This window comes from Shewanella sp. Pdp11, from assembly GCF_002838165.1.
Classification (GTDB): Bacteria; Pseudomonadota; Gammaproteobacteria; order Enterobacterales; family Shewanellaceae; genus Shewanella; species Shewanella hafniensis.
In genome coordinates this window covers 115,343-230,685 of the sequence record NZ_CP015194.1, presented here as the reverse complement: position 1 = coordinate 230,685, position 115,343 = coordinate 115,343, and the positions used below count along the sequence as shown (strand labels likewise).

Below are 115,343 nucleotides of genomic sequence, written 5' to 3'. Positions count from 1 at the left end.
GCTTGGCACGTCAAAGTCCGTAATGGGCGCGGCTAAACGGGTGTTGAGGCCATCATATTTATCCCATTCGCCCATAGTGACGACGCAGTTTTTCTGCGCCTTAAGGCTTGCTGCAATGGTTGGCCAATCATGGCCTAGGGCAGTAATGCCGCCAATGCCAGTGACGACCACTCGTCTACCTAAGCGGGTTTGATTTGTCGGCTCGCTCATTTAGATCATGCCTCCATTGACCGATATCACTTGGCGGGTGATATAGGCGGCATCGTCAGACATTAAAAATGCGGCTAAGGCTGCGATTTCACTGGGTTTACCCATGCGGCGCATTGGCACTAATTGCTCGACCATGTCCTTAGGAATATCGGCCACCATATCGGTTTCAATCAAGCCAGGGGCGATACAGTTGACGGTGATTTTGCGTTTTGCCAGCTCTAATGACAGTGCCTTAGTCGCGCCGATAATGCCCGCTTTGGAGGCACTGTAATTCACTTGGCCACGGTTACCCGCAATCCCAGAAACCGAAGCTAAGGTGATGATACGCCCGCCTTTGCGGCCTTGTACCATAGGCATCACGCAGGGGTGGATCACATTATAAAAGCCGTCCAAGTTAGTGTGGATGACGCTGTCCCATTCGCTTTCTGTCATAGCGGGAAAGGCTGTGTCGCGGTTGATGCCCGCATTGAGGATCACGCCGTAATAGGCGCCATTGGCCTCGATGTCGGCTTCGATGGCGGCTTTAACGGCCGCGCGGTCGGCGACATCAAATTTCAGCAGGCTCACATTGACGCCAAGCGCGCGGATTTGCGCCGCAGTGTCATCGGCCGCCGTTTGGTTACTGTGGTAATGCAGGGCGATATCGAAACCCGCCACGGCGAGTTTTAGGGCGATGGCTTTACCAATGCCTCGGCTCGAACCGGTAACTAATACTCTGTTATTCATCTGTTTTCTCCACCCCATTTTATCGTTATGTGTCGGTATGGGGTTTTATGTATTTATGGTAAAAAGGTAGCATTGTTAATGCGCTTTAACGCTTTTTATCTACATTATTGCTTTAGTGCCCAAGGCTTCTATTTGCTGCGTCTTGATTGCCTGCAAGGTAGGCTTGTGTGTCCTGAGGTTGGAACACATTCACATTGGCTTGGGCCACTAAGCTCTTTTCAAGTTCAGTGCCGGCTTCGGGCAGCAGATAAATTTGGCAATCGAATACCGCTAATCCCGATCCCTCTTGATAGAGGCGGCTGACTTGGATGCGATAGGTGCACCCGAGCTCATATTGCTTGGCATGGAGCGCTAATTTACGCGAGCCCAATAGAAAACCCACGCGGATTTTATCATTGCGCAGTTTAGCTTCTACTCCGGCCAGTGCAGCAATACTTTGGGCCATATATTCGATGCCGACATAATTGGGTACGGCTTGATGTTTATCATCAAAATAGGGGCTCTGGGTTGTGATAGTGACTTCGGTCTCTAGGTTATCACGGCGATAGCCAATGACTTTATCGAGCAAAATCATTGGCGCCCTATGGGGGATAAAGTCGGCAATATCTTGTTCGGCAAAGGGTTGGTTAATTTTAAGTAACTGCATGGTACTAGGCCTCGTTACGGCAAAAAATCAGGCTGGCATTGCTGCCGCCAAAGGCGAAGGAATTACTCATCACATAGTTAAGTGTGCCTTTTGCGGCGACTCGATGGCGTTCGACTAAGGCAATGGGCGGGTCCTGCGGATCGACTTGGCCGTCCCATTGATGGGGCGGCAGGGCTTGGTCGTGATTATGTGCCGAGAGTAATAAATAGCAGAAGGCGGCTTCAATCGCGCCAGCGGCACCTAAGGTATGGCCGACTAAGGGTTTGGTCGAGCTGCATGGCGGCGTGTTGATGCCAAATACTTCAACTACAGCGCGGCTTTCCATCGCATCATTTTTGGGTGTGGCTGTGCCGTGCAAGTTAATGTAACTGATGTCTTGTGCTGCAATGTTTGCATCCTGCAACGCCGCTTGCATGGCGGTGATGGCGCCTGCACCTTCGGGATGTGGCGCCGAAATATGATGGGCGTCGCTCGACTCGCCAATACCCGCGAGCATCACATCGGACTCGCCCGCCGTTAGCACGAAAAGTGCTGCGCCTTCGCCGATATTGATGCCATCACGGTTGATGCTAAAAGGATTGCAGTGGCCTTTGGACACGGATTCCAAAGCATTAAAACCATTAACTGTGAGTTGGCACAAACTGTCGACACCGCCAACAATCACCATATCGCAGAGGTTAGCGCTGAGTAAACGTTTGGCACTGGCAAAGACTTTGGCGCTGGAGGAGCAGGCGGTTGAAATCGTGTAGCAAGGGCCATCTAGCTCAAAATATTGGCGCAAAAAGTCGCTAGTGCTGCCGAGTTCCTGCTGGAAATAGTGGTAATCCGCCGGAAAGTGGCCGTGTTGATTGCGATAGCTTAGGGCCGCTTCACCTTTAGATATGCCAGAGGTGCTGGTGCCTAACACAACGCCAATGCGGGCATGACCCAAATCCCGTTTCGCTTTTTCAACTGTGGCGGCAATTTGCAGTGCGGCGCACAGCAGTAACTGGTTATTGCGGCAATCGAACTGGATGAGCTTTGCAGGAATGGTTGGTAGCGCAGCCGTCACGGGTGCAACTAAGGTTGGGTGCTCGAACAGGAGTGTGTCACTGCGCTGCATCGCGCTGGTATCGCCTGCGATCAGGCGGTCTAAAATCTGCTGGGGATCTTGCCCTAGCGGGGTACACAGTCCAATTTGTGTAATGGCGACTCTGTTCATCATAGCGTATCGTTTTTTTACCATGGCACAGTGAAGTGCGGGTGTTAAAAGGTTAAATAGGTTCGATTTCTAGCTCAAACTTGGCCTGTGGCATAGTTAGACTGATGTGTGCTTGCCATAGGGCGTCGCCGACATCTTGTTGATAACGGATTTGCACCACATGGGTTTGCAGGGCGCTTTTACTGATCAAGGTATCTTGGCTATAGATCTGGCGACAGGGGATTGTATTCATTCGGGTGCCTATAAGCGTATCGCCCTGATTTCCCTCAACCGTATCGCAAAGACCAGTCACTAAATGGCCACCTTCCAAATGGGCGCGAATACTCTGCTCAGGCCAATAGATCAGTTGCATCATCGCCATTAAATACTCGGCTTTAAAATTGTCACCCAGCAGCACACTTTGCTCACTGCTGAGTGTATTCCCATCATAAACCAAGGTAAACAACGCCTGTCCGAGTGGCGCTAAACCCACGAGCGTCATGCGCTCGCCCTCTAACTCCAATTGAGTGAGCAGTTCGTGGGACTCTTTCCCCACTTTAATACTGACTTTTTGGCTAAAGGACTGGGGTGAAGATACGCCTGTGTTGCTGTCGGTTTGCTGACTCGCCATGACGGTAGGCTTAGTTGTAGGCGCAGTCGTGGGCTTGGTCGTGGACTTTATCCTTGGCTGAGTCAACGGCTTATCGGTCGCGGGAGCAAAATCATGGGGCAATGGTGCCAAACAATAACGCATATCCTTAGCGAGCCCAACACAGGTCTGCCTGAACAGCAGTTCACTACAGCCCGTCAGCACAAGGTTTGCGAGCAGCAGGGCGGGGATGATTAGCCATTTAGCGTTAAGGTTTAGCAGCATGCGATTAGACCTCTGCGAATGCTGGAGTGGCGGCTGGATTTCGGCACAGTTCGACTATCATATTCAGGCGGCGCTCCGAGTCTTTAACAAAGGGATTATTAGTATCCCAAGCATAGCCCGCCAGAATAGAACAAATCATCTGCTTGATACGCTCGTTCGGTTCCTCATAGAAGATCACATCCTGAAAGCGGCCATCATACCAAGCTTGCACATAGGTGCGGAAGGCATTCACGCCCTGCATCAAAGGCGTTGAGTAATCGGCTTGCCAGTCAACCGCTTCGCCATTGAGTTGTTTCGTTAGGCATTTTGCCGCCATAGACGCCGATTGCATGGCGATAGTCACACCGGAGGAAAACACAGGATCGAGGAACTCGCCTGCATTACCCAATAGCGCGAACTTGTCGGTCGCAAGGCGTGACACATTGGCAGAATAACCTTTGAGCGTGGCGCATTCCTGCACCACTTTCGCATTGGCCAGCAGGGCTTTTAGCCCTGGTTCTTCATTGACTATGCTCATCAATTGTTGCTCAAGGGAACCTTGTAAACGCTCAAGTAACTGCGGCTCAGCCACCACGCCGAGTGAACAACGGCCATTGCTAAAGGGAATGAGCCAGTACCAAATGTCCTTGTGTTCAGGGTGGACGCTGATCAAAATCTTATTACGATCAAAGTTAGCATCGCTGATGTTGTCTTCCACATGGGTAAAGATGGCGCTGCGCGGAGGCAGGCAAGACGGACTTTCTAAGTTGAGCAAGCGGGGTAACACGCGCCCAAACCCGCTGGCATCGAGCACATATTGGGCATTGATTTGATAAAGCTCGCCCTGTTCATTGCGCACAGTTAAGCGTGGGGTCTCGGTTAAATCGATCGCCTCGACTGTTTCGCCATAGCGGATGTCGACCCCTTGGCTTTGGGCGGTATCGGCTAACAGTTTATCGAAACTGGCGCGCTGCACTTGAAACGTGGTGCCCGGCCCTGGGGTAAATTTATCGGTAAAATCGAAGGTGGTATAAGTGCCATTGCGACGAAAGGCGGCGCCATTTTTATGCTGGAATCCGGCAGCATTGAGCGCATCTAACATGCCCGCTTCTTCGATGAATTGCATGCAGCAGGGCAGTAAACTTTCGCCGATGGAGAAGCGAGGAAAATGCTGTTTCTCTAACACCAGCACACGCTTACCTTGCTGGTGCAGCAGGCTAGCGGCGATGGCACCTGAAGGCCCTGCGCCGATAATGGCCACATCGATATCAAGTGAATTTGGCATAGTTGATAAATCGTGAACGGGTGTAGACATGTAAAGTACGTTCCTTGTAGTCATCAGGACTTTTTAGTCGTTAGAAGCGGATTGTTGGTTAAAGCCTGTGTTGTAGTCAAAATCAACGGCGAAAGTAAAAAGGTAAACCCTATGCCCAGCGACAGGGTTAAGCCAAAGTAATGAATCGCTTGGGTCTGGCTAAAGGCAAGTAAACCAAAGGCCAATAGGGTCGAGCAGGCGGACATAAACACCGCCATCATCACGGCCTTGCCGTGGTTCTGGGCTGAGGCAAAAAACAAGCTGTAGTCTATGCCAATCCCGAAAACTAAAATGAGCGCCAGTGCATGGAACAGACTCAGTGGCGAGCCCGTGAAGCCTAAAGTTGCGAGCGTGAGCAAGGCCGCAAGGGCTGGCACAGCAACTACAACCGCCGCTTTTTTAATGCCGAAATTCAGGCTAAACAGCAAGAGTGCGATACCGAGAGCAAGGGCTAACAGCTTTAGGGTTAACAGTCGGTAGTGGCCCATGACGGCGGAAATGTCCGCGACTTTATCGATAAGTTGTACGCTTTCATCATGGGCAAAACGCGCCTTAAGGGCATCGATTTGCTGAATGCCACCAAGGAGGACTATGGCTCCATAATCGGCACCCTGATCCGCGCTCGCCCCATCATCATTTAGCGTGTCACCATCATTTATTGCGCCATAGTCGGTGGCCTTGCCATTCGGCGCGAGCCACAGCGGCGCGAGTTGCTTGCCTGCCCCTAGCGTAAAGAATGTTGCTGGCGTGATGTAATCTGTTTGCGCGGCCAAATAGGCGGCTTGCAGTTCTGGCTTTAGATTTTCATCCAACCCAAGGCTTGTAAGCACTAGCTCTAGCTGAGTTTGATAAATTTTGCCCTGTAAGCGGTAAGCCGTGTCTTGCCTTTGATGGCTAGGCAGATAACGACTGAGGCTGACATAGTTGCCTAACTCTTGGTTAGCGATAGCGGCATCAAGCATGGGTGACACTCGCTCAAGCTGTTGCAGCAGGGCTTCTTCATTCGGTGCGCGCACTAATAAGAATTGATTGTCTGTGCCGCCACTGAGTAACTGACGTAGCTGGTTTTCTGGCTCAGTCACGCTTGCAGGGCTTTGCTGTAAATGGCGAATATCGTCATCGACGGTTAGCTTTGTTACGCCGCCTAAACACCAGATTAGTATCACCAAAGCAAACATGCCCATGCCTAATGGTGTGGTGAATCTTTTGCATAACTGAGTGAGACTGGCAAGGTAAGTCCCCGCAAGCGCTAACGGGCGGGAGCCTTCAGGCAAACGACTGCCCGCTAACAGTGGATAGGCGAGAATGAGGGTGAGATAGGCCCCGAGCAAACCCGCGGCGCAGAAGATGGCGACTTGCTGCATGCCGGGAAACGGCGCTAAACCTATGCCGACATAAGCCAAGGCGCTGGTGATAAAGGCGAGCGTCACCGTTGGGAAGATATACGCCACTGTGGCCTGTGCGCTCCGCTCTGTATCGCTTAAGCGTTCGCAGTAAAAATGAAAACTGTAGTCGATGGCAATGCCAATCAAGCTAGTGCCAAACACTAAGGTGAGTAAATGCAGCTCGCCAAATACGCTTAAGGTAAAAGTCACGGCGAGCAACAGCCCGCTGGAAATGGTGACGATTGCTAGCAGTAGCGGCATCACTGAGCGAAACGCCAACCAAACTAAGGCTATCACACCAAGTAAGGATGCTAGGCCGAGGATCGATATTTCACTCTTAGCCGTTTGCGTTGCCGCAAGGGCATGAAACAGGGCGCCAGCTTTGAGCACGGTAATATCTGGGTAGCTTTGTTTAACGGCATCCAATCCTTGGGTTAATGCCGTCATCTGCGCTAATTGCGCATTGGGATTAAAAGCACTTTCTCGTCCCTTTGCCATGACGACCGCGGCAACATTATCGCCTTGATTCGCGAGCAGTATCCCTTGGCTGGCCCTGACTTTTGAACTCGGTGCGAGGGCGAGTAAATTGGCCGGGAATAACAGCAGCGGATCTTGGGCGAGCAAGTTGCTATTGGCGTAACTAAAGGCGTTGTAAAGCTGCGCTGTGGCCGCCTCAATCAGACTTTCAATATTTTGGCTGGCTAACGCTTCAGCTTGCGGCGCTGTCAGTAATTTAAATCTGTGGGGGAAATAGAATTGTCCTAGCGCTTCACCGAGCTGCATATCGGCGCTGCGAATCTCTGTGAGTGCAGCATTTTTGCCAGTAGCAACAAGGTCTGTTTCAAGCTTTTGCATCAACAGCTTAGCCGCTGCTATTGCCGTGGTTTCATCCTTGGCGACGAGCGCAATATAGACTTGGTCAGCGAGCGTGGCTTCAACTTGGTTAAGGGCGCGCTCTGTGAGTTTATCCTGCTGTAAATGCGGTAGCATGGCGAGAATATCGCTCTGCACCCGTGCGCCGTTTTGCCAGAGTTGCAGCGTCCACAAACTTGCAGCCAACATCAATAGCAACCAAATGGCGAGGCGCCATTTTGGGGAAGATTGCATCAAAGCTTGATTGGCGCGCGCGGCGAAGTTGGAGGCCATGGCTAAGGCTTGCTCGCCTCGAGCACCAACGCATACTGCGCTAATTCGGCTTCGCTGAGTGTGCCTTGGGAAAGCGCACTAAAGTCGATGCGGGTCATATCCTGTGATGCCACATTCGGCGCGGCGCTCAGCAGCACTAGGGATTGCAATACATCGCTACCTTCTAACACCATATTGGCGATGGCTTTTTTCATTAAGGGATCTTTGGGCGTTAGGCCCAATTGCCATTGGCTGCCTGGACTCAAGTTCTCTGGGCTTAACTTTTCTGCGTTTAACTTGTCTGTGCTGAGGAAGTGCAGCTCGAAGTTCTCACTTAAACCGGAAATATCACCGCCGAGCATAGCGCGCACTAGGCTGGGCAATAAATCGCCCATAGCTGCGGCGCTTGCCGAGGTGTCGGCCTTGCTGACTTGGACTCGACCTTGGCTATCACGCTGGATCAGTTGTTTATCTTTTAAAATCAGCAGGGATTCGAAGGGCTTTATCTGTTGCCAAATCAGCCCTTGCTCTTTGTCGAAGATAAACTGTCCTTGGCTGATTAACGGCTTTTTGAGCACCTTCAACTGCCGAGATTGCACAAACTGGCCTCGCACCGTTTCACCCAAGTTAAGCTTTTGGCTTAAGGTGACAAGCTGTGCTGCATCGGCACTTTGGCTAAAGAGTGCTTGATAAACACCGGGCTCAGCAAGCTTGTCACTTAAGGTTTCAGCCTTGAGTGGCAGGCTGCTTATCAAAGCAAAAGCTAAGCAGAGAAATAATGCACACTTTGTCAGCACAGGATTCTTCGTCAGCGCAGAACTCTTGGTGAGTACTGAGTTCATTAGTCTTCCACCTTGGCGAGCAGGGTGGCGATTTTGTTACGGAACACGTCTGGGGTAACAAAGCACAATTCTTGGGTGCTCATATCGACCGCCGCCTGAATGGTATAGCCCTTAGTGATGCGGGCACCGGTTTCAACATCGCGAATTTGATAATTGATCTTTAAACGGTTTTCCCACTCGACTAGCTCGGCGCGCACTGTGATTTTTTGCTCAAAGGTGCTGGCTTTGACGTACTTAATCTGCAAATCGATAATCGGCCACGCATAGTTAGATGCTTGCATTTGTCGATAGTTATAGCCCAGCTCATCGAGCAGTTTACAGCGGGCTATTTCGAAATAACGCAGGTAATTGCCATGCCAAGTGATCCCCATAGAATCCACATCGTGGAAGGGGATTTGCATTTCCATATCGATAGTGAGCAATGATTTCATCGGCACACTTCCCATTCGCCCGCTTGGATTTTAGCTATGGTTTGGCGTAGCACGGCTTCGAGCGGCCTATCTTCGATTAAGGTCTCAAAATCGGCGCGCACTTGAGCTAGGGTTTTCGCCAATGAGGGGGTGAGCGAGGCTTCGTCCAGTTCATTTTGGGCGATACGCAAACCAATACCTTGGGTCATGGCGAGTAATGCAGCTGCGGCCACTTGTTCGGTCAATTGCAGCACGCGCATACAGTCACGGGCGGCGATAGTGCCCATGCTGACTTTGTCTTGATTGTGGCATTCGGTCGAGCGTGAGAACACGCTGGCGGGCATAGTGTGCTTGAGTGCTTCTGCCGTCCACGCCGATACGCCAATTTGCACCGCTTTAAAACCATGATTAATCGCGCGGCGTGGACCGGTTGAGCCGGATAAGTTGGCAGGTAAGCCATTGTTAAACTTAGGGTCCATCACTAGCGCCATTTGACGGTCGATAAGATCGGCCAAGTTGGCCACAGTATTTTTCAGCGAATCCATCGCAAAGGCGATATGGCCGCCGTAAAAATGACCACCGTGGAGAATATGCTCGCCTTCGCCGTCGACAATCGGGTTGTCGTTGGCGCTGTTGACTTCGGTTTCGATAAACTGACGCATAAACGGCAGGGCATCCTGCAACACGCCGATAATGTGCGGTGCGCAGCGGATGGAATATCTGTCCTGCAGACGATCAGAATTTCGTGGATGTTCGTGGTGATTCAAATCTTCCCGTATCCAAGTGGCGATTTGGTTTTGCCCTGGATGCGGTTTGGCGGCAAATAAGATTTCATCAAAATGGTTCGAGTTGCCTTTTAGCGTTAACGAAGCCATGGCGGTAATGCGGCTACTTAAGCGGGCAAGATATTGGGCGCGATCAAAGGCTAAGCAGGCTAAAGCTGTCATCACGGCGGTGCCGTTCATCAGGGCTAAGCCTTCTTTTGGGCGCAGGACGTGCGGAGTGATGTTGAGCTTAGCGTACACAGCTTGAGTCGCTTGGCGCTCACCTTGGTAAATCACTTCGCGCTCACCGACTAACACGGCGGCTAAATACGACAACGGCGTTAAATCACCACTGGCGCCGACCGAACCTTCCTCTGGGATGACTGGCACTATGTTGAGATTCAGCAAGGTTTCGATGCGCTTTAATAGCTCATAGGTCACGCCAGATTTGCCAATGGCTAAGGAGTTTAAACGGCAAGCCATCACAGCGCGGGCCTGCATTATGCTTAAGGTCTCGCCTAGACCGCAGCCGTGGAAGCGGGTTAAATGCAGTGGCAATTCGTGGACCAGATCTAAGCTCACATTGACTGTGCAAGAGTCGCCATAACCTGTGGTTACGCCATAGACCACGCCTTCTTCGTGCAGTAGGCTATCGATAAAACGCGCACCTTTTTGGATATATTCTTGATAATCCGCATCGTCACAGAGCTTGACTGGCGCGCCTTTGGCGACGGCAACCACTTGTTCTAAGGTAAGAAATTGACGGCCGAACTCAACAGTCTGTAGATCTGATTGACTCTCGGAGTCGGCTGCTTTGGTGTGGCTCATGAATGCTGTGTCCTGTCTGTCTTATGATCCTGCTCTGGGATCGGCGATGATGCTGAAGTTGTCGGTAACGGATTAGGCTGTACTAACTGCGATGGAGCGCGTTGGAACTCGCTGTCTTTACGCCAAAAATCAAAAAAGTTAAACCATTGCAAAGGCTCGCGTCTGGCGAAGTATTCTAAACGTTCGCTGTAGCGATTTACCGCCTGCTGTAATCTGTCCATTCTGCCCGCTCTTGGGCCTTTCAGTGTTTCGGCGAAGCGTTCTAAATGCACCCGATAACGCCCTTGTTCCCGCAGGCAAAACATTAAAAACACAGGGCAATCGAGTAAGCCCGCCAAAATAAACGGCCCCTGTGGAAACGCGGCATCTTGGCCCATAAAGGGCGCATACATGACGCGACCTTGGGTATTGGATGAGGTTCTATCCCCCGCAATTACCACCAGTTCACCGTCTTCTATCTTTTGCTGCAATAGCATAGACGTCGCAGGGTTCAGCTCAGTCACTTGAATAAGATTAAGCGTGCTATCTGGGTTTAACTGTTTGAGTACTTTATTAAAGTTTTCCGCATGGCTAGTTAGCACCATGACGTTGACTTTGACTTTGCGCTGGTGGATGGAAATGGCGCGGCAGAGTTCTAAATTGCCAAGATGCGATACCAATAACACTGCGCCTTTGCCGCTTTCGAGCTGATTGGCCAGCACTTGGCGGTCGGGAAAATCCACCTGGCTCAATTGGATGCGATCGCACCAAGCATCGATTCTATCGAGCGCCGCATTGCCAAAGGCTAAAAAGTGATTCAGGCTATCACGCCAGCCTACGGGTCGATTGAGTTTAGGATGTTGCGGCTCAAGTTTTTGCACGCGGCGCAGAAAATCTAACGAGGCTTCGCGGGTGACTTTGCCTGTGAGGAAAAAATAGCAAATCACTGGATACATAATGGCGCGGCACAACCAATGGCCGCCAAAGCGATAGCTCTCGGCTAACAGTTTGATGCCCCAGTAACTGCCGCGCTCCTTCATGCCCGACCAATGGGTGGTTGCAGTTGTTTGCGGCTTCGATGAGGTCTCTGAAATATAGGCTTGCTGCTGCGATTGTTTGCGTTTCAGCAGCCAGGGGAGGCGTTTGAGCATGCCGAAAAATAACTTAGTGTGCAGCTTAGTGATGCGCACATTATCGGCCACAGCTTGAAAGTGACTGACGCCGCCTTCGGGATAAATCACCTTGGTCGGTTGGAATAAAATCTCCACCCCTTGCCAGTAGAGTTTGACGAGGATTTCGATATCAAAATCCATTCGCTCGGTTAAGGCTTGCTGGCAGAGTAATCGTTCGGTGGCGGCCAGCGGATAAACGCGAAAGCCACACATAGAATCTTGAATATCAAAGCTTAAGGTTTCGACCCATACCCAAAAATGGGTCAAGTAGCGTCCATAAAGCCTGCCCTTAGGCACGGATTCATCGTACTCGGGTTTACCCGAAATCAGCGCATCGGGTTTAGCCTGTGCCCTTGCTAACATAGCCGGAATATCGGCGAGATTATGTTGGCCATCGGCATCGACCTGCAGCGCATGACTAAAGCCATCGCGGTAGGCTCGGCGCAGCCCTGTCATCACGGCGGCGCCTTTACCACGGTTGTAGGGATGCAGCAGCAGCGTCACCCAAGGATAGGTTTGGGCTAAGGATTGCAGCAGATAACGAGTTTCATCATTGCTGCCATCATCAATCAAATAACAGGGCAGATTAAATTGGGCGAGTTCGGCCAAGGTCTGGGCAATCGCGGCGCTGTGATTGTAATTGGGGATCACTAAGGCGAGCTTAATGGGCGCCGACTCAACAAGGTCGCTGGGTGGCGTTAACACTGGCTCGCTCCGTTATTGTTGACATCGGAAGACTGATTGACCAATGGCGAGGTATCAAAGGCGATACGGCCCGACGCGTAGCGGTTGTCACCATCGCTATAGGCGAAGGTGAGTTTTGCCTTAGCGGCATTATTGCTAATGCTTAAGGTGACTTCTTGGCCCGGCAGTATGAGTTGCTGAAATTTAAGCACTTCTAAGTTAGCGACCGCCTCTGAATAACCGAAATGTTGGCAGCCTAAACGCACCGCCCAATCTAATTGTGTCACGCCCGGCAACACGGCTTGTTCGGGGAAATGGCCGTTAAAATACTCAAGGTCGGCCGCCACTAACAGACGTAACTCAATGTTATCAACGCCGATATCGGAATGCAGGATCGGCGGAAAACTCGATTTAATCATGGTCAAATAACTCGACTAACTGGGCTGTGACACGCTTACCCTGAGTGTTAAGCGGTAAAATATCGGGATAACGCCAGCGGCGTGGCAGGGTGACGCGCTCAAATTGGGTCAGTAAATGTGCCTTTAGGGCATTGTTAATGCTGAGTTTGCCTTGTTCTTGCAGCACGTTTTTACCGAGTTCAGACAGTGTCACTACAGCGCCCAGTTGGGATTTAAACTGTGGCAGCACTACTAGAGCAGCTTGCTCAACGTAGGTGTGGCTGCAGAGCAGCGTTTCCATTTGCGCCAGCGACAGGCGTTTTTCTTCAATCTTAACGATGCGATCGAGTCGGCCCTTGAGTCTAAACTGGCCATTTTCAGTCGGTTCGATTTTATCTTCGCAGCGCAGCCATTCATCGTCGGCCAAATAGGGCGATTTCAGCAGCAGGGCGCCGTCGCTCGGATCTTGATCTATTGAAATGCGGTCAAACACTTGCCAAGGTTCATCGGCCTCATGTTGACGGCGATAGGCGATGCCGCCGGTTTCTGTGCTACCAAAAATTTCGATGGGCAGGTGGCCATAGCATTGGTTGACACCCTTGGCTGCGGCAAAACTTAATGGCCCGCCAGAGCTAAATACTAAGCTCGGTGAGCGCAGTTGCCGCTCGTGCTCTAGCGCTTTAGGCAGGCGCGATAATTGGGCTGGGCTACTGATCAAACACAGGTTTGGCAGTAAGGCAGTGTAATAACTTAGGGTTTCTGGGTATTCAATCTGCTCGCTTAAAAACGGTCGACTGGCGGCGAGTGGCCACAAAATCTTGAATAACAGACCATAAATATGCTGGTGAGAAACCGTTGAAACCACACTGCAATGGGGCAAATGCTCTGCAAAGGTCTGTTCGAGCACTGACACTTCGACATCTAACTGCCTGAGTGTTTTACGGATAGCCTTAGGTTCGCCGCTGCTGCCGGAGGTAAAGAGCACTAACTCGCCGATAGCCGCGCTCGCGGGCCAAGGTTTACTCGGTAGGCTCAGCTCTTTTTTTAGCAGCACAAAAGCCTGACTTTCACACAATGGCTTGTCCGATAATATGCCTTCAAACTGGTGGGTTAACTCGCTCAAGGTGCCGGTTTGGGTGTTGGGAGGCAGGATAATTTCCTTGCCTGCTAACAGTGCGGCACATAATCCGACGGCAAACAGATCGCTGGTATCACTGGCGAGCAGCCATTTTTTTTCGGGCGCGGCGAGCAGTTGCTCGTAAAAATACGCTACCTGATTGGTAAATAATGCACCTGTGACTATGTCGTGGTGATTAAAGCTGATCAGTTGTTGGGCAAAGGGCCCTTGGGTTAACCAGTTTTTGAGTAGCTGTGTCATGTTTTCTTCAACCAAAAGCTGCGATATAACCACTCCCCACCGAGGAGCAGTCCCATGAGTACGTATGCAATCAAACCGTTATACAAGGTCCAGGTTGCTAAGCTAGTAAAGCCAGCGGTATAAGCCGCCATCGAGCCATTTAAGATAAATAAGCCGCACCAAAGTAGGGTGACTTTTTTAAGATATGGAATGGCTTCGTCCGGTAAATCGGGTTCTTTCAAGCGGGCTAAACGCTCGATCATGCATGGGCCAGTGTGCAGTGAATAACTGAACAGCGCCAGCATAGTCAGATTTATCACCACAGGGTAATACAAAAGCCAGTCGCTGCGCTTGGCAAGATAACTGCCTGCGGTGAGCGCTATCCCCACCAACAGCGGCAGTATTAACGTCTTAACCCTTTGCTTTTGTAGCATTAACCGAACTATCAGCAATAAACACAACACGAGTGCTATGGTGCCAGCTGGCAAATAATTCAGCCCTAAATATACGGCAACCGGATAGGCTAGCAAGGTTAGGGCGGTTAACACCTGTAGCAAGGCGCGCATTAGTCTTTAACTAAACCTTCGATGGCATTCACCACATCGTTGACTGTGCGAACGGATTTAAATTCATCGGGTTGGATCTTTTTACCTGTCATTTGTTGCAGCTTTATCACTAAGTCGACGGCATCAATACTGTCGAGATCGAGCTCTTCATACAGGTTGGCTTCAGGCGTAATTGCCTCAGCCTCAATTTCGAATTCGTCCACTAAAATAGTGGTCAGCATGGCGAGGATTTGTTCACGATTTTGCATATTCCTCTCCTATGGACGCTGGGATTCGATAAAGCTAGCTAAGCTGGCAACACTGTGGAAATGGGCCTTAGTGGCATCCGAGTTCGCTTCGATTTTAACATCAAATTTTTTCTTGATGGCTAAGCCGAGTTCGAGGGCGTCGATAGAATCTAAGCCTAGACCTTCGCCAAAGAGCGGTGCATCGGTTTCAATATCATCAATACTGACGTCTTCAAGATCGAGGCAGTCGATGATTAACTGCTTTATTTCATTGTTTAAGTTCATAATTATTTTCGAGTTGTTGTTTATAGTAGTGTTCAAGATCCCGCGTCAGCTGCCGGGCCATTTTTGCATGCTCACCTAAAGCCGCTTGGTACTTCTGGTAAGAAACTGTTGTGCCGATTTCAACGGCCATCCCCATGGTTTGCCTTGGGATCTCATACCAAGGTTGCTCCTTTGTCAAACCACGCACATTGGTACGCAGCACCACAGGTAAAATATCGGCTTCTGTCCTTAAGGCAATATTGGCGGCGCCGCGGGCAAAGTCGTTAATGGTCGCGCCGACAACCGTGCGTGTGCCCTCGGGGAAGATAATTAAATTGGTGCCCCTAGCGAGCACTTCACGGCAATCCTCTAGCATGAGTTCGGCGCCGCGATTGGGGATATAACCCGCGCAGGACACCACACCACGCAAAAATGGATTACGCCATAAACCTTGTTTGACTATGCAGCCCGCATTGGGCATGAGGCTTATCAACACGACGACATCCACTAAGCTGGGATGATTGGCGATAACGATAACGCCTTTTGCGTCGTGCAATTGTTGTGCTCTGTGGGTGCTAACGTGGATCACGCCCGCCCAAGTGAGCATGGCGACAAAGCCTTTGAACATCAGATGCACAGCCTTTTGGACTCGAATAATCCGCGCCTCGGGTGTGCCTGGCCAAAAACGCAGCAAAGGCAAAATGGTCAAGGAGCTTAATAAGCCGCCTAAGCCAAAGGCGATATAACAACTCACGCCGCCGAGCCAACGTGGCACATAATTCAGCCCTGCGCGGCGAGTTTCCGGCGGGGTATAAGCGGCATTGTGCATTGAATCTTCATGGCTATTGGCAGCGTCATGGCTGTGGGTTGTATCAAACATGCTCAAGCTTCCAATGCCATTGGGATAAGCAGCCTGAAATATTTTGCGTTGTCGCTAGGGCGTGAATAAAAGCGCCATAGGTCAAAGGGTTTAATGCTGTCGACTCACAGATGCGGCTGACAGTGAGCTTGACTGAAGCGGGCGCATCGAAGGGCGCGAGCTGTAAGCCGAGGGCCAAAGGCAATTCAAATTCTTGGGTAAACTCATCGTACACAGGTGGCACGGGATCATCACCGAACACTAACAGCAAGGGTTCTGGCGATTGGTGTAACTGGGCGAAGGCTTCAACCATAGCTTGTGACAGGGTTTCGGTACCTGCCGCAACTGAGGTTGAAGGCGCGGTATTGGCCGCCACTATGCCAAAAATGCCGCTGGCGGTGTTGTGCACCGACTGACTAAAACCTAAGGGCGATAAGGGTTGTTTGGCGATAATGTCTTCGAGCAGTCCTATGGTGCGTTGCAACTCACCATGGCGTGAGGCAAAAATTGAGCGGCAGTTCGCCGGCATATCGCACTGAAAACTCACCTCTAACATCATCTTAGTTAAGCGACTAAAACGGCGGCGCTGCATGGCAGGAAGGTGTTTGAGTGCGGGAGCTGTGCTATCAGACTGTGACGTACCGAGATTTAATTCAGCCGAATTCTTGCACCAAGTTTGCCAACTTTGCGGGTGCTGATATTGGGGAGACCAAGCGCCCCAAGAGAGAATGCTGAATGTTAGTTGCACTACTTTGCCTCGACACTAAATTTAAGCTGTCTTAGTTATCCCTAACTAAGTTAGAACATTGATGGATTGTCATACCATAGTGAGGTGTAAACGCGTTTGATGAATGACGCTGGAATGACCTCTACAGCGGGGTCATTCTACACTATGCCCCGCGTTTTTATGAAGCCATTTGCATTGTATGGGTTAATGCAATGGGATCAAGCGCTGCGATTTTCGGCAGTTAGATCGAATTTGTGTAACAAATATCGCAATAGCATTCTCATTCGACAGGCTTTTTTATCCTAGCGATTTACGGTCAAAATGAAAAAGGCGCACGAGCGCCTTTTGTCTTCACCACGGCAAGGTTTTACTGCGCCAGTTGGCTCTCGAGTTTGCGTAGGGCTACTTTTAGCTTGCGGGTATTTTCTGGCCCCATACGGATCAGCAGTTTTTGCGCGCTGGGTAGTGCCTCTAAGTTAGGGTCAACAAATTGATAGTTAACGCTAATAGAGCTCAGCTCAATCGGATCTTCAATGATAGGCGCCGCGAGCAGTATTTTAATCGCTTGCAGCATTCTGTCATTGAATTTGGCATTGCTGTAGCCGAGTTCGCTAAAGGCTTCCTCTAGCATAGGCGTCATTTGCTTATAAGTGGCCATTAACGTCTGTTCGTCCATTTTGGCAATCGAATCAACATAGGCATCGTATCGATGGAAACCTTCTGGATTTAAATACACTTTGTTGGTGATTTCAGAAACCGAGAATAGCTTTTCAGGCCCTTTGAGTGGGCTCACTTTGCGGGTTAATTCACCTTGAGCTAAGTTGTCGACAAACACCACAAATTGGCGTGCGAGATCTTGCTGTACTAGTGAAGAACTCAGCACATTGTTATTGATAATGGCGAGGGCTTTTCGTTGCACAAATGCATCACTTTCAGCCAGCGCGGGTACAGGTTCAACCACCACTTCTGGCTCAGTTACCGCAGGGGTTGCTGGGCTGTTAGTGTCCGTTTCAGGGGCCACGGGGGTCGTCTCTGTGGTCTCTGGTTCTGGCGCACTTTCGAGCGTCATAGGCTCAGAGGGCGGTGTTTCAGGCAATACAATTGGCGCGTTAGGGATGAGTTTAGGTGAATCTGAGTCACCGCTGTAGTAATAATATCCTCCGACAGAAAGCAGCACGACGAGCACGATCGCAAAAAGCGCAAAGCGATTACTGCTAGAAGAAGTCTCTTGAGGTGTTATTCTATCATCTTGATTAACTTGCATTTTACATCCTTCGCTTGAGTGTCAAGGTAACGTGGTGAATACATGCAGCTAACATTAAAAGTGCAAGAGCGGACGATTGGAATGCCGCTGGTTCATTTTGCAAGTTTCCATGCGCTTGTCTATAGCGCTTAGCTGAACATAAACAATTTATTTTGAGTATCGAGGCAGATGTCACTCCTCGGCCTTTCCCCTTTACAGCCTAAGCCTGCACATAGTGCTGCTTGTGCCCCAGCCAACGTAAGATAATCGCATCGACTTTTTCGGGGGCCTGCGCCATCACGTGATTTGCCAGTTTTTGAATATGCGGGATCAAAGCTTGATCGCGCACTAAGTCGGCAATTTTCAGTTCGGCCAGTCCCGTTTGCTTAGTGCCAAGCACTTCACCCGGGCCACGAATTTCTAAATCTTTCTGCGCTATGATGAAACCGTCATTACTTTGTCTGAGTACACTCAGTCTTTGGGTGGCGGTATGGCTCAATGGCGCCTTGTAGAGTAACACACAATGGCTTGCGATGGCGCCTCGGCCGACTCGTCCGCGTAGTTGGTGTAATTGCGCTAAGCCTAAACGTTCAGGGTTTTCAATGATCATCAGGCTGGAATTAGGCACGTCTACGCCGACTTCAATCACTGTCGTTGCCACAAGAAGATGAATGATGCCCGCCTTAAAATCGGCCATGATTTGTTGTTTCTCAGCGCTCTTCAACCTGCCATGCACTAGGCCAATATTGAGCTCGGGTAGGGCGAGGCGCAGTTCTTCGGCCGTGTCTTCGGCGGCTTGGCATTCGAGCACTTCGGATTCTTCAATCAGAGTACACACCCAATAGGCCTGACGTTTATCTGTGATGACGGCGTTACGTACCCGTTCAAGCACTTCGTTGCGGCGTGAATCGGCAATCGCCACTGTGGTTACTGGAGTTCGTCCCGGCGGCAGTTCATCGATAATAGAAGTGTCGAGATCCGCATAGGCTGTCATCGCTAGCGTGCGCGGGATCGGCGTTGCCGTCATGATCAATTGATGCGGATGGAAACCTTGGCTCACGCCCTTTTCCCGCAGACCTAAGCGTTGGTGTACGCCGAATCTGTGCTGCTCATCTATGATAATTAACGCGAGTTTATTAAAGACCACATGCTGCTGGAAGATGGCATGGGTGCCAATCACCATTTGGGCGGCGCCGGATTCAATATCCGCAAGGGATTGCGCTCTTGCCTTGCCTTTAAGTTTACCCGCTAGCCAACCGACTTTAAGCCCGAGTGGCTCAAACCAAGCGGCAAAGTTAGTTGCATGCTGCTCGGCCAATAGCTCGGTCGGCGCCATCATGGCAACTTGATAACCGTTTTCAATCGCTTGCAGCGCAGCCATCGCCGCGACTAAGGTTTTACCCGAGCCCACATCCCCTTGCACTAAGCGCATCATAGGGTGCGGCTTTTCTAAATCTTTGCCTATATCGGCCACCACTCTTTGCTGGGCGCCTGTGGGCTTAAAGGGCAAAGCGGCGAGGAAGGGATTGAGCAACTGCCCCGTGGCCTGCATGGTCACCGCTGCATCTAAATTACTGCGCTGCCTTAGGCGTAACATGCTGAGATTATGGGCGAGTAACTCTTCCTGCACCAGTCGCTGCTGGGCTGGGTGTTGGCCTAGCTCTAAATCGAACTGAGAGATCCCCGCAGGAGGTCGATGTAGCGTCTGCAGCGCTTGTTTAAGGCTGATGTTATTCGGTTGCAACTGCGGTGGTAGCAGCTCAGTTAAACCGCCATCTTCCAGTAATGCCAAAGCTTGCTCGGTCAGCTTTAGCCAACTCGCCTGTTTTAAGCCCTCAGTTGTGGGATAAATCGGCGTTAGGGTATCGCTCAGGTGAACATCTTCACCGGGATAGACGACTTTATATTCTGGATGCACTATCTCGGCTTGGTGACCACCACGGCGCACTTCACCGTAGGCGCGGATCATTAAACCATTTTGCATGGCATTACGCTGGGCGACAGAAAAGTTAAAGAAGCGCAGGCTCAAGCTGCCCGTATCATCGCGCACATTGCAGACCAGCATGCGCTTGCGGCCTTGGATGATTTGCGTCGATTGGATTTCAGCTTCTATGGTGCCGTAACTGCCGGGCATGAGGGCGGCAATCGGATAGATTTGGGTTCTGTCTTCGTAGCGCAGGGGTAAGTGAAACAGCAGATCTTGTACTGTTGTGATGCCGAGCTTTGCGAGTTTCTCCGCGACCTTTTTGGCGACGCCTTTGAGGTCGGTGATCGGAACAAGATCCAATTGCTGCAAGTCGTTAGCACTCAATCACTGTGAATTTATACATATATTAACAGAGAATAAGCGTAAGGCAATCTCAAGCAGAATGAGGGACTTATTTGCTAGCCTAACTAACGTCAGTTTGCGGCCCTTAGGTTTCGACTAAGGCCGCAGAAATTGTCGATATAATCGAAAGAGTGGTTAACCGTTAATCTGATTACAGCCAACCCTTTTGTTTGGCGATCCGCGCTGCATCGATTCGGTTGCTGGCATTGAGTTTGGCTATGGCTTCGGAGAGATAGTTGCGCACTGTGCCTTCGGCGATAAAGAGGGTTTCGGCGATGTCGGCGGTGGATTTACCTTCGCTAGCGAGGCGAAGGGCGCGGCGTTCTTTATCGTTGAGTGGGTCGACGTCACCAATTGCCATCATGGCCAGTTCAGGATCAATTATCCGTTTACCCGCCATCACTTGTTGAATCGCGTTGACTAAGGTTTCCGAGGGGGCATCTTTAAGCAGAAACCCGCCGACACCGGCTTCGATGGCGCGTTTGATATAGCCAGCGCGGCCGAAGGTAGTAATGACCACAACTTTAGTTTGGCTGTGTTGCTCCTTTACCCAAGCGGCCAGCTCAAGGCCTGTGCGCCCGGGCATTTCGATATCGGTTAGCAAGAGATCAAAACTTTGTTGTTTGAGTAGGTTAAGGGCTTCGTCGCCGTCACTCGCTTGGGTGATATTAAAGCCTCCCGCAAGCGTGAGGAGTGCTGCGAGTGCGCCACGCACCATGGCTTGATCTTCCGCCAATAAAATCTTCATTAATCTGTTGCTCCCTGCAAAGGTAAACTGACGGTAAATGCATATCCTTGTTCGAGATTATAGCTCAAGCTGCCACCTAAAATGTCGAGACGTTCGCGTATGCCAGTGAGGCCATTGCCTTCGGCGATAGGTTTACTTGTGCCATTATCTTTGACTTCAAGGATTAGTCGATCTGGCTGTTGAATAAAGTCGATAATACATTGACTTGCGCCGCTATGGCGTAAAATATTATTCACCAGTTCAGTGACAATTAACCCTAGCTGGCTCTCCATTCTGGCGGGTAATTTGGGGATACTGCCTGTTAGCTCGACACTGATCCCTTTTTCCCTCAATAGTTTACACAGTTGTGTCACGCTATCCGCGAGTCCTTTATGTTTGTAATCCGATACAGTATGGCGAATTTGGCTGAGGCTCTCGCGGGCGATTTGACCGAGTTCATTAAGCTGGGTAGTGGCCAGTTGGTATTCTTGTTTTTCCAGCAGTTTTTCGGTCAGTTCCGCCTTAAGCGCAATCGAAGATAAGCTGTGGCCCATAATGTCGTGTAGATCGCGCGCGATACGCTCACGCTCAAGCATAGTGGCCAAGGTGGTAATTTCTTGGGCACTTTGCTGTTCTTTTAATTTATGCCGATAACGTCTGCGTTCGGCAACACCAAACATACCCACGCCGAGCACTAACCCCGAGCCGTAAAGCGGAAAGTAGTAACTGTTAAAGTGGTAAATCTCATTGAGGGCAAATAGTAGGCCGATGATGGCAGCAAGCGCCAATAGACAGGTCCGTAGAGGGTAAAAAAAACCAATGAAAAAAGCCGCAAAAGTGAAGAGTGAGATAGATCCTGGGTTGATTGGGGTGATCGCTATTGCTATCGCCACCATAATCAGAATGGGCCGATAGGCGCTACGGTTATTGCACTTATAGGTCCAAAAATAGCTGGCAATAAAAGGGATTAACACAGCAAAACTGAGGGCGATTTTCCAGCTTGGATAGGGATTTATGGCTAGAGGGATAAGATAAAACACTAAGTTTATCAAATACACCCAAGCAAGTTTTCGTTCGAGCTGAAGGGGAGTGCTCATCATGATGCCTCTGTGAAACTGTGTTGATTGTTCATAGTTGCCCCTTGAATGCTAAAGGAGGCATCTGCCTTGATTTATTCTGTTTAGGGGTTGGCGCTGGGGTCAGCGCCATCAGTCCCTGTTAACAATGGGATCTAGTTTGCACTTAATTGCTTATTTTGTTGAAGCAAAAATTTTGCCCAACCGTAATCTGCTTGCACTTTGATGGCTTGATGCCAATCTTCAATCGCGCCTTGGGTATCGCCTAATTCCTGTTTAGCGAGTCCACGCCAGGTATAAGCTTCGGCTTCGCCCCAACAAATGTCGTCGCAAGGTTGGGCGAATCTTTCTATGGCGGTAGTGGCGAGCGTCTTAGCATTTTGCTTGCTGCCGCCAAACATAGCTGGGGTGTTATAGGCGGCGATGGCTTTCACCAATGCGACCCGCGGATTTTGAGGTGCTAATTGTTCGGCGTTGGCAATGGCATTGGCTGATTTCATCCCGAGCGTTGCGCCTTTGCTATTGTCTAAAGCGATTTGCATGCCATAAACCGACGATAACAGCGCTAGGGATTCGGCGTCAGCTTGGCTGGTTTCTAAGGCTTCCAGAGCCGTTTGCGCATTGGTCAGAGCACTAATGGCGAGGGCTTTTTGTCCCATGACATTGGCGCTGATGGCTAAGCGATAGTTCGCATAGGCTTTGTCGTAATCTTGAGTGCTGGCACTCAGTTGTTGTAGCTGCGCTAGGTTCATCGAGTTTGAGGCCGTATCTATGCTGGTGATATTGGCGTTAGAGGGCGACGCTGCAAACGCGTGGCTGCTGATAAGCGCTAAGCTTGAAACGAGTAGTAATGTCTTCATGGTATTTCCTTATTGAGTGAGTTTCCCAGTGCTTGGGTACGGACTCATTATCAGAAATTCGTTAGGAAAAATGCAGACACAAAGGTCATGGCTTTCGCATGACAAATGTCATTAGTTGAAGGGTGTTAAACTTGTCTTTTTTAAAAAGTGCGAAACTCAGATAGCAAAACACCGGAGAGGCTCCGGTGTTTTAAGTGGGAATTACCGCTGAGTGTTATACCAAAGCTTGAGCGCTCGCTTGGTTGATCAAGTAACCCATATAGCCTAAATAGCTCAGTAGTAGTACAGAGCCTTCGCGGCGGCCGATGCGCAATCCCGTCCATGCAAAAGGCAGAATCACAACGGCTAAGGCTAGCATCACCATAAAGTCGAAGGGTTGGAAGCCGAGTGACGACACTGGATGCACTATGGCAGTAACGCCTAAAATGCCCAAAATATTGAACAGGTTAGAGCCCACAACGTTGCCGATAGCGATATCGCTTTGGCCTTTTAATGCCGCAATCACTGAGGTCACTAACTCTGGCATACTGGTACCAATCGCCACGATCGTTAAGCCGATAATGACTTCGCTCACGCCGAAGGTTTTTGCTAAATCTACTGCGCCGTTTACAAACAGAATACCGCCGCCAACTAGCATGCTGATGCCGACTAGGATGAACAAGCCAGAAAGTAGTGGGTTATTCGGCCCCGCTTCAATTTCTTCCTCATCATTGCTGTTTTTCGAGCTGATGTAGCTAAAGGTTAAATAACCAAACAGCAGTGAAAGCAGTATTACACCGTCAATTAGGCTGAGTTCACCGTCTAATAAGAGCCCCCAGAACAGCATAGAAGCCAATATCATCAAAGGGATATCGCGCTTCACCACTTGAGATTGCACTTGGATAGGGCGGATTAGTGCCGTGATCGCTAGGATTAAACCTATGTTTGCAATGTTAGAGCCGATAACGTTTCCTAAGGCGATACCACTGTTTCCGGCGAGGGCAGATTTGACACTCACGGCCAGTTCTGGTGCGCTAGTACCAAAGGCAACAATAGTTAAGCCTATGATAAGTGGCGTAATACCTAAGCGTAGGGCGATAGAACTCGCGCCACGGACTAGGGCTTCGGCGCCTAAGGTTAAAATAATAAAACCGCCAATAATCGAGAGTGTAATTAGCATCACGGGACTTTGTTAAACCTATATTGAATGGGAAAGTACAAGGGAATCATCCCTTAGCCGACAGACGCACATGATACGTGGTTTTATCGAAATTTGACAGAATATGTCATAAAAAAGCACGCCGAGGCGTGCTAGATTTGAGCCGATAACCACATTGGCTATCTCTCTGTTTTGCTGAGTTATTTCTGTGTTAACTCATCTTCCCAGCGAACTTGAGCGCCACGAATACCATCAACGCGTTCGCTAAACGCTTTTTCAAGCACATGGCGTTTGATCTTCAGCGTCGGCGTTAGCACATCGTTTTCAATCGTCCAAGGATCGCTAACCACGATAATCGCATCGACATGTTCATGTGACTCTAAGTGCGGATTAACGCTATCGAGTGTCGCCTTCAGTGAAGCGCGGACTTCTTCGCGGGCCTGCAAACTAGCGCCTTCGGATAATTGCACTAATGCGATCGGATGCGGCAGGCCAGAGCCAATCACGCAGATCAGTTCAACATGCGGGTCCTGCGCCAATTTACGTTCAATCGGCACGGGCGCGACATATTTACCTTTGGCGGTTTTGAAGTTGTCCTTCACTCGGCCGGTAATTGTCACGCAACCATCGGCATCGATGGAGCACAAATCGCCAGTGTGGAAGAAACCATCGGCATCGAACGCCGCTGCAGTCGCTTCTGGCTGAAGATAGTAAGCCGTCATCAGCCCTGGGCTCTTGAGCAGCAGCTCACCATCTTCGCCTTGGCGGATTTGACAATCCTCAACCGGGCGACCCACAGTGCCAATTTTACGGGCATCGAAGGGATAGTTAATAATCGAGTAGGCGCAGTTTTCTGTCATACCCCAAGCTTCACAGATATTCAGACCAATGCTGTGATACCAGTGGATCAGCGACGGCGGAATGGGCGCAGAGCCAGAGCCGAGTAAACGACAATGGTTTAAACCTAAGCCTTTATGGATTTTGTGTTTTACTAAGCTGCTGATTAACGGGATTTTTAGCAATAGATTCAGTTTACTGACACCAATTTTATCTATGATGTTTTTCTGGAACAGGCTCCACAAACGCGGCACTGAGAAGAATACCGTCGGTTTTGCTCTTTGCACGTCGGCGACGAAGGAGTCGAGACTTTCAACGAAAGCGACCACACTGCCGGAATAGAAGGATGAGCCTTCAATCGCGACGCGCTCTGTGATGTGCGCTAAAGGTAAATAGGATAACAGTCTGTCATTGCCGTCGGTGCGTAAATCACGCACTACCGCTTGGCAGGTCCAGCCATAGCTGGCGAAGGTTTGAATTGCACCCTTAGGTTGGCCCGTCGAGCCAGAGGTATAGATAAGCGTCATCACTTGATCAGGCGTCGGCAGCGGCGCATCGACGAGTGGATAGCCGAGATTAAGTAATTGCTCCCATTGATATTGGGCTGGCATTGTATCGTAGGGCATAGCAAGGCGTAACAGTTCGCCGCCGACACCGGCTTCTTGGTCAGCCCAATGGTCGAGCTTGCCGAGGAAAATGGCTTTTGCGCCACTATGTTGCAACACATAGCGAATGGTATCTGTGTTGGCCGTTGGGTAAATCGGCACGCTGACATAGCCGCCGTGCATCAACGCGAGGTCGGTGATAAACCACTCGGCGCAGTTTTTAGAGAGTACGGCAATCTTATCTCCGCGCTCTAGGCCTAAGTGGTGTAAGGCACCGGCCAGTTGCTGCACTTTTTCTTGCACTTCGGCCCAAGTAAAATCAAGGAATTGACCCTTGATAGGTTGGCGTAAATAGACTTGGTCCCCCTGAGTCTTAGCCCAGTGCGCCAGCATTTCAATTGGCGTCTTAATCGCTGTATCCATTGGCAATTCCCTGTTCTTTATTGTTATTTTGGCTGCACCCAGTATGGCGAGTTTTGTGAGCCCGCGCAAATAGTTTACAGGATTGTAAAATATGAGAATGGAGCCCAAAGCCTACAAGCTGAGTATGAAAATAAGATGAAGAGAATAGTAAGCTGGAAAGAGGGGGGGGCGGCAACAAAAAAGGCGCCGCAGCGCCTTGTTGTTGGTTGAAGGGCAATGCGAGAGCTTACAGCTCCATCACGCCATCCATTTCAACTTGAGAATCCTTCGGCAATTGCTTCACGCCGATAGCTGCACGGGCAGGGTAGGGCTGGTTGAAGTAACGGCTCATGATTTCATTCACTTTTGCAAAGTGGCTTAAATCAATCAGGAAGATGTTGAGCTTAACGATATCGTTGATTGAACCGCCCGCAGCAGTACAAACGGCGGTTAGGTTTTCAAATACTTGCACCACTTGCGCTTCAAAATCATCGCTGACAATTTGCATTGTGCTTGGCACAAGCGGAATTTGGCCGGATAAATACACTGTGCTGCCGACTTTGACGGCCTGTGAATAAGTGCCGATGGCCGCAGGGGCGTTTTCGGTCGCTATGATGATTTTTTCTGCCATGACGCTCTCTCTAATGTTGAGTTAATTAACGATTACGGGACGTACGCAGCACTTCGGGCAGTACCCTAATTCGGCGCATCACGTTGGCTAAATGGATCCTGTCTTTCACCGAAATCCGCAGGTTAATCAAATACACGCGGCCATCACGTTCTTCAGTGCTGAGGTTGTGAATGTTCGAACCTTCGGCGGCAATGATCGAGGTGATCTTCGCCAGTGCACCTTGGTGGTTAACGATTTCGACCCGCAGATTGGCTTGGTAATCAACGCCTTCGACATTATCCCATTGCACAGGAATATACTTGTCAGGCTCGCCTTGATAACCACGAATGTTAGCGCAGTTTTCCATATGTACCACTAAGCCCTTACCTTGGCTCACGTGGGCAATTACGGCGTCACCTGGGATTGGGCGGCAACAGTTGGCGAAGGTAACGAGCATGCCTTCAGCGCCACGGATTGGCATCATGTGGCCGTCGCGGCTTTCTTGATTTTCAAGATTATCGCCAATTAAGCGCTGGGCGATCACTATGCTCATGGCATTGCCAAGGCCGATATCGGCGAGCAGTGAATCGAGCGTGGTATGTTTGGTATCGCGAATGACTTTTTCAATCTGCTCAGGCGCAATGCTGTCGAGTTTAGTTTTGCCGAGCGCATGGTTGAGCAGGCGGCGACCGAGCGCAATTGCGTCATCACCCTTAAGGCTTTTCAGCACTTGGCGGATTTTGGCGCGGGCTTTACCTGTTACCACAAAGTTCAGCCAAGCGGCATTAGGACGTGCGCCTTTAGCTGTAATGATTTCAACGGTTTGGCCTGAAATTAACGGCTGGCTAAGCGGATACGCTTGGCGGTTAACGCGGGCTCCGACGCAAGTATTACCCACATCAGTATGCACTTCGTAGGCAAAGTCTACCGCGGTGGCATTGACAGGTAATTCCAGAATGCGACCTTCAGGGGTGAACACATAAATCTCTTCTGGGAAGAGTTCCGTCTTCACGTTTTCAACGAATTCGAATGAGGTGCTGGCGCTTTGTTGTAATTCCAACAAGCTTTGCATCCACTTACGGGCACGCACTTGAGTCGTCGTGCCTTGGCCTGTTTGCGCACCGCCTTTGTAGGCCCAGTGTGCTGCTACCCCTTTGTCAGCCATCTGATCCATATCTTCGGTACGAATTTGGATCTCAACGGGCACGCCGTGTGGACCAAATAAAGAGGTATGGAGTGACTGATAACCGTTGGCTTTGGGGATAGCGATATAATCTTTGAAACGACCGGGACGAGGTTTGTACAGTCCGTGCATGGCACCGAGTACGCGATAACAAGTGTCGATGGAATCGACTATCACCCTAAAGGCGTAGATATCCATGACTTCTTGGAATTGCAGCTCTTTACTCTGCATCTTGTTATAGATGGAGTAGAGGTTTTTCTCGCGACCTTTGACTTTCCCTGGAATACCCGCATCGTTTAAGCGCGTATACACAGCGGCTTCAATGCCTTGGATCAATTCTTTGCGATTGCCACGGGCGGCTTTAACGACTTCTTTAAGCACCCGATATCGCATGGGATAATAAGCTTGGAAACCTAAGTCTTCTAACTCTGTCTTGATGTTATGGATACCGAGACGGTTAGCGATGGGCGCGTAGATTTCTAAGGTTTCGCGGGCGATACGGCGACGTTTGTCGGGACGCAGTGCGCCTAAGGTACGCATGTTGTGGGTTCTATCGGCAAGCTTGATGAGGATAACGCGGATATCCTGCGTCATCGCCATCATCATTTTACGGAAGTTTTCAGCTTGAGCTTCTTTCTTGTCGCGAAATTTAAGCTTATCGAGCTTTGACACGCCTTCGACGAGCTCAGCCACCGCGACACCGAATAGTTCGGCTAAATCGTCTTTGGTGACATGGGTATCTTCGATAGTGTCATGGAGCAGTGCTGCCATCAGCGTCTCATGATCAAGACGCATGTCAGCAAGGATGCGGGCAACCGCAACCGGATGAGTAATATAAGGTTCGCCACTCGTGCGCATTTGCCCTTCGTGGGCATCACGCGCGATCTGGTACGCCTGCTTGAGCAATTCTACCTGTTCGGGTTCTAAGTAACCGGAAGCAGACTCCTTTAGACCTTCAAACAGATACAAGTGGCAGCTCTCCTTTTACCTAAATAGGTGTTTACTCAATAACGCTTATAATGAACGGCCTTCAGCAATGGCTGCAACCGCTGCAATTTCAGCGGCTTCACGTTCACGTACCGTTTGACGCTCATCAGCATCTAAAGTGTGAGCGTTAACTAAACCTAGTTCGATTTCACGCAGGGCGATAACCGTTGGTTTGTCGTTCATCTCTTCAACCATAGGGTCTTTACCCTGCACGGCGATTTGGCGAGCACGACGCGCCGCAACCAAGATCATATCAAAACGGTTGCCGATTTGTTCTACGGCGTCTTCTACAGTTACGCGAGCCATGTGTTGAAACTCCAGTTTATCTAGGGAAAAAATGACGCAAAATTGTACACTATGACAGCTATCCTGCCAACAGATCGTGAAGCATATCATTTTGCGCGTGGATCTGACTAGCACCTGTTAAGCGCTGACTGCGAATGATGGCACGCAAATCGGCTAAGGCAGTGTCAAAATCGTCGTTGACGATAATAAAATCATATTCTTTATAGTGGGACATTTCCGATACGGCTTGTGCCATACGGCTGGCGATCACATCGCTACTGTCTTGTCCACGGCCGGTGAGGCGGCGTTCTAGCTCGGCTTTCGAGGGTGGCAGAATAAACACACCAACGGCATCGGGCATCACGGCTTTCACTTGCTCGGCACCTTGCCAGTCGATATCGAGAAACACATCGATACCTTGGGTGAGCGTATGTTCAATCACATGGCGCGAGGTACCATAGTAATTGCCGAACACTTCTGCCCATTCAAAAAAGGCATTTTCAGCAATTAAGGCTTTGAATTGCTCAACATTAACGAAGTGATAGTGTTGACCATCGACTTCACCTGGGCGTGGCGCGCGGGTGGTATGTGATACCGAAACCTGCATGTCAGCGGGCTTGTCTTTAAGCAAGGCCGAGATCAGCGAGGATTTACCTGCGCCACTTGGCGCCGACACAATAAATAAATTTCCGCGTGCGGTCATGAGCTAAATATCCAATTGGTTAACGCAAGAAGGGCCCAGAAAGCCGAGCATTATACCGATTTTGACCATAGAAATACTAGGGCTAGTAGGCCAGCAATTTAAGCCTATTTTAGATTTACTTCGATATTATGCGCATTTTTATCCGACTAGGGTCGTAGGCACTGACAATTGCGGGTAAATTGGTTACGCTCGTGCGAATAAGGCAATGAGTGTCTTTTTGTATCTCGTTTTTACAACAATAAAGGAAGGGTCGTGCTGTTAAAATCTCTTTTTTGCCTTCACGGGCGTGATTCTCGTCCCCGCTTTGTCGCAATCAGTGTTGGCGTTTACGCCTGTATTGCACTTGCCGCCGCTGCTTTTGGGGCTAATTTTCTGATGTATTTGCTGGCATTGTTAGGCCTACCGTTATTGGGGCTCGCCAGTTTGCGTCGTTTGGCCGATGCCGATAAGTCAAAAGGCTTGATTGGCCTATTCCTTTTGCCCTTATTGATTTTCATCGGCCTGTTAATGGCCGATGCACATATTGCCTTAATCGGCCTGAGTTTAGCGTTAGCCGCGGGGCTGACATTTTGGGGCTGGCGTTTACCGGCACCAACGATAGTGGATTATCGCTACGGTTATTTCGGCCCAGAGCTGGATGCGCCAACATCGCAGGCTATGCCTAGGCGCCGTGTGGAGCCGACTATCGTTCCAAAGGCGGCTAAAGAAATAGAAACTCCAGACGTTGCCGCAAGACAGGCAGCTAAATCGACCGCCCATATTCAAGCGCAGCCTCAAGTTGAGCGACATGAACCGCATGTTGAGCTGTCGCATGCGCAGGCCATTAGCGCCGCAACGGCCTCTGAGCCAGTGGTGGATTTATCTGCCCATGTTGAACCCATTGCCGCTAAACCAATAGTCGCTGAATCAACGGTCGTAGAATCTACAGTCGCTGAACCAATAGTCGCCTCGACGATAAGCGCAGCGGATGCCGAACTTGAAGCCCAGCGCCAAGATGAACTGCGCTTCGATGCCCTTACTCGGATGACGCAGAATCCTGCCGATTTTGTGGTGCCCGACAGTCATGCGGATTTTCGCCCAGCGAATGCTAGCCGTATTGAGCAGACCAATATTGATTTAGTCGACGTTGATGTCGCCAAGGTTGATTTAAAACATGTCGACTTTAACGCCGCCCAATTAGATCCTGCCGAACGCAGTACAGAACCTGGTTGGCGTTTTGCCGCCGAAGAAGATGACGAACTAGATAGCTTTAACGATCGAGATCATGCCGAAGAAGTGCGTCAACGCCGCGCCGAAGCGAAAGATTCTGGCTCGATGACTGAGCTGTTTCGCGGTCTATTCGAGTTTCTAGCGCCGCTGAAACGTTTCTTTGTATTGCCTAAGATTAAGTTACCTAAACTGGAACGCCGTTATTGGCGTCCTGCGGGGATTGGTTGTGGTGTTGTGGTCTTGTTCGCCTTGGTTTGGGGTCTTTGGCCAAATGGTGACGCTGAGACGGGTGATGGCGCAGAAGTGGTCACGGTTAACGCAATTGCGCCCTATGCGGGTGAGCGGGTGACGCTCGCGCTACCGGACGGCTTTTCTGTGGCGCTGGAGGATGACATCTTGATCATGCGTTGGCTCGGTGAGAAAGGTGAAGCGCAAAACCTGTGGTCCTTAGCGACGGCAAAAGGCGATAAAACCTGTAGCTTGTTGTCCTTTAACAATGGCACTGACTATCGCCCTGTGACTGTGGACTTGAAAGCCGACTCAGCAACCGAAGCGCGATTCACGCCACTCGACACCCAAGCCATCATAGTGGACCTTGCGCGCCGTGGCAGTATCAGCCTGTGCGGGTATAAGTTCAGCCTTAAGGGCAGCCAAGCGATACTGGAACAGAATCGTACTTTTGGTGATTACATCGCGCGTTAGTTAAGTTTGCAAGTTAGGTCTATAAGTTAGATCAGTAAATGAAGTCGCAGCTTAGGCCTGCAACTTAAGTCGATAAAAATTCTGCTTAAATGCTAGTCACAATTAGAGGGGTAGATTACACTTTTGCTCCTCTTTTTCTCAAACCGCGTTTTAAATGCGCTATGCATTGGGCGTGGCGGTTTGGGGAAACATCATTAAATTTGAACTGAATATATCAATCCAGCATGAATACAGAATTGACCTTAGTCATTATGGCTGCAGGGCTAGGCAGTCGTTTCGGCGGCGATAAGCAATTGGCAGCGCTCGGTCCCGCCGGCGAACCCATGTTGGTGTTATCGATCATGTCGGCCATTCGCAGTGGCTTTCAGCGTGCTGTGCTGGTGATCCGCCCTGAGTTAGAAACTGAATTAACTGAGATACTGACACGGTTTTTACCCGCCGATTTTGCCTATCATTTTTGCTATCAAGCGCTAACGGATTTACCCGAAGCGGCGCAGCTGGTTGATCTCAGCCACAGGCTTAAACCTTGGGGCACGGCTCATGCATTGTGGAGTGCGCGCCATCTTATTAAAGGGCCAATGGCCGTTATCAATGCCGATGATTTTTATGGTGATAGCGCTTTTGCTTCCTTAGCCAATGGCTTAAGTATGAGACCGACAGAGTGGATGATGGTGGCCTATCCCATAGAACTCACTTTGTCGGAGCACGGCGGTGTTAACCGGGGTCTGTGTCAGGTTGAAAATGGTCAGCTTAAATCGGTTGCCGAATGGCTCAATATCGCCGAGCAAGGTGGCCAATTGGTAGGTGATGGCCCACAAGGGCATGCGAGTTTGCCGCCCGAGTCCCTGGTCTCTATGACATGCTGGGGCTTCTCCCCAAGCATATTTGATGTTATTAAACGTGAATTAACCGAATTTATCGGGCAACAGGGTCAACAACCTAAGTCTGAATGTTACTTGCCCGCCATAGTACAAGCGGGCATTGAGCAAGGTTTGCCTGTCTATGTCGATGTTGCCTGCGAGCCCTGGCTCGGCGTGACTTATCCGCAGGACACTGTCTGGGTAAAACAAAAATTAACGGAGTTATTGAGTGATTAAACTCATCAGGCAGTCAGTGTTGCCTCATTTTGGTATTGAATCTGCCGAGGCAAAAATTTCTGCCCTCGGTAATGGCCACATCAATGACACCCTTTTGGTGCGCTGGCCTGCGGGCGAATTAGTATTGCAGCGAATTAATACTGAGGTATTTAAAACGCCCAACGCTTTGGTTAGCAATGCCGATAAAATTAGCCATCATTTATGCGCTAAGTCGTTGCAGCAACAATACGGCCTGAAAGTCGTTAGCCCTTGTTTAACCCAAGAGGGTGAATTGGCTATCGATTTAGGCGAACAAGGATTTTGGCGCGCGATCAGTTACTTGCCCCATAGTCTCAGCATTGAAGTGGTTAAGTCGGAACAAGAAGCAGAAATGGCGGCCAAGGCCTTTGGTCATTTTGCCTCAGCCTTGAGTGACTTTGATGCGACAGAGCTCGAAGATGTGATCCCTCAATTTCACCATTTACCGGGACGCATGGCTTTGTTGCAACAGGCCGCCGAACTCGATAGCCAACACCGTTTAGATCTTTGCCGTCATTGGGTCGATTACGCGTTATCTCAGCAGGCTTTGCTGGATGAACTTGCGGAAATATCGCCAAAACTACCGCTGCGAATTTGCCATAACGACACCAAAATCAATAATATGCTTTTCGATAAACGCGACATGTCCAGTATGGCGATTATCGATTTAGATACCTGCATGAAAGGTCATCTGATGTATGACTTTGGTGATATGGTCCGCACCTTCTGCTCGCCAGAGGAAGAAGACTCAACGGCCTTGGATAAAGTCCAAGTGCGCCAAGATATCTTCGCCGCAATTTGCCGTGGCTACTTGAGCGAGTTGGGTGATGTCTTAACAGAAGACGAAAAACGCAGTCTGTGGCTCGGTGCGCGGGTGATTTGTTTGATGATAGGCGTGCGATTTTTAACGGATTATCTTAACGGTGATGTGTATTTCCATATCCACCGCGAAGGCCATAATTTGGACCGTGCTGCCAACCAGTTTACCTTGTACCAAAGCTTGCTCGACCAAGAGACGGTACTTAAAGCCCATTTCTAAGTCAGGGTATGGATCTTGGTGATTGCGCCAGTTTATCGCTCCAATGCACGGATAAACACAACGCCCAAGGCTTTGCTTTGGGCGTTGTGTTTTAATACGATTGCTTAAGCCCTAGTCAGATGGCATTTCATCCGACATAATCGAGCAATATCCCTTAATATTACATGGATTTGTGCTTGGTATGGATTCACCTGTGGCGCAACCGTTAGTCACTTGTTTACGGCGCAGCGAACGTAACTCTTGGTTAAGATGTACCCTGCGTCGCTCGCAGCAGGAGGCGGTTGCCTCGTCTATGATGACGGCGACCAGCGATAACTTCTTCAATGCCTACGCTATTTTTCTCGGTGCTAGCCTAGCGCAGATGGGCTTTGTCACTGGCTTACCTCAGCTTTTTGGCGCTATCTCCCAGCTTTTATCTGTCTGGCTCGCCAGCCATTTCTCCCGCCGAACTTTTATCGTCTTTTGCGCCGCCTTTCTGGCTTGTGTTGTGCTGGCGATGGGCGCGTTAGCTGCTTTCTGCCCTGAACATGCGGTGTGGATCTTTATCGCTTTAGCCGTTGGTTACCATGGCTTTATCAATCTAATTCAACCCCATTGGCGGGCGTGGATGGGCTCTATTGTTCCCGAACGGCGCCGTGGTGCTTTTTTCGCCGCGCGCACTCGGCTCACTATGGGCGCATCTTTGAGTGTGTTCTTTATTGGCGGCATACTCACCTTAACCGACTCGATGCAGATGGCGTGGCTGGGCTTTAGTTTGTTGTTTTCTATCGCGGCGATGGGGCGGTTTGTGTCGGCTTGGTTACTGCTGCAGATGCACGATCCCGATCCGCGCGAGCCCAAACAGCGCGGTGTATTTTTGCAGACCATAGGTCATTTTCGCGAGGCGTGGAAGGATAAAACTTTTCGTCAGTACAGTTTATTTGTCGCCAGTATGCAGGGCATGGTGGCGATCTCTGCGCCATTTTTTGCCGTTTATATGTTGGAAGGCTTGAAGTTTACTTATCTCGAATTTGTGTTCGCCAGCGTGGCTTCGATAGCGACTCAATTTGTCACCTTGCGATTTTGGGGTCGCTTTAGCGATCAATTCGGCAATCGTTTAGTGATGATCATCACCAGTTGTATGATCCCAAGCTTACCGCTGATGTGGCTATTCTCGGATAACTATCTGTATATCTTAGCTATCCAAGCTTTCTCTGGCTTGGCGTGGAGCGGCTTCACCTTAAGCACGGCAAATTACCTTTATGATATCCGCCCCTTTCGCAGTGACTTTGCGACCTACGCAGCCCTGCAAGCAGCCTTGAGCGCGGCCTGTGTATTTGTTGGTGCGATATTGGGTGGGATTATTGCCTCCCATGCAGCGGACTTTTTAGTCTGGTCGGGTTGGAATAGCGTGTTATCTAGCCCTATCTTCGTGGTGTTTTTAGTCTCGACCGTACTGCGGGCCTTAGTGTCACTTTGGTTTATTCCGCGCTCGGTCGAACCTAAAGTGCGCCCAAGGCCGCAGCTACTGCAACTTATCTTCCGTATCCGCGGCTTTAATGCCATTTCGGGCGTGAGCCTCGATTGGCTCACAGTGGTGAAACGCCGCAAGCAATAAAGACGTGCGACTAAAGCGTATAGTCGAAAAACTTACGGCTTTGTGGGCCAGCGCTATTACTGTTCACCTTATTGGGATGTTTGTATTCATGCCAAGCTGCGACATGTGTACCAGCGTTTAATTTAGGGAAATCCAGTCCATGTTCGCTGGTGTTGACGCTTTGTGGTTGACCCTTTCCTTCCTGTAATCGCTGGTTTGGTACACTTTTTACTTGGGAAGCCGAGAGCGCCCTATCTGTCACTTGGCCTAAGGTTGGGCAATCCGTTGTTAACCCCAAAAATTGCAACAAGCGACTCAAGCTCCCCGCATGGCTTATATCGAGCGAGATAAAATCTTCGCGGCCATGAAAGTAAGCGAGCACTTCGTTTTGATGCCTTTGATAACAATCAATAAGATGTACCTCGTCTGCGGGGTCCACTACTTTATCGATAGCAAACGTGTGCCGAAAGCTGCGTTTCATAATCGGGTGAAATCGCCCCGTTTTGGCTTCTAAATGCGGCAGCATTTTACCCAGCAGCATCTGCATTGAAGGCACCCACTTCACCATATCACGCTCGAGGTAGACAAATTTGGCCTGCGGGAATAGACCATCGAGCTGCCGATAATCACTAAAACAGGGCACATCAGAAATCGCATCGGCCAGCATAAACACCTGCTTAGTAAAGGCCATGTGTGCCACTTTTAGCCCTTGCTCCAATAGCGCCACACTCACACTCGTGGTGCCCGTGCGTGGCAAACCTATGATAAAGACCTTCTGTTTTTCTACACTTGCCTGTTCACCACCGAGCGTATTCGACGGGACTGGATGCATTGCATCTGGCGTAGCAATTTGTGAATTACCAGTAGGTTGAACATTGCCGATACGCTGTGCATTAGCAGTACATTGTACGTGAGTAGAGGTTGGTGAATTGTTGGCGTTATCAGGCATAGGTTAGGCTCAGAATGTGTGTCAGCGGTGCGGTAAAGCCGTAAGTTTTCACTTCGGCGTTTCACATTGGCGTGTCAAATCAGCGGCGGTATTATATCTCAGCGCGAAGGCTTTGTCGGTGGCTATACATAAAAGTCACGAACAACGGCAATGCGCCACAGTATTGTATGACAGCTGTACGATAAAATGGATGACCACAAGGCTTAGAAACGAGATCCCAGATTACCAACAAGGCTCATTTCCCTGCATTGGATAGCCATGTTGGTATTAATGAGGCGATTATTGGCGCTATTCGACTCATAATGTGAGGCGAATATGTTTGTTAATCGCCTCATTATGTGAGTAGAATAGGCTTGTTATTTGACTCATGGGGTAAGATATGTGGATTTGGCAGCAAGCCGATTGGCCTAAGTTTCATTGGAATACCAGCAGCATTGATGCCTTGCTGCGTCAGGTTTATTTCAATCAGGGCCAACTGCTCGGCAAGCAAATGCTAAGTCACGACGACAGTCAGTTAACATCAGAGGCGGCACTCGACACCTTACTCGCTAATATTATCCATTCCAGTGCCATCGAAGGTGAAAAGCTCAATGCGGCTTCTGTGCGCTCATCCTTAGCTAAAAAACTCGGCGTGACTGAGGACAAACCGTATCCGACCACAGCGCAAACCGATGGTTTAGCTGACATTATGCTCGATGCCTTAAAAAACTTAGAGACTGAATTAACCCTTGAGCGGATATTAGGTTGGCATCAGCAGTTATTTCCCCAAGGTTATACGCTGTTTAACCCCGTTATTGGTGGAGCGCTGCGTGGCGATACACCTATGCAGGTTGTCTCTGGCCGCATTGATAAACCAACGGTGCATTTTGAGGCCCTCTCTCGAGCGACTTTGGACGCTGAACTCTCACAGTTTATCGAATGGTTTAATGCATCAAGGCAAGATCTGGGTTTAGATCCGCTTATCCGTGCGGCGATAACTCACCTTTGGTTTGTGACTCTGCATCCGCTTGATGATGGTAATGGGCGCATCACGCGTTTATTGACCGATTTAGCTTTGGCGCAAGCGGAAAAACGCTCAATTCGTTTTTACGCTATGTCGGTCAGTATTCTTGCGCGTCGCCAAGCCTACTATGACATTTTAGAGACCACTCAAAGGGGTAATGTCGATATTACTCCTTGGTTAGTATGGTTTTTTGAAACCCTCAATGATTGTTTACTCAATGCGATGGCTGATGTGAACAAGACTCTGCTAAAAACGCAGTATTGGCAAAATGCCGATCAATCCTTATTGAGTCAAGAGCAAGCTAAAGTGCTCAATCGGATGTTAGATGGCGATTTTGAACTAGGGATTAATAGTAGCCAGTACCAAAAAGTCGCTAAGGTGAGTCGCGCCACCGCCACCCGTCACCTTGCGCAAATGGTCGAACAAGGCTTTTTAGTAAAAGCCGACGCCGGCGGCCGAAGTACGAGGTACTTATTGCCGAGTGGGCAGTAGTGAGGCTAGTTTGCCTTTGTGGGGAAAATGCTCACTTGTTGAACATTTTCCCGTGTGGAGTTACGGCCTTTATCGTAAGTAATCGATTAGTTTAAAGCCTAGGCTGTATTAACGTACTATCACAAAGGATAAAGCTATCACACAAATCGCAATTTGAATCAAATTGTTATGTGATATATTCGCTACAACTTTGATTGTTAGTCTTGGGGAATATCTGGCTATGGAACAGGTCGGGATTTATGAAAAGCTTATTACTCAACTCGTTGAGCAGCGCTTAGATAAGGACATATTTTTTGTTGGAGAAAGGAAGCTAGAAGTTGCTGAGGCAAGTATTTGGCTCTCACGTTTTCTGACTAAAGTAATTGAATATGTGATTAATTCTGTTCCCGCTGATGAGAACCAAGTCTTCAATCAGATCAGTTTGGCTAACCGGTTAGTAATGTGGCTTAAAGATCATATTAACGATGATGATTTTATTAATGAAAATCTCATCGATAGCCAAGGTCGGATACTCACGGCTCTTTTTAACAAACAAAACCCGATAGCGACTGATTTACCTAAATATACGGCCGCCATATTTCCATTAACAGGGCTCACTCAAAGTGAGCTTTTTTGCGGGAGTAATGCGGGATTATCACTTGAAAGTGAGCTTAAGCGTGAGATCCGCTCATCGGATAAAATCTATTGGCTGGTGTCATTTATCAAGTGGGCAGGGATTCGCATCTTCAAGCATGAACTTGAGGAATTTACACGCAGTGGTAAAGAGTTACGCATCATCACTACATCTTATATGGGCGCGACTGATGCTAAAGCCGTCGAGTTTCTAGCTAGTTTACCCAATACCCAAGTCAAATTAAGTTACAACACAAAACGCGAAAGGCTGCATGCAAAGTCCTATTTATTTTTACGAAATACGGGTTTTCATACCGGCTATATCGGTTCTTCAAATTTATCGCATTCGGCATTGACGAGTGGGCTTGAGTGGAACCTTAAGATCACCACCCAAGAAATTCCCCACATTATTGATAAATCGCTCAGTACCTTTGAAACTTACTGGGAATCGAACGAATTTGAGCTTTTTAGCGGTGATGCGAGCAGTAAAGAAAAGTTAAACAATGCGCTCAAAGAAGCGAAAGGCAGTGGCACTGAACCGAGCTCATTTCATTTTGATATTAAGCCGTTTGCGCATCAGCGAGAAATCCTCGAACAGCTTGCCGTAGAGCGAAGCGTTCATGGCCGTTTTAAAAATCTCATCGTCGCGGCAACCGGCACGGGTAAGACGATTATTTCCGCGTTCGATTTCGCGCGGTTTTATAAACAACATCCAGAAGCCAATTTTTTATTTGTTGCCCATAGGCAAGAAATTTTACAGCAAGCTCTCGGCGCTTATCGCGGTGTGTTAAAGAACAATCAATTTGGCGAGCTATGGGTGGCAGAGCATAAACCAAATAGTTACAAACACTTATTCGCATCTATCCAAAGCTTGAATCTGCAACTTGATAACTTGCCATTAGCGGCTGATTTTTATGATTATATTGTTGTTGATGAAGTCCATCACGTTGCTGCAAATAGTTACCGAGGACTATTAGAACATTTTGAGCCGACGATTTTACTTGGGTTGACGGCAACCCCTGAACGGCATGATGGTGTCGATATTCTGGCTGACTTCTGCGGTGTGATTGCCGCCGAAATACGTTTACCCGAAGCCATCAATCAACGGCATTTATGTCCATTTCAATATTTTGCGATCGATGATGAGACCGATCTTCGCAAGTTAAATTGGAGTCGTGGTCGATACGACGTCGCTGAGCTGAGCAATTTATACACTCACAATGAACAACGCGTGATGCGTATTATTCGTAGCCTAGCTGAAACTGTAACTGATATTGGCAATATTAAGGCATTAGCTTTTTGTGTAACCAAGGAACACGCCGAGTATATGGCGAAAAAGTTCAATTTAGCGGGGATCAGCGCCGATGTGCTGACCAGTGATAATAGCTCTGAACGGCAACAAAAGCGGCAGAGCTTAGTTAGTGGCAAATTATCCATTTTGTGTGTGGTGGATATTTTCAACGAAGGTGTCGACATCCCAGAGGTGGATACCTTGTTATTTTTACGGCCAACGGAAAGCTTGACCATATTCCTGCAACAACTTGGGCGAGGGTTGCGTCTCACCGATGATAAACAGTGCTGCACCGTATTAGATTTTGTTGGCAATTCTCGCGATGAATATGATTTTTCTCAGAAATTTAGAGCGTTAGTCGGTAAAACCAATCAGTCGATTAAAGATGAAATTCTCAATGATTTTCCGCATCTACCGCTAGGGTGCCGAATTGAACTTGAAGAGAAAGCGCAGTCGATGATTTTGCGTAATATTAGCCGCGCAACGCTCAATGCCAATCGATTAACTAGTCTAATGGCAAACTTTAAACATCAAACTGATTTGCCGCTCTCGTTAGGCAACTTTTTACGCATGAACCCGCAAGTGAGTCTTGAAGATATTTATCGCATAAAGATTAATGGCCAAAGTGGATGGACCTTATTAGTCGAGGCCGTTCAGGGGAATCAAATTGCAGAACCTACTGCGCAGTCCGATTTAGCCAAAGCCTATTATCGCGCGATTAACTTCCACTTACTCAGTTGCACGTCATTATCCTATTTAAAATTTATCAAACAGTTATGCCAAAATGATTTTGTCTTTAATGGGTTGGATCCTATTCAAAATCAGTTTGCTTTGATGTGTCATTATAACTTTTGGGATAAATCAGGAGCTGCTTTAAACGTTAACAGTTTAGCGGCTAGCTTGTTGATGTTACGCAATAAGCCGTTGCAAGAAGAGTTGTTGTCTGTTTTGGCGATACTGATTAACCGGATACACCATCAAGAAATGGATTTGGAATTACTCCAACCCACAGCGTTGAAAGTGCACTCTCGTTATACTCGTGAGCAAATTTTAGCGGCGATGGGTGCAAGCACATTTGCTGCTAAATCGCCTTCAAGGGAAGGTGTGCTTGCGATTAGTGAGCAAAATCTTGAATGTTTATTTGTGACGTTAAACAAATCAGAGAAGCAGTTTTCACCGACAACCATGTATCACGACTATGCCATTAGCGAGCATTTATTCCACTGGCAATCGCAAAATAGCGCACGGCCAGAACGTGGTCGAGGTCTGAGTTATATTGAGCAACAAAAGCTGGGGAAAACCGTGCTGTTGTTTGTTCGAGAGCAATCAAAAGATGAAAATGGCCGCACTATGGGATTCGTGAATTTTGGCAAAGTGCATTATGTCTGTCATAACGGTTCACAACCCATGAATGTCACATGGCGATTAGAACAGCCAATCCCTGATGTAATGTGGCATGACGCGGCCAAACTGGCAGTGGGTTAAATATTACTTTCCTAGTATTTTCCTAACCTCTCCATCAAAAACTCAATTAATACCGTCACTTTGGTCGGTTGGTATTTTCGCTGTGGATACACGGCGTAAATGCCATGTTCGGGTAGCGGATAGTCTGTAAGTAACGCCTGTAAATGTCCGGTTTGCAGAGCTGGCTCAACAATAAAGCGCGGTAGGTTGGCGATGCCAAGACCATCGAGACAGGCTTGATGGATGGCATCACTATTATTGACCTGATAGTTGCCTTTGGGTTGAACACGTTGCACGCCATCGGGACTGTGGAAACTCCATTCCACACCATCTTGAAAGTAACTGTAAAACAAGCAGTTGTGCTGAGTTAACTCGCTAGGAGTCATGGGTAAACCGTGCTGCGCGAGATATGCGGGGGACGCGCAAATCACGCTCAAACAAGGGGCAATTTTACGGGCAATAAGACTTGAATCTGGTAGATCGCCGATGCGAATTGCCAGATCAAATCCGCCAGCAATTAAGTCGGTTGTCTTATCATCCATCTGCATTTGCAGCTGTATTTTCGGGTAACGGCGCAAAAACTCAGGGATTAAAGGGGCGATATGCAAGCGGCCAAATACCATAGGAACGGCGATACGCAGATTGCCCTGAGGCGCTTGTTGTAGCTCAGAAATGGCGTCCAAGCCTTCCTCAGCGAGTTTAACGGCAGGGCGAACATAGTCAAAATAGCGGGCGCCCGCTTCGGTAAGACTTAAGCTGCGAGTGGTACGGTGCAAAAGTTGAATACCCAGACTTTGTTCTAATAGGGTAATGCGTTTACTCACCGCCGATTTACTCAGCCCAAGCTTTTGACCTGCCAGCGAAAAGCTCCCACATTCCACTACAGTGACAAAGATAGGTAGTGCTGAAAAGTGCTCCATGGTGTCCTTATGTTATCGCTATCCCCTGCCATTATTGTTGATGATACCTCAACAGTCAGTTTTTATTATCGTGGTTATCATGGCCCTTGATGCAAGGTAGACTAATGCGCTTGCTGATTGCGGGTGTCGACTGTGAAGCTGAGTTTTTTTGCGCTCATCGCTCATGTTTATCGCTTATCTTGATTAGTGCTAGGCAGCTAGCCACAGCGTTGCCGTAATCGCCGATGTACCATTCTCGATGCCACTAAACGGCTGGGGATGGGTCTTAGCTATTTTGTCAGAAAGAGAGTTCCTATGTCCTTGCCGTACCAATGGATTTTGTTCGATGCCGATGAAACCCTATTTTATTTCGATGCCTTAAAAGGGCTTAAGTTGATGTTTAGTGAGTTTGGGGTCGATTTTACCCAAGCCGATTTCGATGAGTATCAGTTGGTTAACAAACCGCTTTGGGTTGATTATCAAGATGGCAAGATAACTGCCGCCGAGTTACAAACCATACGTTTCGAACCTTGGGCTGCCAAATTAGACGTTACGGCCATGACGCTCAATAGCGCCTTTTTATCAGCAATGGCCGAAATTTGTTCGCCTCTACCCGGTGCTCGCGAGTTATTAGCCGCGCTGCAAGGTAAAGCTAAATTGGGCATTATCACCAACGGTTTTACTGAGCTACAAACCGTGCGATTAGAACGTACAGGCTTACAGCATCATTTTGATATTTTAGTGATTTCAGAAAAAGTCGGCATAGCCAAACCTGATGTGGGCATCTTCGAACATGCTTTCGAACTCATGGGTCATCCTGATCGTGAGACTGTGCTTATGGTCGGTGATAACCCGCATTCAGATATCCAAGGCGGCATCAACGCCGGTATTCATACTTGCTGGTATAACGTCCACGGCCACGATGTGCCCGCCGGTATCGCCCCGCACTATCAAGTGAGCTCGCACCAAGAGCTATATAGTTTATTATTCGAGTAAGTCTGCAGGCACTCAGCTTATGCTGTGAAGTCACTTAGCGAGTCAGCACTTCACGGATCTTACTTGCTTTATTTTTACCTATACCACCCACTTGCATCAATGCCTCTTCAGATGCTGTTACGACTGCCTCGACACTGGCGAAATGGCATAAAAGTTTATTGGCGAGTTTAGGGCCTACCTCGGGTAGGCTTTGCAAGATGAATAATTGCTGATTTTTCTTGCGTTTGGGCTTACGTCCCGTGAGGGTTAATTCATGTTCTCTTCTGTTTAACTGAGTGGCGCAAAAATACAGAATTTTAGCTGTTTCAGTTTGCGATAAACTGCGCAGTATTGGGATGTGGAAATTGATTGAAATCGAGCACAGCGCCCCGATTAACGCTTCTCTGCGTATCTGGTAACATGCGATATCTTGTGTATAACCTTCGATAAGCAGGGCAGTATGATTTGGGCTCTGGGCTAATCTGGCCACCTGTGAGAATAGGCGCCCATCGCATAATGATTGCACGAGATCGGGCAAGGTTTTACGTTCAATCAGCCAACCATTGAGTTGATAATCACCCAATTTTAGGTGTTTTTTGATGAGTGAGAGATCTTCGTGCAGTGACAGCTCATAGATGATTTTTTCTGCATGTTCTCTATCGTCATAAAAGAGAGGGATTTTAGCTGCTGCCAATTTTAGTGACCTCAACCGAGTGACATATTCAGGATTGTTTATGAGTGTAGTCAGGCTGAACAACAAGCACAAAAGTTGCCTTCAGCTTTCTGAGTCGCCTAGTTAAAATTTAGTTCTACCTATATCTGTTCGTTTGGCCAGCTGCATTTAGACAGCGCTAGAAAATCAATGTGAGTTAGCTATGAGTGAATATCAGTATTATCGATTCGAATGTGTTAACAGTAGCTTGTCGGTCCCGCAGCGAAATAGATTAAGGAATATTTCTAGCCGAGCAGAGATCACCAGCCACTCCTTTTGTGTTCAATATCATTACGGTGATTTAAAGGCCGATCCAGAAACCTTAATGATGGATTTGTTTGATATTGGCTTTTATTACGCTAATTGGGGGCAAGTGAATGCGTATATTAAATTGCCATCCGGTACAATCCCCTGTGATTTCAAGGTAATAGATGCTGAATTTTATGTGTCCTTTGTCGAGAATAAGCAGAACCAATTACTGATATTTACCCTAGAAGATGATTATCGCCACCGTGACGATGAAGATGCCGAATCCTTTATGCTGCATTTGGCGGCACTAAGGGCAGAACTCTTAGCTGGCGATTACCGCGTTTTGTATTTCCATTGGTTGAGTCGAGCCAACGATGATATGGGATTAGAGCCCTTGCCGCTTATAGCCTTTGATTTTCACCAGTTAACCCAGGCGCAATTGGCATTTACCACACTCTTTAACATCCCTTTACCATCGATACGTGCTTTACATCTTTTGCTGCAGTCAATGCCTGCACATGCTCCTCAAACCACAGTATTAACGGCACAGCAGCAGATGGCTAAGCTAACGGATGCCGAGAAGGACGCGTTGCTTTGTCGCTTATTTGATGAAGGGAAACTATTTGCGGCGGATGCGTATGCGCTCCTCAGAACGCAAGAAACACCAATAGAGTACTCCCGCAGGGTAACAGTTGCATCGTTGCATCCCTTCTGGCACGTAGCAGAAAAAGAGGTGATGCAAGAAGATCGCATGGCTGAGGCTGAGCGTCTTGCCCGTGAGACGTTATTGCGTAATGAACATCTTGAAGCGGTTTATAAAGCGCATCAAAGCCATTGGGATAGTGCTTTTGAGGAGGCGGCTCGTGGGTGTGCCAGTGGCTATGATAATGCCAGCCGTACCTTGCAAGTGTTGTTTGATGCTTATCAACTAAAACAATCTTTCAGCGAGTTTAAACAAAGTTTTGATGTTTTTATTAGCAAAAATAAACAGCGTAAAGCACTGATTAAGCGGTTAGAACCGTTACAGAAAATTATGTTATCACTTTGATTTAGTTATTAATTCATATGGCTATGGCGTTGTGGTCGAGTGATGCGTTTTGCTTTATTAAAAGTGAATTCGATTGAGTTACCCTAATAAAAACCCTGATAAATCAGGGTTTTTATTTATTAGATTGCAGTTAAACACGACAACACACTATTCGACATTTTGAATTTGCTCGCGCATTTGCTCGATTAGCACTTTAAGCTCGACGGCGGCCGAAGTGATTTCAGTGCTGATGGATTTAGAGGCGAGGGTGTTCGATTCGCGGTTGAATTCCTGCATCATAAAATCTAAACGGCGACCTTCGCTGCCGCCTTTTTTGAGGATGCGGCGGGCTTCGGCCACATGCGCTTCGAGTCTGTCCATTTCTTCGGCCACATCTTGTTTCTGTGCCAGTAGCACCATTTCTTGTTCGATGCGGGCTGGGTCGAGTTCACCTTTGATTTCCGCAAGGCGATTGGTGAGCTTTTCGCGTTGATATTGCATCACAGTAGGCATGTGCTCGCGTACGACGGCGATTTGCTCGCTGACTCCATCTAAGCGGCTTAGCAGCATGTCTTTGATGGCTTCGCCTTCACGGCCACGGGCTTCGATGAATTGATCTATGGCTGAGTCGAAGGCTGTCATCAGATCGGCGCCGATGGCATCCATATCTTGTTCACCGCTCGCTAGCACGCCTGGCCAGCGCAGGATGTCGGTAAGATTGACATCGCCTTGTCCTGCTTCTTGCTTGAGCCAAGTGGCAGCGCCTAAGAGCTGCTTTGCTAGCGCTTGATTCAACTGCAGCTCGTTATTGCTGTTGTCTGCCAGTTCGTAGCGCAGATTGACTTCAACTTTGCCGCGGCTTAACCGTTTACGAAGGCGGTCGCGCAGTACGGGTTCGAAGCTGCGGAATTGCTCGGGTAAACGTAGGTAAGTTTCGAGATAACGTTGATTGACTGAGCGAATTTCCCAGGAGGCAGTGCCCCATTGTGCTTTGTGCTCGATGCGAGCGTAGGCTGTCATGCTTTGGATCATGGGTTGTCCTAATGGTGTAATCGTCATAATGAGAGGCGATTATAGAGTCAATGGCTTTAGGATTAAAGGCATACAGTATAAGACCGCAAGTTAATGGGTACTTCGCCTAGATGAGTTTGCCAGAGAATCACCCTAAGCATGGCATCCTAAGGCTCAAGCCCTTATAATATGCAGCCAAAATCGGTCAATGACTCAGAATACAGGAATCTCGCATGCGTCCAAGTAACAGAACGCCAGCACAAACTCGTCCCATCACTATTACTCGCCAGTTTACGGCCCATGCCGAAGGTTCTGTGTTAGTGGAATTTGGCGAAACGAAAGTGCTTTGTACCGCCAGTTTTACTGAAGGTGTGCCACGTTTCCTTAAAGGTCAGGGTCAAGGCTGGGTGACGGCGGAATACGGCATGTTGCCACGTTCGACCCATAGCCGTATGGATCGTGAAGCCGCTCGCGGTAAGCAATCAGGCCGTACGCAAGAAATTCAACGTCTTATCGGCCGTGCTCTGCGCGCCTGTGTGGATATGAAAGCCCTAGGCGAAAACACTATCGTGATCGATTGTGATGTGATCCAAGCTGACGGTGGCACGCGCACTGCTTCTATCACTGGCGCCTGTGTGGCCTTAGTGGATGCGCTGAACTGGGCGCGTGGTAAAGGCATCATTAAATCTAACCCGCTGAAATTCCTTATCGCTGCTGTCAGCGTCGGTATTTACAAGGGTGAAGCGATAAGCGATCTAGAATATATCGAAGACAGCGCCGCTGAAACTGACATGAACGTGGTGATGACAGAAACGGGCAAGATCATCGAAATTCAAGGTACCGCCGAAGGCGAGCCATTCAGCCACGAAGAGTTGATTGAGCTACTCGGATTGGCGAAGAACAGTATTCGTGAAATCGTCGATGTGCAAAAAGCCGCACTGAACTAATAGTGTGGTGATGAACAAGCCCCGTTATGTTATGCAGTGCGGGGCTTTTTATTAGCTGCAACTTTTTTATTTGCAGCAAGATGCTAGTGTAATGTAAGCCCTATACCGAATAAAAATTCCCCATAATAAAAAACCAATAAAATACAAAGTCGTAAGGAGATATTGTGAAAGCCTATCAACGTGAGTTTATTGAATTTGCCCTTGAACGTCAGGTGTTGCGATTTGGCGAATTTACCCTTAAATCGGGCCGTATCAGTCCTTATTTCTTCAATGCGGGTTTGTTCAATACTGGCCGTGATTTAGCGCGTTTAGGCCGTTTCTATGCCGCTGCGCTAGTGGATTCTGGCATTGATTACGATTTGCTGTTTGGTCCTGCTTACAAAGGCATTCCGATTGCGACCACTACGGCTGTTGCCTTGTGTGAACACCACGATATCGACATTCCTTACTGCTTCAATCGCAAAGAGAAAAAAGATCACGGCGAAGGTGGTAGCTTAGTCGGAAGCGAGCTGAAAGGCCGCGTTATGTTGGTGGATGATGTGATCACTGCCGGTACTGCGATTCGTGAGTCGATGGAAATCATCGAAGCCCATAAGGCACAATTAGCGGGCGTGTTGATTGCCTTAGACAGACAAGAGAAAGGCAAGGGTGAGTTATCGGCTATTCAAGAAGTTGAGCGCGATTTTGGTTGCGGCATAGTAGCAATTATTAAACTTGCCGACCTCATTAGCTATCTGTCTGAAAAGCCTGGAATGGAAGTACAACTTGCCGCCGTGAGCCAGTACCGCGAGCAATACGGCATTTAACTCTAGTGCTTAGCCGCTGGTATTGATCAAGTGGCTATTATTGGCGTGGTGAAATCAGTTAATCAGCCGGCATTGATCTTAGCTAGGTTGAGAAAGGTTTGATTGGGTTGGTATGAAAACAAAAAACGCTGCGACTCTATAGAAGGAATCGCAGCGTTTTTTGTTGAGTTGTATTGATTGCTATTGATTTAAGCACGCTTTAAATCACGTTACGCTTCAATACACTTATTTCGACTGATGCAAAAACTCGGCGCGGGTCGCAGGGTTAGATTTGAAAATACCGCCCAGTGCTGTGGTGGTGGTTGAACTGGTTGAGTCCATCACGCCACGGGATTTTACGCAGTAATGCACAGCATCCATTTTAACCGCTACGTCTTTGGTTTCGAGCAAGGTTTGCAGCGCGACTAGCACTTGCTGCGTCAAACGCTCTTGTACCTGTGGTCGCTGGGCAAAGAAACGCACGATGCGATTAATTTTTGATAAACCAATGATTTTTTTGCGTGGCAGATAAGCTATGGTTGCAGTGCCATCGATCGTCACTAAATGGTGTTCGCAGGTACTGGTAAGGCTAATGTCTTGCACGCGCACCATTTCATCGAAGCCCATCTTATTGTCGATAACCGTGATCTTAGGGAAGTTCGCATAATCTAAGCCGGAGAAGATTTCATCGACGTACATTTTAGCAATGCGGCGCGGCGTATCGGCAAGGCTATCATCTGACAAATCCAATGACATTAATGTCAGGATTTCTTTCATATGATGTTCAATCTTGTCTTTACGTTCTTCACTGCTGTAAACGCTTGGGAGCATTGGGGTTTCAAGTCCACGTTCTGATAACGCGGCTTGTACTTTTACTGCTGCTTCACTTAATGCCATCTTATCCTCCACTACGTCGTAGCGGCTATAACAGAAAACCTATGCTGATCATCGGGTGGTATTTGGCTGTTCAGCATCAGATACAAATTATTGTTATTCTCGCTAGGGCAAGAATAGGGTGAGGAGGATAGCGCGAATTGCAGACAATTCATACCGAAAAACGCGCATAGGCCACATGAAAAAGCCGATAGTCCTTATCGGATATCGGCTTTAAATCAGCCACTGCCAATCGAGTGTAGACTGGCATTGACGGCAAGTTTGAGTCAATCCTAAAGTTTTAAATTAGTTTTTAGGAAGCTGAGCATTTGTTCATAGTATTTCGCTCTATGCTCATCGTTATAAAAACCGTGGCCTTCATTGTCCATTACCAGTTTTTGGTAAGGATAATTGTGAGCTTTTAGGCCCTTCTCGAGAGATTCGAGTTGCTCAATTGGCGCGCGCTCATCTTCACCACCGTGAACGAGTAAGAGGTTCGCTTTTAATTTGGCAACGTTTTCTGAGGGCGACATGGCTTTTAGGGTGGCTTTGTCTTGGCCAAGTACGTCCTTGAGATAGCTTGTTCCTGAACGTGTTCTGGCCACGTCACCTTCATCAAACATTAATTCAAGATCATATACGCCAGCTACACCTATGGCGCATTTAAACATATCTGGAGCAAGTACGGCGCTCTGCAAGGCGCTGTAACCACCAAAACTGCCGCCAACGATACAGATACGCTCCTTATCGGCAAAACCTTGGTCAATGACGTACTGGGTGGCGTCGATAATATCGTATTGAATATCCGAGCCCCATTTTTGATAGCCTGCACGTTCAAATTGATCACCATAACCGCCCGAACCACGGAAGTTGACCTGTAGAACGGCTATGCCTTGGCTCGCTAGATATTGGTTTTGTGAGTCAAAGCCCCACCAGTTACGGATACCGTGTGGACCACCGTGTGGATTGACGACTAAGGGCAGATTTTTAGCTTCTTTACCGAAAGGTAGCGTCAAATAACCGTTGACTGTCTTACCATCACGACTGGTGAAACTGATGGGTTTTACTTCAGCCATTTGTTCAGGGTCGAGCCATTTCTTTGCGGCTGCTAGGTATTCAAGTTTCAGTTTCTTCGTATCAAATATGTAGTAGTCACCAGGATTACGATCATTAAATGCAAGTACAACGAGTTTTTCTGCATCTCGGGTTTCGCTAACAATTCGTACTTGATGGCCAGGCAGAGCACCAAGCAGATCTTTTAGCAATTTAGCGTGCGAATCCTCAGTATCGACGAAGGCATAACTTGGGTAGCCATTTTCAAACTCGACGGCGTAAAGTTGTTTATTGGTACCGTTAATCCAAAAGTTGCTAGGGTCAACGTTTTCATCCTGAATGATTTCAGTTTTATCGCCCGTTTCGAGATTAATTTTATACACCCCTAAGGTTTCACCTTGGGAGCGTCCCGCCGCATAAATCGTATTTTTGTCATCGGCAAAGGAGAGTGGTTTGAAATCAGCAAGACCTAGATTGAGTTTATCGGTATTTACCCAGTTACCGTCTTTGCGGTAGAACACTTTAGTGATGTTTTTACTGTCCTCACCGGCAACGAAGCGGACTTCACCTTGATGGTCTGTCATAAAACGGGCTCGGCCGATAGGTGAGCCTGTGATGCGTTTACGTGTACCATTGAACAAGTCTACGCGGTAGACATCTTGTGATAGTTCAAAGTCAAGATTGATCCTACCATTCCATGGAATAGCATTGACTAACATGTAGCGTTCATCATCTGGCAGAGGATCGAGGATGAACGCGCTCGCCCGCATAGGGGTGTTTTTCTTGATATTTGAACCTGTTTGTTGCTCGCCACTCTCAAAGCCGAATAGGTACGCTTTTCGTGAACCATCGGCATTCACCGCCATCAATTCACCGTAGTAGATAGGTGTATCTTGCCAGCCTTTTAGGTATTCTTTTGCTAGTACCAGTCGCTCACTATTGGCCCATTCATAGTCACCGACTTGAGCATTACTAGGGAAATGTATCGCATTGAGGAGTTTTTTGGTTTGGGTATTTAAGACTAAGAGAACGTTTTTACCTTCGACACTCGTAATTGCGCTTAAGTACTTGCCAGTAGGCGATATTTTTACATCTGAGTACTCATCACCTTTGCTGAATAATTGTGCCTGTGATAGTGCATTGGTGGTTGGCGGAGTTGCAGAAAAAGTTGCTATAGGGAGCATTGGCAAGCAGAGCGTAGCCAAAGTGGCTAATCGGAAGAGTTTCATCTGACATCCTTGTAAAATCATTGTGGTTTTTGTTCTTAAAATGTTTTTCGAGGATAAAACAAAAGATGAAGTGAAACAAGGAAGGAATATTGAAAATAAAGGACGATAGTTACCGTCCTTTATGTTGAAAAATCATTAGCTTTGCAACAGTTGATGTTGGATAAAGCGCCACTGTTCATCGAAGTGTGTGGTAGGTTTGAGTTTGAATTCACTTCGTACAAATTGAGCGATTCGGCCTTCGGCAAAGGCTAACAGTAAATTGGCTAAAATTGCCTCATCTAAATTAAAGCCTTTGCCTTCTCGCAGCGTCTTTTCCCGCAAAATTTGCTTAAGTTGAGTTTCTATTTTGGCAAATAACGTACTAATGCGGCTACGGAGGCGTTCATTTTCTCCGAGCAGCGCATCACCATTGAGTACGCGGGAAATGCCCGGGTTTCGCTCGGCAAAAATCAGCAGGAGCTGTAAAACAAGCTGGCAGCGCTTCATGGTGTCTTTTTCGTCATCCATGATTAAATTGATGCGCGACAATAACGACTCTTCGATAAATTCGATTAAGCCTTCGAACATCCGTGCTTTACTCGGGAAGTGACGGTACAGGGCGGCTTCCGATACACCGACTTCTGAGGCCAGTTTCGCTGTGGTGATCCTTTGTCCTGGGTTGGTTTCTAGCATTTGCGCTAGGCATTGCAAAATATGTTCACGACGATTAATTTTTGGGCTTACAGCCATTGCAGTATCCTTGGCTCAATAACGACTTTGGGGATTATTTAGTGCCTGAATGGCCAAATCCGCCTTCACCACGATCTGAGCTGTCGAACTCATCAACGAGTTTGAATTGTGCTTGTACTACAGGAACAAACACCAGTTGTGCGAGACGATCGCCAATTTCTAAGGCGAATGGACTGTCGCTACGATTCCAGCAAGATACCATTAGAGGGCCTTGGTAATCAGAATCTATGAGTCCGACCAGATTCCCCAGTACGATACCGTGTTTATGGCCAAGACCTGAGCGCGGCAAAATCACAGCAGCCAGCCCGGGATCGGCAACATGAACGGCAATCCCCGTTGGAATAAGCACGGTTTCACCCGGTGCTATGGTCAAAGTCGTGTCGATCATGGCACGAAGATCCATGCCTGCACTGCCCGGTGTGGCGTAGGCAGGTAAAGGAAATTCTGAGCCGATACGGGAGTCGAGAATTTTTAATTCAATCGGTGTTTTCATGTATTTGTTTTTTCTTTCACTATCAACGAAAGTAATTGCCGTGCCAGCGTGAGTTTGTCAGTGGCGGGCAAATCTTGGCTACCTTGCGGCCAGAACACTCGCAGGGCATTGGCATCGGCATTAAAGCCAATACCTGCAACGGAAACGTCGTTTGCGGCGATCATATTCAAGTTTTTACGTTTGAGTTTATCGCGGGCGTAGGCTTCTACATCATGGGTTTCTGCGGCGAATCCCACCACAAAAGGACGGTTAGGTAAGCTCGCAACCGTGGCTAAGATATCAGGATTCCTCACCAGCGCAAGTTGCATTTCTTCTGCCGATTTTTTGATCTTACAGGTGGCAATGTCGCTAATGCGATAGTCAGCAACGGCAGCGCAACCAATAAAAATATCTTTTTTATCAAGGTTATCCATCACAGCATCGAGCATATTCTGCGCCGATTCAACATCAATGCGGGTCACGCCTTCTGGGGTGCTTAGACTCACTGGGCCAGAGACTAAGGTGACCGTTGCGCCCATATCTGCTGCGGCTTTGGCTAAGGCAAAGCCCATTTTTCCAGAACTGTGATTCGAAATGTATCTGACGGGATCAATCGCCTCACGGGTTGGTCCTGCGGTGATCAGCACCGACTGTCCTGCGAGTGGCTTAAATTCAACGGCGTCATGCGTGGCAAAAAATTGTGTAGCCAGTTCCGCTATGTCTAATGGCTCTAACATACGACCCGGGCCGACTTCACCACAGGCTTGACTGCCACTGGCGGGTCCCCAAAGTGTAAAGCCGCGGGATGCCAGGCTGGTTAAATTCGCCTGCGTCGCTAGATTACGGTACATCTGCTGATTCATTGCTGGACACAGGGCAATGGGCGCCTCTGTGGCAAGACACGTGGTGGTGATCAGCTCATCGGCCATACCGGCATTAATCCGCGCCAATAGGTTTGCAGTTGCAGGGGCAATGATGACGAGATCTGCCCAACGAGCGAGTTCTATGTGGCCCATGGCTGCTTCTGCCGCAGGATCGAGCAGGCTTGAGGCAACGGGATGCCCAGATAACGCTTGCAGCGTAAGAGGGGTGATAAATTCCATCGCACTCTGGCTCATCACCACACGCACATCACAGCCACGCTCTTTTAAGCGGCGGACTAAATCAGCGCTTTTATAGGCCGCAATACCGCCGCCAATGCCCAGCAGGACGTTTTTATTTGTCAGACTCACAGACATCATCCGAGATAGAAATAATGCCGCCAACGATACCACAAAGCGGTGAATTTTAGTGACTCTCCCAGTTCAAAAAATCTCGTCCATACTCAGTAAAGTGAAAATATGTGAGATGACAGGGAGGTCGCATGGGGATTAAAGATTGGCCTGAGGGGGAAGGTCCCAGAGATAAACTGTTACAAAAAGGGGCGGGGCAGCTGTCGGATGCGGAGTTATTGGCGGTATTACTGCGGAACGGTTTAGCGGGATTAAATGCGGTTGACCTTGCAAGGTCGCTTATTAGCGAGTTTGGTGGCCTCAGAAACCTGCTTTGTGCGCCTCGAAATCAGGTATGTCGACTTCCGGGCGTAGGACCTGTAAAATACGCCCAGCTTCAAGCTGCTGCCGAATTAGCGCGGCGTGTAGCGCAGGAAAATCTGCAAAGAGGTCAAGTTTTAACAAATCCCGATTTAACTCGGGACTATTTAATGAGACAATTGGCCGATCGCTCCTATGAAGTGTTCGCAGTTTTACTGCTGGATAGCCAGCATAGAGTGATTCAATTTGTCGAATTATTCCGCGGCACAATAGACTCAGCCTCAGTGTACCCACGTGAAGTGGTGAGCTTAGTGCTGGAGAAAAAGGCCGCAGCAGTTATAGTTTGTCATAATCATCCGTCTGGTATTGCCGAGCCCAGTCAGGCTGACCGACGAATAACTGAGCGATTAAAAAATGCGTTAGCAACCATAGACGTATCCTTGTTGGACCATATGGTTGTAGGTGATCGAGAGATAGTTTCTTTTGCAGAACGAGGCTGGATTAATTAATCTAACACTTGATCTTCACTCTGTGATCGTGTATAAAATGCGCCCTCTTTGTGCCTCGGGCGACGGCCATACGAGGCACATTAATGCTCGAGCGTTAAAATTGTTTTTGGAGAAGATTGACATGTCAAGAGTATGCCAAGTTACTGGCAAGAAGCCGATGGTTGGTAACAACCGTTCGCACGCAAAAAACGCGACCCGTCGTCGTTTTTTACCTAACCTACAAAACCACCGTTTTTGGTTAGAAGAAGAAAAGCGTTTCGTACAGTTACGTGTATCTACTAAAGGTATTCGTCTGATCGACAAAAAAGGTATCGAAGTTGTTGTTGCTGAACTTCGTGCTCGTGGCGAGAAGGTATAATAGATCATGGCTAAAGCTAAAGGTAATCGTGAGAAGATCAAATTAGTTTCTACAGCTAAAACTGGTCACTTCTACACAACTGAAAAAAACAAGCGTAACATGCCTGAAAAAATGGAAATCAAAAAATTTGATCCAGTTATTCGTCAGCACGTTATCTACAAAGAAGCAAAAATCAAGTAATCCTTGGTTAGTGTTTCGAGAAAAGCCCCTTATTTAAGGGGCTTTTTTTTGCGCATTTTTTAGTGGTTAGTCATCAAGTTGAGATAATTGCCTCGCAAACTTAAGCCGCTGAATCATCCCCTACGAAGTTAAAAAAGTGTGAACACTTGCTGAAAATATAAAATAGTGCAGTTCTAAGCACTTTAAATCATAAAAGCTGCACTTTGGTGAGAATAAATTCTTTATATGTGAATTAAAATGCAATACCATACGCGAAAGTTAGCGATTCATTCCTGGCATGTCATAGTGACGCTGCCAGCTTAAAAATGAGGTGTAAATAACGCGTGCGTACCACTGAACTGGTTGATGGATTTCGTCACTCTGCCCCCTATGTTAATGCTCACAGAGGTAAAACTTTTGTGGTCATGCTGGGTGGTGAAGCTTTGGCTCAAAATCACTTCCGCGCCATCTTAAATGATGTCGCCCTGCTGCACAGTTTAGGGATTAAAGTGGTGTTAGTGTATGGCGCTAGACCGCAGATTGATGCTGCATTAGCCGTCAACGGTATTGAACCTGCCTACCACGAAGGTGTGCGTATCACGGATGAAGACTCGCTCAAAGTGATCAAGCAAGTTGCGGGTGCACTGCAATTTGATATCACAGCGCGTTTATCTATGAGCTTAAGCAATACGCCGATGCAAGGCGCGCAAATTAACTTAGTGAGCGGCAACTTTGTGATTGCTCAACCTCTTGGTGTCGACAATGGTGTGGATTTTTGCCTGAGTGGCAAAGTGCGTCGTATTGATGTGCAAGGCTTAAAACGTCAGTTAGATAATCACTGCATCGTGTTGATGGGGCCGATTGCGGCTTCTGTGACGGGTGAAAGTTTTAATCTGACCGCCGAGGAAATCGCGACCCAGGTGGCGATCAAACTCAAAGCAGATAAGATGATCGGTTTTAGCTCACAGAACGGTATTCTCGATCGCAATGGCGATGTCATTGCCGAGTTGATGCCGAACGATGCGCAAAACATCATGAACAAGCTGGCCGAGCAAGGTTCTGCCTGCATTGGCACTATGGCTTTCTTGAAAGCGAGTATTGATGCTTGCCGCAATGGTGTGCCGCGTTGTCACTTAGTTAGCTACCTCGAAGATGGCGCTTTACTGCAGGAACTGTTTTCCCGCGAAGGGATAGGTACGCAAATCGTGACTGAGAGTGCCGAGCGTTTACGCTGTGCGTCGATCGCCGATATTGGCGGTGTACTGAACCTTATTCGTCCATTGGAGGAGCAAGGCATTCTGGTGCGTCGTAGTCGTGAGCAGCTTGAGATTGAAATTGAACAGTTCATGTTGATTGAACGTGATGGTTTAGTGATTGGTTGCGCTGCGCTTTATCCTTTTGAAGAGGACAATGCAGGCGAGTTTGCCTGTTTGGTGGTGCATCCCGATTATCGCGATGCCGACAGAGGGAGCCTACTGCTGAAGAACATTATCAATCAGGCCAGAAACCGCGGCTATTCACGCTTGTTTGCGCTGACAACTCGGAGCATTCACTGGTTCCTCGAGCATGGTTTTGTGATTGAAGATGTTGAAGCACTGCCACAGAAGAAAAAGCAGTTGTATAACTATCAACGCCGTTCCAAAATTCTCGCGCTCGATCTCTAAGCCGTTCTAAATCAATCCAATCAATGCCAGCCTAGTACTCATATTAGCGCTGGCATTTTTATTGACATAATATGTCTTTGTTGGCAGATTAAGACTTCACTGCACGGGAGATACTGCCAATGAGTCCTCAATTTTTTGAACTCGCCCCTTTAACCCAAACCTCTATCTTTAGTTTTATCGTCTTATTGCTCGGTTTAGCGGGTATCTTGCTGATGTTATGGCTAAAAAATATGCCAAAGATAGCGAAGTCAGCGAGTTTAGGCATATTGCTGGTGATGATGGGCGGATTTTCTTGGGTCTTTTATCAGTCTAATAGTGCCGAGTTAGTGTTAACCGATACTGAGCTTACCTTGGATGTGCCCTTCTATAAAGTGCAGTTATCCCGCGCGGATTTATTGCCCGCCGAGGCACGCAAAGTCGATTTGCAACAAGAGGCAGAATTGACTCCGAGCTTTAAAACCAACGGCATAGGCATGCCGGGATTTCAATTGGGCTGGTTTAATCTACAGGGAAAAGGTAAGGCATTTTTGGCGATAACAGATAAATCGCAGTTAGTGTTAGTGCCAACGGCTAAAGGCTACTGTTTATTACTGACAGTACCGCAAGGGAGTGAGTTTTTAGCACAGTTGCAGAAGTAATCATCATATGTCATCGCTTCTGCCACTGTGTTTATCGGCGTGATAATGCTCACGCCGTTTTGCGTTTATAGGCCATATCTAAGGTAAAGACGAGCAGCGCGCTCCAGATAAAGCCGAAGGTCACACCTTTTTCGGCATCGAAGGGCTCATTAAACAGACTCACCGCGAGGATAAACATAATACTTGGGCCGATATATTGGAAAAAACCAAGCATAGACAATGGAATACGTACCGCTGCTCCTGCAAAACACAGTAAAGGAATGGTAGTCACTATCCCAGCCGCCATTAACATCAGATTCAGTTGCCAATCATTAGTCAGCATGCTCGCTGTGGCTGTGTCTAAGGTCGCGACGAGGTAAATTAGCGCGACCGGTAATAACACTGCGGTTTCGACCAATAAACCAGCCTTAGCATCCACATTGACCTTTTTTCGCAGCAGTGCATAGAAACCAAAGGTGCCCGCGAGTGCCAGTGAGACAATGGGAATAGAGCCAAAAGAGATTAATTGGATTAACACGCCAGCGCTGGCGAGAGCGACCGCGAACCATTGCAGTTTACGTAACCTTTCGCCTAGAAATAACATGCCAAGCAAGACGTTGAGCAAAGGGTTGATAAAGTAACCTAAGCTGGCATCGAGCATGTGATCGTTATTTACTGCCCAGATAAATAGCAGCCAGTTTCCCGCGATCAGTATGGAAGTAATGGCGAGAACCATCAGTTGCTTAGGTTGTTTAAACAGTAAGCGTAAGCGTGAAAAACCGCCAATAAATTGCATGATGATCAACATAAACACGAATGACCAAATCACCCGATGGAGCAAAATTTCGGTAGCGGAAACATGATTGAGTAATTTGAAATATAAAGGCGCAAACCCCCACATACAGTAAGCACTGACGGCGAGTAGGATCCCTTTGCGGTATTCAAGATCTGGCATGAGACATCTTCGAAGGACAACAAGACGGCGATTGTAGGTGTGTCTGACCGCTGACTCAAGGCATCGCAGCGTTCTTTTGGTTACAGAATATCTCGATAAGAGTTTAAATGGCCGATTGGAGCCAGTAAACATCCTGCTAATCAAGATGTTTACTGGCTTTGATCTTTAATACGGTAAATGAGTTATCTGCGGTGAAACGGCTAGCCCACCATATAAGTCCCTGTTCCAAAAGCGATATGCGTGCCTTGTTCATTATGCAGTTCCATGCGGCATACAGACACTCGATTACCCGCACGAATGACACTACCCGTGCCAGTAAAGATTTGGCCACGGCCAGGTCTAAGATAATCAATGCGCATATCAATCGTCCCTAGGGTTTGCAGGCGTTGCTGCAGCTCTTCGACCGTCCAATCATCACGACTGGCGACCAGTCCTGCAAAGGCCGTGAGTCCGCCAACCACATCGAGTACCGTTGCTGTCACACCGCCGTGGAGGATTTGTTGGTGAATGTTGCCAATCAGCTCAGGCTTCATGTTAATCACCACTTCGACGCCATCAATGTCGTAACGTTTGATATCAAGTCCGAGTAGATTATGAAAAGGAACATGTTGATCAAATACTGCTGCGACTCTTCTCAAAGCTTCGGCTTGGATTGGGCTGGTCATTTTTGGGTCCTTGTCACTGAGTGACTGCATTAGGCGTAATTGGATTTGTTATCAACACTGAGATAAACAAAGTGCGGCTTAGAGCAATTAATCTACAGTGAAGCTCACGGCTAATGCAACTCCGTCGCTAAAATGACGACACAGTTTCGGCAGTTTTTAAAGTATTTTACCCCGCGTTCGTTATTTTTGGCTTAGCCCACTAGGGTTAAAATAGCTGCAATTGTGGTGAATTGCCTCGTCTAAAGCACTTTAAATTACCGTTGAATCCTGCATTTTGAACTAGTTTGGGTATAGAATAGGCCCCCTCACTTTTGACATAGAAGATCCATGGAAAAGCTCGTACTCGACACGCATGATGATCCGCTCTCGCAACGCCTTGCACAGGTGTTTGGTTACCGTGACTTTAGGGACGGTCAGCGGGAGGTGATAGAACGTGTTTGCGGCGGGCAAGATTGCTTAGTGATTATGCCAACGGGCGGCGGTAAGAGTTTATGTTATCAGCTGCCCGCTTTGATGATGAATGGCATCACTATTGTCGTTTCCCCATTGATTTCTTTGATGAAAGATCAAGTCGATAGTTTATTGCAAACCGGCGTTGCAGCGGCTTATCTCAATTCTTCTTTGCCGCGCGAGCAGAGTGCCGAAGTGTTAAGGCAACTGCGCCACGGTGAGTTAAAACTACTTTATGTGTCACCTGAGCGCTTATTAACCGCTGATTTTATTGAGCGTATGCAGTCGTTGCAGTTGGCGATGTTTGCCATCGATGAGGCGCATTGTATTAGCCAGTGGGGTCATGATTTTCGCCCTGAATATGCGGCGCTTGGCCAGCTAAAGCAACTTTTTCCCTATGTGCCCATGATGGCGCTGACGGCAACGGCGGACCAGGCGACTCGGCAGAGTATTTGTGAGCGACTCGGGATTGACCCGTTCCGTCTGCTTTCGAGTTTCGACAGACCTAATATTCGCTATACTGTCGCCGAAAAGCTTAATGCAGCTAATCAGTTACGGCATTTTCTAACCCAGCAGAATGGCACCAACGGCATTATTTATTGCAGCAGTCGTCGCCGTGTCGACGAAGTAGCCGATCGTTTATGTCTGCAAGGTTTTAATGCTAAGGCCTATCATGCGGGAATGACGCAGGAAGACCGTGGCGCAGTGCAAGATAGTTTCCTTAAAGACCAAATCGATATCGTGGTCGCCACTGTGGCTTTCGGTATGGGAATTAACAAGTCGAATGTGCGCTTTGTGGTGCATTACGATATCCCGAAAAGTATCGAAGCCTATTATCAGGAAACTGGCCGAGCGGGCCGTGATGGGCTCGATGCAGAAGCTTTTATGTTGTTCGATCCCGCCGATATTGGTCGGGTCAGACATTTGATTGAACAGTCCGAGCCTGGGCCGCAGCAACAGGTCGAATTCCACAAACTTAATACTATGGCCGCCTTTGCCGAGGCGCAGACCTGTCGCCGCCAAGTGTTGCTGCATTACTTTGATGAGAGCGCACTAGAGCCCTGTGGTAACTGCGATATTTGCCTCGACCCGCCTAAGCGTTATAACGGCACTGAAGATGCGCAAAAGGTGTTGTCATGTATTTTCCGTTTAGGACAACGTTTTGGTATCAATCACTTAATTGAAGTGTTGCGCGGCTCGAAAGGCGCACCGATAGTCGATCGAGGGCATGACAAACTCACGACTTGGGGGATTGGTAAAGACAAGAGCCATGAATATTGGTTGAGCGTGATCCGTCAATTGATCCATTTGGGACTGGCGAGTCAAGATGTGACTCGCGGTTCATCTATTACCTTAAACCCATCGGCACGACCTGTACTCAAAGGGGAGGTGGCGTTAATGCTCGCCGAACCGCGTATTCAGTTAACGACCACAAAACGTAAGGCGAGTCAGTCTAAAGCACCGTTGAACTATGACCGTAAGTTGTTCGCACGGTTGAAGTTATTGCGTAGAACTATTGCCGAGCAGCAGGATGTACCGCCGTATTTAGTGTTTAACGATGCAACGCTGGCGGAAATGGCGGCCATGATGCCGACCAGTGCAGGGGAAATGCTCGCCGTTAACGGAGTGGGCGAGCGTAAACTGAGTCGTTTCGGTGACGCTTTTCTCGATGAAATTGAGGCTTATTTAGCGGGAGAATAATTGTTTGGATTATTCTCACTGATTTTAACCTTGCCCAATTGATTGATACTGGCGCGCTTAATTAAAGACTCTAACGTATCAAAGTGTTGCATTGCCGCGATACCAATATTGACCTTGCTGGACCCCTGCCAAGGCTGAATACAGGCCACTAATTGATTGACTACTTTTTTAGCGCCAGCTGCTGAGGTATGCGGTAGGATAATCACAATTTCATCCATCGAATATCGGATTAACTTATCTTGCTCACGCAGTCTGTGTTGTAGCTGATCCTGCAGAGGCGGTAAATCAACTTGCCGTATTTGACTCGCATTAAAAAGTAATAAAGACAGCGGGTAATTACCTTGTTTGGCGCTGTTTAAGGCCGATGTGACTTGTTGGAGCAGCGTTTCCGCAGGCTCCTCGCCTTCGATACGGGGCGCGCGATTATTTTGCTTATCAATCAAATACCAAATAGCACCGCCGAGTAACGTCATTGCAATTAAGAACAGAGTGCTATAGACCCAATCAAGATTTAACTCTTGGAGGATCGATGCCTTTTCTGGCGCAGGACTAGTCTGATCCTGCTGCAGATCTTGCTGATTAAGGCGAGCTTTAAATTGCAATATTCGTGCAGTGTTCATCCCTTGATTGGCGAGTTCGGCAGCTCGATAGCGTTTAAGTAAGAAAGAATAGGCCTGCTTAAAATCCCCTTGTTCTAAGTAGTGATCGCTCATGATCCCGTAAAATCCTTTGAGATCAGAATACTGTTTTAGATTTTCAGCTTGCTCAATGGCGTGATTCATTAAGGTTAAGGCTGCATCGTCTTGATGTTGGGCAAAGCGTATTTGGGCCAGTAGGCGGGTCGAGCGCATCATCGCCAATTGTTGATTGTGTTTCTTAAAGGTATTGATGGCGATAGAAAGGTATTCTTCTGCTGCGTCGATGCGGCCTTTATCGAGCGAGATTGATGCCAAAATGGCATAGCTGTAGGCAAGCTCTAGTGGCGAACCGAGTTCAGGCAGTAGTGCCTTTGCTTGTTTTTCGAGTTGGTCACTGTAATCGAATTCTTGATTATCAAGCGCTATTCTTGCCGCATTTCGTAGAATGATGTGTAACACTTTACCCTTGGCATCCGGGCTCTGTATTCCTAAGTTGGTGTAATACATGGCCTGGGGGAAATCATGGGTTGCGTAGAGTAAATTGCCCATGGCCGCATAAATATAGGCTTGTGGAGGCCAAACCCAATTCTGGGTTTGAGTATGAATATCTGGATAAATATCGATGGCCAGACGTAAATCCTCGATGGCAGAGGAGAAGTTATCTGTGTCGGTATCGAGTTGACCACGTAAACGTAAGGCATCGACTAGGGCTTGAGGCTGTTGGTAACGTCGCGCTAAGGTAATAGCGGAATCCAGCAAGGGCAGCGCATTTTGAATATTGTTGTAGTTGAGGTTGGCGTCGGCTTGGCAAATCAAAAAATAGGGGCGAACCTGATCGAGCTTAAGCTGTTTAGCATTGGCCTCGCCTAACTGTGCCACGTTGATTGCGGCTTCGTTCTCACCCAGTTGCAGCAGATTTTGGCATTTCAACACGCTCAATCTGAGTCGATTAATGTCAGAGGTGGCACGGGTCGTAAATTGTTTTTCTAAAGCAGTGATTTGAGTCAGGGCTTTACTGGGATATTGGTAGACGAGTTCTGTGAGCTCATCTAACTGGTCTATAGCACTGGCCCCAAAGGGGAACAGCCATAACAACAGGCTCAGTACTAAGACGCGAAAATCCATTTTGTGCTCCATAAAATGCGTAAGCTCTAATATCCTTAATTACTAAGGCGGGATTATAACTTTACTTAATCATTTTTTGCATAAAAAACTATTTTTTTCTAAGAGAAATAAGTTAACACATCCCAGTGATTTCTGAATCCAAACAGCGGGTTAATTCTGTGGGGTCGATCACTAATTTGGCGATAAAACTCACAGTTATTGGCCTTAAGACGGGGCGGAACAGTGGAACATGAAAAAATTAGGGTTGACACTCTTGGCTAGGCAAGTTAAATATTAACCGTCCTAGATTATTTGAACAGAATAAATATTTAAATAAAATGAATAGAATTAGCAGCAAACTCGACCTCCTCCTCTCTCTCCTCGCGGTTTATACGCGGAGGTCTTAGTGTTGCACGCTCGATAAATAGGCAAAGCATTCACAAACCCCGCACCAATGTTGCGGGGTTTTTTGTATCTGAATACGGCAAAAGTTAAATAATGAACGGTGACGTTCCATGGAGAAGCGAGATGTCTAACAGAGTAATTATATTTGATACGACCTTACGTGATGGTGAGCAGGCGTTAGCCGCAAGCCTTTCGGTCAAAGAAAAGTTACAGATCGCCATGGCGCTGGAACGTCTAGGTGTTGATGTAATGGAAGTGGGCTTTCCTGTGTCATCACCCGGTGATTTTGAGTCGGTGCAAACCATAGCGCGCACCATCAAAAATAGCCGCGTTTGTGCGTTATCCCGTGCACTTGAAAAGGACATTGATGCTGCGGCGCAGGCCTTGTCTGTTGCTGATCAATTCCGTATTCATACCTTTATCTCGACATCGACGATTCACGTTGAGAGCAAGTTGAAGCGTTCTTTCGATCAAGTGTTAGAGATGGCCGTAGGCGCCGTGAAATACGCCCGTCGCTTTACCGACGATGTGGAGTTTTCCTGTGAGGATGCGGGACGCACGCCAATCGATAATCTGTGTCGGATGGTGGAGGCCGCCATTCTTGCTGGCGCGCGCACCATTAACATTCCCGATACGGTCGGTTACACAGTGCCAAGCGAGTTTGGCACTATTATCCAAACCCTGTTTAACCGCGTGCCGAATATCGATCAAGCGGTGATTTCGGTGCATTGCCACGATGACTTAGGTTTATCTGTGGCGAACTCGATAACCGCTGTACAGCACGGTGCGCGTCAAATTGAATGTACCATCAATGGCATAGGTGAGCGTGCGGGTAACTGTTCATTGGAAGAGATCGCAATGATCTTAGCGACGCGTAAGGGCATGTTAGGGCTAGAAACCGGCATTAATGCCAAAGAAATTCACCGTACTTCTAATTTAGTCAGCCAGTTATGCAACATGCCTGTGCAGGCGAATAAGGCGATTGTCGGTGCCAATGCGTTCACCCATTCGTCGGGTATCCATCAGGATGGCATGTTAAAAGCGCAAAATACCTATGAAATCATGACCCCAGAAAGCATAGGTTTGAATCGCAATAACTTAAATATGACTTCGCGCTCGGGTCGCCATGTGATCAAGCATCGCATGGAAGAAATGGGCTATAGCGAGCACGATTACAATATGGATACTCTGTACGAAGAGTTTCTAAAACTGGCGGACAAAAAAGGCCAAGTATTTGATTATGATTTAGAAGCCTTAGCCTTTATGGAAGCGCAGGCCGAAGAAGACAATCATTATCAACTGCAGCAATTAGTGGTGCAGTCTGACTCTACCGAAGGCGTTGCTACGGCGACTGTGCGTATCGAAGTGGGCGGCGAAGTTAAAACCGAAGCCGCAACCGGTAATGGTCCCGTCGATGCCGCCTATAACGCCATTGCTCGTGCTACAGATCGTCGTATCGACATCATCAGCTACAAGTTAGGTGCTAAGGGTGTGGGCCAAAACGCCTTAGGTCAAGTGGACATTACCGCCGTTTACCATGAGCAAAACTTCCACGGCGTTGGTTTAGCGACCGATGTGGTTGAAGCTTCGGCACGCGCTTTAGTGCATGTGATGAACTTAACGTGCCGCGCAGACAAGGTCGCCGATTACAAACAAAGCATGCAAAAGAATCGAGAGCTAGGCGGCGTTTAGTCGCTAAAAGCATCCAAAGAGTAGCAAGGTCGAGCATAAAGCATTCACATTTAAAGGAGTTGGCTGGCGTATGAGTTATCAAGTAGCAGTATTAGCAGGGGACGGGATCGGCCCAGAAGTGATGGCAGAGGCGCGTAAAGTGTTGCGTGAAGTGGAAGCGCGATTCGATTTAACTATCGAATATACGCAATACGATGTCGGCGGTATTGCCATCGATAACCACGGTTGCCCGCTACCCGATGCCACGCTAAAAGGGTGTGAAGCGGCCGATGCGATTCTATTCGGTTCAGTCGGCGGTCCTAAGTGGGAAAAACTGCCGCCAAATGAACAACCTGAGCGCGGCGCACTATTGCCTCTGCGTGGACATTTTGAACTGTTTTGCAATCTACGCCCAGCCAAATTGCACGATGGCTTAGAACATATGTCACCGCTGCGTAGCGATATCTCTGCCCGCGGCTTTGATGTCTTGTGTGTGCGCGAGTTAACCGGCGGTATTTATTTTGGTAAGCCAAAGGGGCGCCAAGGTGAAGGCGAAAATGAAGAAGCCTTCGATACCATGCGCTATAGTCGCCGCGAAATTAGCCGTATCGCCCGTATCGCCTTTGAAGCTGCCCGTGGTCGTCGCAAAAAAGTCACCTCAGTGGATAAAGCCAATGTGCTCGCCTGTTCAGTTTTATGGCGCCAAGTGGTTGAAGAAGTCGCGGTGGACTTTCCCGATGTCGAGCTTGAACACATCTATATCGATAATGCGACCATGCAGTTGCTACGTCGTCCCGATGAGTTCGATGTGATGCTATGTTCTAACCTGTTCGGCGATATTTTATCCGATGAAATCGCGATGTTAACGGGCTCTATGGGCTTGTTGTCATCGGCGAGCATGAACAGCACTGGCTTTGGTTTATTTGAACCAGCGGGTGGTAGCGCACCGGATATCGCGGGCAAAGGCATTGCAAACCCTATCGCCCAAATTCTGTCGGCAGCATTAATGTTGCGCCACAGCTTAAAGCAAGAAGAAGCCGCCTGTGCGATTGAGCGTGCCGTCAGCAAAGCGTTAAATTCTGGCTACTTAACTGGTGAGCTATTGAGCAGCGACAAGCGTAGCGAAGCAAAAACGACGGCAGAAATGGGTGACTTTATCGCCAATGTAATAAAGGCAGGTGTGTAATGACGAACGCAAAGACCTTATATCAAAAAGTATGGGATGCCCACGTTGTAGCGACTCCAGAAGGTGAAGCGCCGATCATTTATGTCGACAGACATTTAGTCCATGAAGTGACTTCTCCCCAAGCATTCAGTGGCTTAAAAGTGGCGGGGCGTAAGTTACGCGCCCCTGAGAAAACCTTCGCCACCATGGATCACAACACTTCGACCCGTAGCGCTAGCTTAGATGCCCTAAGCCCAATGGCGCGCACTCAGGTAGAAACTCTAGCGCAAAATTGTAGAGACTTTGGTGTGCGCTTATATGACATTCACCATCCTAATCAAGGGATTGTGCATGTGATGGGGCCTGAGTTGGGGATTACCTTACCCGGCACTGTGATTGTGTGTGGCGATTCCCATACCGCGACCCATGGCGCCTTTGGGGCATTGGCGTTTGGGATTGGTACATCTGAAGTTGAGCACGTGTTAGCAACGCAAACCCTGCGTCAGTTAAAAGCGAAAACAATGAAGATTGAAGTGCGTGGTCATGTCACCGATGGCGTGACCGCCAAAGATATCGTCCTCGCTATCATTGGCAAAATCGGCATGGATGGTGGTACGGGCTACGTGGTGGAGTTCTGTGGCGAGGCGATTGAAGCCCTGTCGATGGAAGGGCGCATGACAGTGTGCAACATGGCGATTGAGATGGGCGCTAAGGCGGGCATGGTCGCGCCAGATCAAACCACCTTTGACTATTTAGCAGGCCGCGAGTTTGCACCAAAGGGTGAAGATTGGGCAGAGGCTGTCGCTTACTGGAAAAGCATTAAAACCGATGACGGCGCCGTGTTTGATGCTGTCGTTGAGTTAGATGCCGCCGACATTGCGCCGCAATTGACCTGGGGCACTAACCCAGGCCAAGTAGTGGCGATTGATGGCAAAGTGCCTAATCCTATTGATGAAGCCAACCCAAGCACCCGAGCTAGTATGGAAAAGGCTTTAGAATACATTGGCCTGAGTGCGGGCACACCGATGACAGATATCAGTATCAATAAGGTGTTTATCGGTTCTTGTACTAACTCACGGATTGAAGATTTACGCAGCGCCGCCGTACATGCCAAAGGACGTAAAGTCGCGAGTGGCGTCACCGCCATTGTCGTTCCAGGTTCTGGCCAAGTGAAAGCCCAAGCTGAAGCCGAGGGCTTAGATAAAATCTTTATCGAAGCAGGGTTTGAGTGGCGTTTACCGGGCTGCTCCATGTGTTTAGCGATGAATGACGACAGATTAGAAGCGGGCGATCGCTGCGCCTCGACCAGTAATCGTAACTTCGAAGGTCGCCAAGGTCGTGGCAGTCGTACCCATTTGGTGAGTCCAGCAATGGCCGCTGCCGCTGCGGTGGCAGGGCATTTTGTCGATATTCGTAAACCTTACTAATAACCGTAAACCCAAGAGGAGAAGTTAATGCAACCTTTTACAACCCATAGCGGGCTTGCGGTCATGATAGACAGCACCAATATTGATACGGATCAGATCATTCCGAAACAGTTTTTGTCTAAGGTGACGCGCGATGGTTTTGGCGTGCACTTATTCCACGACTGGCGTTATTTAGATGATGCGGGCGATGTGCCAAATCCTGAGTTTTCATTGAATCAAAGCCGCTATAAAGGCGCGTCGATTCTGTTGGCGCAGGAAAACTTTGGTTGTGGTTCAAGCCGCGAACATGCGCCTTGGGCGCTGGCGGACTTTGGCCTCCGTGCGATTATTGCGCCGAGTTTTGCTGACATTTTTTACGGTAACTCAATCAATAATGGCCTATTGCCTGTGGCGTTAACCCATGCAGAGGTGCGTCAGTTGATGGATGAAGTGGCCGTAGAAGAAGGCGCACAAATCACAGTCGATCTCACAAGCTGTAAAGTGATTTCACCGTCTGGGGCTGAGTTTAGTTTTACGCTGGCTGAGTCGGCGAGACATAAGTTACTCAACGGTTTAGATGCGATTGGCTTGACCTTGTCCCATGCAGCGCAAATCAGTCAGTACGAAACTCAAATCCAAGGTTGGCGCCGCTAACTTTCAGCGCACATTTGTACTGGTGTTGAGTCCATATTTAAGCGCCTAGGTTAGCACCTAGGCGCTTTTGTTTTAAATCATCATCCATAAAAAGTTTAACTTGTTGTATTTTAAATGATAAATTTTCACTGCTGTTTGTGCGCCATAGAATTTCTGAATCGATAGTGATTTATGCTGAATTTGTTACATCAGAATGATTTACACGTGTTTATGCTATTTTTGATTTTATTGTATTGTTTATTATGGTTATTTTTGTGATTTTACTATTTTGAGTTAATCAGAGTTGCGAATAATAACTGGGCGTATCTAGGCTGAGTTTTGTTTAAATGGTGATATTGGTCACTAAATCTGTTTTAAAGTCGTGATTGTCTAGAGTTTTTGTCTGTTTTATCTCCTTTGGTTGCAAACATCTTCTGCATAAGTAAACTGCTGCGCATTCAATCTGGAGTCTTTGCTCTATTTTGCCTGAACGCCGCAGTACTCATTTAAGTAGTACAGATAACAATAATATGATTAGAGAATAATGATGCAAAAACGTCTTCTGACTTTGGCTGTCACTGCAGCCTTGTTAAGTTCAACGACTCAACTCCATGCCGCTGGTTTTCAATTAGCCGAATATTCTGCCACTGGGTTAGGCCGTGCTTTTGCGGGTGAAGCGGCTATGGCGGATAACGCTTCGGCTCAAGGTCGAAATCCAGCCATGCTGACTTACCTTGAAGGTCGTCAGCTCTCTGCGGGTGGCATTTATGTGATGCCAAATGTCGATGTGACTGGTGATGTCAGCCTTAGCTCGCCGTTGCTTGGCCCTGAACCCGTTAAGATGAAAGGCGGCGATGCACTGGATGTGGCCGATGATGCACTGGTACCTAACTTTTACTACTCGAATCAGCTAAATGATCAATGGACTTGGGGCCTAGCGGTAAACTCTAACTATGGTCTAGCCACCGAATTACCTGCGACCCATGCCGCGGCCATTTTTGGTAATAAGACTTCGGTTACCACAGTTGAGTTTAATCCAAACATCGCTTATCGCATCAATGACGCTGTCAGCGTCGGTGCTGGTGTACGTATAGTTTATGGTGAGGGCGAAATTGGTGCCTCATTACCCGGTTGGGTCGATGGTATCAAGCCTGCTCTGCCGGCTCCAGTGCAGGCTGTGTTGCCACCAGGTGGTACTGAGCTTAAGAGCATGAAGGGTGATGATATCGGTTACGGCTGGCAGTTAGGTGCAAGCTGGCAGATTAATCCCGCTCACCGTTTAGGTTTTGCGTATCACAGTAGTGTGAAACTGGACTTAGATGGCCATGCTTCTGGCGTCTTGTACACTGGTGGTCAAGATGTATCTATCGAAGGGTATTTACCACTTGAATTGCCTGCTTTTGCAGAAATTGCTTCTCATCACCAATTGACCGATAACTGGGCTATGCACGCGAGTGTGAACTGGACCGATTGGAGTGTATTCGATCAGCTGGTGGCGTATTTCCCTGGCGAGGTTAAACCTAAGGGCGGTTTAGAGTCTGATTTAGTTAAAGAAGAACACTTTGAAGATAACTGGCGCTTCGCGCTGGGAACCACTTACCAAGTCAATAATGCTTGGTTAGTGCGTGCCGGTGTGGCGCTAGATAAAACGGCGGCGCAGGACGAGTGGCGCACAACCACAATTCCAGACTCTGACCGTCTGTGGTTCTCTATGGGCGCCGGTTATCAGGCAACTAAGAACCTGAACGTTGATTTTGCTGTGACTTATATCAAAGCAACAGGCGATGCGCCCATCAACGAGCAACAAAATTTATTGAACCTAGCGACGGTTAACTTTAACGGTGAAGCAAGCGGCGATGTGTGGCTTGCGGGTATCCAGATGAGCTATAAGATGTAAGTTCTACGTAGTTTAATTAAGCCCTGAATCTTCAGGGCTTTTTTATGGCTATAGCATAGTGGCGTTATCTTGTTTTACGGCTTGCTTGCTGGTCACGGCGGAAAATTGCGAATATATTCATTGCATAAGTAGTGGATCATGTTAATTCTCGTCAGCATAAAAAGGCGACGGAGAGTTCAGATAGGATAGTAGCGTGCAGAAAAAATACGTGGTGGCCTTAGATCAAGGTACGACCAGCTCAAGAGCGATAGTGTTCGATCACGACGCAAATATTGTCAGCGTGTCCCAGCGGGAATTCACCCAGTTGTACCCTAATCCGGGTTGGGTCGAGCACGATCCCATGGAGATTTGGGCAAGCCAAAGTTCAGTATTAATTGAAGTGCTGGCGCGCGCAGGGATCCACAGTGATGAAGTGGCCGCGATTGGCATTACCAATCAGCGGGAAACTACTGTCATTTGGGAAAAAGCCACAGGTAAACCTATCTATAACGCGATTGTATGGCAGTGCCGTCGCAGCGCTGAGATTTGTGAGCAACTCAAGGCCCAAGGGCTAGAAGAATATGTGCGTGACAACACAGGTCTACTGCTCGACCCTTATTTTTCAGGCACTAAGATCAAGTGGATTCTGGATAATGTGCCCAATGCCCGTGCGCAAGCCGAGCGCGGCGAGTTGTTATTCGGCACTATCGATACTTGGCTAGTGTGGAAGTTAACCGAGGGCAAAGTGCATGTCACCGATCCCACCAATGCCGCCCGTACTCTGCTGTTTAATATCCATAGCCTGACTTGGGATAACAAGTTACTTGAGGCTTTAGACATTCCCTTGTCTATGTTGCCCGAAGTTAAGCCTTCCTGCAGCGTGTATGGCACTACGCGGATTGCCGGTGAAGGCAGTGAAATTCAAGTCGCAGGGATGGCAGGCGACCAACAAGCGGCGCTTTTTGGCCAGCTGTGTGTCGAGCCCGGCATGGCGAAGAATACCTATGGCACTGGCTGTTTTTTATTGATGAATACCGGGACCAAAGCGGTGCGCTCCAACCATGGGTTACTGACCACAGTTGCCGTGGGGCCGAAGGGCGAAGTGAACTACGCCCTCGAAGGCTCAGTCTTCATGGGTGGCGCGACTATTCAATGGCTGCGGGATGAACTCGGGCTTATTCGTGATGCCAGCGATACCGAATATTTTGCCTCTAAGGTTGCCGATACCAATGGCGTGTATCTAGTGCCCGCCTTTGTCGGACTCGGGGCGCCCTATTGGGACCCGAATGCCCGTGGCGCGCTATTTGGGTTAACCCGTGGCGCCAATCGTAATCATATTATTCGGGCGGCGTTAGAATCCATCGCTTACCAGAGTAAAGATTTACTCGATGCCATGACTAAAGACAGTGGTGTAAGCCTTAAACGTTTGAAGGTGGATGGCGGTGCGGTCGCCAATGATTTTTTGATGCAGTTTCAAGCCGATATTACCGATGTCGAAGTGTTAAGACCGAGTAATTGCGAAACAACTGCCCTAGGCGCGGCATTTTTAGCGGGTCTGGCGGTGGGCTTTTGGGAGAGTGTCATTGAGCTTGAACATAAAGCCTGTATCGATAAGCATTTTATCCCCAACATTGACGCCCAGACTCGGGGGAGCTTATACGCAGGTTGGCAAGATGCCGTCGCCAGGACGCGCGCCTAAGCTATTCGACTTAAGCTACTCAATTTGAGTTCTTTGACTTGAGGCATGCTTAAATTTGATATTAAGTTTGGGTTGGTTTGAAATATGACTCGATTGTGGTGAATAAAAAGGCGCTAATCCAATGGGATTGCGCCTTTTCCGTTTGTATTCGTACTGATTTATACTTCAACATCAATAATATGTTGGCTCGGAGGCTTTTTAATTTCCGCGGTATCGTCGGTCACTTCAAGCACGACACCTTCTTTTAATTCTTCGGGCTCATCCGATGCACGGCGTTTCTTATTCTTGCTGTTATCAGTATCTTTGCGTCTTTCCCTGACTTTTGCGTCGCGCCCTTCTAACGTCGGGGGTAACTGCGACTGTGGTGTTTCATGGCTATCGGGGGCATTTGCGGTTGCACTACTGACTTGGTCGACGACCCGTTTAGGGTGCAACACGGCTTTCACTGGCTGCGCCAGCATGGCATAAATGCTATCCAATCCACTCATAACGCCTCCTTGTTACTACAGCTCTTAACGTGTTATCGGCAGGAGTCGGTTAATATTTAGACTATACGCCGTTTAAGTGTTTAAGGCGAATGAGGGGCTTAGGTTTTGGTATGAGCAACAGATGTGAATTAAAGCAGTGCTCAGCAAGAAAGAAGCATAGTGGTTGAGAAGAAACAAGTAGTAGCGAGTTCGAAATCGAGGCAATTTTGTTGGATTTGCGTAGAGCTTTTGGTGGATTTTGGCTAGAAATTTTGAGCCTTCTCGCAATCGTGACATTAATATTCAACCATCTGCAAAAAGATGATCGTCTTTATTTAGGATGGTAATTTAGTTTTTCATGCTGAATCCAACTCTTTTTTGACTGCCTAATTAGGTTGGATTTAAGTTTGTTTTGTTGCGTTTTTGGGTTTAAGGTTATTTTTCGTTACGCAAAATCCCGCAAAGTGAGAATGTATTCCCCATCTTTTTCATCGCAAGCGTCTGAAAGCTAAAGGTTGCTGAATATTTCGGCGTAATTTATTCCTGTAGTTTCCTCTGTTTAGTCGATCTTTCGTGGTCTTTCATGTCAAAAGTTTGTCGCTAGGTTAAGTGCTCAACATGCTGCTAACCCGCTTGCCGACTGGATTTATAAAAGGATCCCATCCCTTGACATTGCTTGTCGACTGTCCCTAAACTTAGCAGTTGTGGGAAATAGTGGATATTTGTGGATCAAAAATCAAAGGATAGGATGAATTAGCGTGTTTCGTGGAGCCAGTGCTATCAACTTAGATACAAAGGGACGGATCGCTATTCCAGTGCGATACCGCGAACCTTTGCAGCTTGAGCACCAAGGCCGTATCGTGATTACCGTCGACATCCAATCCGCCTGTTTACTCTTGTATCCAATCCATGAATGGGAATTGATCGAAGCTAAGTTGTTAATGCTTTCCGATACCGATAAAACCCAGCGATCGTTGAAACGTCTGTTACTTGGTTATGCCCACGAAGTGGAGCTCGACGGTAATGGGCGCATATTACTGCCGCCACCGCTAAGGCAATATGCCAATTTAGATAAGCGCATCATGCTGGTGGGGCAATTGAATAAATTTGAGCTGTGGGATGAGCAATCTTGGCTGCAGCAAATCGATGAGTGTCAGGAAACAATTCGAAGTGAGGAGCTTGCCAGTAACGAGCGCCTCGCGGATTTTTCACTTTAACGAGTCGTGATAACTAAATAAGAAGAGAGTAATGAGTCAAGAATTTGCCCATTTATCGGTACTGCTAGCAGAAACGGTTGGCGGTTTAAACATCAAAGACGATGGCATCTATATCGATGGCACGTTTGGCCGCGGTGGTCATTCAAGACAAGTATTACAACAACTCGGTGAACATGGTCGATTGATCGCCATCGACAGAGATCCCCAAGCGATTGAAGCGGCAAAACAATTTGCTGACGATCCTCGCTTTCAAATCGTGCATGGTGGTTTTGGCCAATTAGCCGATTACGTCGAAGAGCTTGGGCTAGTGGGCAAAATAGATGGCGTATTACTCGATTTAGGTGTGTCTTCGCCGCAACTTGACGATGCTGAACGCGGTTTTAGTTTTTTACGCGATGGTCCACTCGATATGCGGATGGATAACAGCCAAGGCCAAACGGCTGCGCAATGGTTGGCTCGTGCCGAAATTGAAGATATGGCTTGGGTATTTAAAACTTACGGTGAAGAGAAAAATGCCCGTCATATTGCCCGTTGTATCGCTGCCGATCGTGAGAAAACGCCGTTTTTACGTACCAAAGATTTAGCCGATTTGATTGCGCGTATCACTAAAAATAAAGAACGCAATAAGCACCCTGCGACTCGGGTGTTTCAAGCGATCCGCATTTATATCAATAGTGAATTAGATCAAATTGATCAGGCACTTGAAGGAGCCGTCAATGTGCTGGCTCCCCAAGGGCGCTTGTCGGTCATCAGTTTCCATTCTTTAGAAGATCGCATTGTGAAGCGCTTTATTCGCCGCCATAGCCAAGGCGAGAGTGTGCCGCACGGTCTTCCGATCACTGAAGATCAAATTAACAAGTCGCGTAAGCTTCGCGCAGTAGGTAAGGCGATTATGCCTTCCGACGAAGAAATCGAACGCAATGCCAGAGCTCGTAGCTCAGTGTTACGCATTGCCGAGCGTTTAGATTACTAAGGGGCGCACTGTGAGTAAGTCCTCGATCAACCTGCCACGGATTGTCTTACACGATTTATGGCAGCACAAATGGATCTTGTTATTAGCGCTGCTCGTGCTCTGTAATGCGGTCGCGGTTGTTTATGGCAGCCATGTTAGTCGCCAGCTCACAACCCAGTGGGATCAGTTGCTACAAGAGCGAGATAGATTAGATATTGAGTGGCGCAATTTATTATTAGAGGAGCAATCGCAGACTGAGCACAGTCGTATTACGCGCATTGCTTCTAAGGAACTCAACATGAGTCGTCCGTTACCCAGCGAAGAAGTTGTGGTAAAGGTGCCGTGATTATAGGGAAGATATGACTAGGCAAGCGAAAATCAAACGGGTAAGCAAACCGCAGAAACCACAACTAATCCATTGGCGTTTATACGTAGTGGTGGGGTTTGTGTGTACGCTATTTTGCAGCCTAGTGGGACGCGCAGCCTACATTCAAATTATTGAGCCTGACAAATTACGCCATGAAAGCGATATGCGTACCTTACGGACCACGAGCCGTGAGGTGCAGCGAGGTTTGATCACAGATCGCAATGGCGACATGTTGGCCGTTAGTGTGCCAGTGCGTGCTGTTTGGGCTGATCCTAAACAAGTCAATGATAACAATGGTTTTGCGGATATGCGTCGCTGGCAAGCGTTAGCTGATGTATTGCATGAACCCGTAGAAGATTTATTAGACCGGGTACGCGGTAATCCCACCAAACGCTTTACCTACTTGAAACGCCAAATTACCCCAGCGGTCGCGGACTACATCACTCAACTGAAATTACCCGGTGTTTTCCTTAAGTCGGAATCCCGTCGTTATTACCCTGGCGGTGAAATCACAGCTCAGTTAATCGGCATTACTAACATTGATGATGTTGGGATTGAAGGTGTAGAAAATGCTTATAATAGCTGGCTAACGGGTACGCCTTCAAAACAGAAAGTGCGTAAATCCCGCGATGGTCATGTGGTTGAGCGCCTCGATATCATCCAAGAGGGCGAAAGCCCGAATGATCTCGTGCTCAGCATAGACCAACGGATTCAGCAGCTAGCGTACCGCGAGCTGAAACGCACCACAGAGATGAACCAAGCGACCTCGGGTTCCATCGTCGTACTAGATATTCACACCGGTGAAGTGTTGGCTATGGTGAATACGCCATCGTACAACCCCAATGCGCGCGACAATCTGCAAACCTTCAGAATGCGTAACCGCGCCATGACAGATACCTTCGAGCCCGGTTCGACCATTAAGCCCTTTGTTGTGGCTGCCGCGCTTGAAGCTGGTACAGTTAAATCGACCGATATTATTGCCACTTCACCGGGTTGGATGCGTTTAGGCGGCCGCCAAGTGCGCGACCCCGCCAACTATGGCGACATGAGTTTGGCGCGTATTCTGGCGAAATCCAGTAACGTCGGCATCAGTAAATTGGCCTTGTCTATTCCGGTGCAGCAGTTACTCGGCACCTATCAATCTATGGGGCTTGGGAGCTTCTCAGGGATCAACCTTACGGGTGAAAGCGCGGGTGTGATCCAAGACCGCCACCGTTGGTCTGACTTTGAGCGCGCCACCTTGTCCTTCGGTTACGGTTTAACCGCAACCACACTGCAACTGGCGCGCATGTACGCCACCTTAGGCAATGGCGGCACCTTATTTCCCGTCTCAATTATGAAACTGAAAAAGCCACCGGTCGGTGAGCGAGTCATTTCTGAAGATGTGGCCCATGATGTGATGCAAATGCTGGTTGGCGTGACAGAAAAAGGCGGCACGGGCACCTTAGCGCATATCGACGGTTATCCAGTTGCGGGCAAGTCTGGTACAAGTCGTAAGGCGGTTGCTGGCGGTTATGGTGATGATTATGTTGCTTTATTTGCGGGTGTTGCCCCGGCGAATAATCCTAAGTTAGCGATAGTGGTCGTCGTAAACGAGCCCAAGGGCGATCTCTATTATGGTGGTTCAGTGGCGGGGCCGGCATTTGCCAAAGTCATGTCTGGCGCACTGCAAATGTTAAACGTTGAACCCATTACCGATAAAGAACAAGTGCAATTGGCGGGTATCGCCGCCGGGAGAGCAGAATGATGTTATTACGGGATCTGCTCGCGCCTTGGCTGCATTATGCCGGCGCGCAGTCCTTCAACGATTTGACCTTAGATAGCCGCGCAATACGTCGCGGCGATGTGTTTTTGGCACTGCCAGGGCATAAGGTCGATGGCAGACAGTTTATTGAAAAAGCCTTAGATTTAGGTGCTGCAGCCGTATTAGTCCACACGGATGATGCTGATCTGCATGGCAAAGTGTTGCTCAGCGATAATGCCGAGCACGGCGTACAGATTTATGTTTTCCAGTTGAGCCGCCAAGTATCGGCCATCGCCGCCCAGCGTTATCCATTAGCGCATCAGTCTGCGACAACATCCCTTGGGGTGATTGGTATTACTGGAACTAATGGTAAGACCTCGACAAGCCAACTGATTGCCCAGCTGATAACGTCGCTCGGCCGCAAAGCCGCCGTGATGGGCACCCTTGGCAATGGCCTCTGGGGTGAGCTTGTCGATAGCGGTAACACCACAGCCGATGCTATTACCTTAATGCGTCAGTTGCATGACTTTGAAGCCCAAGGCGCGAGTGTTTGCGCTATGGAAGTGTCGAGCCACGGCTTAGTGCAAGGCCGAGTCGACGCTGTCCCCTTCGATGTTGCCGTGTTCACCAATCTGACGCGGGATCACCTCGATTACCATGGCGACATGGAAAGCTATGCCGCCGCTAAGCAAAGCCTATTTCGTTTCAGCACCTTAGGTCACGGTTTATTGAATCTCGACGACGCAGTTGGCGCATCTTGGTTGACTGAACTTAAATCTGTGCCTGCGCAAATGTGGGGCTTTAGTATTGAAGGTCATCAAGGTGCGGCTTTTTATACTAAAAATGCCAAGTTTGACGATCAAGGCGTCAGTGCAACCTTAGTGTGGCCCGAGGGCGAAACACAAATTCACTCCCCACTACTTGGTGCCTTTAATCTTTCTAATTTACTCGCGGCGCTATCGGCTTTGTATCTGCAAGGTTTTGATATGAAAGCGTTAGCCGAGCAAGTGCAATACCTAACGCCCGTCGCAGGTCGTATGGAGCGTTTCACTACTGCGAATAACATTACCTTAGTGGTCGATTATGCCCATACACCCGATGCGATTGAACAAGCGTTAAACGCGCTACGTCGCCATTGTGCCGGTGATTTATGGTGCGTATTTGGCTGTGGTGGCGACCGTGATAAGGGCAAGCGTCCTTTGATGGGCCAAGCCGCAGAGCAATATGCCGACCGCATTATGATGACCAGCGACAATGCGCGTAGTGAAGACCCCGCGCAAATTATTACCGATATTATCCAAGGGCTAATCCACCCTCAGCAGGCATTGACTCAGGTTGACCGTATCGCAGCAATTAAAGAGGTTGTGGCATTGGCGAAACCTGGCGATGTGATCTTGCTGGCGGGCAAGGGCCACGAAACTTACCAAGAGGCGGCAGGTGTGCGTCATGACTATGATGAACGCGCCCTGGCACGCCAGTTATCGGAGCAATCAAGATGATCCCTCTTTCTCTCGAGACCCTAAGTCAACACTTAGGTACGTTTCGAGTCGGTGACGACGTCACCATCCAAGATTTAAGCAGTGATAGCCGTAAAATCGGCGCTGCAACCCTGTTTGTTGCCTTAAAGGGTGAGCGCTTTGACGGCCATGATTTTGCAGCAACCGCTATTGCAAACGGCGCCGCGGCGTTAATGGTCGAGCGCGAGTTAGCCTTCGATATCCCGCAGCTGATTGTGCCTGATTGCCAAAAAGCTATGGGCGCGATAGGGGCTTATGTCCGTGACCAAATCAATCCGATTTGTGTGGCTTTGACTGGCTCAAACGGCAAAACCAGCGTGAAGGAAATGATCGCGACCATTCTGTCGGCTAAGCATCAAATCCTCTATACCGCTGGCAACTTTAATAATGAGATTGGTGTACCGCTTACCTTGCTGCGTTTAACGCCAGCGGATGAGTTTGGGATATTCGAGCTCGGCGCTAACCATAAAGGTGAAATTGATTTCACCTCGGGACTCGTGCGTCCGAACGTGGCGCTGGTCAATAACGTCGGCAGCGCCCACTTAGAAGGATTTGGATCGCAAGCGGGTGTCGCGCAGGCGAAGTCGGAGATTTTTAATCATCTGCAGGCCGATGGTACCGCCATCATCAACGCCGATGATGCCTTTGCCGATTTTATGAGCGTTAAGGCAAGGCCTTATAAGCAACTGAGCTTCTCCCAGCAAGATGGCGCCGCTAAACGTCATATCGATGTCACTGCGACAGGTCATAAGACTAATGCCGATGGTTGTTATCGTTTTATGCTCAATTATTTAGGTGAGTCTTGCCCAGTGGTCTTGCCGCTGGCGGGGCGCCATCAGGTGAGTAATGCACTCGCCGCTGCAAGTGTTTGTATTGCTTTAGGATTAAGTTTGACTGAGATCGCCGAAGGCTTGAGCCAATTAACGCCAGTGAAAGGGCGCATGCAGCCGAGTCAATTGGGCCGTGTGCGTCTAATCGACGATAGCTATAACGCAAATCCTGTGTCCGTTGGTGCGGCAATCGCGTGGTTAAAGGAAATTTCTGAAAATCGCTGTCTGGTACTGGGAGATTTAGGAGAATTAGGCGACAATGCGCCCCTTTTACACGCTGAACTAGGGCAACTGGCCAAGCAACAGGGGATAGATGCCTTGTTTTGTACCGGAACCTTAAGTCAGCACACGAGCCAAGCCTTCGGTGCGGAGCACTATGACAGTGTGGCGACGTTAGTAGAAAAACTCATAAAGCATATTAACCAGTTGCCGGGACAGGTAACGGTTCTCGTTAAAGGTTCACGTAGCGCCGCCATGGAGCGGGTCGTGGATGGCCTAACAGTAGCCTTCGGGCGTGGGGAGTTAGTGTAAATGCTGGTATATCTGGCCGAGTATTTAACCCGTTTTCATACCGGGTTTAACGTGTTTTCCTATGTGACGTTTCGAGCCATTTTAGGCTTATTGACCGCATTGATTTTTAGCTTATGGTGGGGGCCTAAACTGATTGAGCGTTTGCAATTACTGCAAATTGGTCAGGTCGTGCGTAACGATGGTCCAGAATCACATTTTAGTAAGCGTGGCACGCCGACTATGGGTGGCTTGCTGATATTGGCTGCTATTTTCATCAGCGTATTGCTGTGGGGCGATCTCGGTAGCCGCTATGTGTGGGTGATGTTGTTTGTGCTCGGCAGTTTCGGTTTGATCGGCTTTATCGACGATTACCGCAAAGTGGTGCGTAAAGACACTAAAGGTTTGATCGCGCGCTGGAAGTACATTCTGCAATCTTTGGCTGCGCTGCTTATTGCTTTTTTCCTGTATGCCACGGCGGCAAATCCAGGCGAAACCCAGTTAGTGGTGCCTTTCTTTAAAGACGTGATGCCACAACTTGGCGCCGTATTTATCGTATTGGCGTACTTCACGATTGTGGGCTCGAGTAATGCGGTGAACTTAACCGATGGCCTCGACGGTTTGGCAATCATGCCGACAGTCATGGTTGCGGCGGCGTTTGCCTTGATAGCTTATTTGTCGGGTCACGCGCAGTTCGCAAACTACTTACATATTCCGCATTTACCCGGTTCGGGTGAGCTTGTGATTGTCTGTACCGCCATTGTCGGTGCGGGTCTGGGCTTTTTATGGTTCAACACTTATCCCGCGCAAGTCTTCATGGGCGATGTGGGTTCGCTGTCATTAGGTGCTGCACTGGGCACAATTGCAGTGCTCGTTCGCCAAGAAATTTTGTTAGTGATCATGGGCGGCGTGTTCGTGATGGAAACTCTGTCAGTCATTCTGCAGGTGGGTTCGTACAAGTTACGCGGCCAGCGTATTTTCCGCATGGCGCCGATACACCATCACTATGAGTTAAAAGGCTGGCCTGAACCTCGAGTGATAGTGCGTTTTTGGATTATCTCGATATTCCTCGTCTTACTTGGCTTAGCCACGTTGAAGTTAAGGTAATTGGTTATGCAAAATCAGTATTCACACATAGTGTTAGGTTTAGGGGCAACGGGTTTGTCCGTGGTGCGCTATTTGTGTGGAAAGGGCATTACGCCATTGGTGATGGACAGTCGTCGGCAGCCTCCGGGCGCCGAAACATTAGCGACGTCTTTTCCTGATGTGAAGCTGATTTCTGGCGGATTCGATTGCCGTTATCTCGTGCAAGCGACGCAGATTATTATCAGTCCAGGCATTGCCACTTATACCCCAGAGGTGCGTGCCGCTGTGGATATGGGCATCGAAGTGATTGGCGATGTTGAGCTATTTGCCCGTGAAATTGCTGACCGTAAACCTTGCGTTATTGGTATTACTGGCTCTAACGGTAAATCAACGGTCACTACGCTGGTAGGCGAAATGGCAAGGGAAGCAGGTATCGCCGTTGCCGTCGGTGGCAATATCGGTGTGCCTGCGCTGGATTTACTGCATGAAAATGCCGACCTATTTGTGCTTGAATTGTCGAGCTTTCAACTGGAAACCACCCACAGCCTTAAGTGTGTAGTGGCGACCTGTTTGAATATCAGCGAAGACCACATGGACAGATACAGCGATATCGCTGCCTACCGCGAAGCTAAATTACGTTTATACAAACAAAGCCGCGCCGTGCTGTTTAATCGCGACGATAAACTGACCGTACCGCCAGAGCCAATGAACCAAAACAGTTTTGGTTTAGCTGCGCCTGAAGCGGACGAATGGGGCATCAGCGACAGCAAGATTTATCACGGCAGCAGCGAAATCATGCCGATCACAGAAGTCTCCCTGATTGGCAGCCATAACCATGCCAACTTACTCGCAGCAATGGCGCTTGTGGATGCTGTGGGCGTTGATAAACAGGTGATGGCAAAAGTGGCGCGTAGCTTTACCGGCTTATCCCATCGCTGTGAAGTGGTTGGCATTAAGAATGGCGTGACCTATGTCAATGACTCGAAAGCAACAAACGTCGGTGCCACCGTTGCCGCGCTGGATGGTTTGAGTGATCACTTAGGCGATATTATTTTGATTGCTGGCGGCGACGGCAAAGGTGCTGATTTTAAACCTTTAGGCGTGGCGTTAGCGAAAGTAACACACCTCATTACCTTAGGTCGTGATGGCAAAAAGATTGCCGCGTTAAAAGACGGCGCGGTGAAGGTCGACACTATGGCGGCAGCGGTAACGAAAGCCGCTGAATTGGCAACTTCTGGCGATATCGTTTTATTGTCACCAGCCTGCGCCAGTTTAGACATGTACAGTAACTTTATGGCTCGAGGTGACGATTTTAGAAACCTTGTGGAGCAACTTAATGGCGAGTGATGTAAGACAACTTAGCCTATTTGGGCGTTTGCGTTCAGCAATGCCCAATTGGCAACGTGATACCGAAGTGCCGGGCGTGCAATTGTACGACCGTGCTTTGCTCACGGCTGTGTTGTCTTTGATTGGCTTTGGCTTTGTGATGGTGATGTCGGCCTCAATGCCCGAAGCGCAAACCCTAACGGGTAACCCGTTTTATTTTATGACTCGCCATGTGGGTTATTTAGTGGGGTGCTTAGCCATTGCGGCATTTGTATTAAGAGTCGAAATGCAAACCTGGCAGCGCTGGAGTCCCATGCTGCTATTGGTTGTAGGCTTGATGTTGCTGGCGGTATTAGTGGTCGGTACAACGGTAAACGGTGCGACGCGTTGGTTATCGATAGGCCCAATTCGAATCCAAGTGGCAGAAGTCGCTAAGTTTGCCTTTGCTATCTACATGGCGGGCTATTTAGTGCGTCGTCATCAGGAAGTGCGCGAGAACGCTAAGGGTTTCTATAAACCGATTGCGGTATTTGCCATTTACGCTGTGTTGATTTTGATGCAGCCCGATTTAGGGACGGTTGTGGTGTTGTTCGTCGGTACCGTTGGCCTGCTGTTTTTGGCGGGAGCACGTTTGCTCGACTTCTTCGCCCTGATTTTTGCTGGCGTGTTGGCGTTTGTGGCTTTGGTATTGTTAGAACCTTACCGTATGCGCCGGGTGACGTCGTTTATGGATCCTTGGCAAGATCCTTTCGGTAGCGGTTACCAGTTGACACAATCTTTGATGGCCTATGGCCGTGGCGATTGGTTTGGTCAAGGACTGGGCAACAGTATTCAAAAATTAGAATATTTGCCTGAAGCGCACACTGACTTTATCTTTGCCGTGATCGGCGAGGAATTAGGTTTTATCGGCATTATTGCTGTGTTATCTGTGCTGCTATTTGTGGCGCTGAGATCGATTCGTTTAGGTAATTTATGTCTAGCCATGGATAAACCATTCGAAGGTTATTTAGGCTATGCCATCGGTATTTGGATTTGTTTTCAGACTGTGGTTAATGTCGGCGCAAGTATCGGCATGTTACCGACCAAAGGGCTGACATTACCTTTTATCAGCTACGGCGGCAGTAGTTTATGGGTCATGACGGCGGCAGCCATGATGTTGCTGCGCATTGATTACGAGCGGCGCATGACATTAGTTCAGGCCGTGCAAGGGAGATTGAAGTGATGACCCCAACAGGAAAACGTATTTTAGTCATGGCGGGTGGTACGGGAGGACATGTATTCCCGGCGCTGGCGGTGGCTAAGTATCTAGCTCAACAGGGTTGGCAAGTGCGTTGGTTAGGCACGGCCGATCGTATGGAGGCGCGTTTAGTGCCCCAGTATGGATTTGATATAGATTTCATCGATATCAAAGGTGTGCGCGGCAATGGGTTGATCCGTAAACTCGCGGCGCCCTTTAAAGTGGTGCGTTCAATATTACAGGCTAAGGCCGTGATTGCTGAGTTTAAACCCGATGTGGTACTTGGCATGGGCGGATTCGCCAGTGGCCCAGGTGGTGTGGCGGCAAGATTAGCCGGTATTCCACTGGTGCTGCATGAACAAAATGCCATCCCAGGGATGACCAACAAGTTGTTGTCGCGGATTGCGACGCAAGTGTTATGTGCTTTTAAAAATACTTTTACCACAGTGAAGGCCAAGGTGGTTGGTAATCCGATTCGCCAAGAACTGATTGCCTTAGGTGCGCAGCCAAAGCCTGAGGCTGATAAAGCTTTAAAAGTGCTCGTGGTCGGTGGCAGCCTTGGCGCCAAAGTCTTTAACGATCTTATGCCTGAAGCAGTTGCGATTCTAAGTCAGCAGCAGTCCGTAACGGTTTGGCATCAAGTGGGTAAAGATAATCTTGCGGGCGTGAAGGCGGGTTATCAGCAACATGGGCAAGATGGCGGGGTGAATATCGCCGAGTTCATCGACGACATGGAAGCCGCTTATCGCTGGGCTGATGTAGTATTGTGCCGAGCCGGTGCGCTGACTGTGTCTGAGTTAGCGGCGGTGGGACTACCTAGTATTTTGGTGCCTTATCCCCATGCGGTGGATGATCATCAAACCCGTAACGCTCAAGTATTGGTTGAAGCTGGCGCAGCTTTCCTATTGCCACAGGCCATCTTGGACGTGAATAAACTGGCGAGCAAATTACAACTGCTCGCCAATGACAGAACAGAATTAGCCCGTATGGGCCAGAGAGCGAGAGACGTTGCCTTACTGGATGCGACTGAACAAGTTGCCGCAGTGTGCATCAGCCTTGCCGAGAAAGGATAAGCATGACTAAGACAGAAAGATACGCACAACTGAGAAGCATGATCCCAGAAATGCGCCGTATTAAGCGTATTCACTTCGTCGGCATTGGCGGCGCGGGCATGGGCGGGATCGCCGAAGTGTTAGTGAACGAAGGCTATCAGGTGAGTGGTTCGGATATCGCGCAAAATGCCGTGACCGACAGATTGTGTTTGCTCGGTGCCAAGATCCAAATTGGTCATGCCGCCGAAAACGTGCAGCAAGTGGATGTGGTCGTGGTCTCCACGGCGATTAATCTGAAAAACCCAGAAATCCTTGCCGCTAAAGAATTACGTATTCCTATTGTACGCCGCGCCGAAATGCTAGCCGAGTTGATGCGTTATCGACATGGTGTGGCAATTGCGGGCACCCATGGTAAAACCACGACAACGAGCCTTATCGCCAGCGTGTACGGTCAAGCGGGGCGGGATCCCACCTTCGTGATTGGTGGCTTGCTCAATAGCGCCGGTACCAACGCCAGATTAGGCACCAGCCGTTACTTGATTGCCGAAGCCGATGAGAGTGATGCGAGCTTCCTGCATTTGCAGCCTATGGTCAGTGTGGTAACTAACATTGAAGCCGATCACATGGATACCTATGGCGGTGATTTCGAGAAATTGAAATCGACCTTCGTGGATTTCCTACATAACTTGCCGTTTTACGGTGTCGCAGTTGTGTGTATCGACGATGCTGTGGTGCGTGAAATCATGCCGCGGATTGGTCGTCAACTCGTGACCTATGGTTTTAGTGACGATGCGGACGTGCAAGCGCTGAATTTCAGTCAGCAAGGGCATCAGTGTCGTTTCACTGTGAGACGTAAAGGCAAAGCGGATCTCGATCTGGTGCTTAACTTGCCGGGTCAACATAACGTGCTTAATGCCTTAGCTGCGATAGCGGTCGCGACCGAAGATGAAATCGACGACAGCGCCATTACTCAGGCGTTAGTGGAGTTCCAAGGCATAGGTCGTCGTTTCCAGCATTTGGGCAAGTTTGCTACGCCCAAGGGCGAAGTTATGTTGGTCGATGATTATGGCCATCACCCCAGTGAAGTTGCCGCGACCATTAAAGCTGCGCGTGCAGGTTGGCCCGACAAACGTCTGGTTATGGCGTATCAGCCACACAGATACACGCGTACCCGTGATTTGTATGAAGATTTTGTTGAAGTGTTATCCCAAGTGGATTGCTTACTGTTGCTCGATGTTTATAGTGCGGGGGAAGCGCCAATCACAGGTGCCGATGGCCGAGCTCTATGTCGCTCAATTCGTCTGCGTGGCCAGTTAGATCCGATCTTTATCGCTAGTCCTGATCAGCTCGCAGAAGTATTGCCCGATGTATTGCAGGAGGGGGATTTATTACTCACCCAAGGTGCGGGTAATATTGGCGCCCTGTCGCGATTGTTAGCGACAACAGAATTGGGCTTTGCTGTTGCGGAATTACCTGCGCAAGCAAGCTGATCTTTAGCGCTTGATCTGCGAGGAAAAGGAAATTTTGACCAAAGGATTTTGGTCTATATAATGGCCGGTTTTCTGTGGTTTTTAATGAGTGTCGTTAAAGGTGGAATGAAGCGTGTCTTGGAGTGATAAGAGGCGGCACTGGCGGGCAAGAATGTCACGGGTTAATTGGTATCTGTGGAGCGGGGCTGGCTTTTTATTCTTCATCGTGGCCAGTTTTGTATTTGGTGGATACCAGCTACATAAATTTTTAAACGATGCCAGCACCTTGCCGATTGAGGCCGTTGCCATCAAAGGTGAGCGGGCTTACACCACAGATAAAGATATACAAGTGGCACTACAAGATTTAATGCAGCGGAGTTTTTTTAGTGCTGATATCACCTTAGTACAACAGGCGTTAGAAGCCTTACCTTGGGTGTATCGCGCGTCGGTAAGACGCGAGTGGCCTGCGAAACTCAGGGTATATTTGCAGGAGCAGCAACCAGCAGCCCATTGGAATGGTGACGCTTGGTTGAACGTGCATGGCGAAGTGTTTGAAGCGCCATCGCACCCAGAGCTGGAGCATTTACCGCAGTTATCAGGGCCAGACGATATGGGCCTTGAGGTGTTGACTGTGTATGCACAGATCAACTCACTGTTAAAGATTAATGGCTTTACCTTAGCCAGTTTGAATTTGACGCCGCGACATGCGTGGCACGCGACCTTAGGAAACGGCATCGTTTTAGATTTAGGTCGCGAAGATAAAATTGCACGGATACAGCGATTTATAACTGTTTATCCGGTTTTGGCGAAACAAGATAAATCCGTCGCCAGAGTAGATTTGCGCTACGACACAGGGTTGGCCGTAGGCTGGGGCGATGCACAAACAAGAGAGCCGATAATTAATGATCAAAAACCAAGATAGAAACCTTATCGTCGGATTGGATATAGGAACCTCTAAGGTCGCAGTGATCATAGGCGAAGTTCTGCCCGATGGCGAAATCAGCATAGTCGGCCTTGGCAACCATCCCTCAAGAGGCATGGATAAAGGTGGCGTGAACGATTTAGATTCGATAGTTCGCAGTGTGCAACGTGCGCTCGATCAAGCGGAATTAATGGCGGATTGCCAAGTGTCATCGGTTTACCTGAGCATCTCTGGTAAACACATCGCCTGCCAAAACGAAAACGGCATGGTATCGATCAACGATGAAGAAGTGACACAGGAAGACGTCGATAACGTGATCCACACGGCTCGCTCGGTGAAGATCCCGACCGAACGTCGCATCTTACATGTGCTGCCGCAGGAATATGCGATCGACGTGCAAGACGGCATCCGCAGCCCTATCGGTATGTCCGGCATGCGGATGGAAGCCAAGGTACATATAGTGACCTGCGCCAATGATATGGCGAAGAACATCACTAAGAGCGTTGAGCGTTGTGGCCTTAAGGTCGACGATTTAGTGTTCTCTGGGATTGCTTCGGCCGATGCCGTGCTGACCTTCGATGAGAAAGATTTAGGTGTGTGTATCGTCGATATCGGCGGTGGCACCACAGATATTGCGGTCTATACCAACGGTGCCTTGCGTCATTGCGCGGTTGTGCCAGTTGCGGGCAATCAAGTGACCAACGACATTGCGAAGATTTTCCGCACGCCGTCGTCACATGCTGAACAAATTAAAGTGCAGTTCGCCTGTGCTCGCAGTTCTATGGTGAGCCGCGAAGACAGTATTGAAGTGCCATCGGTAGGTGGTCGTCCATCGCGGAGCATGTCACGTCACACGCTCGCCGAAGTGGTTGAACCAAGATACCAAGAGCTGTTTGAGCTTGTGCTTAAAGAGTTGAAAGACAGTGGGTTAGAAGATCAAATCGCCGCAGGTATTGTGCTCACAGGTGGCACAGCGTCGATTCAAGGTGTGGTCGATATTGCGGAAGCGACTTTTGGCATGCCAGTTCGTGTAGCGTCACCGCTACCGATCAAAGGTTTATATGAATATGTGGACCAGTCTATTTACTCCACTGGAGTCGGACTGCTTCATTACGGCGCACGACGGGTGATCGAACGTCAGTTCGAACGTCCTGAGCGCCAAGGGGTAACTAGCGCTTGGAATCGGGTCCAAAGCTGGTTTAAGGGCGAATTTTAATTTTCATAACGCAGGCAACACGGAGATCAGACAATGTTTGAGATCATGGATACTCACTCAGACGACGCGGTGATTAAAGTCATCGGCGTTGGCGGCGGCGGCGGTAACGCTGTCGAACATATGGTCAAACACAACATTGAAGGTGTTGAGTTTATCGTTACCAATACAGACGCTCAGGCCCTGAGAAAATCAGGCGCTGGCTCAACAATTCAATTAGGACGCGATGTCACTAAAGGTCTTGGAGCAGGGGCAAACCCAGATGTGGGTCGTGCTGCAGCTGAAGAAGACCGCGAAAACATTCGCGCGGCAATCAAAGGTTCTGACATGATCTTTATCGCTGCCGGTATGGGCGGTGGTACAGGTACAGGTGCTGCACCTGTTGTGGCTCAAATCGCACGCGAAGAAGGTATTCTCACCGTTGCGGTTGTGACTAAGCCTTTCCCATTCGAAGGGAAAAAACGTATGGCTTACGCTGAGCAAGGTATTGCTGAGCTGGCTAAGCACGTGGATTCGTTAATCACGATCCCGAACGAAAAATTATTAAAAGTATTGGGCCGTGGAACTTCTTTACTCGATGCGTTCGCCGCAGCGAATAACGTGTTACTTGGTGCGGTACAAGGTATTGCCGAGCTTATCACTCGTCCAGGTCTGATTAACGTCGACTTCGCCGACGTGAAGACTGTGATGTCTGAAATGGGTAATGCCATGATGGGTACTGGCGTCGCTCGCGGTGAAGACCGCGCTGAAGAAGCGGCCGAAGCTGCTGTTGCCAGCCCATTATTAGAAGACATCGACTTAGCCGGTGCGCGTGGTGTGTTAGTGAACATCACTGCGGGTATGGATATGAGTATCGAAGAATTCGAAACTGTCGGTAATCATGTTAAGGCTTATGCCTCTGACAACGCGACTGTGGTTGTTGGTGCTGTCATCGACCCAGAAATGAGTGATGAGCTGCGTGTAACGGTTGTTGCTACTGGTATTGGCGCTGAAAAGCGTCCAGATATCCAATTGGTTTCTAAACCTGCACCTCGTCCAGAGCCTGTAGTTGTTGAACCAAAAGTCGAAGCCTATGTCGAAGAAGCTGCACATGTGAACTATGCAGCGCCAAAAGGCAACGTGTTGCCAGCGGCTCCGCAGCCAGCTCCTACGCCTGCACCATCGACAAAGCATGAATTGGATTATCTTGATATTCCAGCATTTTTGCGTAAGCAAGCCGACTAGCGAGAGCGTTTGAGTCCAGCGTAATATGTGAGGTGTTGTTCGTTTTGGGCAATACCACAACATAGCTGCATTTGTGTGACATAATAAAGTTATGTTATTATGTTGAACCAGTGCGGCTCGATTTGCCGACGCTGAGTGTACAAATATTAGGCTTTATAATTGGCATATAAACGGGTAACTGAATGATATTTCAACGAACTGTTCAGAAAATGGTGAAAACAACTGGTGTCGGATTGCATTCTGGCAACAAGGTCACTTTGAGCATTATGCCCGCGCCCGTTAATTCAGGGATCGTACTCGTGCGCACCGATTTGAGTCCTGCCGTCGCCATTCCAGCGAAGGCGGAGCAAGTTCGTGAAACCACTATGTGTACGGCACTTGTCAATGACGAAGGTATTCGTATCTCGACCATTGAGCATTTATTTGCAGCTCTTGCGGGTTTAGGCATAGATAACGCTGTAATCGAAGTGGACGCGCCTGAAATTCCTATTATGGATGGCAGTGCAAGCCCATTCGTCTTCTTGTTGCAGTCTGCTGGTATTAAAGAGCAGGCCGCGCCTAAGAAGTATTTAAAGATTAAGCGCCCTGTGCGCGTTGAAGATGGCGATAAATGGGCCGAGTTAAAACCTTTTAAAGGTTTTAGAGTCAATTTTAAAATTGATTTTGCGCATCCAGAAATCGCTCGTAGCCAACAGCATGTGGTGATGGACTTTTCAACTTCTGCTTTCGTGAAAGATATCAGCCGTGCCCGTACTTTTGGGTTTATGCGTGATATCGAATATTTGCGAGCCAACAACCTAGCGTTGGGCGGTAGCATGGAAAACGCTGTTGTACTTGATGAATATCGCGTCCTTAATCCCGACGGCCTGCGTTATGAGGACGAATTTGTTAAGCACAAAATTCTAGATGCGTTTGGTGATCTATATGTGGCAGGACACGCTATTTTAGGTGAGTTTACTGCGTATAAAACCGGTCATGCGCTGAACAACCAATTGGTGCGTGCTTTACTCGCGCAACAGGATGCGTGGGAGTTGGTTAGCTTCGAAAAAGAAGCCGATGTCCCCGTCAGCTTTACCGTACCAGGTGGCGCTGTATTTGCTTAAAAAGCGGTAAGATTATTTATTACGGCTGGCCAATGAGGCCAGCCGTTTTAGTTTTTCGCCCAGTGAACCGCCAATATTTTCCGCTAATGCTGCAATGTGCTCTGCTGCTGCTGGGCTTAATTCTTTATGTCCCTGTTTAGGCTTTGCGTCATACATTGCTAATCTCGGGTTGACTTTAACTTCAATTGCGGTAAGGATTGGGAGCGTTTCTGCTTGAAGCTGGGTTAATAGCTTCGGCTTTTGGAAATTAATTCGCGCAGCCCAAGCTGCCGAAGTGGTTTCAACCACAAGAACACCCTGGCGGAAATTAGCGACTTTTAGTTGCTCCGCAACAGGACCTGCAATAATCTGCTTCACATGCTGATCCAGATACATAAGTAGTTCCGCTTTCTCAGCAAGGTCGGGTAATTTTCCCGATTGATGCAGTAATTGGCTGAGATCTTGAGGGGGCTTTTTCATATGATAATAAGATGGCTGAATTAGGCTATGAGTGTAACAGTATTTATTCAAGGTCGGAATGGCGTCACACGCTGGCAGCCCAGTAAACGCTGGTTGCTACTTCCAATACTATTGTTGGCCACTGGGTCCGGTATTTATCAACACAACTCCGCTCGATTTCAAGATCAGCAAGCCAGTGTCGATAACGATCGTCTCGTGCGCGAACAGCAAAAGAAACAAGTCTTAGAGCTTAAAAGTGCTACTGAGTCTCAACTGGCTATGCTTGTGACTCATGTTGCACGTATGCAAGCCAAGATCACCCGTCTCGAAGCTTTAGGTCAACAGGTCGCTCAGCAGAATAAGTTGGATGAAGATTTTGATTTTTCATCCGAGGTTGGTGTGGGTGGTTTGAGCGAACTAGGCACTAACATCGAGCTCGGACAGCTTATCGACGATATGGATAAGTTGGCATCACGAATTGACAATAATAATGTTCAGCTTTCACTACTTGAAACAGTGTCATCTAACCACCATATAGATGATGAACGTTATATATCAGGTATCCCGCTCGATAAAGGTTGGTTATCGTCGCCCTACGGATTACGTAATGACCCTTTCAACGGTCGCAGGTCTGTGCATAAGGGGATTGATTTTACCGGCCGAGAAGGAGCTAAAGTTGTTGCGACTGCTGCAGGCGTGGTGACTTTTGCTGGAAATATGTTCGGTTATGGCGAATTGGTTGAAATCGACCATGGTAACGGTTTGCATACGCGTTATGGCCATAATAAAGCTTTGTCAGTGACTGTAGGTGATGTGGTCGCAAAAGGCGATGCTATCGCCAGTATGGGAAGCACTGGGCGCTCAACTGGGGCTCATGTGCATTATGAAGTGTTGCGCGGCGGACAGCAGATAGATCCACAAAAGTTTGTCTACCGCAAAGCAAGTTAATTGAAACATTGGCTTCTAGTTTCCATCATGGACTTGGCCTACAGAGAATAAGTGATTCAGATGTTTGGTAAATTACTGACAAAAGTATTTGGTAGTCGCAACGACCGCACCCTTAAAGGGCTTCAAAAGATCGTTATTAGCATTAACGCATTAGAAGCTGATTATGAAAAATTAACCGATGAAGCATTAAAGGCGAAAACCGCAGAGTTCCGTGAGCGTTTAGCTGCTGGAGCTTCATTAGATAGCATCATGGCTGAAGCCTTTGCTACAGTGCGTGAAGCGTCTAAGCGTGTATTTGATATGCGTCATTTCGACGTACAGTTACTCGGCGGTATGGTACTCGACAGCAACCGTATTGCTGAAATGCGTACGGGTGAAGGTAAAACCTTAACGGCAACCTTACCCGCCTACTTAAACGCATTGACAGGCAAAGGCGTCCACGTGATTACAGTGAACGATTACTTGGCACGTCGTGATGCCGAGAATAACCGCCCACTGTTTGAGTTCCTTGGTTTAACCGTAGGAATCAACGTCGCAGGCATTGGCCAACATGAGAAGAAATCTGCGTATAACGCCGATATCACTTACGGGACCAACAACGAGTTTGGTTTCGATTATCTGCGCGATAACATGGCGTTTTCACCGCAAGAACGGGTTCAACGTCCGTTGCATTACGCCCTAATCGATGAAGTGGATTCAATCTTAATCGACGAAGCGCGTACGCCGCTGATCATTTCTGGCGCTGCCGAAGATAGCTCTGAGCTATACATCAAGATCAACACCCTGATCCCTAATCTTATCCGTCAAGATAAAGAAGATACGGAAGAGTTTGTGGGTGAGGGCGACTACAGCATCGATGAAAAAGCCAAACAAGTGCATTTTACCGAACGTGGTCAAGAAAAAGTAGAAAACCTGTTGATCGAGCGCGGCATGTTAGCCGAAGGCGACTCACTCTATTCTGCAGCTAATATTTCCCTGTTACACCACGTCAACGCGGCGCTTCGTGCGCACACGCTGTTTGAACGTGATGTGGATTACATAGTACAAGACAACGAAGTCATCATAGTCGATGAACACACGGGTCGTACTATGCCAGGTCGTCGTTGGTCAGAAGGCTTACATCAAGCTGTCGAAGCCAAAGAAGGCGTACACATTCAAAACGAAAACCAAACATTAGCTTCGATCACTTTCCAGAACTACTTCCGTCAATACGAGAAGCTGGCAGGTATGACAGGTACAGCTGACACTGAAGCGTTTGAATTCCAACACATCTATGGATTAGACACAGTCGTTGTGCCTACTAACCGTCCAATGGTGCGTAAGGATATGGCGGATTTAGTTTATTTGACCGCCGATGAAAAATATCAAGCGATCATTAAAGACATTAAAGATTGCCGTGAACGTGGTCAGCCAGTATTGGTGGGTACAGTATCAATCGAACAGTCTGAACTGTTAGCGCGCTTAATGGTGCAGGAAAAGATCCCGCACGAAGTTTTAAATGCTAAATTCCACGAACGAGAAGCTGAAATCGTCGCGCAAGCTGGCCGTACTGGCTCTGTGACTATTGCGACGAACATGGCAGGTCGTGGTACCGATATCGTGCTTGGCGGCAACTGGAACATGGAAATCGATGAACTCGATAATCCAACAGCAGAGCAAAAAGCTAAGATCAAAGCCGATTGGCAAATTCGTCATGATGAAGTCGTTGCTGCGGGTGGTTTACATATCCTAGGCACAGAACGTCACGAATCACGCCGTATCGATAACCAGTTACGTGGTCGTGCGGGTCGTCAAGGTGACGCGGGTTCATCACGCTTCTACCTGTCGATGGAAGATAGCTTAATGCGTATCTTCGCCTCGGATCGTGTCTCTGGCATGATGAAAAAGCTGGGTATGGAAGAAGGCGAAGCGATCGAGCATCCATGGGTGTCTCGCGCAATCGAAAACGCTCAACGTAAAGTTGAAGCACGTAACTTCGATATCCGTAAGCAATTACTCGAATTTGATGACGTCGCTAACGATCAACGCCAAGTGGTTTACGCCCAGCGCAACGAGTTGATGGATGCGGAAAGTATTGAAGATACTATCCAAAACATCCAAGACGATGTGATTGGCGCGGTAATCGATCAGTATATTCCACCGCAATCAGTAGAAGAGCTGTGGGATATCCCAGGTTTAGAGCAACGTCTACACCAAGAATTTATGCTCAAATTACCTATCCAAGAATGGTTAGATAAAGAAGACGATCTGCATGAAGAGAGTCTACGTGAGCGTATTATTACTGCATGGGGCGATGCGTATAAGGCAAAAGAAGAAATGGTTGGCGCACAAGTGCTACGCCAGTTCGAGAAAGCCGTTATGCTGCAAACGCTCGATGGTCTGTGGAAAGAACACTTAGCGGCGATGGACCATTTGCGTCAAGGTATCCATTTACGTGGTTACGCACAGAAGAATCCAAAGCAAGAATATAAGCGTGAGTCGTTTGAGTTATTCCAACAACTGCTGAACACCTTGAAACACGACGTCATCAGTGTGCTGTCGAAAGTACAAGTGCAAGATCAGTCAGATGTGGAAGAAATGGAAGCGCGTCGTCGTGAAGAAGATGCCAAGATCCAGCGCGACTATCAACACGCAGCGGCAGAGTCGCTTGTTGGCGGTGGTGATGAGCATGAAGCTGTCACTGCGCAAGCACCGATGATCCGTGATGGTGACAAAGTGGGTCGCAACGATCCTTGTCCTTGTGGCTCTGGTCGTAAGTACAAACAATGCCACGGCAAGTTAAGTTAATCTGCTGACAGATTAGCCTACTGCCTACTGAATAAGTAGAATAGAACGCACACTAAAGGCAACTTATCTAAGTTGCCTTTTTATTTCCTCTTTAATAAGCCTAGCGCTTACTCTCGTGTCATCCGGATTACATTCTTACTCTTCTTTATATAGCTAATCGTCGTTATTCCCCATTGAACATCATTTCATTCTTATCGATAGCCATTAAAGCAAAGCCATCGCTGTAGCAAATTCAACCGTTAAAACCCATTTTGTGGATAAGTCTGAGGATAAAGTGGGGGTATTGTGTGACTAACTGAAAGTATTAAAAAAAGATCCATTTTTCTCAAAAAAGCCCTTGCGGACTTTCTCAATCTCCCTATAATGCGCATCCACTGACACGGCAGACAGCGAAACGCAAGTTAAGCAAAGAAAGCTAAGCAGTTCATCGGTTAGCAAGCTAAACGATGAGTGTTGAGAAAGTTGAAAAAACTACTTGACGCACTAACGGGAATGCGTAGAATACGCAGCCCTGGCCCGCTGAAAACTCAGTGTGTGGTCAACGCTCTTTAACAATTTATCAAGCAAATCTGTGTGGACACTCACAGGTGTTGAGTTAATCGAAACTGCTTAACCTTCGGGTTGGCAGTCAAAAATTTAAATCAATGTTTTCAAGTCATTCTCCTCAACGAGAAGCGTGATTGAGTGTTCATAGTAATATGTACATACAGTAATGTATGAATTGAAACGCGATGCTTCTTAGTGAGCAAAGCGAATCAAAACAGTAGAATTCATTGAGCCGCTGAAGTCGTAAGACGGAAGCAACAAAACTTTAATTGAAGAGTTTGATCATGGCTCAGATTGAACGCTGGCGGCAGGCCTAACACATGCAAGTCGAGCGGCAGCACAAGTAAGTTTACTTACGAGGTGGCGAGCGGCGGACGGGTGAGTAATGCCTAGGGATCTGCCCAGTCGAGGGGGATAACAGTTGGAAACGACTGCTAATACCGCATACGCCCTACGGGGGAAAGGAGGGGACCTTCGGGCCTTCCGCGATTGGATGAACCTAGGTGGGATTAGCTAGTTGGTGAGGTAATGGCTCACCAAGGCGACGATCCCTAGCTGTTCTGAGAGGATGATCAGCCACACTGGGACTGAGACACGGCCCAGACTCCTACGGGAGGCAGCAGTGGGGAATATTGCACAATGGGGGAAACCCTGATGCAGCCATGCCGCGTGTGTGAAGAAGGCCTTCGGGTTGTAAAGCACTTTCAGTAGGGAGGAAAGGGTGTAACTTAATACGTTATATCTGTGACGTTACCTACAGAAGAAGGACCGGCTAACTCCGTGCCAGCAGCCGCGGTAATACGGAGGGTCCGAGCGTTAATCGGAATTACTGGGCGTAAAGCGTGCGCAGGCGGTTTGTTAAGCGAGATGTGAAAGCCCTGGGCTCAACCTAGGAATAGCATTTCGAACTGGCGAACTAGAGTCTTGTAGAGGGGGGTAGAATTCCAGGTGTAGCGGTGAAATGCGTAGAGATCTGGAGGAATACCGGTGGCGAAGGCGGCCCCCTGGACAAAGACTGACGCTCATGCACGAAAGCGTGGGGAGCAAACAGGATTAGATACCCTGGTAGTCCACGCCGTAAACGATGTCTACTCGGAGTTTGGTGTCTTGAACACTGGGCTCTCAAGCTAACGCATTAAGTAGACCGCCTGGGGAGTACGGCCGCAAGGTTAAAACTCAAATGAATTGACGGGGGCCCGCACAAGCGGTGGAGCATGTGGTTTAATTCGATGCAACGCGAAGAACCTTACCTACTCTTGACATCCACGGAATTCGCTAGAGATAGCTTAGTGCCTTCGGGAACCGTGAGACAGGTGCTGCATGGCTGTCGTCAGCTCGTGTTGTGAAATGTTGGGTTAAGTCCCGCAACGAGCGCAACCCCTATCCTTATTTGCCAGCACGTAATGGTGGGAACTCTAGGGAGACTGCCGGTGATAAACCGGAGGAAGGTGGGGACGACGTCAAGTCATCATGGCCCTTACGAGTAGGGCTACACACGTGCTACAATGGCGAGTACAGAGGGTTGCAAAGCCGCGAGGTGGAGCTAATCTCACAAAGCTCGTCGTAGTCCGGATTGGAGTCTGCAACTCGACTCCATGAAGTCGGAATCGCTAGTAATCGTGGATCAGAATGCCACGGTGAATACGTTCCCGGGCCTTGTACACACCGCCCGTCACACCATGGGAGTGGGCTGCAAAAGAAGTGGGTAGCTTAACCTTCGGGGGGCGCTCACCACTTTGTGGTTCATGACTGGGGTGAAGTCGTAACAAGGTAGCCCTAGGGGAACCTGGGGCTGGATCACCTCCTTACCTATACGACTAACTTAATGTTTGTTGAGTGTTCACACAGATTTGCTTGATAGAAGAAAGAGTAAAAGATAGACCTAGTTAAATAGGTTTATCAAAGATGGGTCTGTAGCTCAGCTGGTTAGCATCCCAATCCCTTCATAAAGAGTAGGGTGAGGTCGGTGGTTCTAGATGGACTTAGATTTATCAATAAGATGGGTCTGTAGCTCAGCTGGTTAGAGCGCACCCCTGATAAGGGTGAGGTCGGTGGTTCAAGTCCACTCTGACCCACCAAATCTTCGTTATCCTTTGTTAAATTAACACTCGTTTAGTGAACTAAACGTCGCGTTAATCTGCCGCGGATAACTCGATTTGGCAAACCAATCCTTTTAGAGGTTTGGAACATCTTACTTACTCGCACTGCATGTAAATGGGGCTATAGCTCAGCTGGGAGAGCGCCTGCCTTGCACGCAGGAGGTCTGCGGTTCGATCCCGCATAGCTCCACCATTTACACCTTATTCTGACTTTATTGCAAAGTAATAAGGCATATGCACTATGGATAGAGATGCCAAAGATAAACTTAAAAATTATCTTTGGCTTTTTTAAGCCCGCTCTTTAACAATTTGGAAAGCTGATAGTATTTAATTGCATGAGTCTGTCATGTGATTAATTACAAAACGTTTAATGCGAAAGCATTGAACATGAGTTCTCAAACACTTTATTAAGTGTCTTGAATATTCAAAAGTAAATTATTCTTTATTGAATAGTTTACGTCTAAGGCGCGTCCACTTCTTTGGTCAGAAGTGAGACAAGTAAAACCAAGCTGGTCGCAATGCGGCGCAGATGAGTGAAACTCATTTGGGTTGTATGGTTAAGCGACTAAGCGTATACGGTGGATGCCTTGGCAGTCAGAGGCGATGAAGGACGTAGTAACTTGCGAAAAGCGTTGGCGAGCTAGTAACAAGCATTTGAGCTAACGATGTCCGAATGGGGGAACCCAGCAGCATAAGCTGTTATCGCAACATGAATACATAGTGTTGCGAGGCGAACGAGGGGAACTGAAACATCTAAGTACCCTTAGGAAAAGAAATCAACCGAGATTCCCCTAGTAGCGGCGAGCGAACGGGGATTAGCCCTTAAGTCAGTGGGGTGTTAGTGGAATGCGTTGGAAAGCGCAGCGGCACAGGGTGATAGCCCCGTACATGAAAACTAACCATTGATGAAAACGAGTAAGGCGGGACACGTGACATCCTGTTTGAATATGGGGGGACCATCCTCCAAGGCTAAATACTCCTGACTGACCGATAGTGAACCAGTACCGTGAGGGAAAGGCGAAAAGAACCCCTGTGAGGGGAGTGAAATAGAACCTGAAACCGTATACGTACAAGCAGTGGGAGCGGTTCTTGAGACCGTGACTGCGTACCTTTTGTATAATGGGTCAGCGACTTACATTTTGTAGCGAGGTTAAGCGAATAGCGGAGCCGTAGGGAAACCGAGTGTTAACTGCGCGTTTAGTTGCAAGGTGTAGACCCGAAACCCGGTGATCTAGCCATGGGCAGGTTGAAGGTTGAGTAACATCAACTGGAGGACCGAACCGACTAATGTTGAAAAATTAGCGGATGACTTGTGGCTGGGGGTGAAAGGCCAATCAAACCGGGAGATATCTGGTTCTCCTCGAAAGCTATTTAGGTAGCGCCTCGAGCGAATACCATTGGGGGTAGAGCACTGTTAAGGCTAGGGGGTCATCCCGACTTACCAACCCTTTGCAAACTCCGAATACCAATGAGTACTACTCGGGAGACAGACGGCGGGTGCTAACGTCCGTCGTCAAAAGGGAAACAACCCAGACCGTCAGCTAAGGTCCCAAAGTACTAGCTAAGTGGGAAACGATGTGGGAAGGCTTAGACAGCTAGGATGTTGGCTTAGAAGCAGCCATCATTTAAAGAAAGCGTAATAGCTCACTAGTCGAGTCGGCCTGCGCGGAAGATGTAACGGGGCTAAGCTAGTCACCGAAGCTACGGGTGCACAGTTTACTGTGCGCGGTAGAGGAGCGTTCTGTAAGCCGTTGAAGGTGAAGGGGTAACCCACGCTGGAGGTATCAGAAGTGCGAATGCTGACATGAGTAACGATAAAGGGGGTGAAAAACCCCCTCGCCGAAAGACCAAGGGTTCCTGTCCAACGTTAATCGGGGCAGGGTGAGTCGACCCCTAAGGTGAGGCCGAAAGGCGTAATCGATGGGAAACAGATTAATATTTCTGTACTTCCGCTAACTGCGATGGAGAGACGGAGAAGGCTAGGCTAGCGCGGCGTTGGTAGTCCGCGTTTAAGGTGGTAGGTGGTGTTCTTAGGCAAATCCGGGGACACGTACTTTGATGTACACACTGAGAGCTGATGACGAGGTCCTAAGGGACTGAAGTAGTTGATGCCATGCTTCCAGGAAAATCTTCTAAGCTTCAGGTTAGCGGGAATCGTACCCCAAACCGACACAGGTGGTCGGGTAGAGAATACCAAGGCGCTTGAGAGAACTCGGCTGAAGGAACTAGGCAAAATGGTACCGTAACTTCGGGAGAAGGTACGCTCCTGTTGGTGATGAGACTTGCTCTCTAAGCTGACGGGAGTCGCAGATACCAGGTGGCTGCAACTGTTTATCAAAAACACAGCACTGTGCAAACTCGCAAGAGGAAGTATACGGTGTGACGCCTGCCCGGTGCCGGAAGGTTAATTGATTGGGTTATCGCAAGAGAAGCTCATGATCGAAGCCCCGGTAAACGGCGGCCGTAACTATAACGGTCCTAAGGTAGCGAAATTCCTTGTCGGGTAAGTTCCGACCTGCACGAATGGCGTAATGATGGCCACGCTGTCTCCAGCCGAGACTCAGTGAAGTTGAAATTGCGGTGAAGATGCCGTATACCCGCGGCTAGACGGAAAGACCCCGTGAACCTTTACTATAGCTTGGCACTGAACATTGAACCTACATGTGTAGGATAGGTGGGAGACTTTGAAGTTGTGACGCTAGTCATGATGGAGTCGTCCTTGAAATACCACCCTTGTAGTTTTGATGTTCTAACCTAGGTCCCTTATCGGGATTAGGGACAGTGCCTGGTGGGTAGTTTGACTGGGGCGGTCTCCTCCCAAAGAGTAACGGAGGAGCACGAAGGTTGGCTAAGTACGGTCGGACATCGTACGGTTAGTGCAATGGCATAAGCCAGCTTAACTGCGAGACATACACGTCGAGCAGGTACGAAAGTAGGTCATAGTGATCCGGTGGTTCTGAATGGAAGGGCCATCGCTCAACGGATAAAAGGTACTCCGGGGATAACAGGCTGATACCGCCCAAGAGTTCATATCGACGGCGGTGTTTGGCACCTCGATGTCGGCTCATCACATCCTGGGGCTGAAGTCGGTCCCAAGGGTATGGCTGTTCGCCATTTAAAGTGGTACGCGAGCTGGGTTCAGAACGTCGTGAGACAGTTCGGTCCCTATCTGCCGTGGGCGTTGGATGATTGAAGGGAGCTGCTCCTAGTACGAGAGGACCGGAGTGGACGAACCGCTGGTGTTCGGGTTGTCATGCCAATGGCATTGCCCGGTAGCTACGTTCGGAATCGATAACCGCTGAAAGCATCTAAGCGGGAAGCGAGCCCTAAGATGAGTCATCCCTAGGAATTTAATTCCTCTAAAGAGCCGTTCGAGACTAGGACGTTGATAGGCATGGTGTGTAAGCGTTGTGAGGCGTTGAGCTAACATGTACTAATGACTCGAGAGGCTTAACCATACAACCCAGATGGGTTTTGCTAAGCGAACTTAGACAGAATAGAGATACTTGATAAAGTATGAACTCAAAGTGAGTCTTAACTTAATAAGACAATCAGCTTTCCGAATTATTATTAGCGTGAGCCAGAGATGGACACGGTAATAAGCAGAATTTGCTTGGTGACAATAGCCTTGTGGAACCACCTGATCCCATCCCGAACTCAGAAGTGAAACGCAAACGCGCCGATGGTAGTGTGGGGTCTCCCCATGTGAGAGTAGGTCATCGCCAAGCGCCTAATTTAAATAATCTTAATTGATTAGTATAAAATTGCTGATATGGCTCAGTCGGTAGAGCGCATCCTTGGTAAGGATGAGGTCCCCAGTTCGATTCTGGGTATCAGCACCATTACAATCTAGTGTCATTTCCTAGAATAAAAAATTTGCTTGGTGACAATAGCCTTGTGGAACCACCTGATCCCATCCCGAACTCAGAAGTGAAACGCAAACGCGCCGATGGTAGTGTGGGGTCTCCCCATGTGAGAGTAGGTCATCGCCAAGCGCCTAATTATCTCATTGAGATGTAACGAAGCCAGCTGAATAAGCTGGCTTTTTTGCGTCTGAAATTTGTCAATTTCAGCGTGATTTTTCGCCTAATACCATTCCGCATTAAAGTTCAGTCATCTTTGCCCATTCTCGAGAGCACATTTTTACCACGCGTTTTGTACAACTGATAAAGCTGTTCCATGCCTGGCTGCAGGCATCCACTATGTCCTCATATCCTTTAAAACAGCGATTGGCGAGATAATGTTGGCGCAGCCAACTCCATACCTGTTCGATGGGGTTTAGTTCTGGGGAATATGGCGGCAGTTTGAGTATAGACAGGTTGGGGATATCAGCAGCAATGTCATTGGTATGCCAACCCGCACCGTCCATTACCACGACAGCATGGCGGCCAGGTTTGGTGCGTTTTGCAATCAGCTCCAAGTGCTGGTGCATGATGTCCTTATTAACGAATGGCGTGATGATGGCTTCAGTTTCTCCTGTTGCAGGACAGACTGCGCCGAAGAGATGCACATATTCAAACTGCTGCTGTCTTAGCGCTCTTGGTCTACTGCCTTTGGGGGCCCAAAGTCGTGTCGTTGTATTTTGCTGGCCGAATCTGGCTTCGTCCTGAAACCAAATATCAATCTGGTGTGGTTGTATATGAATGGGAGTGTGAAGGATCGTTTCCAGAGGAAACTTTTTTAAAAGCGTCCTGTAAGCTCTGAGTTTGTTTTGGATGCCTGGAGCGGCTGGTTATCCAACAGAATCCCATGCTCTTTAGTAGCTTGTAGATGTGATTGGGATGGTACTCGACATTAAATTCACTCGAGATGTATTGCTGGATGTCGGCCCCAGTGAGTCTGCCGCCCTCATCTGATTGTGCTTTGAACTCAATGTATCTGGCGAGTCTCCTTTTTTGCTCATTTGACAATGACGGCTTCTTCCCTAGGCGTGGTTTATCTTCAAGTCCTGCCAGTCCTTGCCCAAGATAGCTGGAGACCCATAAGTTGACGCTAGATCTGGCCACCTTCAACTGGCTTGCCACCTGAGTGCGGTTATGGCATTGCAAAAATAGCGATACAGCGAGCAATCGCATGCGCTTATGCGGATTTTTTTCTCTTTTGGAGAGGCTAAGCAGACTTTCAGCAGTTTCAGGTTTCATAATCCAATTTTAAGCTGTTGGGTTGCTTTCTATTAGATCAGACTTCAATGCGGAATGATATAATACCATTTACATTAATTATATGTCTAATTGATTATCACGTTATAATCATGAAGAACATGCATAATCCCAACATCGCTGCCTTAGTTAAATCAGAGAAATGCGCATACGTTTGCGCGAATCCGTGTGTGCCGCTCATAAAGTTATTACAGACTGCTCTTGGCGTTCACTGGCTAGGTTAGTTAACACTTAACTGAGGCGTTAAAGTGTATCTCTTTGATGGGTGAGGTGCGTAAAGAGCATTTCATATTTAGTTGCATTGCTAGAGATAGGTTTTTACCGCAGTTTATAATGAGCCATTTGTTGTTTGTTGTTAGTGAGCCCATATATTTCGATAGTCGTTGGATTGGTCAAGATAAGCGCACCGAACACAACAAAGTGCGCTTAAATTGATTGAGGCTTACTGGGTGTGTTCTGAATGCTTACGGTGGAGTACTTCGAGTAGTTCATCTTCGAGTTCGAAGCGAGTTTCCATGTTATGGGCAAGTTCAGATAAATCTTTATCGAGTTGATACAATACGAGATCGTCTTGAGTTTCCGCATATTTATCGTTGAAGTCTAATGCCGCATTCGTGGTTGGCGTTATTTTTGGCAATACTTGTTGCGCGAGTGTTTTGCTTGACTCACCATATTCACTACAGGCATTAACGACTCTATCGTAGACTTCGAAATGGCCTTCAGAGACATAGTCCACTAATAAGTCACAGAAAGATTTAACATGTTCGAACGAGGGAAGTGATTTTTCTGATTTACTGTAAGGAGGAAGCCCAGCAATTTGGCAGTAATGCACTAACAGTTTGCGACGATTTTTTAGCCATTGATCAATAAGCTTATTTGAGCCGCCCCACTTCTGTTCCGCTTTTTCAAGTTCTCTCAGCATGATGCATTCCATTTAAGTGCCAGCACATAACTCTAATGTAGGGACAAGTCGCTAATCGATCAACTCTTTTCATGCGATTTTGCGTGAATGATGAAATGGACAAACCAGCTGTTTTGCATCAAAAAATACAAATAAAAAACCCAACGATAGAAACCTATCGTTGGGTGAGTAAAGTTTATAGCAGGCTCGATGCGACGAGCTTCTTGATTGTTCTTGCTAGCGCAGACTTTTTATACCAAAGGCAGGGAACCAGCGCAACTTTTTTCTGTCTGAGTGTGACTTCGTTACGAATAAATCAGCAGTATGTTATCTGGATAACAATTTCCAATTTATATGGTCAAATCGACGCCAACGATGGGGAATAGCTCACATATATTTGCACATAAAGGTTACATTATTCGCGTAAATGCTAAACTACCGACCCAGCGGATCTCAATAAGACTAGGAACCAAGCCCAATGGCAGAATTAAAGAATGATCGTTATTTACGCGCCCTACTAAAAGAGCCTGTCGATGTGACCCCTGTGTGGATGATGCGTCAAGCTGGCCGTTATCTTCCTGAATATAAAGCTACTCGCGCTCAAGCGGGTGACTTCATGTCTTTGTGTAAAAATCATGAGCTTGCCTGTGAAGTCACGCTGCAACCTTTACGTCGTTATGATCTCGATGCGGCGATTTTGTTTTCCGATATTTTAACAGTGCCCGATGCTATGGGTTTAGGTTTGTATTTTGAGGCGGGTGAAGGCCCACGTTTCGAGCGCCCTACAGACACTATCGATGCGATCAAAAAGCTCTCAATTCCAGATCCAGAAGATGAGCTGGGTTATGTGATGAAAGCCGTTAGCACTATTCGCCGTGAACTGAATGGCGCAGTGCCGTTAATTGGCTTTTCTGGTTCACCTTGGACCCTAGCGACTTATATGGTTGAAGGCGGCTCGAGCAAAACTTTCGAAAAAATTAAGAAGATGGCTTACGCTGAGCCAATGGCATTACACATGCTGTTAGATAAATTAGCCGATTCAGTGATCTTATATCTGAATGCTCAAGTGGCTAATGGTGCACAATCACTAATGATTTTTGACTCATGGGGCGGCGCGTTATCGCACTCTGCTTACCGTGAGTTTTCTTTGCGTTATATGCAGAAGATTGTCGATGGTCTTACACGTTTTGCCGATGGCCGCAAAGTGCCAGTGACGCTGTTCACTAAAGGTGGTGGTTTGTGGTTAGAGGCGATGGCAGAAACTGGCTGTGATGCGCTAGGTTTGGATTGGACGGTAGACATTGCCGATGCCCGTCGCCGTGTAGGCCATAAAGTTGCATTGCAAGGCAACATGGACCCTTCAATGTTATATGCACCTATTCCACGTATTGAAGAAGAAGTGGGCCATATCCTAGCGGGTTATGGTGAGGGTACTGGTCATGTATTTAACTTAGGTCATGGCATTCATCAGCATGTCGATCCAGAGCATGCCGGCGCTTTTATCAAGGCGGTTCATGCGCAATCAAAGCAATACCATAAGTAATTTTTGGTTTGCGAAACAGGCCCGCTTGCGGGCCTGTTTTATTTCTGACATTTGGGTTTGATAGCGTTGGAGCTTCTGGCGAAGGTATCTTTATGGATGAGCGTATGTGGTGATTTCTATCGTCTGCGAGCTTAATGAGTCTTACATTTAGATAACGACTTAAGCACCCTATATTCACATTCTGATTATGTGTGAATTATCTTGATAAAAAGTAAAATTCATAATCGTTTATTTTATAAATTTTATTTTTAAATCAAAGGTATAAAATTGATTTGATTGCATGAAAATGTCTACTTTAGCAACGACTAAAGCGAAGTGATGTTTAATACTATTCGCAAATGAGATATGTTGCATGCCGCAGTGAAGGATTATGCAAGGCCGTCAATCAATTTAGTCATAACAAGCCGTGGTAAGAGATGCACATTGGCAAGAAAATATTGGTATTTATTGCGGGCTTTTGTCTCCCCGCGGTGGTCATTGTCTCCTATTGTCTGGGGTGTTGGTACGACCATCGCGTCGAACTATTGCGCCAAGACAGTGCTAATCGTGAACTTGCTAATATCCAGCAGCAGTTTCAAATTGATGTTGACCGCTTAACCTTTCTCACGAATATCTACGCTTTACCTTTGTCGCAGTTAGGTGAAGTGCAACTAAAAAAGCTAGAGTCCTCGTGGCACGATAGTTCAATGTCGGCCAACCTTAGTTGGTATATTTTACGCCAAGGCGAACTGCAGACTTTTTTCCCCAATGAATATACTTTTGCGTCAAATGAGCTGCGGGAAATTGCCAGCGCCATTATTAGCGCTAATAAACCCAGTGTTGCTGGTGCATATTTGATTGGTGGACAGGCTTATGTCATTACCGCCGTGGCTTCTGCACCTAATGAATCTGTACTGCTGGTGCGTCAGTTGACCGATAACGACTTACTTGAATATGCGCAGGCCTTATTGGTAACTAAAGTGACTATGAGTCACTCTAACGCTGTCACGGCAAGTGTTGAGGGCGTTCATAGTGACACCATTGAAATACCCAGCCTGTTAAAAGACAAACCTGTTTACCTGCAAGTGCAGTTCTCCGAGGGCCCGTTCCAAGAGGTGAAATTTAAGCTCGATTGGGTATCGCTCGGTTTCATTCTTTTTGGCGTATTTATCGTTTGCCTTGGCTATATTTGGTTGCGCTCTGGTTTACTCAAACCCTTTAAAAACTTGATGCAGCAATTGGCGTTGGTCGATCCTATGTCCAGTGTCTATCAACCTGTTACCAGTGAGGGCAATGAGGAATTAGAAGTGCTTGCCAGCCGCGTTAATAGCCTGCTGGCCAGAATTTATCAGCAGAAAGAACGCGCGAAAATCACCTTAGAATCCATTGCAGAAGCGGTGATTTTAACCGATGTTGATGCCAAAGTGATTTATATGAATCCGCGGGCCGAGTCGCTTTTGGATGTTGCCAGTTGTTATGCCATAGATCAGAGCCTTGCCAGCCTGTTAAAGGCTGGCGACCAGTTGAATCAGGCGGTGTTCACTTGTATTCGTCTTGGCGAGTCATCACCACAGGTCGAGAAAATCAAGTTATTGACTGCAACACCGCGGATTATGGAACGCAGCATTAGTAATTTGCGTAACCACGATAAAGTTATTGTCGGCACCGTCGTGGTATTGCGAGATATCACTCAAGAAGAGTTACTTAAGCGCCAGCTCCAAAAAAGAGCCAATTTCGACAGCATTACTGGGCTGCTAAATCGTCAGGCGTTTGATGAACAGCTCCCCCAATTTGCTGCCTCAGCTAAAACCATCGCCGTTTGTTATCTCGATTTAGAGCAATTCAAGTTGATTAACGATAGCTGTGGCCATACAGCAGGCGATCGTATGCTCGCCATGGTGGCTAAGGCTATGCAGGCTTGTCTCGGGCCACAGGAGTTGTTGGCGCGGCTTGGCGGTGATGAGTTTGGTTTAGTGGTGTGTAATCGCAGTGCTTTATCTGTGGCGCAATTACTCAAACAAATGATTGCGCAGGTCTCGCTGCAAGTGCTGAATGACAAAAACTGTAACTATAAAGTCGGCCTTAGCATAGGTGTTGCTTTTGGTCGTGCGCCTTATATTGATGCCCAAGAGTTATTGAAAGACGCTGATATTGCCTGTATTGCCGCTAAAGCTAAGGGCGCCAATCAAATTCATTTTTACGATGATAAAGATAAAGAGCTCACTTACCAAAGAAACGCGCCTAAGTGGGCGGTACGTATCGCGCAGGCGATTGAAGAAAACGAGCTAATTCTTTATTACCAACCGATCCGTGGGTTAGGCAGCGGTCCACAGCGACAACGCATGGAGATCCTGCTGCGAATTCAAGAACCCTGCGGCCGTATTTTGGCGCCTGCGCAGTTTATTGCCGCGGCTGAGCGCTTTAAGCTGATGCCTGACATAGATAAAGAAGTGATCCGCAAAGCCTTTTTATGGCTGTCTTTGCATCCTGTACTTTGGCCTGATCATTGTATTTCGATCAACCTTTCGGGCAATAGTTTAGGCGCCGAAGGTATGGTGGAATATATCGCCCAGCAGCAACATATTTTTGATATTCCAAGTCAATGTATTTGCTTTGAAATTACTGAAACCACCGCGATCCAAAATCGCAATCGTGGTATGGAAATGTTGAAGCAGTTACGTAAACTCGGCTTCTCGTTTGCACTGGATGATTTTGGCAGTGGTTTCGCCTCTTATGGCTATCTGCGTGAGCTGCCCGTGGATTATGTCAAAATCGATGGCTGTTTTATCAAGAACCTTGCCGTGAACGCTAAAGACTATGCCATCGTTAAATCGATTCAGGATGTTTGTCGGGTCATGGGGATCGAGACCGTGGCCGAATTTGTTGAAAATCAGGAGATTATTGACAGATTATTGAGCATTGGCATTAATTACGCGCAAGGTTATGCGATAGGGCGCCCACAACCCTTAGCGAATTATCGTGAACAATATGAGATGAGGCTTGCACAACGCGCGTGAAGGATTGCGCTTTTAGTGTGATTATGCCAATTTAGCCAAAGACGTAATTAACATAGCGATAACAAAGGAATGACTATGGATGGACTTACTGGCAAGGTCGTGATCATCACGGGTGCTTCAGAAGGTATTGGTCGAGCACTCGTTGTGGCAATGGCGCGAATGGGCTGCCAACTGGTGATCAGTGCACGCAATGAAACACGTCTCGCTTCACTCGCCTTAGAAATCGCTAATTATGGTCCGCCTCCTTTTGTATTTGCTGCCGATGTCTCTCGTCCTGAGCAGTGCGAAGCCTTGATAGAAGCCACGGTCGCGCATTATGGCCATCTTGATATTTTGATTAACAATGCTGGCATGACTATGTGGTCACGTTTCGACGAGCTGACTCAGCTGTCTGTACTTGAAGACATTATGCGGGTGAATTATCTTGGACCCGCGTATTTGACCCATGCCGCGTTACCTCATTTAAAGGCCAGTAAGGGCCAAGTGGTGGTAGTGGCCTCCGTCGCTGGATTAACGGGCGTTCCAACTCGTAGCGGTTATGCCGCTTCTAAACATGCTGTGATTGGCTTTTTCGATTCGTTGCGGATTGAGCTCGCGGACGATAATGTGGCAGTGACGGTAATTTGCCCCGATTTTGTGGTGTCACAAATTCACAAACGTGCCCTCGATGGTGCAGGTAATCCTTTAGGCAAGTCACCGATGCAAGAAGCTAAGATACTGACGGCCGAGCAATGCGCCAATATGATGCTACCTGTGATTGCGACTCGGGGCCGACAACTTATCACTTCACTTCGTGGCCGTTTGGGGCGTTGGCTTAAGCTGATCGCGCCAGGTTTAATCGATAAAATTGCCCGCAGGGCGATCGCCTCCGGGCACTAACATCTTTGGCATTACAAGCTATTTTCCACTCTTATTCAGATGCGTAATGATTGACTGTTCAGCCTCGCTTTGCGTTGCTTTTTCCCCTTGCTTTTCGATAGTTGCCGTGGCCATATGGCCCGTCATATCCTCTGCAATATGAAACCAATCTGGATGCCAGTAAAAGCTGGCTCCTTCTAGGGTTTGCCAGTTATGTACGCCCGATTTTTCACCTTGATAAATAAGATCTTTTATCGAATAACCCATATATTTACCCCATTAATTTTTTGATTGTTAAAAATATAAGAAGCTTGATGGTGCACGTCATCTGAGCTTAGGTATGTGCTTCATGTCACATTATTCAGGTAAAAATAAACCCCGCCAGCGCGAGGTTCATCAGTTGTGTTAGTCGCTTAGCCCGATTAAGGCTTAGCGCACTGGCTTGGCGAACCCGCACCTTTCCATTGTGTAGTACCATCAGCGAGTGACAATGGCACAAAGGTTAAACCTTGGTTCATGTTCGCCGGCGGCAAGTCGGTTTCTAGCTCATACATGCCCATGGGCATAGTACCCGAGGTCGCATTAGCGACTGTTTGCGCTGCTGCAAGGCTTGAGTAGCGCAGACCCAGCATATCAAAATGATTACGCCAATCTTTGCCTGTGAGCTGACTCAAAGACACCAACATAAAGTCGTTGCCAGGAATATCTTTCACGGTTTTGCCGCCGTAGACACTATTGCCGTCAAACGGAAATTGGTCAAAGCCCAGTTTGCTGCGGTTCGCTTCCCAATCTCTGGCGTTATTGGCATATTTGCCAAAAATACGACTGTGTTGATACAGCAAGGTAAAGAGATTAAAGCCATTGTTCAGCATGGTGCCATCGCTCAGCATCATGCCGTGGGCCTTTAGTGCCATTTGGATATAAAACGACATGCGATAGCCGTTATGCACAGCATATGCATTGCTGGCCCAAGGCGCTGTGTATCTGTCTTCACCTGCATCGAGCACTTTACAGTTAGCGCCAAACACCACGCGCTTACCGCTGGTATTTGTTGTGCCCGCAGCATCGGACATAAACACATAGAAGAGATCTTTATGGTTCATGTGGCCATCAGTAACCGTATCGGTATTATTATCGCGCAGATAATGGGTTTTCCACTTCACCACATAGGGGAAGATGTTATTGGAGTTTTCTCCGGCGCGGCTGGCATAGCCTGTCCAGTTGTCGCTATTAGCCGCAGTGGCATATTGCACATTGAGGCGGTTAGTTTGCAGATTGTGGCCTAACTCATGGTTATCGCCCCAACCCGTTGGGTCGATATTCCATGCCGCATCCCATGGGTTACCGCTACAACCGGCGCCGCAGTGGGCATTTTGATCATAGTTAGCGTGTTGAATAATAGTGCGGGTATGCAGATTATTGTCTATACAGTCGTTGCCAAACAGTCCTATACAGGCGGCGAGCACATCGGCGGGTAAGGACTCAGTTAAACTCTTACCTTGGATCTTAAGGCCAGCTAAGGTGTAAACGCTATTGATATGGTCATCGACAATACTTTTGAGTAGCGCGTTGACATCGGGCACATTGCCGCCGATGGCGTTTAAAAAGCGGTCGCGACGCAGATGCTGCTCAGCGCCATCGGTGCGCAAGTCCACATGGGGTAATTCAGTATTTTGAATGCGATCGTTAAAGGCTGCGATTTCACCCGGATTGGAGAAATCCATAATGGTCGGATGTTTTGCCACATGCTCAGCATTGACATCAACACTTAACGTGCCATTACCACCCGAAGCCTCACCATTGATGTATAGATAAATCGGCCCGCCGTAGGGTGAGGAAAACTCAATACTTTGCCCTTGTGCTAAGCGCAGGCGTTGCTGGGCCAGTTCCAAGGGGCCGCGGTAGATTTTCTGCTCATAGGCACGGTTGGTATTGCGTCTATGGTAGTTGAGTTTGATCTCCACATTCGCAGCGCTGCTATCGAGACGAGTGAGTTTGATGGTTTGACCTGGCAGTGCATACCAGCCCGTGGTCGTCCATTGGCCTGCATAGGGCACGCTAATGATTTTACGCTCCGAAACCGTTGCAGGATAAACGTAGTGTGCATTACTGCCCTTGCTAAGGTTGGCTCTGTCGGTGACATATTCACCCAAATCAGGCTGGGCTAAGTTATGGGCGCGAGCATAGCTTACGGTCCAATCGGCAAATAGTGCCCGCTGCCATTGAGCGAACTCGCTGTAGGCTATGGGGTAGTCAATCTCGCTGCGATATTTATCGGCGAGTAACAGTCCAGCCTTCATCAAGGAGAAGTCTGCCTTGGTAAACACATCAATTGCGTTGTTATCTAAGGTTTCGGCATTGGCTCTATACCAATCGGCTCCTGCCTTGAATGACTCAACAAAGGCGGCAGCATTGCAGCTGAGATAATTGCCTGTGCAGTCGTTAAGCACAGAGGTATCGAAGCTTGCTTCATTGAGCTTGCCGAGTAGATTATTTACCTTGGTCAGAGCTGTATCTTCGGCCAAAATATCAGTCACATTGAGGTCGTTGGCATTGAGCTTTGACCAGTAATTACCTGAGGTTGAAAGCCCCATTTCAAGGTAAAGCGGCGATAGCATTGGGCTTTGATTGCGCCAGTAGTTTGAGAGCAACAAGGGAATACCCGCTGCTTTTGCCTTAGCGATAGCAGCTTTAATGCCGGCAAAACCCAAGGACTGACGGTCTATGTCACTTATCACTATCACATCGGGCTTAAGTGTATCGATACAGTTGCTTAGCTCGCTGTAGTCACAAGTGTTTGCCGCATTAATGTTATGGGCAGCGGGGTAGTTGTTTGCAAGCCAAGTGCGAATACCCTCGTTATGGGGAAAATACCAACTGTCGGCTTTGCTCGGCATTTGGGTGGTGACTATGTTGAGGCCGTCGGTTTTATCGGCGCCTTTGGTCAGCCAGCCTAAAAGATTTTTCAGCAAAGTATCGGTTTGAGCTGAGGTGTTGACGGAAAAGAGATTTCCTCCCATGGCCGCATATCTTTGCCCTTGTTGCTCGCCCGCCATGACTAAGCCGCGAACCGCGCTTGCACCACTGCCATCGACATTCGATGGCAAGACAGTAAAAGTGTTCTCCGGCATAAAGCTCGAAAAGGTAATTGAGTCGTGGGTCGGATGCCAAGAGATGCTGCTACCGACACCTTGATATAGCTGATTTATCTGGGCTTTACGTTCGATGTCGATATTAGCGAGTTCGGCGATGCTGAAATCAATTAACTCACTCGCACTGGCAAGCCTGTGGTCTTGGTGCTTAATGGCATTTTCGGCGTTAGTAATGAATGTCGGCGTGATAGTGCAATCTGCCGTCATGGCCGCAGTGGTGTAAGTTAGCGCATTGAGCGTGCCACCACAGCCTGTAATGGCCTCAAGCGTAAAGCCAGTATCGGCAGTAACGCTAAAAATAGCGCTTTTACCCGACTCCACTTTTTGACTACTTGGATCTAAGGCTCCGCCATTTACTGACACACTATTAGCAATGTATTGCACCGGTGCGGGAGGTTGGACTGGCGGCTGAGTCGGTGGTGTGGTCGTGCCAGCATCTTCTGAGCCGCCACATCCGCTAAGCAGTATGGCGATGGAGGCGCACAGCAGTCTAATCCTCATGGGGAGTCCTTGATATTTAGGTATTTAACATTTGGTTGACATTGTATCTCGTTGCTCTAATTTTCAATAGAATTAATTATGTATTTTTATTTTAAATCATGATGTTATATTTGACATCCGTCAAAATTCAGGCACAAAAAAACCGGCTTCTGGCCGGTTTTTTAACGCGCCTAGCAATTAGTCTTGCTGTTCGCGTGCAATCGCGCGGTAGCCAATATCGGTACGGAAATACACATCATCCCAGTGGATTTCATCAACCAATTTATAGGCGGCTTTTTGCGCTTCGGTGACTGTGTTACCCAGTGCAGTGGCGCAGAGTACGCGCCCACCGTTGGTGACTACGTGGCCGTCTTTCATCTCTGTGCCAGCATGGAACACTTTACCGTCGTTATCACCAAGGCTGAGACCGTCAATCACATCAAACTTGCGATACTCATCTGGGTAACCGCCAGCGGCTAATACCACGCCCACTGCGGCGCGCTCGTCGTATTCAGCTGTCACTTTATCTAACTCGCCACGGGTGGCGGCTAAACAGAGTTCCACTAAGTCAGACTTTAACCGCATCATGATGGGCTGAGTTTCTGGATCGCCAAAGCGGCAGTTGTATTCGAGCACTTTGGCACTGCCATCGGGAGAAATCATCAAGCCCGCATACAAGAAGCCTGTGTAGACATTGCCTTCTGCGGCCATGCCATCAACCGTTGGGCGAATTACGTTTGCCACAGTCCAATCGTGTACCGCTTGAGTCACCACAGGTGCTGGCGAGTAAGCGCCCATACCACCCGTGTTTGGACCATAGTCGCCGTTATCGCGGGCTTTATGATCTTGGCTGGTGGCCATCGGCAGAATGTTTTTGCCATCAACCATGACGATGAAGCTGGCTTCTTCGCCTTTCAGGAATTCTTCAATGACCACGCGTGAACCCGCATCGCCAAACTTGTTGCCTGCGAGCATGTCATCAATCGCCGCATCGGCCTGCGCTTGGTCTTGGGCGATAATCACGCCTTTACCTGCGGCTAAACCGTCGGCTTTAATGACCACAGGATAACCTGTTGTGGCCGTTAATTCACGCACGAAGGCTTTAGCGTCGCTGATTTCAGTGCAGTTTTTGTAACCCGCAGTGGGAATATTGTGGCGGGCTAAAAAGTCCTTAGTGAAGGCTTTTGAACCTTCGAGCTGGGCTGCCGCCTTCGTTGGGCCAAAAATCGGTAAACCTGCGGCATTGAATGCATCAACTACGCCCATCACTAATGGCGCCTCTGGGCCAACTATGGTCAGTTCAATTTTGTTGGTTTTTGCAAAATCGAGCAGAGCGGGAATGTCGGTGGCGCTGATCGCCAGATTTTCAACATTTGGTTCTAGGGCTGTGCCCGCATTGCCTGGCGCAACATAGACAGTTTCAACTTGAGCCGATTGTGCAGCTTTCCACGCTAGGGCATGTTCGCGACCGCCGCCACCAATAACTAATACTTTCATGTTAAGTCATCCCTTAGAGTTTTATGTTCTGTGTAGGCCCACTGTGGTCGAAACCAGAGTGGGGTAAAACAAAGAGTGGTAAAACAAAAAAGCAGCCAGTACTGATAGAGTGCTGGCTGCTGAGTGGCGATTAGTGACGGAAGTGGCGCATGCCCGTCATCACCATGGCCATGCCGTGCTCGTCTGCTGCGGCGATGATTTCTGCATCGCGCATTGAGCCACCCGGTTGGATGATACAGCTAATGCCCGCAGCCGCTGCGGCATCGATACCGTCACGGAAGGGGAAGAAAGCATCGGATGCCATGACAGAGTTGACCACTTCTAAACCTTCGTCGGCGGCCTTGATGCCAGCGATTTTAGCGCTGTAAACGCGGCTCATTTGGCCTGCGCCGACACCGATAGTCATGCCGTCTTTGGCATAAACGATGGCGTTAGATTTAACGAATTTCGCCACTTTCCAGCAGAACATTAAGTCTTTCAGTTCGCTTGCAGTGGGTTGACGTTTAGAAACCACTTTGATGTCTTCTAAACCGACCATACCTTGATCGCGATCTTGCACCAGTAAGCCGCCGTTAACACGTTTGTAGTCTAAGGTTTGGGTCTTAGTATTCCACTGACCACATTCTAATAAACGCACGTTGGTCTTTTTCGCAACCACATCGCGCGCCGCTTGGCTGACGCTTGGGGCGATAATCACTTCAACGAATTGACGCTCAACGATCGCACTCGCCGTCGCAGCATCTAATTCGCCGTTGAAGGCGATAATGCCACCGAAGGCTGAGGTTGGGTCAGTTTGATAGGCGCGGTTATAGGCATCGAGCAAATCTTTACCTAAGGCCACACCACAGGGGTTAGCGTGTTTAACGATAACGCAGGCGGGTTCCAAGAATTCTTTTACGCACTCAAGAGCGGCATCGGTATCGGCAATGTTGTTGTAAGACAAGGCTTTGCCTTGCAACTGAATCGCGGTAGCCACAGAAGCTTCATCAATTTTAGTGTCAACATAGAAAGCCGCTGCTTGATGGCTGTTTTCGCCATAGCGTAAGTCTTGTTTCTTCACTAATTGGGTGTTGAACGTGCGTGGGAAATTAGAATCAGCAAAGCATTCGTCCGTGCTGTGTGCAGGAACCATAGTACCGAAGTAGTTGGCGATCATGCCATCGTAACCCGCAGTGTGCTCAAAGGCTGCAATCGCTAAGTCGAAACGGGTCGCATGGGTCGTGCTGCCATTGTTAGCCGTCATTTCTGCCAGTACGCGTGAGTAATCGGCGGCATTAACGACTATGGTGACGTCTTTGTGGTTTTTTGCCGCTGCGCGCACCATAGTGGGGCCGCCAATATCGATATTTTCGATAGCGTCTTCTAAGGTACAACCGGCTTTAGCTACGGTTTCAGCGAAAGGATAAAGGTTAACCGCAACCAGATCGATGGTATTGATATTGTTGTCGGCCATCACGCTTTCATCAAGCCCACGGCGCGCCAAGATGCCGCCGTGCACTTTAGGGTGCAGCGTCTTAACACGACCGTCCATGATCTCAGGGTGTCCTGTGTAATCAGATACTTCGATAACAGGTACGCCGTTATCCGCTAACAGGCGAGCGGTGCCGCCAGTTGATAACAGCTCCACACCTTGGGCGTGAAGTGCTTTGGCGAACTCGAGAATTCCGGTTTTATCTGAAACGCTTAACAGCGCGCGACGAATGGGTCTGGCATTATTTGCAGCAGTCATTTGGGTACAGGGTCCAGTTATTTTAGTTTCAAGGATCTTTCGGAAAACAGAACAGCCTTAGTGCTGCACCGCTTTCCAAAAGTCCCTTGGTCCTATTTTGCGTTATTCGCTAACTTTTTATCCCTTCATCACGGCGCGCGTATTCTACCGTAAAACTGCATTTGCGGGTGTTTTTTCTGCGTGATTTCACAATATTCATATCAGAACAAAGTGGAGTGGTTTCTGAGTGCGGTATAAATTAAAAATACCCCTTGACCTTGGAGTAGGCTCCAAGGTTTATACTCGCATTATTGAGTTGTATGCTGGAAATACTGCCTGAGTTGGGCGCGATTTCGTAAAGGATGAAGACATGTATCGTATTGGTGAACTGGCGGATTTATGTGAGGTGAAAGCCGACACCTTAAGATTTTACGAGAAGCACGGTTTACTCGCGCCTTCGAGCCGTACCGAGTCTGGCTATCGCGTGTATACCGAGGCCGATGCTGCGCGGCTGCGTTTTATTTTGCGGGCCAAGGCCGTGGGTTTTACCCTCAATGAAATCAGTGAATTGCTTTCAATCGAACTCGATAAATCTAATCGCGTCTGCGCCGATGTGAAAGGCATGGTTGATATTAAATTGGCCCAAGTGCAGGCCAAAATCGCCGAGCTGAATCATTTTCAAATCAGTTTACAAAGTCTGTCCGATGCCTGTTGTGGCGGACCGCGCAGCGCTGAACATTGCTCGATTTTAGAGGCGTTGGAATCCAGTACTGAGCGGGTACGTGTGGAGCATCATTCTCATGATGGAAATCAGCACGAAACGCATCAGCACAAAGCACATCAACATGAGTCGCACCAGCATACTCACGGCAAAAT

Annotated in this window: 92 protein-coding genes, 3 tRNA genes and 4 rRNA genes (2 of these 99 running past the window's edge); 50 read left to right on the top strand and 49 right to left on the bottom strand. The window is 48.3% G+C overall.

Going from position 1 to position 115,343, the window contains the following annotated elements:
• From AYJ58_RS01075 to gmk, 29 genes are all read right to left on the bottom strand, one after another.
• Positions 1-210, bottom strand: partial view of a beta-ketoacyl-ACP synthase gene (locus tag AYJ58_RS01075; protein ID WP_106648375.1) — the start only. It extends 1,050 nt beyond the left edge of the window; the window shows 210 of its 1,260 coding nt (coding positions 1-210); the start codon lies at positions 208-210; the stop codon falls past the left edge of the window.
• Entirely contained in the window at positions 211-936 is a 726-nt protein-coding gene (locus AYJ58_RS01070; protein ID WP_106648374.1) for a 3-ketoacyl-ACP reductase FabG2, read from the bottom strand. It abuts the gene before it with no gap.
• A gap of 112 nt (positions 937-1,048) precedes the next feature.
• Positions 1,049-1,582, bottom strand: a complete 534-nt coding sequence (locus tag AYJ58_RS01065; protein WP_106648373.1) for a hotdog family protein — start codon at positions 1,580-1,582, stop codon at positions 1,049-1,051.
• Positions 1,583-1,586: 4 nt separating this feature from the next.
• Positions 1,587-2,786 (bottom strand): beta-ketoacyl-[acyl-carrier-protein] synthase family protein, encoded by a 1,200-nt coding sequence (locus AYJ58_RS01060; RefSeq protein WP_106648372.1) that lies wholly within the window; start codon positions 2,784-2,786, stop codon positions 1,587-1,589.
• A 49-nt stretch (positions 2,787-2,835) separates the two neighbouring features.
• A complete protein-coding gene (locus tag AYJ58_RS01055) occupies positions 2,836-3,636 on the bottom strand; it encodes a DUF3261 domain-containing protein (protein WP_106648371.1) in 801 nt (266 codons plus the stop codon).
• A 4-nt stretch (positions 3,637-3,640) separates the two neighbouring features.
• Positions 3,641-4,930, bottom strand: a complete 1,290-nt coding sequence (locus AYJ58_RS01050; protein WP_106648370.1) for an NAD(P)/FAD-dependent oxidoreductase — start codon at positions 4,928-4,930, stop codon at positions 3,641-3,643.
• A 23-nt stretch (positions 4,931-4,953) separates the two neighbouring features.
• Positions 4,954-7,461: an MMPL family transporter gene (locus AYJ58_RS01045; RefSeq protein ID WP_106648369.1), complete on the bottom strand. Its 2,508-nt coding sequence runs from the start codon at positions 7,459-7,461 to the stop codon at positions 4,954-4,956.
• A 2-nt stretch (positions 7,462-7,463) separates the two neighbouring features.
• The gene (locus AYJ58_RS01040; RefSeq protein WP_106648368.1) at positions 7,464-8,282 is read right to left on the bottom strand and encodes an outer membrane lipoprotein carrier protein LolA; all 819 of its coding nucleotides are present in this window, start codon (positions 8,280-8,282) and stop codon (positions 7,464-7,466) included.
• The gene (locus AYJ58_RS01035) at positions 8,282-8,713 is read right to left on the bottom strand and encodes an acyl-CoA thioesterase (RefSeq protein WP_106648367.1); all 432 of its coding nucleotides are present in this window, start codon (positions 8,711-8,713) and stop codon (positions 8,282-8,284) included. The genes AYJ58_RS01040 and AYJ58_RS01035 overlap by 1 nt, the downstream gene beginning before the upstream one ends.
• Positions 8,710-10,284 (bottom strand): HAL/PAL/TAL family ammonia-lyase, encoded by a 1,575-nt coding sequence (locus AYJ58_RS01030; protein ID WP_106648366.1) that lies wholly within the window; start codon positions 10,282-10,284, stop codon positions 8,710-8,712. The genes AYJ58_RS01035 and AYJ58_RS01030 overlap by 4 nt, the downstream gene beginning before the upstream one ends.
• Positions 10,281-12,140, bottom strand: coding sequence for a glycosyltransferase family 2 protein (locus AYJ58_RS01025; protein WP_106648365.1), 1,860 nt, complete (start codon positions 12,138-12,140; stop codon positions 10,281-10,283). The genes AYJ58_RS01030 and AYJ58_RS01025 overlap by 4 nt, the downstream gene beginning before the upstream one ends.
• The gene (locus AYJ58_RS01020; protein WP_106648364.1) at positions 12,134-12,538 is read right to left on the bottom strand and encodes an ApeI family dehydratase; all 405 of its coding nucleotides are present in this window, start codon (positions 12,536-12,538) and stop codon (positions 12,134-12,136) included. The genes AYJ58_RS01025 and AYJ58_RS01020 overlap by 7 nt, the downstream gene beginning before the upstream one ends.
• The gene (locus AYJ58_RS01015; RefSeq protein ID WP_106648363.1) at positions 12,531-13,895 is read right to left on the bottom strand and encodes an AMP-binding protein; all 1,365 of its coding nucleotides are present in this window, start codon (positions 13,893-13,895) and stop codon (positions 12,531-12,533) included. The genes AYJ58_RS01020 and AYJ58_RS01015 overlap by 8 nt, the downstream gene beginning before the upstream one ends.
• Entirely contained in the window at positions 13,892-14,440 is a 549-nt protein-coding gene (locus AYJ58_RS01010; RefSeq protein WP_106648362.1) for a hypothetical protein, read from the bottom strand. The genes AYJ58_RS01015 and AYJ58_RS01010 overlap by 4 nt, the downstream gene beginning before the upstream one ends.
• On the bottom strand, positions 14,440-14,688 hold the full coding sequence (locus AYJ58_RS01005; protein WP_011982196.1) for an acyl carrier protein: 249 nt from the start codon (positions 14,686-14,688) through the stop codon (positions 14,440-14,442). Before AYJ58_RS01005 ends, AYJ58_RS01010 begins: the two co-directional genes overlap by 1 nt.
• Before the next feature lie 9 nt (positions 14,689-14,697).
• Entirely contained in the window at positions 14,698-14,952 is a 255-nt protein-coding gene (locus AYJ58_RS01000; protein ID WP_006079824.1) for a phosphopantetheine-binding protein, read from the bottom strand.
• Entirely contained in the window at positions 14,936-15,811 is an 876-nt protein-coding gene (locus AYJ58_RS00995) for a lysophospholipid acyltransferase family protein (RefSeq protein WP_198555563.1), read from the bottom strand. Before AYJ58_RS00995 ends, AYJ58_RS01000 begins: the two co-directional genes overlap by 17 nt.
• Positions 15,804-16,538 (bottom strand): beta-ketoacyl synthase chain length factor, encoded by a 735-nt coding sequence (locus AYJ58_RS00990; protein ID WP_106648361.1) that lies wholly within the window; start codon positions 16,536-16,538, stop codon positions 15,804-15,806. Before AYJ58_RS00990 ends, AYJ58_RS00995 begins: the two co-directional genes overlap by 8 nt.
• Positions 16,539-16,884: 346 nt before the next feature.
• Entirely contained in the window at positions 16,885-17,781 is an 897-nt protein-coding gene (locus tag AYJ58_RS00985; RefSeq protein WP_106648360.1) for a DUF3014 domain-containing protein, read from the bottom strand.
• Positions 17,782-17,980: 199 nt separating this feature from the next.
• The gene (gene recG, locus AYJ58_RS00980; RefSeq protein WP_106648359.1) at positions 17,981-20,056 is read right to left on the bottom strand and encodes an ATP-dependent DNA helicase RecG; all 2,076 of its coding nucleotides are present in this window, start codon (positions 20,054-20,056) and stop codon (positions 17,981-17,983) included.
• 184 nt (positions 20,057-20,240) lie between these two features.
• Positions 20,241-20,837, bottom strand: a complete 597-nt coding sequence (locus AYJ58_RS00975) for a response regulator transcription factor (RefSeq protein WP_106648358.1) — start codon at positions 20,835-20,837, stop codon at positions 20,241-20,243.
• The gene (locus AYJ58_RS00970; protein ID WP_106648357.1) at positions 20,837-21,916 is read right to left on the bottom strand and encodes a sensor histidine kinase; all 1,080 of its coding nucleotides are present in this window, start codon (positions 21,914-21,916) and stop codon (positions 20,837-20,839) included. Before AYJ58_RS00970 ends, AYJ58_RS00975 begins: the two co-directional genes overlap by 1 nt.
• Before the next feature lie 131 nt (positions 21,917-22,047).
• Entirely contained in the window at positions 22,048-22,752 is a 705-nt protein-coding gene (locus AYJ58_RS00965; RefSeq protein ID WP_106648356.1) for a hypothetical protein, read from the bottom strand.
• Between the two features lie 214 nt (positions 22,753-22,966).
• Positions 22,967-23,911: a calcium/sodium antiporter gene (locus tag AYJ58_RS00960; RefSeq protein ID WP_106648355.1), complete on the bottom strand. Its 945-nt coding sequence runs from the start codon at positions 23,909-23,911 to the stop codon at positions 22,967-22,969.
• Between the two features lie 179 nt (positions 23,912-24,090).
• On the bottom strand, positions 24,091-25,755 hold the full coding sequence (locus AYJ58_RS00955; RefSeq protein ID WP_106648354.1) for an AMP-binding protein: 1,665 nt from the start codon (positions 25,753-25,755) through the stop codon (positions 24,091-24,093).
• 226 nt (positions 25,756-25,981) lie between these two features.
• Complete coding sequence (locus AYJ58_RS00950; protein ID WP_106648353.1) at positions 25,982-26,365, bottom strand: RidA family protein; 384 nt, start codon at positions 26,363-26,365, stop codon at positions 25,982-25,984.
• A gap of 25 nt (positions 26,366-26,390) precedes the next feature.
• Entirely contained in the window at positions 26,391-28,496 is a 2,106-nt protein-coding gene (gene spoT, locus AYJ58_RS00945; RefSeq protein ID WP_105251161.1) for a bifunctional GTP diphosphokinase/guanosine-3',5'-bis pyrophosphate 3'-pyrophosphohydrolase, read from the bottom strand.
• A gap of 45 nt (positions 28,497-28,541) precedes the next feature.
• A complete protein-coding gene (rpoZ, locus tag AYJ58_RS00940; RefSeq protein ID WP_007651394.1) occupies positions 28,542-28,820 on the bottom strand; it encodes a DNA-directed RNA polymerase subunit omega in 279 nt (92 codons plus the stop codon).
• A 58-nt stretch (positions 28,821-28,878) separates the two neighbouring features.
• Positions 28,879-29,502: a guanylate kinase gene (gmk, locus tag AYJ58_RS00935; RefSeq protein ID WP_106648352.1), complete on the bottom strand. Its 624-nt coding sequence runs from the start codon at positions 29,500-29,502 to the stop codon at positions 28,879-28,881.
• A gap of 252 nt (positions 29,503-29,754) precedes the next feature.
• Between gmk and AYJ58_RS00930 the strand changes: the two genes are divergently transcribed.
• The 4 genes from AYJ58_RS00930 to AYJ58_RS00915 all read left to right on the top strand — a co-directional run bounded on the left by AYJ58_RS00930 (position 29,755) and on the right by AYJ58_RS00915 (position 35,164).
• Positions 29,755-31,413: a hypothetical protein gene (locus AYJ58_RS00930; protein WP_106648351.1), complete on the top strand. Its 1,659-nt coding sequence runs from the start codon at positions 29,755-29,757 to the stop codon at positions 31,411-31,413.
• Positions 31,414-31,637: 224 nt separating this feature from the next.
• Positions 31,638-32,510: an NTP transferase domain-containing protein gene (locus AYJ58_RS00925; RefSeq protein ID WP_106648350.1), complete on the top strand. Its 873-nt coding sequence runs from the start codon at positions 31,638-31,640 to the stop codon at positions 32,508-32,510.
• The gene (locus AYJ58_RS00920; RefSeq protein WP_198555561.1) at positions 32,503-33,567 is read left to right on the top strand and encodes a phosphotransferase enzyme family protein; all 1,065 of its coding nucleotides are present in this window, start codon (positions 32,503-32,505) and stop codon (positions 33,565-33,567) included. Before AYJ58_RS00925 ends, AYJ58_RS00920 begins: the two co-directional genes overlap by 8 nt.
• A 181-nt stretch (positions 33,568-33,748) precedes the next feature.
• Complete coding sequence (locus AYJ58_RS00915) at positions 33,749-35,164, top strand: MFS transporter (RefSeq protein ID WP_106648349.1); 1,416 nt, start codon at positions 33,749-33,751, stop codon at positions 35,162-35,164.
• Positions 35,165-35,174: 10 nt separating this feature from the next.
• On the opposite strand, the gene AYJ58_RS00910 is transcribed toward AYJ58_RS00915, so the two are convergent.
• The gene (locus AYJ58_RS00910; RefSeq protein WP_106648348.1) at positions 35,175-36,092 is read right to left on the bottom strand and encodes a sulfotransferase family protein; all 918 of its coding nucleotides are present in this window, start codon (positions 36,090-36,092) and stop codon (positions 35,175-35,177) included.
• 379 nt (positions 36,093-36,471) lie between these two features.
• Here AYJ58_RS00910 and AYJ58_RS00905 point away from each other — a divergent pair, with 379 nt between their 5' ends.
• Positions 36,472-37,587, top strand: a complete 1,116-nt coding sequence (locus AYJ58_RS00905; RefSeq protein WP_106648347.1) for a Fic family protein — start codon at positions 36,472-36,474, stop codon at positions 37,585-37,587.
• 220 nt (positions 37,588-37,807) lie between these two features.
• Complete coding sequence (locus tag AYJ58_RS00900; RefSeq protein WP_106648346.1) at positions 37,808-40,975, top strand: DUF3427 domain-containing protein; 3,168 nt, start codon at positions 37,808-37,810, stop codon at positions 40,973-40,975.
• An 11-nt stretch (positions 40,976-40,986) separates the two neighbouring features.
• On the opposite strand, the gene AYJ58_RS00895 is transcribed toward AYJ58_RS00900, so the two are convergent.
• Positions 40,987-41,874 (bottom strand): LysR family transcriptional regulator, encoded by an 888-nt coding sequence (locus tag AYJ58_RS00895; RefSeq protein ID WP_106648345.1) that lies wholly within the window; start codon positions 41,872-41,874, stop codon positions 40,987-40,989.
• Between the two features lie 294 nt (positions 41,875-42,168).
• Here AYJ58_RS00895 and yjjG point away from each other — a divergent pair, with 294 nt between their 5' ends.
• Positions 42,169-42,849 carry a pyrimidine 5'-nucleotidase gene (gene yjjG / locus AYJ58_RS00890; protein WP_106648344.1) on the top strand — a complete coding sequence of 227 codons (681 nt, stop codon included), beginning with the start codon at positions 42,169-42,171 and terminating at the stop codon, positions 42,847-42,849.
• 34 nt (positions 42,850-42,883) lie between these two features.
• Here the strand turns inward: yjjG and AYJ58_RS00885 are convergent, their stop codons facing one another.
• Entirely contained in the window at positions 42,884-43,522 is a 639-nt protein-coding gene (locus AYJ58_RS00885; protein ID WP_006086643.1) for an ERCC4 domain-containing protein, read from the bottom strand.
• 181 nt (positions 43,523-43,703) lie between these two features.
• Between AYJ58_RS00885 and AYJ58_RS00880 the strand changes: the two genes are divergently transcribed.
• A complete protein-coding gene (locus AYJ58_RS00880; RefSeq protein ID WP_106648343.1) occupies positions 43,704-44,837 on the top strand; it encodes a hypothetical protein in 1,134 nt (377 codons plus the stop codon).
• Between the two features lie 147 nt (positions 44,838-44,984).
• On the opposite strand, the gene AYJ58_RS00875 is transcribed toward AYJ58_RS00880, so the two are convergent.
• Positions 44,985-45,848: a YicC/YloC family endoribonuclease gene (locus AYJ58_RS00875; protein ID WP_106648342.1), complete on the bottom strand. Its 864-nt coding sequence runs from the start codon at positions 45,846-45,848 to the stop codon at positions 44,985-44,987.
• A gap of 212 nt (positions 45,849-46,060) precedes the next feature.
• Between AYJ58_RS00875 and rph the strand changes: the two genes are divergently transcribed.
• Both rph and pyrE read left to right on the top strand, forming a co-directional pair.
• Entirely contained in the window at positions 46,061-46,774 is a 714-nt protein-coding gene (gene rph / locus AYJ58_RS00870) for a ribonuclease PH (protein ID WP_106648341.1), read from the top strand.
• Between the two features lie 164 nt (positions 46,775-46,938).
• Entirely contained in the window at positions 46,939-47,580 is a 642-nt protein-coding gene (gene pyrE / locus AYJ58_RS00865) for an orotate phosphoribosyltransferase (RefSeq protein ID WP_006079863.1), read from the top strand.
• Positions 47,581-47,805: 225 nt separating this feature from the next.
• Here pyrE and folE read toward each other — a convergent pair whose 3' ends face one another.
• From folE to coaBC, 5 genes are all read right to left on the bottom strand, one after another.
• On the bottom strand, positions 47,806-48,456 hold the full coding sequence (gene folE / locus AYJ58_RS00860; protein ID WP_106648340.1) for a GTP cyclohydrolase I FolE: 651 nt from the start codon (positions 48,454-48,456) through the stop codon (positions 47,806-47,808).
• Between the two features lie 269 nt (positions 48,457-48,725).
• The gene (locus tag AYJ58_RS00855; RefSeq protein ID WP_106648339.1) at positions 48,726-50,714 is read right to left on the bottom strand and encodes an alpha/beta hydrolase family protein; all 1,989 of its coding nucleotides are present in this window, start codon (positions 50,712-50,714) and stop codon (positions 48,726-48,728) included.
• 135 nt (positions 50,715-50,849) lie between these two features.
• Positions 50,850-51,443 carry a nucleoid occlusion factor SlmA gene (slmA, locus tag AYJ58_RS00850; RefSeq protein ID WP_106648338.1) on the bottom strand — a complete coding sequence of 198 codons (594 nt, stop codon included), beginning with the start codon at positions 51,441-51,443 and terminating at the stop codon, positions 50,850-50,852.
• A 34-nt stretch (positions 51,444-51,477) separates the two neighbouring features.
• Positions 51,478-51,936 (bottom strand): dUTP diphosphatase, encoded by a 459-nt coding sequence (dut, locus tag AYJ58_RS00845; protein WP_106648337.1) that lies wholly within the window; start codon positions 51,934-51,936, stop codon positions 51,478-51,480.
• Positions 51,933-53,156, bottom strand: a complete 1,224-nt coding sequence (gene coaBC / locus AYJ58_RS00840; protein ID WP_106648336.1) for a bifunctional phosphopantothenoylcysteine decarboxylase/phosphopantothenate--cysteine ligase CoaBC — start codon at positions 53,154-53,156, stop codon at positions 51,933-51,935. Before coaBC ends, dut begins: the two co-directional genes overlap by 4 nt.
• Positions 53,157-53,278: 122 nt before the next feature.
• Here coaBC and radC point away from each other — a divergent pair, with 122 nt between their 5' ends.
• From radC to AYJ58_RS00815, 5 genes are all read left to right on the top strand, one after another.
• Positions 53,279-53,956 (top strand): RadC family protein, encoded by a 678-nt coding sequence (radC, locus tag AYJ58_RS00835; RefSeq protein WP_006079869.1) that lies wholly within the window; start codon positions 53,279-53,281, stop codon positions 53,954-53,956.
• Between the two features lie 121 nt (positions 53,957-54,077).
• On the top strand, positions 54,078-54,314 hold the full coding sequence (rpmB, locus tag AYJ58_RS00830) for a 50S ribosomal protein L28 (protein WP_006079870.1): 237 nt from the start codon (positions 54,078-54,080) through the stop codon (positions 54,312-54,314).
• Between the two features lie 6 nt (positions 54,315-54,320).
• On the top strand, positions 54,321-54,494 hold the full coding sequence (gene rpmG, locus AYJ58_RS00825) for a 50S ribosomal protein L33 (protein ID WP_006079871.1): 174 nt from the start codon (positions 54,321-54,323) through the stop codon (positions 54,492-54,494).
• Positions 54,495-54,817: 323 nt separating this feature from the next.
• On the top strand, positions 54,818-56,137 hold the full coding sequence (gene argA / locus AYJ58_RS00820; RefSeq protein ID WP_106648335.1) for an amino-acid N-acetyltransferase: 1,320 nt from the start codon (positions 54,818-54,820) through the stop codon (positions 56,135-56,137).
• 119 nt (positions 56,138-56,256) lie between these two features.
• Complete coding sequence (locus tag AYJ58_RS00815) at positions 56,257-56,775, top strand: PH domain-containing protein (protein ID WP_106648334.1); 519 nt, start codon at positions 56,257-56,259, stop codon at positions 56,773-56,775.
• A 49-nt stretch (positions 56,776-56,824) separates the two neighbouring features.
• On the opposite strand, the gene rarD is transcribed toward AYJ58_RS00815, so the two are convergent.
• Positions 56,825-57,709 carry an EamA family transporter RarD gene (rarD, locus tag AYJ58_RS00810; RefSeq protein ID WP_106648333.1) on the bottom strand — a complete coding sequence of 295 codons (885 nt, stop codon included), beginning with the start codon at positions 57,707-57,709 and terminating at the stop codon, positions 56,825-56,827.
• A 200-nt stretch (positions 57,710-57,909) separates the two neighbouring features.
• A complete protein-coding gene (locus AYJ58_RS00805; protein WP_106648332.1) occupies positions 57,910-58,374 on the bottom strand; it encodes a thioesterase family protein in 465 nt (154 codons plus the stop codon).
• 327 nt (positions 58,375-58,701) lie between these two features.
• Between AYJ58_RS00805 and recQ the strand changes: the two genes are divergently transcribed.
• Positions 58,702-60,525, top strand: a complete 1,824-nt coding sequence (recQ, locus tag AYJ58_RS00800; protein WP_106648331.1) for a DNA helicase RecQ — start codon at positions 58,702-58,704, stop codon at positions 60,523-60,525.
• Here the strand turns inward: recQ and AYJ58_RS00795 are convergent.
• A complete protein-coding gene (locus tag AYJ58_RS00795; RefSeq protein WP_106648330.1) occupies positions 60,507-62,288 on the bottom strand; it encodes a diguanylate cyclase domain-containing protein in 1,782 nt (593 codons plus the stop codon). The genes recQ and AYJ58_RS00795 overlap by 19 nt on opposite strands.
• Before the next feature lie 507 nt (positions 62,289-62,795).
• Between AYJ58_RS00795 and leuA the strand changes: the two genes are divergently transcribed.
• The 6 genes from leuA to glpK all read left to right on the top strand — a co-directional run bounded on the left by leuA (position 62,796) and on the right by glpK (position 71,122).
• Complete coding sequence (gene leuA, locus AYJ58_RS00790) at positions 62,796-64,364, top strand: 2-isopropylmalate synthase (protein WP_106648329.1); 1,569 nt, start codon at positions 62,796-62,798, stop codon at positions 64,362-64,364.
• 70 nt (positions 64,365-64,434) lie between these two features.
• A complete protein-coding gene (gene leuB, locus AYJ58_RS00785) occupies positions 64,435-65,529 on the top strand; it encodes a 3-isopropylmalate dehydrogenase (protein ID WP_106648328.1) in 1,095 nt (364 codons plus the stop codon).
• The gene (gene leuC, locus AYJ58_RS00780; RefSeq protein WP_106648327.1) at positions 65,529-66,935 is read left to right on the top strand and encodes a 3-isopropylmalate dehydratase large subunit; all 1,407 of its coding nucleotides are present in this window, start codon (positions 65,529-65,531) and stop codon (positions 66,933-66,935) included. The genes leuB and leuC overlap by 1 nt, the downstream gene beginning before the upstream one ends.
• A 27-nt stretch (positions 66,936-66,962) precedes the next feature.
• On the top strand, positions 66,963-67,568 hold the full coding sequence (gene leuD / locus AYJ58_RS00775) for a 3-isopropylmalate dehydratase small subunit (protein WP_106648326.1): 606 nt from the start codon (positions 66,963-66,965) through the stop codon (positions 67,566-67,568).
• A gap of 526 nt (positions 67,569-68,094) precedes the next feature.
• The gene (locus AYJ58_RS00770; protein ID WP_106648325.1) at positions 68,095-69,444 is read left to right on the top strand and encodes an outer membrane protein transport protein; all 1,350 of its coding nucleotides are present in this window, start codon (positions 68,095-68,097) and stop codon (positions 69,442-69,444) included.
• A 193-nt stretch (positions 69,445-69,637) separates the two neighbouring features.
• Positions 69,638-71,122: a glycerol kinase GlpK gene (gene glpK / locus AYJ58_RS00765; RefSeq protein ID WP_106648324.1), complete on the top strand. Its 1,485-nt coding sequence runs from the start codon at positions 69,638-69,640 to the stop codon at positions 71,120-71,122.
• 158 nt (positions 71,123-71,280) lie between these two features.
• Here glpK and AYJ58_RS00760 read toward each other — a convergent pair whose 3' ends face one another.
• Positions 71,281-71,610, bottom strand: coding sequence for a hypothetical protein (locus tag AYJ58_RS00760; protein WP_106648323.1), 330 nt, complete (start codon positions 71,608-71,610; stop codon positions 71,281-71,283).
• Between the two features lie 737 nt (positions 71,611-72,347).
• On the opposite strand from AYJ58_RS00760, the gene mraZ reads away from it, so the two are divergent.
• From mraZ to lpxC, 15 genes are all read left to right on the top strand, one after another.
• Positions 72,348-72,806, top strand: coding sequence for a division/cell wall cluster transcriptional repressor MraZ (mraZ, locus tag AYJ58_RS00755; protein ID WP_106648322.1), 459 nt, complete (start codon positions 72,348-72,350; stop codon positions 72,804-72,806).
• A gap of 31 nt (positions 72,807-72,837) precedes the next feature.
• Complete coding sequence (gene rsmH / locus AYJ58_RS00750) at positions 72,838-73,779, top strand: 16S rRNA (cytosine(1402)-N(4))-methyltransferase RsmH (protein WP_106648321.1); 942 nt, start codon at positions 72,838-72,840, stop codon at positions 73,777-73,779.
• A 10-nt stretch (positions 73,780-73,789) separates the two neighbouring features.
• Positions 73,790-74,104: a cell division protein FtsL gene (ftsL, locus tag AYJ58_RS00745; RefSeq protein ID WP_106648320.1), complete on the top strand. Its 315-nt coding sequence runs from the start codon at positions 73,790-73,792 to the stop codon at positions 74,102-74,104.
• A gap of 13 nt (positions 74,105-74,117) precedes the next feature.
• Positions 74,118-75,872: a penicillin-binding transpeptidase domain-containing protein gene (locus tag AYJ58_RS00740; RefSeq protein ID WP_106648319.1), complete on the top strand. Its 1,755-nt coding sequence runs from the start codon at positions 74,118-74,120 to the stop codon at positions 75,870-75,872.
• Positions 75,869-77,368 (top strand): UDP-N-acetylmuramoyl-L-alanyl-D-glutamate--2,6-diaminopimelate ligase, encoded by a 1,500-nt coding sequence (gene murE / locus AYJ58_RS00735; protein ID WP_106648318.1) that lies wholly within the window; start codon positions 75,869-75,871, stop codon positions 77,366-77,368. The genes AYJ58_RS00740 and murE overlap by 4 nt, the downstream gene beginning before the upstream one ends.
• A complete protein-coding gene (locus AYJ58_RS00730; RefSeq protein ID WP_106648317.1) occupies positions 77,365-78,747 on the top strand; it encodes a UDP-N-acetylmuramoyl-tripeptide--D-alanyl-D-alanine ligase in 1,383 nt (460 codons plus the stop codon). The genes murE and AYJ58_RS00730 overlap by 4 nt, the downstream gene beginning before the upstream one ends.
• The gene (gene mraY / locus AYJ58_RS00725) at positions 78,748-79,830 is read left to right on the top strand and encodes a phospho-N-acetylmuramoyl-pentapeptide-transferase (RefSeq protein ID WP_106648316.1); all 1,083 of its coding nucleotides are present in this window, start codon (positions 78,748-78,750) and stop codon (positions 79,828-79,830) included. It begins immediately after the preceding gene.
• A gap of 6 nt (positions 79,831-79,836) precedes the next feature.
• Positions 79,837-81,156 carry a UDP-N-acetylmuramoyl-L-alanine--D-glutamate ligase gene (gene murD / locus AYJ58_RS00720; RefSeq protein ID WP_006079892.1) on the top strand — a complete coding sequence of 440 codons (1,320 nt, stop codon included), beginning with the start codon at positions 79,837-79,839 and terminating at the stop codon, positions 81,154-81,156.
• On the top strand, positions 81,146-82,357 hold the full coding sequence (gene ftsW / locus AYJ58_RS00715; RefSeq protein WP_006079893.1) for a cell division protein FtsW: 1,212 nt from the start codon (positions 81,146-81,148) through the stop codon (positions 82,355-82,357). Before murD ends, ftsW begins: the two co-directional genes overlap by 11 nt.
• Positions 82,357-83,445 carry an undecaprenyldiphospho-muramoylpentapeptide beta-N-acetylglucosaminyltransferase gene (gene murG / locus AYJ58_RS00710; RefSeq protein ID WP_106648315.1) on the top strand — a complete coding sequence of 363 codons (1,089 nt, stop codon included), beginning with the start codon at positions 82,357-82,359 and terminating at the stop codon, positions 83,443-83,445. The genes ftsW and murG overlap by 1 nt, the downstream gene beginning before the upstream one ends.
• Before the next feature lie 2 nt (positions 83,446-83,447).
• Positions 83,448-84,914 carry a UDP-N-acetylmuramate--L-alanine ligase gene (gene murC, locus AYJ58_RS00705; protein WP_106648314.1) on the top strand — a complete coding sequence of 489 codons (1,467 nt, stop codon included), beginning with the start codon at positions 83,448-83,450 and terminating at the stop codon, positions 84,912-84,914.
• Positions 84,915-85,065: 151 nt separating this feature from the next.
• A complete protein-coding gene (locus AYJ58_RS00700; protein WP_198555559.1) occupies positions 85,066-85,815 on the top strand; it encodes a cell division protein FtsQ/DivIB in 750 nt (249 codons plus the stop codon).
• Complete coding sequence (ftsA, locus tag AYJ58_RS00695) at positions 85,796-87,031, top strand: cell division protein FtsA (protein ID WP_006079897.1); 1,236 nt, start codon at positions 85,796-85,798, stop codon at positions 87,029-87,031. Before AYJ58_RS00700 ends, ftsA begins: the two co-directional genes overlap by 20 nt.
• A gap of 33 nt (positions 87,032-87,064) precedes the next feature.
• Positions 87,065-88,252: a cell division protein FtsZ gene (ftsZ, locus tag AYJ58_RS00690; protein ID WP_106648312.1), complete on the top strand. Its 1,188-nt coding sequence runs from the start codon at positions 87,065-87,067 to the stop codon at positions 88,250-88,252.
• A gap of 182 nt (positions 88,253-88,434) precedes the next feature.
• A complete protein-coding gene (gene lpxC, locus AYJ58_RS00685; protein ID WP_011845621.1) occupies positions 88,435-89,355 on the top strand; it encodes a UDP-3-O-acyl-N-acetylglucosamine deacetylase in 921 nt (306 codons plus the stop codon).
• A gap of 12 nt (positions 89,356-89,367) precedes the next feature.
• Here lpxC and AYJ58_RS00680 read toward each other — a convergent pair whose 3' ends face one another.
• Positions 89,368-89,814: a DUF721 domain-containing protein gene (locus tag AYJ58_RS00680; RefSeq protein WP_106648311.1), complete on the bottom strand. Its 447-nt coding sequence runs from the start codon at positions 89,812-89,814 to the stop codon at positions 89,368-89,370.
• 27 nt (positions 89,815-89,841) lie between these two features.
• Here AYJ58_RS00680 and AYJ58_RS00675 point away from each other — a divergent pair, with 27 nt between their 5' ends.
• The 9 genes from AYJ58_RS00675 to rrf (AYJ58_RS00635) all read left to right on the top strand — a co-directional run bounded on the left by AYJ58_RS00675 (position 89,842) and on the right by rrf (AYJ58_RS00635) (position 100,168).
• Positions 89,842-90,741, top strand: a complete 900-nt coding sequence (locus AYJ58_RS00675) for a M23 family metallopeptidase (RefSeq protein ID WP_105251201.1) — start codon at positions 89,842-89,844, stop codon at positions 90,739-90,741.
• A gap of 60 nt (positions 90,742-90,801) precedes the next feature.
• Positions 90,802-93,528, top strand: a complete 2,727-nt coding sequence (secA, locus tag AYJ58_RS00670; protein ID WP_106648310.1) for a preprotein translocase subunit SecA — start codon at positions 90,802-90,804, stop codon at positions 93,526-93,528.
• A gap of 812 nt (positions 93,529-94,340) precedes the next feature.
• Positions 94,341-95,882: ribosomal RNA gene (locus tag AYJ58_RS00665) — 16S ribosomal RNA — on the top strand.
• Between the two features lie 193 nt (positions 95,883-96,075).
• Positions 96,076-96,152 (top strand) — tRNA-Ile (locus AYJ58_RS00660).
• A 138-nt stretch (positions 96,153-96,290) separates the two neighbouring features.
• Positions 96,291-96,366: transfer RNA gene (locus AYJ58_RS00655), tRNA-Ala, on the top strand.
• Positions 96,367-96,728: 362 nt separating this feature from the next.
• Positions 96,729-99,631, top strand: a 23S ribosomal RNA gene (locus AYJ58_RS00650).
• A 154-nt stretch (positions 99,632-99,785) separates the two neighbouring features.
• A 5S ribosomal RNA gene (gene rrf / locus AYJ58_RS00645) occupies positions 99,786-99,901 on the top strand.
• 38 nt (positions 99,902-99,939) lie between these two features.
• Positions 99,940-100,015: transfer RNA gene (locus tag AYJ58_RS00640), tRNA-Thr, on the top strand.
• A gap of 37 nt (positions 100,016-100,052) precedes the next feature.
• Positions 100,053-100,168, top strand: a 5S ribosomal RNA gene (rrf, locus tag AYJ58_RS00635).
• Together the 16S, 23S and 5S rRNA genes with 3 tRNA genes alongside form the textbook arrangement of a ribosomal RNA operon.
• A 107-nt stretch (positions 100,169-100,275) precedes the next feature.
• On the opposite strand, the gene AYJ58_RS00630 is transcribed toward rrf (AYJ58_RS00635), so the two are convergent.
• Together AYJ58_RS00630 and rsd are read right to left on the bottom strand one after the other, a co-directional pair.
• Positions 100,276-101,314, bottom strand: a protein-coding gene (locus AYJ58_RS00630; protein WP_106648309.1) for an IS630 family transposase whose coding sequence is annotated in 2 segments (ribosomal slippage) — positions 100,276-100,854 and positions 100,856-101,314 — 1,038 coding nt in all. Because the reading frame shifts where the segments join, the coding sequence is not laid out codon by codon here.
• A gap of 460 nt (positions 101,315-101,774) precedes the next feature.
• Entirely contained in the window at positions 101,775-102,254 is a 480-nt protein-coding gene (gene rsd / locus AYJ58_RS00625) for a sigma D regulator (protein WP_106648308.1), read from the bottom strand.
• Positions 102,255-102,711: 457 nt separating this feature from the next.
• Here rsd and hemE point away from each other — a divergent pair, with 457 nt between their 5' ends.
• The 3 genes from hemE to AYJ58_RS00600 all read left to right on the top strand — a co-directional run bounded on the left by hemE (position 102,712) and on the right by AYJ58_RS00600 (position 107,651).
• Entirely contained in the window at positions 102,712-103,776 is a 1,065-nt protein-coding gene (gene hemE, locus AYJ58_RS00615; RefSeq protein ID WP_063884476.1) for a uroporphyrinogen decarboxylase, read from the top strand.
• A 416-nt stretch (positions 103,777-104,192) separates the two neighbouring features.
• Complete coding sequence (locus AYJ58_RS00605; protein ID WP_106648306.1) at positions 104,193-106,772, top strand: putative bifunctional diguanylate cyclase/phosphodiesterase; 2,580 nt, start codon at positions 104,193-104,195, stop codon at positions 106,770-106,772.
• A 75-nt stretch (positions 106,773-106,847) separates the two neighbouring features.
• The gene (locus tag AYJ58_RS00600) at positions 106,848-107,651 is read left to right on the top strand and encodes an SDR family oxidoreductase (protein ID WP_106648305.1); all 804 of its coding nucleotides are present in this window, start codon (positions 106,848-106,850) and stop codon (positions 107,649-107,651) included.
• Between the two features lie 18 nt (positions 107,652-107,669).
• On the opposite strand, the gene AYJ58_RS00595 is transcribed toward AYJ58_RS00600, so the two are convergent.
• The 4 genes from AYJ58_RS00595 to purH all read right to left on the bottom strand — a co-directional run bounded on the left by AYJ58_RS00595 (position 107,670) and on the right by purH (position 114,488).
• A complete protein-coding gene (locus AYJ58_RS00595) occupies positions 107,670-107,897 on the bottom strand; it encodes a hypothetical protein (RefSeq protein ID WP_012090366.1) in 228 nt (75 codons plus the stop codon).
• Positions 107,898-108,052: 155 nt separating this feature from the next.
• The gene (locus AYJ58_RS00590; protein ID WP_106648304.1) at positions 108,053-111,283 is read right to left on the bottom strand and encodes an ImpA family metalloprotease; all 3,231 of its coding nucleotides are present in this window, start codon (positions 111,281-111,283) and stop codon (positions 108,053-108,055) included.
• Positions 111,284-111,460: 177 nt separating this feature from the next.
• Positions 111,461-112,759 (bottom strand): phosphoribosylamine--glycine ligase, encoded by a 1,299-nt coding sequence (gene purD / locus AYJ58_RS00585; RefSeq protein WP_106648303.1) that lies wholly within the window; start codon positions 112,757-112,759, stop codon positions 111,461-111,463.
• A 130-nt stretch (positions 112,760-112,889) separates the two neighbouring features.
• Positions 112,890-114,488 (bottom strand): bifunctional phosphoribosylaminoimidazolecarboxamide formyltransferase/IMP cyclohydrolase, encoded by a 1,599-nt coding sequence (purH, locus tag AYJ58_RS00580; protein WP_106648302.1) that lies wholly within the window; start codon positions 114,486-114,488, stop codon positions 112,890-112,892.
• Between the two features lie 349 nt (positions 114,489-114,837).
• Here purH and zntR point away from each other — a divergent pair, with 349 nt between their 5' ends.
• Positions 114,838-115,343, top strand: partial view of a Zn(2+)-responsive transcriptional regulator gene (gene zntR, locus AYJ58_RS00575; RefSeq protein WP_106648301.1) — the 5' portion only. Its footprint extends 25 nt past the window's final position; 506 of the gene's 531 nt are visible here — the first part of the coding sequence; the start codon lies at positions 114,838-114,840; the stop codon falls past the right edge of the window.

Excerpts from the sequence above, each read along its gene's own strand:
- AYJ58_RS01070 (WP_106648374.1), bottom strand. The coding sequence starts at position 936 with ATGAATAACAGAGTATTAGTTACCGGTTCGAGCCGAGGCATTGGTAAA.
- AYJ58_RS01065 (WP_106648373.1), bottom strand. The coding sequence starts at position 1,582 with ATGCAGTTACTTAAAATTAACCAACCCTTTGCCGAACAAGATATTGCC.
- AYJ58_RS01060 (WP_106648372.1), bottom strand. The coding sequence starts at position 2,786 with ATGATGAACAGAGTCGCCATTACACAAATTGGACTGTGTACCCCGCTA.
- AYJ58_RS01055 (WP_106648371.1), bottom strand. The coding sequence starts at position 3,636 with ATGCTGCTAAACCTTAACGCTAAATGGCTAATCATCCCCGCCCTGCTG.
- AYJ58_RS01050 (WP_106648370.1), bottom strand. The coding sequence starts at position 4,930 with ATGTCTACACCCGTTCACGATTTATCAACTATGCCAAATTCACTTGAT.
- AYJ58_RS01045 (WP_106648369.1), bottom strand. The coding sequence starts at position 7,461 with ATGGCCTCCAACTTCGCCGCGCGCGCCAATCAAGCTTTGATGCAATCT.
- AYJ58_RS01040 (WP_106648368.1), bottom strand. The coding sequence starts at position 8,282 with ATGAACTCAGTACTCACCAAGAGTTCTGCGCTGACGAAGAATCCTGTG.
- AYJ58_RS01035 (WP_106648367.1), bottom strand. The coding sequence starts at position 8,713 with ATGAAATCATTGCTCACTATCGATATGGAAATGCAAATCCCCTTCCAC.
- AYJ58_RS01030 (WP_106648366.1), bottom strand. The coding sequence starts at position 10,284 with ATGAGCCACACCAAAGCAGCCGACTCCGAGAGTCAATCAGATCTACAG.
- AYJ58_RS01020 (WP_106648364.1), bottom strand. The coding sequence starts at position 12,538 with ATGATTAAATCGAGTTTTCCGCCGATCCTGCATTCCGATATCGGCGTT.
- AYJ58_RS01015 (WP_106648363.1), bottom strand. The coding sequence starts at position 13,895 with ATGACACAGCTACTCAAAAACTGGTTAACCCAAGGGCCCTTTGCCCAA.
- AYJ58_RS01010 (WP_106648362.1), bottom strand. The coding sequence starts at position 14,440 with ATGCGCGCCTTGCTACAGGTGTTAACCGCCCTAACCTTGCTAGCCTAT.
- AYJ58_RS01005 (WP_011982196.1), bottom strand. The coding sequence starts at position 14,688 with ATGCAAAATCGTGAACAAATCCTCGCCATGCTGACCACTATTTTAGTG.
- AYJ58_RS01000 (WP_006079824.1), bottom strand. The coding sequence starts at position 14,952 with ATGAACTTAAACAATGAAATAAAGCAGTTAATCATCGACTGCCTCGAT.
- AYJ58_RS00995 (WP_198555563.1), bottom strand. The coding sequence starts at position 15,811 with ATGTTTGATACAACCCACAGCCATGACGCTGCCAATAGCCATGAAGAT.
- AYJ58_RS00985 (WP_106648360.1), bottom strand. The coding sequence starts at position 17,781 with ATGCAAGTTAATCAAGATGATAGAATAACACCTCAAGAGACTTCTTCT.
- AYJ58_RS00975 (WP_106648358.1), bottom strand. The coding sequence starts at position 20,837 with ATGAAGATTTTATTGGCGGAAGATCAAGCCATGGTGCGTGGCGCACTC.
- AYJ58_RS00970 (WP_106648357.1), bottom strand. The coding sequence starts at position 21,916 with ATGATGAGCACTCCCCTTCAGCTCGAACGAAAACTTGCTTGGGTGTAT.
- AYJ58_RS00965 (WP_106648356.1), bottom strand. The coding sequence starts at position 22,752 with ATGAAGACATTACTACTCGTTTCAAGCTTAGCGCTTATCAGCAGCCAC.
- AYJ58_RS00960 (WP_106648355.1), bottom strand. The coding sequence starts at position 23,911 with ATGCTAATTACACTCTCGATTATTGGCGGTTTTATTATTTTAACCTTA.
- AYJ58_RS00955 (WP_106648354.1), bottom strand. The coding sequence starts at position 25,755 with ATGGATACAGCGATTAAGACGCCAATTGAAATGCTGGCGCACTGGGCT.
- AYJ58_RS00950 (WP_106648353.1), bottom strand. The coding sequence starts at position 26,365 with ATGGCAGAAAAAATCATCATAGCGACCGAAAACGCCCCTGCGGCCATC.
- rpoZ (WP_007651394.1), bottom strand. The coding sequence starts at position 28,820 with ATGGCTCGCGTAACTGTAGAAGACGCCGTAGAACAAATCGGCAACCGT.
- gmk (WP_106648352.1), bottom strand. The coding sequence starts at position 29,502 with ATGACCGCACGCGGAAATTTATTTATTGTGTCGGCGCCAAGTGGCGCA.
- AYJ58_RS00925 (WP_106648350.1), top strand. The coding sequence starts at position 31,638 with ATGAATACAGAATTGACCTTAGTCATTATGGCTGCAGGGCTAGGCAGT.
- AYJ58_RS00915 (WP_106648349.1), top strand. The coding sequence starts at position 33,749 with ATGGATTCACCTGTGGCGCAACCGTTAGTCACTTGTTTACGGCGCAGC.
- AYJ58_RS00910 (WP_106648348.1), bottom strand. The coding sequence starts at position 36,092 with ATGCCTGATAACGCCAACAATTCACCAACCTCTACTCACGTACAATGT.
- AYJ58_RS00905 (WP_106648347.1), top strand. The coding sequence starts at position 36,472 with ATGTGGATTTGGCAGCAAGCCGATTGGCCTAAGTTTCATTGGAATACC.
- AYJ58_RS00900 (WP_106648346.1), top strand. The coding sequence starts at position 37,808 with ATGGAACAGGTCGGGATTTATGAAAAGCTTATTACTCAACTCGTTGAG.
- AYJ58_RS00895 (WP_106648345.1), bottom strand. The coding sequence starts at position 41,874 with ATGGAGCACTTTTCAGCACTACCTATCTTTGTCACTGTAGTGGAATGT.
- yjjG (WP_106648344.1), top strand. The coding sequence starts at position 42,169 with ATGTCCTTGCCGTACCAATGGATTTTGTTCGATGCCGATGAAACCCTA.
- AYJ58_RS00880 (WP_106648343.1), top strand. The coding sequence starts at position 43,704 with ATGAGTGAATATCAGTATTATCGATTCGAATGTGTTAACAGTAGCTTG.
- AYJ58_RS00875 (WP_106648342.1), bottom strand. The coding sequence starts at position 45,848 with ATGATCCAAAGCATGACAGCCTACGCTCGCATCGAGCACAAAGCACAA.
- rph (WP_106648341.1), top strand. The coding sequence starts at position 46,061 with ATGCGTCCAAGTAACAGAACGCCAGCACAAACTCGTCCCATCACTATT.
- folE (WP_106648340.1), bottom strand. The coding sequence starts at position 48,456 with ATGGCATTAAGTGAAGCAGCAGTAAAAGTACAAGCCGCGTTATCAGAA.
- AYJ58_RS00855 (WP_106648339.1), bottom strand. The coding sequence starts at position 50,714 with ATGAAACTCTTCCGATTAGCCACTTTGGCTACGCTCTGCTTGCCAATG.
- slmA (WP_106648338.1), bottom strand. The coding sequence starts at position 51,443 with ATGGCTGTAAGCCCAAAAATTAATCGTCGTGAACATATTTTGCAATGC.
- dut (WP_106648337.1), bottom strand. The coding sequence starts at position 51,936 with ATGAAAACACCGATTGAATTAAAAATTCTCGACTCCCGTATCGGCTCA.
- coaBC (WP_106648336.1), bottom strand. The coding sequence starts at position 53,156 with ATGATGTCTGTGAGTCTGACAAATAAAAACGTCCTGCTGGGCATTGGC.
- radC (WP_006079869.1), top strand. The coding sequence starts at position 53,279 with ATGGGGATTAAAGATTGGCCTGAGGGGGAAGGTCCCAGAGATAAACTG.
- rpmB (WP_006079870.1), top strand. The coding sequence starts at position 54,078 with ATGTCAAGAGTATGCCAAGTTACTGGCAAGAAGCCGATGGTTGGTAAC.
- rpmG (WP_006079871.1), top strand. The coding sequence starts at position 54,321 with ATGGCTAAAGCTAAAGGTAATCGTGAGAAGATCAAATTAGTTTCTACA.
- AYJ58_RS00815 (WP_106648334.1), top strand. The coding sequence starts at position 56,257 with ATGAGTCCTCAATTTTTTGAACTCGCCCCTTTAACCCAAACCTCTATC.
- rarD (WP_106648333.1), bottom strand. The coding sequence starts at position 57,709 with ATGCCAGATCTTGAATACCGCAAAGGGATCCTACTCGCCGTCAGTGCT.
- AYJ58_RS00805 (WP_106648332.1), bottom strand. The coding sequence starts at position 58,374 with ATGACCAGCCCAATCCAAGCCGAAGCTTTGAGAAGAGTCGCAGCAGTA.
- recQ (WP_106648331.1), top strand. The coding sequence starts at position 58,702 with ATGGAAAAGCTCGTACTCGACACGCATGATGATCCGCTCTCGCAACGC.
- AYJ58_RS00795 (WP_106648330.1), bottom strand. The coding sequence starts at position 62,288 with ATGGATTTTCGCGTCTTAGTACTGAGCCTGTTGTTATGGCTGTTCCCC.
- leuA (WP_106648329.1), top strand. The coding sequence starts at position 62,796 with ATGTCTAACAGAGTAATTATATTTGATACGACCTTACGTGATGGTGAG.
- leuB (WP_106648328.1), top strand. The coding sequence starts at position 64,435 with ATGAGTTATCAAGTAGCAGTATTAGCAGGGGACGGGATCGGCCCAGAA.
- leuC (WP_106648327.1), top strand. The coding sequence starts at position 65,529 with ATGACGAACGCAAAGACCTTATATCAAAAAGTATGGGATGCCCACGTT.
- leuD (WP_106648326.1), top strand. The coding sequence starts at position 66,963 with ATGCAACCTTTTACAACCCATAGCGGGCTTGCGGTCATGATAGACAGC.
- AYJ58_RS00770 (WP_106648325.1), top strand. The coding sequence starts at position 68,095 with ATGCAAAAACGTCTTCTGACTTTGGCTGTCACTGCAGCCTTGTTAAGT.
- AYJ58_RS00760 (WP_106648323.1), bottom strand. The coding sequence starts at position 71,610 with ATGAGTGGATTGGATAGCATTTATGCCATGCTGGCGCAGCCAGTGAAA.
- rsmH (WP_106648321.1), top strand. The coding sequence starts at position 72,838 with ATGAGTCAAGAATTTGCCCATTTATCGGTACTGCTAGCAGAAACGGTT.
- AYJ58_RS00740 (WP_106648319.1), top strand. The coding sequence starts at position 74,118 with ATGACTAGGCAAGCGAAAATCAAACGGGTAAGCAAACCGCAGAAACCA.
- murE (WP_106648318.1), top strand. The coding sequence starts at position 75,869 with ATGATGTTATTACGGGATCTGCTCGCGCCTTGGCTGCATTATGCCGGC.
- AYJ58_RS00730 (WP_106648317.1), top strand. The coding sequence starts at position 77,365 with ATGATCCCTCTTTCTCTCGAGACCCTAAGTCAACACTTAGGTACGTTT.
- mraY (WP_106648316.1), top strand. The coding sequence starts at position 78,748 with ATGCTGGTATATCTGGCCGAGTATTTAACCCGTTTTCATACCGGGTTT.
- murD (WP_006079892.1), top strand. The coding sequence starts at position 79,837 with ATGCAAAATCAGTATTCACACATAGTGTTAGGTTTAGGGGCAACGGGT.
- ftsW (WP_006079893.1), top strand. The coding sequence starts at position 81,146 with ATGGCGAGTGATGTAAGACAACTTAGCCTATTTGGGCGTTTGCGTTCA.
- murG (WP_106648315.1), top strand. The coding sequence starts at position 82,357 with ATGACCCCAACAGGAAAACGTATTTTAGTCATGGCGGGTGGTACGGGA.
- murC (WP_106648314.1), top strand. The coding sequence starts at position 83,448 with ATGACTAAGACAGAAAGATACGCACAACTGAGAAGCATGATCCCAGAA.
- AYJ58_RS00700 (WP_198555559.1), top strand. The coding sequence starts at position 85,066 with ATGTCACGGGTTAATTGGTATCTGTGGAGCGGGGCTGGCTTTTTATTC.
- ftsA (WP_006079897.1), top strand. The coding sequence starts at position 85,796 with ATGATCAAAAACCAAGATAGAAACCTTATCGTCGGATTGGATATAGGA.
- ftsZ (WP_106648312.1), top strand. The coding sequence starts at position 87,065 with ATGTTTGAGATCATGGATACTCACTCAGACGACGCGGTGATTAAAGTC.
- lpxC (WP_011845621.1), top strand. The coding sequence starts at position 88,435 with ATGATATTTCAACGAACTGTTCAGAAAATGGTGAAAACAACTGGTGTC.
- AYJ58_RS00680 (WP_106648311.1), bottom strand. The coding sequence starts at position 89,814 with ATGAAAAAGCCCCCTCAAGATCTCAGCCAATTACTGCATCAATCGGGA.
- AYJ58_RS00675 (WP_105251201.1), top strand. The coding sequence starts at position 89,842 with ATGAGTGTAACAGTATTTATTCAAGGTCGGAATGGCGTCACACGCTGG.
- secA (WP_106648310.1), top strand. The coding sequence starts at position 90,802 with ATGTTTGGTAAATTACTGACAAAAGTATTTGGTAGTCGCAACGACCGC.
- rsd (WP_106648308.1), bottom strand. The coding sequence starts at position 102,254 with ATGCTGAGAGAACTTGAAAAAGCGGAACAGAAGTGGGGCGGCTCAAAT.
- hemE (WP_063884476.1), top strand. The coding sequence starts at position 102,712 with ATGGCAGAATTAAAGAATGATCGTTATTTACGCGCCCTACTAAAAGAG.
- AYJ58_RS00605 (WP_106648306.1), top strand. The coding sequence starts at position 104,193 with ATGCACATTGGCAAGAAAATATTGGTATTTATTGCGGGCTTTTGTCTC.
- AYJ58_RS00600 (WP_106648305.1), top strand. The coding sequence starts at position 106,848 with ATGGATGGACTTACTGGCAAGGTCGTGATCATCACGGGTGCTTCAGAA.
- AYJ58_RS00595 (WP_012090366.1), bottom strand. The coding sequence starts at position 107,897 with ATGGGTTATTCGATAAAAGATCTTATTTATCAAGGTGAAAAATCGGGC.
- AYJ58_RS00590 (WP_106648304.1), bottom strand. The coding sequence starts at position 111,283 with ATGAGGATTAGACTGCTGTGCGCCTCCATCGCCATACTGCTTAGCGGA.
- purD (WP_106648303.1), bottom strand. The coding sequence starts at position 112,759 with ATGAAAGTATTAGTTATTGGTGGCGGCGGTCGCGAACATGCCCTAGCG.
- purH (WP_106648302.1), bottom strand. The coding sequence starts at position 114,488 with ATGACTGCTGCAAATAATGCCAGACCCATTCGTCGCGCGCTGTTAAGC.